Below are 115343 nucleotides of genomic sequence, written 5' to 3' on the forward strand. Positions count from 1 at the left end.
ATCTAATACCTCGTCAGTATTAGATGCTGGACTCGATATTTGAAACAACTCAACACTTCGTGCTTCGTTCGTTTCCGTCTATCTCGTCGGTATGCTGCGTATTCTATACAGTTTTAATTCAAGCGCAAGCGTATTTTATAATTAATTATAAAATACACCTTCAAGCGATCAATATTTAATCTAATCGAATATTTATAGCACTATTTTTTTATTTCACAGACTTTTTTTACACATTGCTACATAGTAAAAAGCTCGGTAAATTTTCATTTACCGAGCTTTTTACTATTAAAGACAACTTAATTTGCTTGTTCTGCGACCCAGCTCATAAATTTTTGACGCTCCGTTTTATCTGCTTTTTTCCATAACTCAATTAATTGCTTATCAACTGCACTTACTTGAGTGCTTAATTGAGCCGTTTGGGCTGTTACTTGTGGCGCTGCATAGACTGCTGGTGGTTGATTTACAGGTGCCTTAACATTTTTTTGAGTTAAGTCGACTGCACCACCAAACATGCTACGGCTCAACCAAGGTTTCTGCTCTGTATTTGCACCAGTCTGTTTTACAAGTATTTGCTGTTTCTGATCATAAAGCGCAACTGTTGGCTGTTCAGCATATTTCTTTGCATCTTCAAAAGTTTTTGGAGCATTAACCAATGCTAGTTGGTAAGTTTGATTATCTTGTAAATTTGGTGTTTTCAATGTCACTACACCTGATTTAACAATGTCATGTTCGCCAGACATATGTTCAAAATATTGAATGTAACGAAGGCTTATGCTTGAACTACCTGCATCCAATTTATAGGCATTGTTTTCAGAGCGAAATAAACCAGTATTTACCTCTTGATCATTCACAGCAAGAATTTTGATTTCTTCTGGCGCTGTAACTGTTACTGCTGAAAATACCGAACCACTTACCATCAATGCCGCTGCAGCAAAGGTTAAACGTAAAGCCATTTTGCTTTCTCTTCATTCATTGTTAAATTTTAGTTGCACTATGCAAGTTATAAATGACAATTTTATGACAAAGTCATTTTTGAAAGACAACCCTTTTTTCGGATTTTATTTTTATAAGCTTTTTATACCAGTTGGAATAGTCATTTGGTCGATACAAAAGAAAATGCGATGATTTTTTATAGAACTTGTCCACAGCCATCTTCTAATAAATGACTGTGGACATATTTTTAATTAAATGTTTTGAAACGTACACTATCATCCATATAAGTCTTTTCACCCGCAGGTGCTTCAATCGAGCCTATAACTAATTGTGCACGCAATTTCCAATGATCTGGAATTGAATATGTAGCTGCAACCTCAGCATCAATGACAGGATTATAATGTTGTAATGATGCCCCAATATTCTGCTCAGCCAATGCTGTCCATACTGCATATTGAGCAATAGCTGATGAATGTTCAGACCAAACTGGGAAATTGTCCGCATAGAGAACAAATTGTTCTTGCAATGATTTCACGACTTCTTGATCTTCATAGAAAAGTACTGTCGCATAACCTGCTGCAAAACCATCTAATTTTTTGCTGGTATTTTCGAATGCTTCTGCTGGAACCATTTTACGTAATGTTTCGCGAACGATTTCCCAGAAGTTATGATGAGCCTGGCCAAACAATGAAACCACTCTTGAAGTCTGTGAATTGAAAGCTGATGGACTTTCTCGCACAGCATTTTTAATTATCTGTTCGACTTGGGCTTGCTCAAGATTTATATTTTTACCAATTGCATAAATTGTACGACGTTTTTTCATATGATCTAAGAATGCCATTTTCATTTCCTCAACATTTTGTTTGTTTATATAGAGAGTTATATCTCAATTTTCATGGTTCTATCTTAAGCACTTTGTAAACTATATAAAGCCCTATCATTGTGACAGTCTGTTTTATATTTAGAACGTTCTCTTATTAATCATACATGCTTTAAACTTAAGTTAGATTTCATTTTAAAACCATGAATTCGGCTTGATTCTTATTTGAATCACTCTTTACATCATCTTGCTCAATTGAACCAAATACAAGCTGAGTTTGCAGTTTCCATTCCGAGCTTACTTTCAAATACTGTGCAGTCTTGTAATCAATCACGGGATTGTAATAGTTTAAGTTCGCACCCAAACCGACTTCTGTTAAAGCCATCCAAACTGCATATTGAGCCATCCCCGAAGCTTGTTCAGACCAAAAAGGAATTTCCACGGAGTCTAAAGGTACATCCTTTTGTATTTTTCTAATCTGCTCTTGATCTTCAAAAAATAAAACCGTTCCATACGATGCCAATGATTGCTTGATTTTTATTGCGGTAGCTGGAAAAAGATGTTCTGGTGTTTGTTTTTCCAGAATCTCATAAACTAAATTCCAAAAGTAGGTATGTGCCTTAGAAAATAAGACAACAATACGGGTTGTCTGTAAATTCAAAGCAGATGGGCAACTCAATACAGCGGTATGGATTAACTCAGCTAAATACGATTGATCATAGTGAATGCGTTTTCCTAATTTTTGCATAGAATGACGTTGTTTTAATTGTTCTAAATACAATATCTCAGTTGATGCATTTTCATTTTTTCTATTAAAAATTAGGTCTGGTGTAATTTCAGTGGTTAGCACTTGGCTAAGCTTATCGAATAGTGCCATCAATTTCCCCGAGAATGCGTAATACACATATTTTTTTTAAGTGTTTTATTTTATTCTTTTATTAGACAGAAATAACGAGATATTTAAAGTCTACTGTTGTATTTTAAATCAAACAATTAAGCCAAAAAAGATAAACTCCGCATTTTGCGGAGTTTATGTGAAATATATTACTTTTTACTTTTCAGTTTCAAACAATGCTGCGACAAATGATTTAGCAGAGAAAGGACGTAAATCATCAATTTTCTCACCCACCCCAATGAATCGAATTGGCACATGGGTGCGACTTGCAATATTAAATAGAACGCCACCTTTAGCCGTTCCATCTAATTTCGTAATCGTGATACCCGTAAGACCAACTGCCTCATCAAATAGTTCAACTTGGTTAATCGCATTTTGCCCTGTGCCCGCATCTACCACCAACATAATTTCATGTGGTGCTGTAGCATCAATTTTTTGCATGACACGCTTAACTTTCGTGAGCTCTTGCATCAAGTTACTTTTGTTATGTAATCGTCCAGCAGTATCCGCAATCAGGACATCCACACCTTTTGCACGTGCACTTTCAAAAGCATCAAAAATGACAGAAGCACTATCTGCACCATGACCTTGTGAAACAACAGCAATATTGTTGCGCTCGCCCCAAATTTGCAATTGTTCTGTTGCTGCGGCACGGAAAGTATCGCCAGCGGCAAGCATCACTTTTTTGCCTTCACCTTGTAAACGTTTCGCAAGTTTACCAATGGTTGTGGTTTTACCAACACCGTTAACACCCACCACCAAAATTACAAATGGATTCTTATTTGGGTCAATATGTAATGGCTTTACACGTGGAGCCAATAAATTCACCAACTCTTCTTGTAATGCTTTATACAAAGAATGTGAGTAAATCAGATCACCACGTGCAGTACGCTCAGTTAAATTTGCGATAATCGCTTTAGTCGCATCAACACCAATATCTGCGACTAAAAGTTGTTCTTCAACTTCTTCAAGTAATTCATCATCAATTTCTTTGCCACCGATCAGGATATTTACCATTCCATCAGCAAAGTTTTTACGGGTTTTGGTTAAACCCTCTTTCATACGGCTAAAGAAGCCGCCTTTAGATTTTTCTTCAGTTTGCTCATCGGAGGTTTCTGAAACTGAAGCAACGATTTCTTCAGCCTTTGGAGTCTCGATAATAGGAACATTTACCGCAGGTAAGCTTGGTAAAGTTACGTCATCATCCCCAATATCAGCATCAATCAAAAATTTATTTTGCCCAGTAGATTGTTGTTGCATGCCGAATCCTTTGAAAAGCAGCGTGTTAAAAGACAATGATTTTAGCATAAAAGATAAGGATTTTCTTTATCTTGCCTGATTGTGTGTAGCAGCTACAAAAATCAACAGCTCAACCTTGCATTTATGGGTGAATTTCTTAAAAATAAATTTAAAGACCAAGCTTTGTGAGCCACTCAAGTGTTTGGACAAAATAAGAATAAATACCAAGAATTATTCCATATACATCTCAGTATATTGAGCTTCACATGTCTTATGTTTTGCACTCCAGTCTATGCTAAACCTCAACAACATCTCTCGAACCCAACAACAGAAACAACTCTCGACAATGGACTAAAAGTCATCATTCGTGAAGATCATCGTTCCCCGATGGTAATGACTCAAATCTGGTATGCCGTAGGTAGTAGCGATGAACCTGATAATCTTTCAGGTATTTCTCACGCTTTAGAACATATGATGTTTAAGGGAACTACCAAAGTCCCGAATGATGAATTTACCCGCCTCAGTCGCTTATATGGCGGCAGCGTCAATGCAGCTACTTTTACTAACTACACCAACTATTATCAACTTTACCAAAAGGATTATTTAGCACTCGCGTTAGAGCTTGAATCAGATCGTATGAGCAACTTAGTCTTAAGGCAACAAGATTTTGAAACAGAAATGAAAGTCGTCATGGAGGAACGTCGGCAAAGAATAGATGATAATCCTCGTACACTTGCATTTGAGCGCTTTAAATGGATTGCCTACCCCACCAGCCATTATCGACAACCAGTCATTGGCTATATGAAAAATTTAAAAATGCTGGCTCTAGAACATTTGAAAAAATGGTATCAAGACTGGTATACCCCCAATAATGCAATTTTAGTAATTGTGGGTGATGTAGAAGCCACTGCCACACTTGAACTCGTTAAACGGTATTTTGCTTCGATTCCAGCTCAAAAAACACCATCAAGAAATGATGTACTTGAAGTAACCAATTTGGGCTATCGACAACTCGAGGTCGAGTTACCTGTTCAAGTGCCTAATCTCTATTTGGCTTGGAATGTTCACTCTCTCGCTACAGCAACAAATCCACAAGATGCTTACACACTGGTCATCATTAAGAATATTTTAGATAGTGGTATCACTTCTCGACTACAAAACAATTTGGTTCGTGAGCAGAAGCTTGCCACATCTGTCAGTGTTTCCTACGATCCCTACAATCGAGGAGACAGTTTATTTAGTATTTCAGCCTTACCTGCGAATGATGTGCCATTGCAAGATATTGAAAATGCGATACTCAATGAACTAGAGCAATTAAAAAGCACCCCTGTCTCTACTGATGAAATCAATCGCGTGATTACTCGTTATGTTGCAGATTTAATTTATAGTCAGGACGATATTGCTGGGCAAGCCAGAATTATTGGAACATTGGAAATCAATGGATTGAGCCATCGTATTCTTGATCAACTCCCACAACATTATGCGGCGGTCACACCCGAAGATATTCAACGCGTCGCAAATACCTACTTTAATCATAACAATAACAGCAGCATGTACATACTGCCAGAACAAGAAAAATAATGGATAAGGTTATGCAAAACATACCACTATGCCTCATCACAGCACTTTTATTTATTCCAACGAGTTATGCCGAACTTATCGATAAAACTAAAACCGCTTCAATTGAACAGTTTAGCTCGCTTAACCAACTAGATAGCCTTCAAAATATTCAAGAAAACTCTAAACTGACAGTACCTCATGTGTATGAACTGAAAAATAGATTTCATGTGCGATCACTCTTTGTAGAATCTCCCTCACTCCCAATGGTAGATATTCAACTTACTTTTAATGCGGGTTCTGCGCGTGATCAAAGCATCGGTACTCATCTTTATGGTCTATCCAATATGGCTGCTCAACTTTTAGATGAAGGCACTAATCACTACTCAGCTCAGGAAATTATTACTACTTTTGAAAGTGTAGGTGCGAAGTTCAGTGTCTCAGCACACAGGGATATGTTTATTGTCAAACTCAGAACTTTATCCGATCCATCAAAACTAGAACCAGCATTAGATATGCTCCTTGAAGTGCTTAATCATTCTACCTTCAAAAATTCGAGTATCGATCTTGTTTTGAGTAATACCGCTGTCGGACAGAAACAATTAAAAGAAAACCCCAGCCGAATGAAAAATATTGTGTTTTATCGTACTTTATATGGTAAGCATCCTTATGCAGAACCGATTACTGGCACGCAAGCCAGCATTAAACGAATTAACCCAGAGAACTTAGTACAATTTCGACAAAAGTATCTTGTTCATCAAAATTTAAATATTGCGATTACAGGGCAACTAAAAGAGAAAGAAGCACTTAAATTAGCTGAAAAAATAGCAAAACATCTACCCGATGGTGAAAAAGCAACACCATTACCTGCTCCAGCATTACGCTCAGATTTCAATATTCGGCACATCCCTTATAAATCGAGCCAAGCACATATCATTATGGGAGAAATAGTAACAACCCGTGATGATCCTGACTATTTAGCATTACAAGTTGCTAATCGTATTTTTGGCACAGGCGGATTCAATTCTATTTTAAGCCAAGAACTGCGTGTAAAACGGGGATTAACTTATGGGGCTTATAGTAGTTTTAGTTTTATGCAAGCAGCTGGTCCATTTAGCTTAGGCTATTCCACAGAGCAAGATAATCTGCTCGAAAGCATTCAAATTGCACATCGTGCTTTGGTCAATTTTATCCGCGAACCAATTGATGAAAAGCTACTAGAACAAACCAAGCTAGGCATGTTAAGGGCTTTTCCAAATAACTACAGTAGCAATGCGGCAATCAATGCTCAACTGGGTTCTATAGGGTTTTATGGTTTGCCCACAGATTATTTGAATCGTTATAGCGATGAACTGAACCAGTTGACCACAGCACAAGTGCAAAATGCTATTCATAAGCATTTACATCCAGATCGACTCACTATCATTATTTTTAGTGAAAAATTAGATAAAGCAGCGTTAAATCAAATTTTACAAGACAATCTCAACATATATAAAAATACAGAAAGATCTAAAACATCAACACCTTCAAATGCTAACGAACCGTATCATCTGCCAAAGGAGGAAGCTCCTTTGCCTGATTCTTTTCAACATGATACGCTCGCATTAATTTCAGATAATGACCTCTAGTCATCTTTTTTTTCTGAATTAATTGTGACGCCATATCTTGTGTGGAAGGATAATAGGCTTGCTGTGCGAGTTGACGAACTTGTAAGTATTGATCAGGCGTCACTGGACGAAAAAGTGCGAAAGTTGCTAAAAAAAGAATTGCAACAATAATAAGTAAGACCAAGAAATAATAAAAATTCTCTAATTTGAAATAACGATAAAATTGAATAATTTTTTGCTTTGCGCTATGCATACACTACCTCGAATGAACTGGTAGTGTAGGTTGGCTCTATTAGAATCTCAAGGTTATTTACCCATTCTCAACCACAGATGGTTAAAAATGGGCAATCCGTGTTATCCACTGGTGATATTACGAACAACTGCAAAATATAGAATAAATGCGATTAAAGCCAATGCCAAAACAATCGCGAACACCCCCACCCCGTGTTCAGCATCTGCTGGATGCAAATCTTCATCATCAGCAATACGGCGTAATTCCCCATCATACATTTTGTAAAACTCAATGCGCTGTTGTGGCTCAAGTGTACGTGTAAAGTCATAAACACGTTTACGCTGTGCCAAACAATAGTCCCCTAAATGAATTTCATTGTGAAAAACAGCTTCATCAAGTTGTTGTCTATGATAGTGTGCCAATTCAATGATTTTCTCGGCATTGAGCGGTAATTCAAAAGCGAAGCCATCTATTGTATTTGTCATATTATTCTCCTTTTAATTACAGTATCCTGTATTTCCATCTTAATAAAAAAACTTTTTGACTATTGTTTAATCATGTAACTTGAAATTATATATATGCACCCCATATCTTATTTGACTTTTCACCTAATCTGTAATATTAGTTTAATAATACTTAGTTAAATTAGTATGAAGACTAAAAAAGTCGAGCTGTGCAATCATAATTACAATAAGGAGTTATCTATGATTCAACAAATTTCTCATCATGAGTTAGAACATGTGTACGCAAATGCAGTAAACACAATTCAATCGCAAAAAAACTTTGTAGATGCTGTTCAACAATTGGAAGAAGTGGCACGTGCAGGCCATGGCAAAGCGGCAATGTTCTTAGCTGAACTTTATTTTCAAGGTTTCCGTGTAGAACGTGATTCGTTAAAAGCACAATACTGGCAGAAAATGGCCACAATGCAAGCATAATGAAACGTCACTTAGGTGGCGTTTTTTTTGGCTTAAATATTACGAACATATTTATTTACGATTTATCGCAAAGCTTACACTGAAATTTAATCTATTTTTTTTACAATAACTCATGACTTCACAATGTCTGTCCAATATGAAACAAATTAGTCAATTACAACCGATAGCAAAAGACTTGTTTTTTAAAATTACTATTCTGAAATCCATGATGTACTGCGGTGTGTTATGGGGACTCTACGATCAAGGTTGGGCGATCATGTCCGACCAAGATGATTTTATTTTTCCGTTCTGGATGAACAGTGTACAAGCGCATAAATATGCAAAACTACATTGGCCAAGTTATACCCCACGTAAAATCACACCCGCTGATTTTCAGAAGTCTCTTTTGCCAACCCTGACTCGCTTAAAAGTCATTCCAGCACTCTGCAATTCATCTAGTCAGAAATTCAAATTGACCACTCAGCAAATGCGTCACTTTTTCTTTGCTGATGTGCAATTGCAGCCTGCTTAAAGCAAATTAAATTAGGTGTTTACTCTAAACACCTAATTTTTTCAATTTTATGCAATTTATGACTGCCTAGGTATTTGCATTTTGCATATTTCAAGTTAAGTTAAAAGTCAAACAATAAACAACAATAGAGATGTACAATATGACCAAAGTAGCACAAGTCCTTCAAGATAAATCAGAACAGACCATTTTCACAATTCGTCCAGATTCAACCGTATTTGAAGCAATTACGCTTATGGCAGATAAGGGCATTGGTGCTTTAGTGGTCACAGAAGATGAACGCGTAGTCGGCATTGTCTCTGAACGTGATTACACGCGTAAAGTCGCCTTAATGGAACGTACTTCATTTACCACCAATGTCAGTGAAATTATGACAGCGACTGTTCTCACTGTTACAACAGGCACCAGTGTAGAAGATTGTCTAGAGTTAATGACGGTTCGCCACCTCCGCCACTTGCCTGTGGTTGAAAATGAGCGACTGATTGGCTTAATTTCAATTGGCGACTTAGTTAAAGCAGCCATGGCAGATCAAAAAAACTTAATCGATCAGTTACAGCAGTATATTTCGGGTTAAACCCGAAATTGATGCATAAAAAGGTCAGCTGATTACTGACCTTTTTACATTCATAACTTAATTCAAACCGAGCTTATCTGCGACATAGTCTGAGTCTTTGTCACCACGACCCGACAAGTTCACCACGATTTTCACATCTTTGGCTAGTTTTGGCGCTTCACGTAAAGCCCATGCCACAGCGTGTGAACTTTCTAAGGCAGGTACAATCCCCTCCACACGAGATAAGGTCATGAACGCATCCAAACACTCTTGATCGGTTGCTGTTGTATATTCAACGCGACCTAAATCTTTCAGGAAACTGTGTTGAGGACCAACACCTGGGTAATCCAGTCCTGATGCGATGGAATGAACCGGCAATGGCTCTCCTTGCTCATCTTCCAACACATAACACGCCATACCGTGAATTTGGCTTGGCTTACCTAAAGTTAAGGTTGCCGAATGCATTTTGGTATCTAAACCATGTCCAGCAGGCTCCACACCCACTAATTTCACATCTGCATCATTCAAGAATGCTGTAAAGGCACCAATCGCATTAGACCCCCCACCGACACATGCAACCACATAATCAGGGTTTTGACCAAAGCGGTCATGAGTTTGTACTTTTATTTCCTTGCCGATAATGCTTTGGAAGTCCCGTACCATTTTCGGGAATGGATGTGGACCAACCACTGAACCAATCGCATAGATATAATTCTTCGGATCTTTCAGATATTCTTCAAAAGCACTATCCACCGCATCTTTTAAAGTTGCTGTGCCACGAGTCACAGAAATTAATTTGGCACCGAGAATCTTCATTTTGACGACATTGGGATGCTCTTTCTCGATATCCACTTGCCCCATATGAATTTCACATGGAATTCCCACCAATGCACACGCTGTTGCCAATGCTACGCCATGTTGCCCTGCGCCTGTTTCAGCAATAACTTTGCTTTTACCCATATACTTCGCAAGCAAAGCTTCGCCTAAACAGTGATTGATCTTATGTGCGCCAGTATGATTCAGGTCTTCACGCTTTAAATAAATCTGTGCGCCACCCAATTGCTCAGATAAACGCTTGGCATGGAATAACGGGCTTGGACGTCCGACATAGTTTGCAAATAAATCGGCAAGCTCATTTTGAAATTCGGGCGTATGACGAATTTCTTCATATGCCACATTAATTTCATCCATGGCTTCTTTCAAGTGTGGGGGAATATATTGACCACCATAGGGTCCAAAAAAGCCTTCTGTGTTTGGTAAATCAATCCCGTTAATTTGGTGATTCATCTCTTACTCCCCCCTTTCTCTACATTTATTATGACTTACTCTTAACAGCACAAATTCACTGAGTTGGCCCCATGAACTTAGCGTGCCAAATATTTTGTTAAATCTTCTACGCCTTTCAAAGTCATTGGATACATATGCTGATCAAAAATCTGCTTAATGGAACCAATGGTTTGCGTGTAATGCCAGTAACTTTCTTGTTCTGGATTCAGCCAAGCGGTTTTATCAAAATGCTGACGTAGGCGATGTAACCAAACCTGACCAGACTCATCATTCATATATTCCACTGAGCCACCCACAGAATTCAGTTCATAAGGTGCCATACTGGCATCCCCTACGACAATGACACGATAGTCGCGGCCATAGGTATGAAATAGATCCCACGTATTCATACGTGTGTTTGAGCGACGGACATTGTCCTTCCAGACATAATCATATAAACAATTATGAAAATAGAAATATTCCAGCGTTTTGAATTCTGTTTTTGCAGCACTGAATAATTTTTCACATTGCGCAATATGAGAGTCCATTGAACCTCCCACATCAAACAACATTAATACTTTGACGCGGTTTCGGCGCTCTGGCACCAATTGCACATCCAAAATGCCTTGTTTTGCAGTTTCTTTAATGGTGCCATCAATATCTAGCTCTTCAGCAGCACCTTGTCGCGCAAACTTACGTAAACGGCGTAATGCCATTTGCATTTGACGCGTGCCCAGAATCTGCTCATCATCCAGATTACGGTATTTACGCTGTTCCCAGACTTTGACTGCGGAACGTTTTCGTCCAGGACCGCCAATGCGCACACCTTCAGGATGATCACCAAAAGCACCGAAGGGCGAAGTTCCGCCTGTGCCAATCATACGATTGCCACCCTGATGCTTTTTATGTTGTTCGCGCAACCGCTCTTCCAACATTTTCATCAGCTCTTCAAGAGAACCTGCTTTTTTCAGTTCTTCTCGTTGTTCTGGGGTGAGATGCTTCTCTAAAAGTTCCAGATCAAACCACTCTTTCGGCAATTGCTGGACTTGGTTTAACAACTCGTCCAAATTGAAGGTCGAAATGCCATCAAAATAGTATTTCATGCCACGGTCAAATTTATCAAAGAAACGCTCGTCTTTGACCATAATGATTTTGGCAAGCTGATAGAACTCTTCCTGATCGGCAAAAACCAAGCCTGACGCGACCGCCTCATTCAGATCTATAAGCTCACGCGTAGAGACAGGCACACCGTATTTGCGTAAGGTATAAAACAAGCGCACGAACATGCGTGTTTCTCCTTTAGCGACGTGACATAAAGGCTAAACGTTCAAGCAACTGTACATCTTGCTCATTTTTGATTAAAGCGCCATAAAGTGGTGGAATGGCTTTAGATTTATCATGATTGCGTAAAACATCATCAGGCATATCATCTGCCATCAATAAACTCAGCCAATCAATCAATTCTGAAGTTGAAGGTGGTTTTTTAAGACCCGGTACCAGACGCAATTTAAAGAATACTTGTAGTGCTTCGTTCACCAGCGCAGTTGAAACTTGCGGAAAATGTACATCAATAATTTCGCGCATGGTCGCTTCATCTGGAAACTCAATATAATGGAAGAAACAGCGACGCAAAAAGGCATCTGGCAGCTCTTTTTCATTATTTGAGGTAATGATTACGATTGGGCGCTGTGTAGCCGTAATCGTTTCACCTGTTTCATACACAAAGAATGACATTTTATCGAGTTCGTGTAATAAATCGTTAGGAAACTCAATATCTGCCTTGTCAATTTCATCAATCAACAACACACAACGCTCTTCACTGGTAAATGCTTCCCACAACTTACCCGGTTTAATATAGTTCTTAATGTCGTAGACACGGTCATCACCCAACTGGCTATCACGTAAGCGTGAAACGGCATCATATTCATACAACCCTTGCTGAGCTTTGGTTGTCGATTTGATGTGCCATGTGATCAGTTTTAAACCCAAACTTTGCGCAACCTGCTCTGCCAATAAGGTTTTACCTGTTCCAGGCTCACCTTTGACCAGAAGTGGTTTTTGTAAAGCACGTGCAGCTTTTACTGCCAGTTTTAAACTATCAGTCGCGATGTACTGGCTTGTACCAGTAAATTGTTGAGTATCAACAGACATGAGATGACCTTATTTTTTATTTAAAGTGGTGAACTTTTCTCGTTAATTACAGAAATTTCGCGTTTATCGCTATATTTAGACCAGCAATATCCCACGATCAAACCCAAACCAAGAACACATAGAATTGCAGATAAATTAAACCAGATCAGTGAATGCTCTTTGGTGAGAACACCAAACATTAACCCAAAGAAAGCTGGTGCAATTGAAGCATTTGTCCCTTCAGAAACCGTTGGGGTAAGCATGACGGCAAAAACAAACACCCAACTGATGCCACCGAACGGTTTAGGTAAACGCTTTGCGATTGCATACCAGCACCATAAAATGATGATGCTGCCAAGCAAATACACACTGATTGCAATCGTATCTTCAGGAATTGTGTCTAAAATTGAAAGAAGATTATCCATAGTACAACTCCTGAAAATGATTAAGCGCCACGCAAGCCTTCTGGGGCTACTGCATTCGGATTAATTAACCCTTCTGGTGGCATTTGAATAAAGAAACCTTTGGTTTCAATCGAATCCATTACATGCATTACATTGGCACGTGCTAACTTACGCGTTTCAGTTAACTCAATGTGCATCACAAAAGTTGCATGACCAAAAGCATTACGTAATACTTCTGGAACAACTTCTAATGGATTTGATGCTTCTGCATCATTTTCAGCAGGACGAGCAACATAGAGATACATCTCATCTTTTTTGCTCGATTTATAGATAGAACAATGCATGCTTAGAACATTACTTCACTTAGAAAATACAGCGTCAAGCATACAACAAAAAATAATCTGATTCAGTAGTGATTATTAACGCATCAGTCGTCAATTTGTCTAAGTGTCAATTCTTTAGACAAATAGCTCCGACTATTGCGCAACTTGCATTTGTGTTGACAAATATTGCTGATCTTCGTGCAGGACTTGAATGAGCGGTTTGGTCAAAAGCTCATAGCGCCAGCCCAGTAAATAATTCGGCAAATCCTGCTCATCAGTGCCTGACACAATATGTTGATATAGCGCATTGAGCCATTTTTTCCGCAGCAAGACTTCTTTTGGTACTGCCGTTTCATTGACTACGCTTTGAATCACAGCATCAACTTTATGACCTATTTCTTTAGATGAATGACGAATTGGACGTGCTAAGCGTAATGGCCACTCTTCCTGAGCAGGTATAAATTTCAATAAATCCAAAATGGTTTTGCCATGCTCACGCAGTACATTCTGACGAATATCCTTGATACTGCTCAACTGAAAATGGTTTTTAGGATTTTTCTCAACCAAATCAATAATGGACGAGTTTCTAAGAATAAAGCTGCGCGGCTGATTCAGTGCTTTCACCATTTGTTCACGCCAAACGGCCAATTGCTGAATTTGCATTAGCTGGCGGCGTGAATGACGGTAATTGCCAATATCTTGATATAGCATCGTCAAAGGCGTTTCTTGACCAATTTCATAAGTCAGATTACGGCAGTCTTCCTGTGCAAAATCCAATAACTGCTTTTGATTCAGCTCTGATCTGACTTTTTCTGCCAAAGCCATAATGTACAGCACATCATTGGCTGCATAATTCAATTGTTCAGAAGACAGTGGGCGCGCCAACCAGTCTGAACGTGTCTGATCTTTATCAATATCCACATTCAACATGTTTTTTAGCGCATTTTGATAACTGACCTGCAAACCATGTCCTAAAAATGACATCCCGATTTGCGTATCAAATACATTATTCAGTGACTTATCTTGAGCATAATGATAAATCAGATCGATATCTTCCCCGCAAGCATGAAAGACATTCAATTGCGCAGCAAAAATCTTTTTCCAGAACAGCGTTAAATCTAGGGTAGTGCCATCCAGCAAATAAACTTGATCCGCAACATTTATTTGAAATACCCCTAGTTTAGGCCATAAGGTATCCACTTTAATAAACTCTGTATCAAGTCCATAAATGGAGTTTTGGTCCATGATGGACAAAAAGTTTTCTAAATCTGTCTGATGCTGAATAAACTGAAACATACTGCCGAGTCTAGGATTAGATTCTCTAAAAAGCTATCTTACCTGATATATAACAATTAGCTATAAAAATTTTCAATTTAGACTAAAGAATTACTTAGTTTTTAGTATATAAGCTCTATTTATCTGTTTATTTATACATTTTTTATATTATGGATTTTTTAAAAATATACCAATCGTTAAAATAAAACTTAAAAAATGACCCATTCTATCGTGATTAAATCTACATGAAACAAGCCGAAACTTATTTCATGCGCATACGGTTATGTACAGCCTGACTCAGCGTATGGCTATCAACATATTCCAACTCACCGCCTTGTGGTACACCTTGAGCAATTCTGGTCATATGTACAGGCAAGTGTTTACATGCTTCGACCAGATAATGCGCGGTAGCTTGACCTTCTACAGTTGCATTGGTCGCCAGAATGACTTCGTTAATCTTCCCATCCGTTAAGCGTTGTACCAAATGTGGAATTCCGATTTCATCAGGTCCAATCCCATCAAGTGGTGACAGATGCCCACCAAGTACATGATATTTACCACGGAAACTGCCACTCTGCTCAATTGCCATTACATCGGCTGGTGACTCAACTACACATAAAAGCTGGTCATCACGCTCTGTAGAAAGACAAATATCGCAAACTTCATCTTCAGTTAACGAATGGCAGACACAACATTCGTGAATATGATTGGTTGCTTCATTCAAGGCGTGTGCCAAACCCACCGCACCTTCCCGATTTTTCATAATCAGATGCAGTGCCATACGCTGTGCAGATTTCGGACCCACACTCGGTAAAATTCTTAAAGCTTGAACCAACTGTTCAAATCGATCACTAAACACTTAATTTTCTCAATAAAAATACCTCCCTAATAAGGGAGGTAAGACACCACTAGGGATTAGAACATGCCAGCAAGGCCTGGTGGCAAGCCCATACCTGAACTTGCACCTTTCAAGCGCTCTTCAGAAATGACTTCAGCTTGACGTGCAGCATCATTCATTGCAGCAGCGATTAAGTCTTCAATCATGTCTGGATCATCTTGTAATAATTCAGGATTAATCTCGATACGCTTTACCACATTACGGCAAGTCATGGTAACTTTAACTAAGCCACCACCCGCTTCTGCGTGAACTTCAGTTTGAGCAAGCTCTTCTTTGGCTTTTTTAAGATTAGCTTCCATATCTTTTTGCATGCGTTGTGCTTGCTGCATCAGCATATTAATGTTCATAAAAATCTCCGAACATAAAATTAAAAATTAAATTAAATCTAAACCGCGTGCGATATCACGAATAATATCATCAATATCTTCTAAACCAACAGAAACGCGAATTAAACCTTCGCTAATCCCCGCTGCTTGTTTTGCTTCAGCTGACATTCTGCCATGTGATGTCGTCGCAGGATGGGTAATCGTTGACTTCACATCGCCCAAGTTACTGGTAATCGATAAGAAGCGCGTGTTGTCGATGACCGTCCAAGCCCCTGCACGCTCGCCTTGCACCACAAATGAAACCACGCCACCAAAACCTGATTGTTGTTTCTTCGCCAACGCATGTCCTTCGTGGTTTGGCAGACCCGCGTAATACACTTTTTCGACTTTAGGATGCGCATCGAGCCATTCTGCTAATTTTTGCGCACTGGCACAATGTGCTTTCATACGTAAACTTAACGTCTCTAAACCCTTTAAGAAGATCCACGCATTAAATGGGCTCATTGAATTACCGAGTGTACGAATAACACCGTTAATTTCTTCAACCAATTTATCTTTACCTACAACCGCACCACCTAAAGCACGACCTTGACCATCAATATATTTCGTTGAAGAATAGATAATCAGGTCAGCACCAAACTTAATTGGTTGCTGTAAGATTGGGGTACAGAAAGTATTATCAACAGCGAATAAAGCGTCATGTGCATGCGCAATATCAGCAATCGCTTGCATATCTCCCACTTGAGCCAATGGGTTCGACGGGGTTTCAATAAATAAAAGACGTGTATTTGGACGAATTGCCGCTTTCCAAGCGTCTAAATCTTCCAAGTCTACAAACGTAACATCGACACCAAACTTGATAACATATTTCTCAAACAGCGAAATGATCGAACCAAATACAGCGCGTGAACACACCACATGATCGCCCGCTTTTAAGTAAGCCAAAGTCACAGCATGCACTGCTGCCATACCTGAACTGGTCGCAACTGCACGTTCAGCACCATCTAATACGGCTAAACGTTTTTCAAATGCTTGTACAGTTGGATTGGTATAACGTGAGTAAGTATTACCTTCAATTTGTCCTGAAAATTTAGCTGCTGCATCTGCTGCATTTTCGCAAACGAAAGAAGATGTTAAGAAAATAGGCTCACTATGCTCACCTTCAAAAGTACGTGTGTGTCCGGTACGAATCGCTAAAGTGTCTAATTGATATTCGATGTCGTCGTATTGGCTCATTTCTACGATTCAGTTCTCAGAACTGCCTTTGTGAATAATTGCCAACATTTTGAGCGCCTACGGCATTTCAGGTCAAGGTAAAATATAAAATTATCGTTTAGACTTCGAGCAAATCTTTTGGTAGGTCAATAAAATGCCCATAACAACAAAACTAAAACACAAGATCAGTCGTCATAAAGTTCAGCTTAACAACTTATCCACCCGATTCTTTAAGCAACATTCGCTTATTCTTTCCGAAAGTACGCCTTATGAAATTGTGGCATATAACGATTATGCCAAAGTCCGTTATTATCCAGCACCTGTGAGACACTTCGTTGAACCTCTCGTTCTAGTCGCCCCATTTGCAATTAATATGGCAATCTATGACTTATTTCCTTACCGATCTTTAGTGAAACATTTTCAGAATCAGGGTTTCGATGTGTATTTGGTGGAATGGAAACATTTTCGCTCTCGCGACCACCATATTCATTTTTTAACCATCATTGACTATGCCTTGCCAGACTGCATACAGAAAATACGTCAACATGCGGGTTCCGAGCAAATCTCACTGCATGGTTGGAGCATGGCGGGTATATTTGTCTTACTTTATAGTGCCTTGAAACAACCTAACTTTGTAAAAAATTTAATTGTTTTAGGCAGCCCCATCGACAGCTATGCCTCAGGAATCATTGGTAAGCTAAATCAAGGCATGTACCAATTCATTCAACGTCATCAAACGTTGAATCAACTCTTATTCTCCAAGCAAATACCTAAAAGATATACCCATACACCAGGTCGCTTAAATTCGATTGGCTTCAAAATACTGGACCCTAAAGGATGGTATGCGAGCTATAAAACATTATTCAGTAATTTGGGTGACCTCGAAACTGTTCAAGAAAATGCGACCATTGGACACTTTCTGAATAATATGATTGATTACCCTGGTGGTATCAACCAAGACATGATTTTTAAGGTCTGGCTTAAAAATGAACTAAAACATGGTGTTATTCAACTCGAAGATAAGCAAATCAATTTAAATTCAATCACCTCATCGCTGTTGATTGGCGCAGGTCAAAGCGATCAGCTGGTTACAGCAGATGCAATAAAACCATTAACTGAATTGACAAATAGCCAAGATGTCACGTTTACTCTTATCCCTGGAGGACATTTGGGTTTAATGTCAAGCAAAGCCAGTGCTGAACAATTTTGGCCCGAATTAACCTCATGGCTAGAACAAAGATCGACAAAGAAATAAAGGAAAGACCATGATTCATTCAGTTGCATTTATTGGCTTAGGCGCGATGGGCTATCGTATGGCGGCTCATCTCCCTAAGCATTTTGAAACCGTTTTTGTGTGGAATCGAAATTTCGCTAAGGCAGAACAACATGCAACTGAATACGGCACCCTCGCAGTACCTTTACAGGATGCAGTTCAGGCAGACATCATTTTTTCTTGCTTACCCACTAGCCAAGACGTTGAAGCATTAATTTCAGGTCTAGAACTAAAAGCTGGTAGTATTTGGATTGATTGCACGAGTGGTGTACCAGAGTCTGCTAAAAATCTGGCAGAAGCTTTAAACATAAAACAGGTTTCTTTCTTAGATGCACCTGTAAGTGGTCAAACGATTGGTGCAGAAAATGCAACTTTAACCGTAATGGTTGGTGGTCAAGCTGAAGCATTTGAAAAAGCGTTACCAGCCTTACAGGCGGTTGGCAAGCTGATTAAACATGTAGGAGATTCTGGCGCGGGATTTGCCGTTAAAGCGGTAAACAATATGCTGCTTGCTGTGAACCTATGCTCAGTTGCGGAAGGATTTACTACATTAAAAGCACATGGTGTCAATCTTGGCGAAGCATTGGATTGTATCAATGCATCGAGTGGTAAAAGTGGCGTCACTGAAACAGTTTTACCTCAGCGCGTATTAAATCGTAGCTTTCCACTGACCTTTGCGTTACCTTTATTAGCGAAAGACACTGGTATCGCATTAGATTTAGTTCGAGATGCCAAACTTTCCGCGCCAGTCATTGCTCTTACCCAAAGCCTCATTCAAGCCGCAAGTGATCTTTCGCCAGCCGAAAGTGATTTTTCTTCTGCCGTTAAATTATATGAGTCTTGGAGTAAAATTACCCTAGAGTAATAAATTGCCATTGAAGATGACAAATTAAACCCAATATTGTAATAAGGTGTTTAAAACATACTGTTACAAACCATGAGGAAACTCTTATGAGTAAGTTGCTTATTGCTTGTCTTGCAGGTCTATCAACTTTTATTGGTGCCAATACGTTCGCTGCAACACCAGAACAAGAGTGCCAAAAACTGAAAAATGATCATGATGTCATTTATGCATCTAAAGGTTTCTGTTTCAAAGACCCTGAAGCAAAAGCAAAGTTTGGTAATGACAACTGCTATACAACCAAACCAAAGTTTTCTGACAAAGAACAACAACGCCTTGATGAAATCAAAGCGCGTCAGAAAGAGCTGAATTGTAAATAATCACTCAGTCTCCTTATTTTAAGGAGACCATTTAAAGGAATAATAATGGCTTACGACGATCAAAATATTTTTGCAAGAATTTTGCGCGGTGAACTTCCAGCAATTAAGGTCTATGAAGATGATCAAGTTCTTGCATTTATGGATATCATGCCACAAGCAGATGGTCACACCTTAGTCATTCCAAAAACACCCTCGATCAGCCTATTAGATCTTCCTGCTGAGGCAGCCGCTTATACTATTCAAGTGACACAAAAAGTGGCACGTGCAATGGAAAAAGCCTTAGGTGTAGATGGCATTATTTTAATGCAACTTAGTGGCGCTCCAGCGGGACAAACCGTCCCACATGTCCACTTCCATCTTATTCCTACCAATGTGCATCAGCTTGGAAAACATGCTGCACAAATGGGTGATCAAGAAAAGATTAAGGCGCAAGCCGAAAAGATTAGAGCAGCATTAGAAGCATAATGTATTGATTCGAACATTAAAATGGAGCCATAAGGCTCCATTTTTTTAACCGCCTAAAAAGTAAAACACAATAAATCCGATAGTTATCCAAACACGCATCGTCATCAAACTGTCATTTAGCTTTCACCTTGCTGTCACATAGTTTGCAGATACTGCATAGCAAGTTGGTGAGCTATGTAACGAATTGTACAGAAGCGAACTAAAAATAAGAGTTTGTAGGCACTTGCCATAAAAATCGTGTTTTGGAGAAATCTCAATGAAAAAATTGCTACTTGCTGCAGCAGTGACAACTTTAAGCTTAAACGCAGCACAGGCAGCGCCAACATTGTACGGTAAACTTAATGTTTCGATCGACAATGTTGATAACAAAAGTTTTGATGGCAACAGTGATGTTACTGAAATCAACTCTAACTCTTCACGCTTCGGTATTAAAGGCGAAGAAAAGTTAACAGAGAAATTATCTGCTATTTATTTAGCTGAATGGGCAATTGCTACTGATGGTTCTGGTTCAGATACAGACTTAAGTGCGCGTAACCGCTTCATTGGTTTAAAAAGCGATGGCATCGGCTCACTAAAAGTTGGTAAGTTTGACTCATATTTCAAAACTGCTGCAGGCAATAATCAAGATATCTTCAACGACCACACTATACTTGATATCACCAATATGATGTATGGTGAAGAGCGTTCAAACAACGTACTTGGCTTTGAATCAGACCCTAAACTTCTTGCAGGCTTATCATTCAATGTAATGTTCCAGCAAGGTGAAAGCACAACGGATCCGGCCAAAGGTGCAACAGGTAACGACGATACTCGTAATAACTTTGGTGATGCTGTTTCAGCTTCTGTTAACTATGACAATAAAGATTTAGGTCTTGCGCTTGCCGTAGCTGGTAACTCAGGTATCCAAGGTAAATACAACGCGTATAGCTTAAAAGATATTTATTCTGACGCTTACCGTGTAACTGGGTCTTATGATTTCGGTACAATCGGCCTTAAAGGTTTAGTACTTGGTGGCTTATGGCAGCACGCTGAACCTACTGATGACTTAACAGCTTATAACACTGGTAAAACAGATGCTACGACTGGTAATGCTATCACCGCAAACTACAAAGGCTTAGAAGAAGACTCTTGGATTGCAGCAGTTACTTACAAAATCGGCAATACGCCTTTTGCTGTAAAAGGACAATACCAATCAGCAAAAACTGCACGTGATGGTTATGATGATCGTACGATTGACCAATACGGTATTGGTTTAGACTACAAAATTAATAAACAAGCACGTTTCTACGGCATCGTAGCTCAACAAAAACGTGATTGGTTAAATGATGATGACAAGCGCACTGTAATTGGTACTGGTATGGAATACAACTTCTAATCCAACCTTGTTCAAAAAACACGCTTCGGCGTGTTTTTTTATTTAGGCTTAAACCAATTTACCCAAGAGCTTGTACCACGTGATTCTATTGGCACGGTATCAATCAGACGATCTTTTAAAATACCAGTTTGACGTGTCTGTTCCGCTAAACGCGCTTTGACTGAATGAATACATTCGCGATCACCAAATTCACACCGATCCAACGTGGTACCACCACAAGGACCATTTGCTAAACCTTTTGGACACGTTTCTGGGCAAATATACAATGTATCTGCAAGGCGACACTGACCACAGCTCTCACAGCCGACTACCCCATGTTTAGAGAAATATTCAGACTTAATCAGCAATTGATTTGCAAAATGGCCCGACCAAAGCTTGGCATTAAAAAATTTACGTCCAACATTTCGTGCGATCTTGGAATCAAACATTGAATCATGCATTAACTGCATGGTTTTAAACTTCAATAGTTGTTCGGAGGACACTGATTTTTTAAATCCTTCGACCTTAGGCTTCAGCTCATCCCCAGTTATTAAGCAATTTAATATCTTCCATTCATGTAAACACTGTTCCAGACTAAAATTTTTAAATCGTTCTAAAGCACCTTCTAGCTTTCTTTGTTCCTCAATCTTATGACAAGCAGACAAATGTACACCTGCATAACCCCAATGACGGCAAATCAAAATCTGTAAGGCACAGCGTGCATAAACATTTTGTTCTGCAAGAGTAAGATTTGACTCTTGTTCTTGCTTAAGCAATTCAAGCAGGTGTTGTGTTAAAACAATGCCCGCAACTTTATGCTTATGCATAAATTCTGCACGTGCCAAGGTTAAGGGCATCACACAAGCATACAGATCAACACCAATATGATGATCAGCTAAATACTGTTTAGCCTGCTTTAAAGCATCCAAATCAAATCCAAGCTGGGTAATGACATAATCAGCCCCTGCATGGACTTTCTTATCTAATTTATAGTATTGGGCAGCATGCTCAGCATGGGCATATTTAAAAGGATTAAGCGCCACACCCACTTTTATTTCTGGTGCCAGCTTTTTCGACTGCATTACAGCATTGACTGATTCTAAATAGCGTGTACGTGTTGTATTAGCTTGACCATTCTGATGCTGCTTTAACTTATCCCCTGTCAACAACAAAACATTTGAATACCCCTGATTTTGAGCTGCTTGAATAAAGCAGTCGAAATCTTTGATATCCCGCCCTTTGCCCGAAAAATGCAAAATTTTAGGAATTTCGGCAGCATAATTCTGTGCTATCGCTAATGGTTCAGGATCATCATCAGTTCGTACGCGATCAGCGATGGTCATCATGACAGGATAACCTGCTATATGTGATGGCACAGGCTGTACATGTTTGGTCGGCAAGAATTCTAGAAAAATAGAAAAAGGCTGATACGAGAAAGAATCAGGATGTAGAGGCATAATATCAGGAAGATCAGTGACAAAAGTCAAAAATAATCGCTTTATTATAAAAGATGAAAATGCTCATATGCAAAATAAATAAGTGCCTTATAAAAATTGAATTCTACAAAGCACTCAAAAGAAACTATTTGGCTATCAAATAATTACCAGCGGAATTTGTTCCAGTTTTCAGGATTCGCCCAATATTTGGAATTAAACCAATCTGGTACATGCTTATAGTTCAAAATATTAAATTGCCAGATCGCCAAACCACCACACTGCTCTGTTTTTTCAATCAGCTGAGTGAACCCCAGTGCACGCATCAGCTTTACATCCTGTTCACCTGTCACCACGACCAGTTTTTTGGCCATTAGATCACGCAACTTGACCAAGAACTGTGATTTCACTACATCGGATAGGCTATGCATTTCAGGGTTATCCAATAATACAAAGCCCAAATCATATCGCTGCGTAAAAGGCAGACTTAAAAACTCAGTTACGTTAAAATAAGTCCAACGAATTGATTGATTCTGGTCATATTGTTCTAAATTTTGACCAATACACAATGCAGTTTGAATAGGCTGTTCCTGAGATAAATCGTCTAGCATAGAAGTGATGACATTCTGTTCAGCCATAACTGCATCCTTATTATTTGAGTGAGCTTTTCATGGAACTACAAGGCATTTGTCATAAAATGCATGCAGGTCTCAAGGACCTTAGTGTAACTGATCAACAGACTCGCAAGGCAAATGTTGAATACAAATTTATCCTAGATCGCGCAGAAATTGAGCTTCCATTCAGTCTAGGTCAAGAAATCGAGTTAGAATGGACGGGTAACATCTACTGTGTATCTTGCGGCAGTAAAACCCCCAAGTCTTATTCACAAGGGCATTGTTTTAAATGTTTTAAAACCAAAGCTTCTTGCGACATGTGCATTATGAAACCTGAAACTTGTCATTATCATCTCGGAACTTGCCGTGAAGATAGTTTCGCACATGAGGTTTGCTTCCAGCCTCACATTGTTTACTTAGCCAATTCCAGTGCTTTAAAAGTCGGTATTACTCGCCTAGGTCAAATGCCGACTCGATGGTTAGATCAAGGTGCAACTCAAGCCCTGCCTATTATGAAAGTGGGTTCTCGACGTCTTTCAGGGCAACTAGAAATCATGTTTGGCACTCAAGTAGCAGATAAAACCGACTGGCGCAAACTTCTAAAAGGTGAAGCTGAACCCTTAGATTTACTAGAAGTACGCGAACAGCTGATTGAAGAATTTGCGCCAAAAATTCAAACCATTCGCGATGAGTTTAGTCAAAACCTAGAATTCAATGAAACGGTTGAGCTACTGGAAGATGAACTACCACGTGAGTTTATTTATCCTGTAGAGCATTATCCGGAAAAAATTAAGTCACACAACTTAGATAAGACCCCCACTATTCGCGGTAAATTACAAGGCATTAAAGGTCAATACTTACTGCTTGATACAGGTGTAATTAACATTCGCAAATACACTGGTTATGAAATTATTCTACGCGCTGAATAATTTCATCATGTTATAAGCATAAAAAAACCAGCCTAGGCTGGTTTTTTATAACGATTATTTATTTGATTTTTGCCTGACTTTTCAAGTATTGCGTATAGTCATCAAGCTCTTGCTGACCACGAAGTTGCTGATAAAGTTTAGTCAACTCTGTCAATTGTTCAGGCGTCAATGCATTTGCAGCAGTTTTATTTACATTCGAAATTGCAACCACAACAAATTCATTTGGTAAAGACGCAGTCGAAACAGACCACATGCCTGCTTTAGGTGCAGGAACACTGAAAGCTGCTCGCTCAATCTGACGTTTTAAACCTTGTGAACGTGTAAATACACCCGCATCTTCAAAACTTAATTGATTTTTAGCAACAACTGTTGCCGCTGGTTGAGTCTTAAACTCATCCAATGCTTTTTGAATTTTCGCTTTAGCCGCAGCCGCAGCTTTAACTTCAATAATTTTTGCTTTCACACGTGCATTGGCTTCTGCTAAAGATTGCTCACCCGCAGCATGGTAATCACGTACTTTCACCCAAACTACATCACCATTTGCCAGTTGAATGTTGCTTGAAGCATTACGATCACCATTCTTCACATCCTCATTAAACAGTTTAGCCTTAACATTTGCTTCACTTAAAACAGGATGCTGCATGCCCAACGTTAAACCTTTAACAGATTGAACCTGAACACCTTTCACTTCCTGTGCAACTGTATCCAATGCATCACTACCAACAACCATTTCATTCAAGTTGTTAACAGTATCTGAAAATGCATTCGCAGATTTAGCTTTTTGCACTTCAGCAATAAGACGTGGCTTTTCCATCTCAAAAGCTGGCAATTTAACTGCTGGCGCTTCTGCTGAAATGATGTGATAACCATATTGCGTTTTTACTGGTACAGAAATCTGACCCGATTTTAACGCCGCTACAGCTGAGTCGAATGCATTACCAAAAAAGCCTTTTTCATAGGCTGCAATAACACCACCATTACCTTTAGAGGCAGTATCATCTGAATATTTCTGCGCCGCTTCAGCAAAACTCATACCTGCTTTGATTTTTGCCGACACTTCATCAGCCAATTTCTTAGCTTCAGCATCTGAACGCGAATCCGTAGCAATCAAAATATGTTTAACCTGAGGTTGAACTTTTGCTTTTTCAGCTTCTACAAACTTAGCATAAGCCTGTTGTAATTCAGCATCTGAAATCTGTACATTTGCAGCAGGAAGATTGGATGGGCTAAGGACCACAAAATCAACATCCACGCTGGCAACTTGTCTAAATTGATTTTTGTGCTTGTTATAGTAATCAGTAATTTCTTGCTGGCTGACCTGAATACCTTTCTTATAATCATCCAACTTAATACTTGCCAAATGAATTGTACGCTGTTCCGTTTGTAGATTGGCAATTTGCTGAATATCGACTTTGCTGACCAATGCATAATCCATGAACGTGGATGTCATCATTTTTAATGCATGATCTTGGCGTAAGTTTTCAATTAAAGCCTGGCTGGTTAAACCCACCGATTTTAAATAATTCGCATAAAGCGCTTCAGAAAATTTACCATTTTCTTGCAAGCTCGGTTGTTGTGCAATCATTTGCTCAATTTGAGCATCGCTCAATGAAATACCCAACTTTTCTGCTTGTTGTAATAATAAGTTACGAGCAATGAGCGACTCTAAAGCCTTTTCCTTAATGAACGATTGATTCAATAATGTTTCATCACCATTCACATAAGATAAATATTGCTGGCTATAAGATTTAGTCGCATTATCCAGTTCTTTATTGCTGATTTCTTGCCCGTTTACTGTCTTGGCAGCATCTTTTGATTTACCACTACTAAAATATCCTTCAATACCTACAAGTGCTAAAGGGGTCAAAAACAAAATGAGCAAAACTTTGCCCAACCAGCCCTTAATAACTTTACGAAAAGATTCCATAAGTATTCCAATATTTTATTTGTGCCGCATTTTACCCGAAAAGCTGATATGAATGAATGCGTATAGACATCAAATCAGCATTATTAATAAAAAACGCGCCGAAAAGGCGCGTTTGGTAAATCATTAAAAGATTAAGCTACAGAATCTTTTAAACCTTTACCTGCTTTAAAGCTAGGAACTTTGCTTGCTTTAATTTCAAGAGTCGCACCAGTTTGTGGGTTACGACCAGTACGAGCAGCACGTTCTTTCACATTGAAAGTACCGAAGCCAACAAGTGTAACTGTATCACCTGATTTAAGCGCTTCAGTGATTGAAGCAATTGTCGCGTCTAAGGCTTTACCTGCGTCAGTCTTAGACAATCCCCCTTTTTCTGCAATTGCATCAATTAATTCTGATTTATTCATGAAGATGAAGTCCTCTAATATCGTTTATTTAAGGTTCAAGGATATAGTTTAAATTACCATAACGCCTTTATAGCAATGCTTTAGGGGAGAACGCAATACTCCTCTTGAGCTTTTCTACAAATTTAATCGCAAATTAACGCGGAAAAAATAGCAAAGTTCCGAAAACTGTCATTTTTTATCAATTTTTGCTTTCAGTTGATCATTTTCTATGATCAAAGCATCCACCTTACTATGTAGTTGTAAAATCAAGCTTTCCAAATGTTGAATATCTTTTGCTGTCACCAGACCAATGCGATTTAAAGAGTGATGCACACTGTGATCAATCAGCTTCTCCACCTTGTCTTTAGTATCGACGACCGACTCTTTGGCTTTTTCTGAAACTTTTTCGACCGTTTGGTCTGCAATTTCTGTAGTTTTTGATTCAAGTTCTTCACCTACTTTAACCAAAGAGTCAAATAATTTATTACCTTCTTCTTCCGCACGCGAAAAAGCACCCAAACCTGCAAGCCAAATTTGCTTGGTGTATTTTCTAAAATCTAACCCTGATTTTGATCGATGACGGATACGAACCTTTTGCTCATCATCCAACACAGACAATTCATCATCATTATGCTCTGTTTTTGTCGTTTTATTCATTTGAGCTACTCCAGCTTATTTTCTGTCCCATTCATGCAACAACCGTATAAATAAACTCATAATAGCAAACTTAACACTTGATCGATTTGCAAAACTGTTCTACAAAGCAGGTTTAATACGCAATTTATTTCAGTCCTCAAACACATACAATGAGATAGGACAGTTTGTTTACCGCAAGGATTAGGTTTTATGAGCGATTCGCAACAAAGACAAAATCAAACACATTTGTTGCTGACAACATCCATGATTGTTTTAGAAACGATTTTTACTTTTATTGTTAAACGCGATCCCGTTGTTGCACTACAAGCCAAAAAATTTATTGAACAAAAAATTGCAATTAAAATTAATAGCTATGTTCCCTATTTCGACTTTTATGTGCAGTTTAATGAACATGGCGTATTATTTGACACCAAAGCCCCCGAAAAACCTGTAGATCTGGATGTCAGAACTACACTTATGGATTTGGTCAAAATTTTCGTATTTGCGAATCGACGCAGCATTAAAACCATGCGTATCGATGGCGATATTGTTCTAAAAGATGAATTGCGTGATTTAGTGTTGCTATTTAGCGCTCCGAAAATCCTTGCCGATTGGAAACAGTGGTTCTTACAACCTGCCGATGATGAGCAGAACATCACCTCTTCTAATAAACGTGTCGCGCCGCTTTTAGAGAAGATTGACCAACAACGCTCTAAAATTAATTCGCTTCAAGTTGAGGTAAAACAATATAAAAATCGCATTCGCCGCCTAGAACAAAAGCAAAAGCGCATTAATGCTGCCTTTTTTGTAACCACAGTACTTCTTATTGCTTTATTTGTGTATAATGTTTGGCTTTCATAAATCACTATTTTTATTATTAATTAAAACAAAATAAATGGTCTTAAAAAAACTTGACTATTTTAGTCAGGATTCATAGAATCTACACATCTAGTCTAAACATGTGTATCGAATCATGCGCTTAACAACTCGCGGTCGCTACGCGGTGACTGCTCTACTTGATCTAGCTTTGCAGCCTACTGAACAAACGATCACACTAGCCGAAATTGCAGCTCGCCAAACTATTTCCGTTGCGTATCTTGAGCAACTTTTTGCCAAGCTCAAACGTCATGGTCTAGTTTCTAGTGTTCGCGGTGCGAATGGTGGTTATCACCTTGCGCGCAATGCTGAAGACATCACTGTGTTAGAAATTATTGAAGCTGTAAATGAAACTGTAGATGCAACTCGTTGTGACCATAAAGGCAACTGTCAAAATGGTGCAATGTGTCTCACTCATGATTTATGGCAAGAACTCTCTCACCACATTGCCGATTATCTCGCTAAAATCACTCTTGCTGATCTTGTAGCTCGCGACAACGTACAAACCGTTGCCATTCGTCAAAACACAGCATCATTTGATTCAGCCCTTTTATCGGTTACAGGTAGTATTTGAAATGAAACGTCCGATTTATCTTGATTATGCAGCAACCACCCCTGTAGACCCTCAAGTTGCAGAACGCATGATGGAATGTTTAACTTTCGAAGGTACTTTTGGTAACCCAGCTTCTCGCTCGCATGCATATGGTTGGCAAGCTGAAGAGAAAGTTGAATACGCACGCGAACAAGTTGCGAATTTAATTAAAGCAGACCCGCGCGAAATCGTGTGGACTTCTGGTGCAACTGAGTCTGACAACCTAGCATTAAAAGGTGTAGCTCAATTTTATGCTTCTAAAGGTAAGCATATCATCACCAGTAAAATCGAACATAAAGCAATTTTAGATACTTGCCGCGAATTAGAGTCGGAAGGTTTTGAAATTACTTACCTTGAGCCTTTACCGCAAACAGGTTTAATCACACCTGAAATGGTTCAAGCTGCCATTCGTCCTGACACTATTCTTGTTTCCCTCATGATGGTAAACAATGAAATTGGTACAGTGACTGATGTTGCTGCAATTGGCGAAATCACGCGTGCAAACAAAATTTTCTTCCATGTAGATGCTGCGCAAGCTGCGGGTAAAGTTGAAATTGATCTTTCGACTTTAAAAGTAGACTTAATGAGTTTCTCTGCTCACAAAATCTATGGTCCTAAAGGCATTGGCGCGTTGTTTGTACGTCGTAGCCCACGTGTGCGCTTAAAAGCACAAATGCACGGTGGTGGTCATGAGCGTGGCATGCGTTCTGGCACTTTACCAACGCATCAAATCGTAGGTATGGGTGAAGCATTTGAACTTGCAGGCAAAAACCTGGTTGCTGAACAAACTCGCTTACGCGGACTACGTGACAAACTTTGGAACGGTTTACAAGATCTTGAGCAGGTATTCCTTAACGGTCACCCAACTCAAAACGTTGCCAACTACCTGAATGTCAGCTTCAACTTTGTTGAAGGTGAATCATTAATGATGTCGCTTAAAGATGCAGCTGTATCTTCAGGTTCTGCATGTACATCTGCAACGTTAGAACCATCTTATGTACTTCGTGCATTAGGTCTTTCTGACGAATTGGCACACAGTTCAATCCGTTTCAGCTTTGGTAAATACACCACTGAAGAAGATATTGATCATGTGTTAAGCGTGACCCGAGCTGCCGTTGATAAGTTACGTGAACTTTCTCCGCTTTGGGATATGTATAAAGAAGGTATCGACCTTTCTACAGTCGAATGGGCTGAACACTAATTCTTTTCTTTCAATGAGATCATGACCAGTGATCTCATTGATAAAACCGAATTTAACCCCATATTAATATTAACGCTGACCCCGAGGTTTGGAGAAGCATCATGGCATATAGTGAAAAAGTAATTGATCATTACGAAAACCCTCGTAATGTAGGTGTTTTAGATAAAAACGCTGAAAATGTTGGTACTGGTATGGTTGGCGCGCCAGCTTGTGGCGATGTAATGCGCCTCCAGATCCAAGTTAACGACGAAGGTGTAATTGAAGAAGCTCGCTTCAAAACTTATGGTTGCGGTTCTGCAATTGCATCAAGCTCTTTAGTAACTGAGTGGTTAAAAGGTAAAACTTTAGACCAAGCTCAAGCGATTAAAAACATTGATATTGCAACTGAACTTGCACTTCCACCTGTAAAAGTTCACTGCTCTGTACTTGCAGAAGATGCAATTAAAGCTGCTGTTGAAGACTATCGCAACAAGCAAACTAAAGCTTAATTGTTTCAAGATTAGTGAAGGAATAACGGAGTTTTCATGATCAATTTAACTGAAAATGCTGCAACTCATATCAGCAATTACTTAAAGAATCGCGGTAAGGGTGAAGGTATTCGCGTTGGTGTGAAAACTTCTGGCTGTTCAGGCTTGGCATATGTACTCGAATTCGTTGATGAAGTTGATACCCATGACCAAATGTTTGAACAGTTCGGTGTTAAAGTCTTTGTTGACCCGAAAAGCTTAGTCTATCTCGATGGTATGGAAATGGACTATGTTAAAAATGGCTTGAATGAAGGCTTCGAGTTTAACAACCCAAACAAAAAAGGCGAATGTGGTTGCGGTGAATCTTTCACTGTTTAATCCTCCCATTGCCTGCATCTATTAAAACAGTGTCTTTACACTGTTTTAATTCTATATATTTACATGAAATAATTGCGGATCCCATCTTCCATGAATCATTTTGAGTTGTTTAACCTTCCAGTAGCGCTCGATATTGATTTAGCAAGTTTAAAAAATGAATTTTTAAAACTGCAGCAACAATATCACCCTGATAAAGCCGAAGATAAAGACCAAGCACTGATTAAGTCCAGTGAAATTAATCAAGCATTCAAAGTTTTATCGCATGTGGATAGCCGTGCTGGGTACTTGTTAGCACTCAAAAAGCAAGATCACCATTTAGACCAGTCGATTAGTGATTTTGAGTTTCTACAATCTGCACTCGAAATACGCGAACAACTCGATGATGCAGCTTCAACAGATGATCTTGTTTCACTCAAAAAAGAAGTGTCGCAATGGATTGATGGCTTAGTTCGTGAATTCAAGATTGATTATGCTGACGAAGATTGGTCTGAAGCACGTGACACCGTAAGAAAATTACGTTTCTTCCAAAAAGTCATGCTCGATATTGATAAGGCCGAAGATCGTTTCCTAGATGACGACAGCTTCGATCTTGATGATGATTTCTAATTTTTTAAATTTTGCTGCTCAAAGGATGTAACGCATGGCACTTTTGCAAATTGCAGAACCGGGGCAATCAAGTGCACCTCATGAACACCGTATCGCGATTGGAATTGACTTAGGCACAACCCACTCTTTAGTCGCAACTGTGCTTTCAGGGAAAGCCAAAGTTCTTAACGATGAACAAGGTCGAGTGTTACTTCCTTCTATCGTTCATTACACCAGCAATCAGACCCACTATGGTGATGATGCAAAACCATTTATTACAGCCGATCCTAAAAATACGATTGTTTCTGTAAAACGATTCATGGGACGCTCCAAGGCTGACATCAAATTCCAACACCCCTACACACTTGTGGGTGAAGATCATCAAATGCCTGCATTTGAAACAGCTCAAGGTCGTAAAACGCCTGTTGAAATCTCTGCAGAAATTTTAAAACATCTAAAAGATCGTGCTGAAGAAAGTCTAAAAAATCCAGTCAATGGCGCAGTCATTACTGTACCTGCATATTTTGATGAAGCTCAACGCCAAGCAACGCGTGATGCCGCTCAACTTGCGGGGTTAAATGTGCTTCGCTTATTGAATGAGCCAACAGCAGCAGCCGTGGCTTATGGCTTAGACCAAGAAACCAATTTAGAGACTGATCGCAACTATGTCATTTACGATTTAGGTGGCGGTACTTTTGACGTTTCTATTCTTCGTTTCTCGCAAGGCGTATTCGAAGTTCTTGCAACAGGTGGTCATACCGCACTCGGTGGTGATGATCTTGATCGACTCATTGTAAAATGGGCAAAAAAACAACTCAACATTGAACATCTTAATGATGCAGAATATGCACATTTTGTTGTTACAGCACGTAAAGCAAAAGAAGCATTAACAGATCAAACTGAAGTCGAACTCAAACTACTTGATCAATCCATTCAACTTGATCGCCCGACTTTTGAATCTATTATCCAAGTAGCACTCGATAAAACGATTAGTGTTTGTAAACGTGTCATGCGCGATGCAAAACTCGAACTTGATGACATTCAAAATGTGGTGTTGGTTGGCGGTTCTACCCGTTCGTATGCGGTACAAAAGGCAGTACAAACGGTATTCAATCAAGAGCCATTGTGTACCATCAACCCAGACGAAGTTGTTGCAATTGGTGCATCGATTACTGCGAACCAACTGATTGGCAACTCCAAAGATGGTTCTTTGCTTCTTGATGTGACACCACTTTCACTTGGTCTTGAAACCATGGGGGGCTTGGTTGAACGTCTGATTTCTCGTAATACCGCAATCCCTGTAGCACGCCGCCAAGAATTTACCACCTATCAAGATGGTCAGACAGCGATGCTGATTCATGTGGTTCAAGGTGAACGTGATTTGGTTGAACATTGTCGCAGCTTAGGTCGTTTTGTCCTACATGGCATTCCGCCAATGACGGCTGGTCAGGCACGTATTGAAGTCACGTTCCAAGTCGATGCAGATGGCTTGCTGACTGTTGCTGCCAAAGAAACTACTTCTGGTGTGCATGCGCAAATTGACATTAAACCATCTTATGGTTTATCTGAATCAGATACCGAACGCCTGCTTCTTGATGGTTTTAAATATGCTGAAGAAGACAAAAACCTTCGTCACCTACAAGAAACAAAAGTAGAAGCGCAGCGCGAACTCGAAGCTTTGGTTCAAGCTTTGAAGATTGATACTCACCTTCTCAGCACTGAGCAACAGGATCAGCTGAATACAGCCAAAGCTCATCTTGAGACTCAACTGCAAGGTGAAGATCTGAAAGCTATTGAACAAGCCGTAGAACAGCTTAAAATACACAGTGATAATTTTGCTGCATTACGTATGAATCAACATATTGATGCTGCATTAAAAGGCACTAAACTCGAAGACTGGTCAAACTCAAACTAATTAAGGTAAAGATTATGCCACGTATTAAAGTACTTCCACATGCGCAATTCTGCCCAGAAGGTGCTGAGTTTGAAGTTGAGAAAAATGCAAACTTATGTGAAAGCTTATTGAAAAACAAAATCAAAATTGAACATGCTTGTGATATGTCATGTGCATGTACAACTTGTCACGTGATCGTACGCAAAGGTTTTGACAGCCTTGAAGAAATGAACGATGTTGAAGCTGATTTGTTAGATCGTGCTTGGGGTCTAGAACCTGACTCACGCCTTTCATGCCAAGTTGCAATTGTAGATGAAGATCTTGAAATCGAGATTCCGAAATACACCATCAACCATGCTTCAGAAAGCCACTAAGCAGAGACTATAAAAAACCACGCAATGGCGTGGTTTTTTTACAACTAAAATTAGCTCAGCGATTAACCATCAGTTTTTGTATTATCCAATTTAATGCGTATGGGTATTTTCAACAGACTGAATAACTTCATCTTCCAGTTTAAGCTTTACAATACCCTGTGAGTTAGTTAATTTCTGCTGGGTTTGAATCCGCTTAATCATCTTGTCTAGTACAGTAATGAGTTCTGGATATTCAAAGTTTTGCACTTCATCCAGATTTAACAATAGATGAAAACCTTTGTATTCGTAATCAAACCAACGCTGATAATCTGTTTTCTGAGACGTATATTTCTCCATCACCTGCCAAGTTCTTACAGGACCTTGAATCCCTTTAAGATAAATTGGAGATTTTGGTGCACACAAATAATCGCTTTTAATTAAATTATAGGTGTCGTCAGAAATTAAAATTTCGTCTACCGCTGCCGCACTTTGTAAGCGTGCTGCTAAATTCGCATCGCGCCCTACGATGGTATATGCCATTCGGTGTGCTGCGCCATAGTTTCCAACGTGGCAATACCCTGTACTGATTCCCATACGAATATGTAAAGGCGGATAACCCATTTTAATCCAGCGTTCACGTAACAATTTCATTTGCTGGCGCATGACCATCGCCATTTCTACACAGGTTTTTGCATCTTGCTCTACACCCTGAGTATTTGGATCACCAAAGAAAATCAGGATAGCATCCCCCATGAACTTATCAACTGTACCTTCATATTGTTTGGCAATTTCGGTCATATGACTTAAATAGTCATTCAGTAAATAAGCAAGATCATCAGGAATCAGTGTTTCAGACAGTTCAGTAAAACCCTGAATATCAGAGAAAAAAACGGTCATTTTTTTACGTTTATATTCAATCTTGGCTTCAGACTCACCCTTCATGATTGACTGCCAAAGCTGCAAAGGCGCATAACGACTAAGCTGATTAGCAAACTCCATATAGCGATTCATCTGATTATAATAATATTCGCGCTTGGAATGGATATAACGGATTCGGCGACTTTGATAAATAATGCCCACACCAAAATAGGTAATTAAGCACAAAAAAGAAAGTACCGTCAGCTCTGCTGAGGTATGTTCAAAATACTCACCAAAACCAAAAATGAAAATATTGCTGAAATAGAAAACAGCAACCCCAAACACACAGGTGAGCATGGCTGAGAAAAATGAAACTTTGGTGTTGATTGAGGAAAAAAGTATTGCAAATATTGCTGTAAAGGTCAGCACAAGACTCAAATGCACTGCCGATAACATTACTGCAATGACGATGACATCTATTGCAAATAATGTATTCCGCTTTGCGTGATAACCAAACTTAAATTCCAACCAACCAGAGAGCTTTGGCAAAATTAATGCCACACTCGCCAATAATATTGGAACATAAATCTGATACTTGGTTTCTGGCGATGTGTAGTGATAAACAACTAAAAGTAAAGATAGCATTGCATATCCCATCATTCGATGAAGATATTCAAAATGCTTAGGGTCTCTATCTATCCAATTGCTTAATGAAAGCACTACCTACTCCAGAACCCGAATCTAATCACAATTCATCCATAAACAAATGATTTACTGGGATTAATCCATGCGCCAGTCAAATGGCATATCACCTTGACCACGTAAAGCAAGCATTAATGTCTGACGCATATGCGCTAGAACTTCATTGGTATATGGAACTGCTGGTGTGCCCCAAACTGGTTTAGGCCATGCCACATCGTTTTGATAACGAACTACATGATGAAAATGTAACTGAGGTACCATATTACCTAGAGCAGCAACATTCATTTTGTCCGCACGGAATACACGCGCCAACTGGCTAGACAACCAACTTGATTCACGTAAAAACTGTTCCTGATCTGCCTGACTTAATTCATATAATTCAGTCACACCTGGAACACGTGGAATAAGAATGAGCCAAGGAAACTGCATATCATTCATTAAACGACATGTAGAAAGCGGAAAATCGCCTACAAAAAACGTATCTTGAGCAAGTTGTGGATGCAAACTAAACATATCTTTATAAATGATGCAAAATTAGAATGATGGTTAATACTATCACATCAAACTAGAGCTGAGTATTCTCTAAAAGGTGTTTCATTACAAATAAAATACTATTTGACTTGAACTCGATCACATTTATCACTTTAATAATTTTTCTAAATAAATCAACTGCTTCTTTGGCTATCATTCCAATCTAACTTTTGGAAAGTCAAGCCAAAGAAGTGACTTTACTGGCCTAATTCAACTCTTTGATCAAATTTTCCAGTAAATCATTGATAAATTGTATTCTTTTTTGAAAATCTTCTAACATGACCATGACTTTCAAACGCTGCCCACCTTCCATACGGAAGAAGGTCGGATGCTTTTGCATCATGTTAATGATGCTCATGGCTTGCACAGGCGTATCTTGTGAAAATTCGATATAGCCGCCATTGGTATTAATATCAATTTTGATAATTCCCAACATCTCTGCCTTCAGGCGTAACTGATGCACTGCAAATAATTGCTTCACTGGTTGCGGTGGAATACCAAAACGATCAATCAATTCCATGCGAATATTGTCTAGCTTCTCTTGAGTATCGGTATTACTGATACGTTTATAGAATAACAAACGTTGATGCACATCCCCCAAATATTCATCTGGAATTAACGCTGGCATGTGCAAGTTAATTTCGGCCGTTAAGGACAGTGGTGCATCGAAGTTTGGCGTTTTGCCTTTTTGAATGGCTTTGGTGGCTTTTTCAAGCATCTCCATATACAAACTATAACCAATCGCTTGCATGGAACCGCTTTGCTGTTCACCCAACAATTCACCTGCTCCGCGAATCTCTAAATCTTCGGTTGCCAACATAAAGCCTGCACCTAAAGTCGCAGCACGCTGAATCGCATCGAGTCGTTTTTCTGCATCACCTTTCAACCCTTTTAGTGAAGGCACCAATAAATAAGCATAGGCTTGATGATGCGAACGTCCTACACGTCCACGTAATTGATGCAGTTGTGCTAAACCCAGTTTATCCGCACGTTCAATTAAAATGGTATTGGCGTTTGGTACGTCAATACCAGTTTCAATAATGGTTGAACATACCAAGACGTTGTATTCCTTATGGTAGAACTGCTGCATGACCTGTTCCAGTTCACGTTCACGCATTTGCCCATGTGCAACCGCGACACGTGCTTCTGGCACCAGTTCACGAAGACTTTCAGCAGCTCTTTCAATGGTTTCGACTTCATTGTGCAGGAAGTAAACCTGTCCGCCACGTAGTAACTCACGTAGAATCGCCTCTTTAACCGACTCTGCTGTATGTTCTTGGACAAAGGTTTTCACTGCTAAACGACGTGCAGGCGGTGTCGCGATAATCGAAAGATCACGCATACCACTAAATGCCATGTTTAGAGTGCGTGGAATTGGCGTCGCAGTGAGTGTCAGCATATCTACATCAGCACGCATTGCCTTAATACGCTCTTTGTCGCGCACACCAAAACGATGTTCTTCATCTACAATCATTAAACCCAGATTTTTGAATTGCACGTTTTCTTGCAAAATCTTATGCGTACCCACCACGATGTCGACCTTTCCATCAGCCAAATCTTCGATGGTTTTAAGATGGGCTTTACTTGAACCAAAGCGTGATAAAACTTCGATTCGAACAGGCCAATCGGCAAAACGGTCTTTGAATGATTCATAATGCTGTTGCGCCAATAACGTGGTTGGCACCAAGACAGCTACTTGCTTGTTATTTTGTACGGTAACAAAAGCGGCACGCATCGCCACTTCAGTTTTACCAAAGCCTACGTCACCACAGACTAGACGATCCATAGGTTTTGCCAATTGCATATCATGCAAAGTCGCTTCAATCGCATTGGCTTGATCCAGCGTTTCCTCATAAGCAAAGCCACTGGCAAACTCCATATATAAGCTATGATCCAATTCAAAACTGATGCCGGGTTTAGATTGGCGTCGTGCCTGTATATGCAACAACTCCGCCGCGACATCATGAATTTGTTCCAAAGCTTTACGTTTAGCTTTATTCCAAGCATCGGTACCCAGTTTGTGTAATGGCGCAAGATCTGGATCACCACCGCTGTAGCGACTGATCAAATGCAGATTTGTTACCGGGACATACACTTTGGCTGCATCTGCATAGTCCAATTGCAAAAACTCATGCTCTTGATCATCAATACTGAGCGTGATTAATCCTGCATAGCGCCCAACACCGTGATCAATATGTACCACAGGTGCACCGATACTCAGTTCAGTCAAACTCTTAATAAGAAATTCTTCTGAAACTTCCTGCTGGCGTTTGCGACGTCGCTGCACCACACGATGTTCATACAACTGATTTTCTGAAATTACACTCAATTGACCACGGATAACCAAGCCACGGTCAAGTGGTGCATTGGTAATGGCAATAGCCTGCAAAGACTGCTGGAAATCAGCAAAGCTTTCTACGCTTGGAATATCACCTAAAAATGGGCGTAAAGCATCTTTTAAGGTTTCGCGTCGACCTGCACTTTCAGCAACCAGCAATACTGGATGATTGACCTCATCCAAATACTTTTTAACAGCTGCAAAAGGCTTTTCTTGCTTAGGATCGACCGCCAAACGCGGAGGAATTTCGGTATCTAGATTTATGGCACCCGCACGCTCTTCGGCTGCTTCGGATGAAGCAATCACACGGGCAAACTTATTAAGCTGTTCCAATACTAAATTTGGCGCGAGGAACAACTCATCGGGCGGCAAAATTGGATGATCTACATTATGGCGACGGTCTTCATAACGACGCATTACTTCTTTCCAGAAGTTTGCTAACCCTTCATCCAGTCCATTATCTGTAATGACAATGCCATTCCCTGGTAAATACGCCATCAAGGTACTTTGGCTTTGCATCAGTGCTTTTTCAAAAAACAAAGGCAAATAGAACTCAATCCCTGGCGAAGCAATCCCTTCTAATACATCTTGATAAATTGGATTCTTTTTCGGATTGGCGGTTAGAAAACTTTCTGCGTAGCGATCTCTAAATACAGAGCGCCCCTCTTTTAATGGGAACTCTTTTGCAGGAAGTACACTAAATTTTTCTAGGTTTTGTGTCGTACGCTGCGTTTCTGGATCAAAGAATTTCAGGCTTTCAATTTCATCATCGAAAAGGTCAATTCGTATTGGTGCATTTTGTCCTGAAGCAAAAATATCCATGATGCTGCCGCGAACAGCAAACTCACCATGATCATAAACTGTATCGACTAAATGATAGCCTGCCTGAATCAGTCGCAGTTTTTGCTTCTCAATATCAAATTTTTGTCCGACGTGAATATCAAAATGCTCGCCAAGTACCCACGAAGTTGGTGCAACACGTTGTGCCAAAGTAGAAGCTGAAACCAGCAATACACCTTGCCGCGGCATATTGGATAAAATTGCTAAACGCTCTGAGACAATATCTTGATGAGGTGATAAGCGATCATAAGGTAAGATTTCCCAATCCGGGAAAATAGTCGGTTTTACGCCATAAAATTCCAGCTCACTTTCTAATTGAGCCAAATGCTGACTATTGCGAGCAACCAATATAAATAGTTGTTGATGTTGTTTTGAGATTTCTTTAAATAATAGTGCAGCAGCTGAACCTTGTAATTGTCCGATCCAGCGTTTGTCACCTGCTTTCAATTTAGACAGATTAAGTTGAGCAATTTCTTGTTGGAACATGTAGATCGCTTTTAGAGATAAGTCACTTGCTTACAATCTTATCATGAGGCTAAAAGCCAAGAAAATTTTTATACCGTTGCTCAACCAAGAATAAGTGAAAGTCTTTTTAATCGATTACTAAAATTATTGCAGATGAGCACACTATAAATAGCTATATATAGTTAACCCTATTTTTCTCGAATAAAGTTACGGTAATAGTCATTCAGCTTTTGGACAATTCGCTTAAACTGCACAAGGTTCTCTTCGGTATTGCCTAAACGTGCAACAAATTTCTGCTGAGCAATTTCCAAATCTATTTTTTCATTGATCAGCATGGCGGCATAGTAAAGTGCTTGTAGATCATCAAACTTCTTTAAGCGTCGATTAGAATAAAACTCCAAACGTTCGGAAAGCTCCTGATTCAGAATTACACCATCGACAATATAGCCCTGCTCTGGATCAAACTGGATCGCATGCTCCAGCAAATAAGCTTCTTCCTCTTTCGCTTTAGAGCTTTTAAATACATTTTTAAGCTTATTCAGCATCAGCAGGCTTTCCTAAAGAATTAAAGCAGCATTATATAATGTAATCAGCACAAACCTGTCTACTTATGTGTCAATTGAAAATTAGCTGTTCTGGCAGATTTATTGAGTGAGTATTCAGTACGCCATTTCTTTATTCTTTGATTCTAGGCGTAGTCATTTACATAAAATGTATATAGCACTGACTTATATTGCGCGCATAATTAAGAAAGTAAATTCATCACTCCAAGATATTCTTGATCTATCAATACAATAAAAAAAGGAGAATTGAGACTTTGGCAGCCAAATTTAGAGTAATAATCCAGCAATTAAAACAAACACCTTAATATCCAGTAAATAGGTGACTTTTGAACTGATTTTTTAATAACTTCTTTTTTCCGGAGACCTCCCACCCACATCAAATTGAAATATATAGATTTATTTTAATTTACCTGAGCTTTAAATTGTTAGCTTATGTAAACAATAATTTAAAGTTTTGGAATCAACTATTAATTTGAGTATTTTTTATTCATTTTGATAGAAAGTTCACATTATAAATGGAAATATATAGGCAAACTTCGTACATTACTTAAACTGACTTATCTCTTTTGTCATTTTTAGTTTTGTAAACAAAATTACATTTCGCTACACAAGATCACTACAAACACCCTAGAAATGTAACAGTAAGTAATTTTGCTTTTATGTTTGAATCAGCTCCTCGCTATTGCAGCTCAAAAAATCATCTCAGATAGATGGATAGATGGTTTTAGGACAAAGGATGGGCATATGAGTCAAGTGAACCCTACATTAATCACCTTTATTTTTTACATTATCGCAATGGTCGGTATTGGCCTATATGCCTATAAGGCAACTTCAGATTTCTCTGACTACATTTTGGGTGGACGTAGTCTTGGAAGCGTTGTAACTGCTCTTTCAGCAGGTGCATCTGATATGAGTGGCTGGTTGCTTATGGGTTTACCAGGAGCAATTTATCTCTCTGGTCTCTCTGAAGCATGGATTGCCATTGGTCTAATTATCGGCGCATGGTTAAACTGGCTTTTAGTTGCAGGACGTTTACGTGTTCATACTGAATTCCAAAATAACGCGCTCACATTACCAGATTATTTCACTGGTCGTTTTGGCGATAAAAAACGTATTTTACGAATCATCTCCGCATTCGTAATTCTTATCTTCTTTGCTATTTACTGTGCATCAGGCATGGTGGCTGGCGCTCGTTTATTCGAAAGCTTATTTGGATGGGACTACTCTACTGCACTTTGGATTGGCGCTCTTGCAACAATTTCTTATGTATGTATCGGTGGCTTCCTTGCAGTAAGTTGGACTGACACTTTCCAAGCAGGCTTAATGATTTTTGCCTTATTGTTAATGCCAGTGATCACTTACCTTGCAATTGATGACCATAGCCAACAGTTTGGTGTATTGCTCGAAGCGGCTCGCCCACAAGCAATGAACATGCTTGAAGGTTTAAGTACTGTTGCTATTTTATCTTCAATGGCATGGGGCTTAGGCTATTTCGGTCAACCACATATTTTAGTGCGCTTCATGGCGGCTGATTCTGTAAGAACTATCCCTGCTGCACGCCGTATTGGTATGGCTTGGATGATTTTATGTTTAGGTGGTGCAGTTGGTGCAGGTTTTGTCGGTATCGCTTACTTCCAACAACATCCAGAATTTGCGGCTGTTGTGACTAAAAACCCTGAAACTATTTTCATGGAATTAAATAAAATCTTATTTAACCCATGGGTCGCAGGTATCATTCTTGCAGCAATTCTTTCAGCGGTAATGAGTACGTTAAGCTGCCAGCTTTTGGTATGTTCAAGTACGCTTACTGAAGATTTGTATAAATCATTCATCCGTAAAAATGCATCTCAAAAAGAGTTGGTTTGGATCGGTCGTTTGATGGTTTTGTCTATTGCTATTCTTGCAATTACGATTGCACAAAACCCAGACAGTAAAGTATTAGGCTTAGTTGCATATGCTTGGGCTGGTTTTGGTGCTGCATTTGGTCCATTAATTATCTTGTCTTTGTTCTGGAAGCGTATGACGCTCAACGGTGCAATTGTAGGTATTCTGGTTGGTGCAGTAACTGTAATCGCATGGAAAAACATCATGGGCTACACTGGCGTATACGAAATTATCCCTGGCTTCATCTTGTCATTCATCAGCATTATCGTGGTGAGCTTACTTGGCAAAGAACCAGAGAAAGATGTCGTAGAGCGTTTTGAAAAAGCTGATGCTTTCTATAAGAGTGAAATGGCTGAGTTAAAGAACAAATAATTGGGCTTTGCTTGAATCAATAAAGGGGCTTTGTGCCCCTTTATTGTTATCTACCCTTTTTAATTTTCAAATTTAGCTTAGCGCTTTCTTTAATGACTTCCATCACCGGATAGCTTCGGGTTTCTTTAATACCCGGTAACTGCCACAGTACCTGCCCCGAAATTTTACGAAACTCTTCCATATTCGCGCAGCGAATCTTCACCACGAAATCAAAACCACCGCTGGTCATATGACATTCAACAATTTCTGGATACTGCATGACTGCCTCGCAGAACTCATCTAATACATTTGGCGTCGTTTTATCGAGTAAAATCTCTACAAAGACCACAAAATTTGAATTCAGCATCGCTGCATTCAATTTGGCCTCGTAACCAAGAATAAATCCATCTTTGCTTAACTTCTGTACCCTTGCAAGCACAGCCGTAGGAGATAGATTCACCTCTTCAGCCAATTTAATATTCGATATTCGTCCATCGTTCTGCAGAATATCTAAAATTTTAATATCCGTTCGATCAAGCGATAAAATTTGGCTAGACATCTGAATTAATCTCTAAAAATAAGGGAAAGTATAGTGAGTTATTCGGGTTTATTTCTGTGATGATTAATTATATACGGCAATTTGCTTAACTCAATCTTTTCAGTCACAGGAAGTTGGCATGAATACGATCATCTCCTCTATTGATGAAAATAAACCTCATCAAGACTATATTACACTTTTCAAAGAAAAGACCGCTTACGAAACAGAGATCAACACCGCTTGGCGCCGTGCCGAATCTGAATGTGTTGAAAATCTACTTGAGCATAGCAAAATTTCAGATGAATTGAATACGCGTATTCAAGATCTAGCGTTTAACCTTGCACATACTTTACGTGAGCGTAAAAGTTCTGCAGGTAAAGCAGGTATCGTACAAGGCTTATTACAAGAGTTCTCTTTATCTTCTCAAGAAGGTATTGCGCTGATGTGCCTTGCTGAAGCGTTATTACGTATTCCTGATACTGCCACACGTGATTTATTAATCCGTGACAAAATTAACCAAGGTAACTGGAAAGACCACGTTGGTCAAAGCAACCTGATGTTCGTTAATGCCGCTGCGTGGGGCTTAATGTTAACAGGCATGCTCATGGATACACCAAAGCAAGCAAGCCTTTCTAGCATGTTAACTGGTTTAATCGCACGTAGTGGTCGTGGCGTAATCCGTAAAGCCGTTGACGTTGCAATGCGTATGATGGGTGAACAGTTCGTTACTGGTGAAACCATTAAAGAAGCATTAAGCAATGCTGAACGTCTTGAAGCAAAAGGTTTCCGCTATTCATACGATATGTTGGGTGAAGCAGCGTTAACTGATCATGATGCTGAGCGTTATTATGATGATTACACCAATGCCATTCATGCGATTGGTCAAGCATCTAAAGATAAAGACGTTTATAGCGGTCCTGGTATCTCTATCAAACTTTCTGCGTTACACCCGCGTTACCAACGTTCTCAAACTGAACGTGTACACAACGAACTTTATGGCAAAGTTCTTGAACTCGCGCGTTTGGCAAAAGGCTATAACATTGGTTTAAACATTGATGCGGAAGAATCCGAGCGTTTAGAGCTTTCTCTAGAGCTTTTAGAGCGTCTTTGCTTTGAACCTGAATTGGCTGACTGGAAAGGTATCGGCTTTGTTATTCAAGCGTACCAAAAACGTTGTTTCTACGTTGTAGATTATATTGTTGATTTAGCGAAACGCAGTAACAAGCGCCTAATGATCCGTTTGGTGAAAGGTGCATACTGGGATAGCGAAATCAAGAAAGCACAAATTGAAGGTATGACGGACTATCCTGTATTTACTCGTAAAGTACATACAGACTTGTCTTATATCGCATGTGCACGAAAATTATTGGCTGCTCCAGAGCAAATTTATCCTCAGTTTGCGACACATAATGCTCAAACTGTAGCAACAATTTACGAATTGGCAGATCCTGCGAAATATTACGTTGGTCAATACGAATTCCAATGCTTACACGGCATGGGTGAACCTTTATACGAACAAGTGGTTGGTCCAAAATCTGAAAACAAACTGGACATCCCTTGCCGTATTTATGCACCAGTAGGTACGCATGAAACTTTATTGGCATACTTAGTACGTCGTTTACTTGAAAATGGTGCAAACACATCATTTGTAAACCGTATTGCTGATAAGAGTTTGAAGATTCAAGACCTGATCGAAAATCCACGTGAATCGATCCTAACTTCTGCGAAACAAGAAAAAGCGGTTGGTTTAAAACACCCTGCTATTCCATTACCACAGAATTTATATGGCGCATTACGTCAAAACTCATCTGGCGTAGATTTAGCAAATGACAGCGAACTGTTAAGCTTGGACAAAAAAGTTCAAAGCCTGATGTCGCAACAATGGGCTGCTGAATCAATGGGTCCTGGTTTAGCTGAAATAACTGCTGCAGCTGAAGTTGCTGTTATCAACCCTGCTGTACATAGCGACAAAGTTGGTTCTGTTAAAGAAGCTTCTGCTGAACACGTAAATCTAGCATTAACAAATGCTGCAAATGCACAAGCTGCTTGGGTAAATACACCTAAAAATGAACGTGCTGCATGTTTAAACCGTGCTGCCGACATTATGGAAAGCCGTATCCAAGAGTTGATGGTGTTGTTATGCCGTGAAAGTGGTAAGACTTATGCCAATGCCATTGCAGAAGTACGTGAAGCAGTAGATTTCCTTCGTTACTACGCTGCACAATGCACAAACTTAGCGACTAATGCTCAAATTGAGTCATTAGGTACAGTATTGTGTATTAGCCCATGGAACTTCCCATTGGCAATCTTCAGCGGTCAGATTTCTGCTGCACTTGTTGCAGGTAACACCGTTATTGCAAAACCTGCTGAACAAACGCCGCTTATTGCATATTTAGCGATCCAAATGCTTTGGGAAGCAGGTGTACCAGAAGCAGTTGTACAGTTAATTCCTGGTCGTGGTGAAACTGTTGGTGCGCAATTAAGTGCTGACCCACGTATCCAAGGTATTATGTTCACAGGTTCTACTGAAGTTGCGAAAATTCTTCAGAAAACTGTTGCGAAACGCTTAGGCACAAATGGTCAACCTATTCCGTTAATTGCGGAAACAGGTGGTCAAAATGCCATGATCGTGGACTCATCTGCATTAACTGAACAAGTTATTCTAGATGTTGTGAACTCGGCTTATGACAGTGCTGGTCAACGTTGTTCTGCACTTCGTATCCTTTGCGTACAAGAAGACAATGCTGAAAGCGTGATCCGCATGTTGAAAGGTGCGATGCAACAGTTAAATGTAGGTAACCCTGCATTGTTAAAAACTGACATCGGTCCTGTAATTGATGCTGAAGCACAAACCAATATCCAAAACCACATTCAAAAAATGCGTGGTAAAGGCTATGCAGTGCACCAGTTCATGCGTAACAATGCTGCTGATACAAGCTTGACTCAAGGTACATTCATTCCACCAACATTGATTGAATTACCAAACTTAAACGACCTTGAGCGTGAAGTCTTTGGTCCTGTATTACACATCATCCGTTACCCACAAGGTAATGTGAAATCTGTAGTGGATCAAATCAATGCGAAAGGCTACGGCTTAACCATGGGTCTACATACACGTATTGATGAAACCATCAACACTGTAATGAACACTTCTGAAGTTGGTAACTTATACATCAACCGCAACATTGTGGGTGCTGTGGTTGGCGTACAACCTTTCGGTGGTGAAGGCTTGTCTGGTACTGGTCCGAAAGCAGGCGGTCCGTTATACCTTTACCGCTTAATGCAAGAATGCAGCGCAAAACAGTTAAGTACTCCTTTTGCGACAGGTAAAGTATTACAAGCTGCTCCGAAAAATGAAGTGTACGAACAGTTCAGTGCTTGGGTGAAAAAGCAGTTCCCACAAGTGAAATTGCCTCAAGTTCCTGCGCTTGCTTCTGGTCAAGTGTATGAATTAAATGGTCCTACTGGTGAAAGCAACCAATATACAATTGTGGCACGTCACTGCGTATTGTCTCTTGCAGAGCAAGAACAAGACCAATTGGTTCAATTGAACGCAATTTTTGCTGTTGGTAGCAAAGCTGCTGTACTTGCTGACAACGTATTTGCATTGAAACACATATCTTCTATGCCAAAAGCAGTTGCGCAACAGTTCAAAGTGATCGAAAGCGTTGCGACTGGTGACTTTGATGCAGTGATTCACCACGGTACAACGGCTCAAGTACTTGAATTGCAAACTACAATTGCACAACGTGCCGGTGCTATTGTTGGTATTACGCATTTACAACCTGCTGAACAGGCAATTCCTGTTGAGCGCCTTGTCATTGAACGTGCAATCAGTATCAACACTGCTGCTGCAGGTGGTAACGCGAGCTTGATGACTTTGAACTAAGGTTTAAAGTGTCCTGTTAGGAACATAAGTTTCCCTAACCAAGCCATTACCCGTCTAATGGCTTGGTTTCTTTTTATAGGGAAGATAAATACTTCCCTATTTCTTTATATAGAGTATTACCTGTCTATATTTTCATGCAGAGTTGCTGAATTCACTTAGTCTTATTAGGCAAACTTTGCTACCATCCCTGTTTTCTTCGTTTTATTATTTTTGACTGCATATGACTTCATCTTATCAGCAACAACTTGATGCCAAAGTTGAACGTATTTCTGCGCAATTTGCCGAATTCAATCCCCCATCTCTTGCGGTGTTCGCATCTCCAGAACAACATTTTCGTATGCGTGCAGAATTCCGTATTTGGCATACTGATGACGATATGTTCTATGCCATGTTTGAACGTGACGAACAACAACAAAAACAAGTGATTCGTATTGATGAGTTCCCAATTGCTGATGCCAGCATTAATCAACTCATGCCTGTACTCTTGGCAGAACTGAAAAGTGATGAAGCTTTATCGAAACGCTTATTTGAAGTTCACTTTTTGGCGACCTTAAAAGGTGAAATGCTTGTTTCACTCATTTATCGCTGTCCTCTTGATGACCAATGGCAAGCCTTAGCCAAACAGTTGGCTGACAAACTCAAGATAAAAATTATTGGTCGTAGTCGCGGTCAAAAAGTTGTACTCTCTGATGAGTTTGTCGTTGAAGAACTGCAAGTTTTTGAGCGCAAATATCAGTACAAACAAATTGAAAGCAGCTTTACCCAACCCAACGCACAAGTCTGCCAAAAGATGTTGGAATGGGCGTGCGATGTGGCTGAGCAATCTTCAAAAGACTTATTAGAATTGTATTGCGGTAATGGTAACTTTACCCTGCCATTGTCTACCCGCTTCAATCGTGTATTGGCGACAGAATTAGCCAAATCATCTGTCTATGCCGCACAGTGGAATATTGAGCAAAATAACATTGATAACATTCAAGTGGCTCGACTTTCAGCGGAAGAATTTACTCAAGCCTATAACGGTGAACGTGAATTCAGACGCTTACAAGAAGCACAGATTAAGATCAGCAGTTATGATTTTGACACAGTCTTCGTCGATCCACCGCGAGCGGGTATTGATGATGAAACGCTGAAGCTATTACAACGCTTTGAACGCATCATCTATATTTCATGTAATCCAGATACCTTACATGACAATTTGAAACTGCTCACGCAAACCCACAAAGTCACACGTTTTGCTTTATTCGATCAGTTCCCATATACCCACCATGTTGAATCTGGTGTGTTACTGGAAAAATTGTAAGAATTATTTATTCGTCTAATTTTCATCCTCAAGCTATTTAAAACAATAACTTGGGGATTTTTATTTGAAATAAAACAGTTAATTTCACCATTAATTTTATGCTGTCATAAAACCGTTAAAACTTGCCATTATGATTGAAATTTTGCGTGTTCAACTGCTGTTTTTATCACTGGTAGTACCTTGCATTATTTATAAAATTGGCTATATTTCGTTCTATATTATTCGTAAATGAAGGCTCTATGAGTTTTTGGCAAAAATTGTTTACTGCTCCTCAGCAGTTGAATGAACACAAGAATCAAATCGCATGCGTCGAAAATGATTGCTCGTGTAAAACAGATGAACAACTGTTAAAGGCTCTTGCTCAAGCCACAGATGACGATGTCATCATAGGTATTAAACGTGTTTTAGCCTCTAGAGGTTATAGTCGTAAAGAGCTGAATGAAATCACTCGCTCACCATTACAGTGATGGCGATTTCAACTTTAAAAAGCATTGGGACAACCAGTGCTTTTTTATTGCCGTGTATTTTTGTTTTTAATCACAGTTCTGATCTTCAATATACGCCAGCATCGGCCCAAAAGGACTGCTTTGGGTATTGATCGTCTTTTCTGCTAGAAAAATCGCTGAAATAGAACCATCCAAATATAAAGCCTGCTCTACACCTAAATCAGCTTGCATAAAATTCGCCAAATCATAAAAATTTACAACTTGCTCAGTGATAACAAAATACAGCACTTGATCTTTTATCCCTACGGCGTTCCGTATTTTCAAAGATGTGCTTTCCGCCATGAAAATGGGATTGATTTGCCGATTACGCACTAACATTGGGCCCGACTGCGTTGCATAATCTGCCTTGAATTTACGTTTCGCATATTCAGCAGTACTGACTATGGCTGCCTGTTTAGCATTCCAAGCCAACACCCCATTCGGTTCTAAATAGAAATTCCCCCAACCACGCAAACGATTCAGTGGAAATAGCTTTTTTGTCCTTTCAATATATAAACCGACAGGATGATAAGTGTAGTGAAACATGCCTGCATTCATTGCGAATGTCATCCGCTCGCATGTTTTTAATTGCATCGGAATTTGACTGAAGTAATTCAGCGGCGTTAAACTCCCCCGCTCATTTAACAATAAACGGAGCTTGGTTAAATCATGCACTTCAACTACGGCATAGTTAACCCCATTGTATTGCCGAGTATAGCTTGTGACTTGTGCCCATAAATGTATAGACACAAGACTCATCAGCATAACAATCAATTGCAGCATGCACCTTAATCTTATGTCCATGTGCACCATCACACTTTAACCACTTAGCTTCTATTTTATGGCTTTTTGTAGCATTCGCATGCAACTAATCGCCTATCTCCATAATTCCAAGTACACTACATGCTAATATACAGCTGTAGTTTATTCGTTTAGCATAGCGATGCATCAACAGAAAAAACGCTTCCCGATTGGGGCTCATCTGGTTGTCAAACACTTCGCCTACTCCCATCATGGGATTTATATCGGGCGTGGTCGTGTTATCCATTATTCAGGCTTTGCGCACTTCTTCAAAAAAAGACCGATCGAAATCACCACACTGGCAGAATTCTGTCATGGCAAAAAAATTAAGGTCATTGAATATCAGCATCCCAAATATTATGGGCGTAAAGTCGTACGTCGCATGCGTTCACGCATGAAAGAAAACCACTATCATCTGATTATTAATAATTGTGAACATCTATGTACTTGGGCAATAACGGGCGTAGAGAGTAGCCCTCAAGTGGTTCGTATGATGAATCGTTTGACGACTATTGGTTATGTCAGCTCGATTATGAGCTATATGAACAGTATGCTGCTCACCATTACCACCACCTGCTTTGCGCTTGCGCTATACATTAAAAAGAAACTTCGTGATAAAGCCAAAATGCAGAGACAAACCTATTTGTTCTTCAAAGATCAGGAACATAAAAATCGTTAAGCTGATTCTGAGTAAACTCTGTTTTGTCGCTTTATTCCCCCTCAAATATATTTGATTCTTGAATAATCTCAATGTCTAGAAGCATAAATATGGATAGACATTAAAAAAGCCCCTTAACTTGACGTTAAGAGGCTTTTGCATTTCAAATCAGGTTTTATTTACCTGGTTTAAAACTGTCTTTTAAATCCAAAATACGGTTAAACACAGGTTTTTCTGCAGTATGGTCATAACGATCTGCTACAAAATAACCTTCACGTTCAAATTGGAAACGTTGTTCTGGCTCTGCTTGTGCCAATGCAGGCTCAATCACCGCTTGTACCACTGTTAACGATTCTGGATTTAACGTTGCCAAGAAATCATCGGTTGCATCTGGTGCAGATTCAGTGAATAAACGGTCATAGATACGTACTTCAGCAGGAATACCTTTGCTTGCAGATACCCAGTGAATCACGCCTTTCACTTTACGACCTTCAGGGTTCTTACCTAAAGTTTCTGGATCGATCGAACATTTCAGCTCAACCACTTCACCGTTTTCATCCTTAATGATTTCATCACACTTGATCACATAAGCATGACGTAAACGTACTTCACCTTCAGGCACCAAACGCTTGAAGCCTTTCGGTGGAATTTCTTCAAAATCTTTACGGTCAATATAGATTTCAGACGTTAAAGGAATAACACGCTCGCCCATATCTACGTTTGGATGACGCGCATGCACCAGGTCCAAAGCTTCAGGTAAGTTGGTTAACGTGACTTTTAGTGGATTCAAAACTGCCATACCACGACCAGCCGCATTTTCTAGCGATTGACGGATACAGAACTCAAGCATTGCGACATCCACAATACCATCTGTCTTAGACACGCCCACACGCTTACAGAAATCACGTAAACCTTCAGGTGTAAAACCACGACGGCGCATACCGACAACTGTTGGCATACGCGGATCATCCCACCCCTGAACATGACCACCTTCAACCAATTTACGTAATTTACGTTTTGAGGTAATGGTGTAGTCAATGTTTAAACGGCTAGATTCGTACTGACGTGGTACTGCTGCTGAATGAACTTTCTCAATGACCCAGTCATAGAATGGACGGTGGTCTTGGAATTCCAGAGTACATAGAGAGTGCGTAATGCCTTCAATTGCATCAGACAATGGATGAGCATAGTCATACATTGGATACATTTTCCATTTGTCACCTGTTTGATGGTGCTCAGAATGTAAAACGCGGTAAAGAATTGGATCACGCATATGTACATTTGGAGATGCCATGTCAATTTTGGCACGTAAAACCGCTTCGCCTTCTTTGGTTTCACCATTACGCATTTTTTCAAAGCGCTCTAGGTTTTCCGAAACGCTTGCATCACGGTAAGGCGAGTTTTTACCAGGCTCAACAAAGTTACCACGGTTTAATTTAATTTCTTCTGGTGACTGCAAATCCACATAAGCATCACCCTGTTCAATCAACTGTACTGCCCATGCATACAATTGGTCGAAATAGCCTGATGCATAACGGGGTTCATCTTTCCAGTTAAAGCCTAACCATTTCACATCGTTAGCAATACCGTCTACATATTCTTGTTCTTCGGCATCTGGATTGGTGTCGTCAAAACGCAGGTTGCAATAACCATCAAATTCTTCTGCAACACCGAAATTCAAGCAAATTGCTTTGACATGGCCAATATGTAAATAACCATTCGGCTCTGGCGGGAAACGCGTTACTACCGTTTGCGTACGTCCTGATGCTAAATCATCCGTAATGACTTGACGTACAAAATCCAAGCCAGGCTGTTGTTCTTGCTGCGCAGCATCGACAGAGGCATGATTACTTGGTGTCGGGTTATTTGGCAGAGATGCAACAACATCATTTGGCTTCATAGTAGATAGATCACTTCTAAAAATAAAAAACAGGATATTTTAAACGCAATTTCAGTATTTTTAACAAAGAAATGTACGTTTTTACTTGCCTTGTAGTTTACAGTTTGCTTATGCTTCTCTCAACCAAAAACCCATGGCTTTTATGTCCATGTTAAGGAGATTACACAATGAGTTTTCCTCAAGTCGAATTAAACACCAATAAAGGTCGTATTGTTCTTGAGCTTAACGCTGAAAAAGCCCCTAAAACAGTGGCTAACTTTTTAGAATATGTTCGTGACGGTTTCTATGACGGCGTAATTTTCCACCGCGTGATTGATGGTTTCATGATCCAAGGTGGCGGCATGGATGAAAACTTCAAAGAAAAAGCAACACGTGACTCAATCGAAAACGAAGCTGATAACGGTTTGAGCAACGATGTTGGTACGATTGCAATGGCGCGTACTCAAGCTCCTCACTCTGCATCTGCACAGTTCTTTATTAACGTGAAAAACAACTCTTTCCTTAACCACACTGGTAAAACAGCTCAAGGTTGGGGCTATGCAGTATTTGGTAAAGTAACTGAAGGTCTTGACGTTGTAGATGCAATCAAAGGCGTTCGTACTGGTAACCGTGGTTACCACGCTGATGTTCCTTTAGAGAACGTTGTCATCGAATCTGCAAAAATCATTTCTGAGTAATAATCCCTCCTAACCTCCCTTTATAAAGGGAGGAAAGTCCCTCTTTTTAAAGAGGGATTTAGGGAGATTAAAAAAGGATAAAAGCGTGACCTATCTGTTTATATCAGATTTACATTTGTCACCTGATCACCCTCGACTTGTTCGAGGGTTTTTCGCATTGCTGAAAGAATATCAACACCAGCAGACCCAGCTCTATATCTTAGGTGACTGGTTTAATGCTTGGATTGGCGATGACTATACTACACCGTGGCTAGACGAAATTGTTTCTGCATTGCAGCAGTTCCACAATGCTGGAAATCAGGTCTATTTTCAGGTCGGCAATCGTGATTTTGCCTTAGGTCAAAAATTTCTGGATCAGTTTCATGGCATTTTATTGCCTGATGACTATGTCCTAAACATCAATCAACACACGTTTCGCCTTGAACATGGTGATGCGCTTTGTACCGATGATGTCGGTTATCAACGCTTTAAAAAAATTATCCGCAATCCGCTCATCCTTGGATTCCTGCGTAAAACCCCTTTAAGTTTCCGCACCAAGCTCGCCAACGGTTTTCGTAAAAAAAGTCACGCTGCACAGCAGTTTAAAAGCTATGAAGTGATGGATGTGAACCAGCACGCTGTCGAGCAAGTACTGGCAGATGTCGATATCCTGATTCATGGGCACACCCATCGTGCCGCCATTCATGAGCTACAAGGCAAAAAGCGTATTGTCTTGGGTGACTGGAAAGAAGACTCAGCTCAAATCTTGGTTATTGATCCGACACAACCCAATTTGGATCTAAAGTTAAGTACCTTTGACTATTAAAGCTCAAAGTTCTCACCTTTAGAGTTTTCCATCATTAACGTTTTTTAAAATCTGTTCCGAATTAATAACCGCCCTGCGCCTGTACAACTTCATTTGACTGTTTGTACTTTGACAATAAGCTTCTTAAACCATTCATTAACACGCTGGTATCCACGCCCACAGCAACAAACTCGGTTCCTAACTCAACATACTTTTGCGTAACTTCATCTGTAGTCGACAGAATCCCTGCTGCTTTTCCTGCTGCACGTATTTTCTTTATGGCTGCAATTACTGTTTTTTGAACTTCTGGATGATTCGGATCGCCTTGATAGCCCATGGTTGCAGATAAATCGACCGCACCAATAAAGACCCCATCAATACCTTCAATTTGTAGTATTTCATCCAAATTTGATAAACCTTGGACTGACTCAATTTGAATCAATAAGCATATCTGCTCATGCGCTTGCGCATAATAGTCAGGAATGCTATTCCAACGTGTTGCACGCGCCAATGCAGCACCTACGCCGCGGATTCCCTCTGGTGGATAACGCACCGCTTTCACCATGAGTTTCGCCTGCTCTACCGTTTCCACCATTGGAATCAGTAAAGTTTGTGCACCAATATCTAACAATTGTTTGATTAATTGCACACTACCTATAGGCGGACGCACGACTGCCTGTGAAGGATAAGCCGCCATACTTTGTAGTTGAAGCAATGTGGTTCTTAAATCACTCGGTGCATGTTCGCCATCAATCAACAACCAGTCATAACCTGCATTTGCCACAATTTCAGTAGCATAGGCATCTGCCAAACCCACCCAGAGACCTATTTGCTGCTGGGTTTTCAATTTTTGCTTAAAATGATTGATTGTATTGCTCATTGCTAAAGGTATTTCTACTGCATTGCTTACATGCAGTAAACCCTCATTACCCGCGAAAGACCAATATTGATTTTCGATCTTATGATCGTATTCAACACTTAATCCTGCATCAGCTCCTTCTTATCTGATGATCGAACAAGCTTTGATAGAACAGCTATCAACGATGCTTGAATCTGCCCCATGAAACGATTAATGTGAATATTCCGCTAAAAACAGCATTTCTTGAACTCGGAGTTATTTTCATGGATCTTTTGAATATTTCAAAAACTCGTTATACCACTAAGGCTTACGATCCTTCCAAGAAAATCCCACAAGAACAGTTTGAACGCTTACTGGAAATTTTACGTTTAACCCCGTCTTCTATTAACATCCAGCCATGGCACTTTTTTATTGCCGATAATGATGCTGCCAAAGAACGCATAGCGAAAGCCTTGGTTGGAAAATACGCCTACAATGCACCAAAGGTGTTAGATTCATCACATACCATCTTGTTTTGCACCAAAGCCGATATTACTGAACAGCATTTAGATAATTTATTAAATCAAGATGACTTAAGTGGACGTTTTAAAGATGCCACTGCGAAACAAGGACAAAAAGACAGTCGCACAGGTTATGTCGATTATTACCGCAATGAAAAAGGTGATATTCAACGTTGGGCAGAAAATCAGACCTTTATCGCGTTGGGACAAATCCTACTTGCTGCAGGAATCGAAAACATTGATGCCACGCCGATTGGCGGCTTTAATGAAGACTTATTAACCGAAGAATTACAACTCACTGAAAAAGGGCTTGTGCCATCAGTACTACTCACATTGGGTTATCGTAGTGAAACTGACTTTAATGCCAAACTGCCAAAGTCGCGCCTGAACAAAGAACAAATTTTCACCAAGCTGTAACGCTTTGCATTGAAAATATAAGGGACAATTTAATTGTCCCTTTTTTATTCAGGTCCAAATCTTGCTTATTTAAATCTATACTCAGTCTAAGCAGAGGTCGGTTATGTCTATATTGCTCCAGCTACCTATCAAATTTGAATGTAAGCACTGCCAACAAATTTACTTCCATAACTATGCACAATCTGCATTACATCAGCCACACTGCCCAGATTGCCAACACACAGGGCTGTTAATGGGTGTAGCTGAAAAAACGGACTTACTCCGCTATCCCATCTTATGGATAAGCAAAGTTATGAAACAGTCATGGCATAAGCTAAACAAAGCACACTCATAATCCCTAAACCCAAGCCGAGGCTGGTACTGGTCTTAAGCTTCTCTTTAAAGAAAAGCAGACCGCTGAATACACCTAACACCACCACCAGAATATTCATCCCTGCAAATACGATTGCAGGGGTATCTTTCAGCAGCATGTGTGCTTTCACATACAATGCGATATTGGCAAAATTCAATAATCCCAAAACTAAACCAAACAATATTGTGGTCGCAGATCCAATTTGCTTTGTAGTGAGCACGATATATAAAAATGAAAAGATGAAGGCACAAATAAACATTAAATTCAGAGCTACAGCAAATTGCACACCTAAACCTGTAGTGTATTTCAGCAGAATATCAACCAAGGCATAGCCCACCCATACACTTGCCAGATACATCATGCCTGAAGAACTGTAACTGGTTTGGGCATGGCTGCTACGATGTGAGTAGATGATGCATAGGACTGCTGCAATACCTAACCCAATTCCAATGAGTTTGAGCGTGCCAAAATGCTCATTAAAAATGAAATAGGCAGCACCTAGCGACAATACCACTGAAAGACGCTGTGCAACTTCCGTTTTAACAATGCCAGCACTTTGCAATGATTTAGACAAACACAGGAATACACTCGGTAACAGTGCCCCTAAACTGAGTATGAGCCACCATGGTGTATTGCTGGGAGAAATATGACTTAAATCAGGCTTGAACCAAAAGAAACATAACAGACTGGCAATGGCGTAATTCCAGCAAATCATCTGCATCGGATTTAAACCTTTGGCTTTACAGATTTTCAGTAAAATCGACACCAACACGCTGCAAACGGCTGCCGCAAGGATCAGTTCCATTCAACACCTTCCCCATTTTATGATTAGTCACATAAAAAAGCCCACATAAACTATGTGGGCTTCAATTTATAAATAATTTGTGGAGCGATTATTTATAACGATCGACCATTTTCTCTAAAGAAATTGGACGAATCTTGTCAGCATTGCCCGCAGTACCAAATGCTTCGTAACGATCAACACAGATTTGTTTCATTGCATCAACAGTTTTTGCAAAGAATTTACGTGGATCGAATTCACTTGGCTGTTCTGCCATCATACGACGCATTGCACCAGTAGAGGCTAAACGCAAGTCAGTATCGATGTTGATTTTACGCACACCATGTTTGATCGCTTCAACCAATTGCTCAACAGGAACACCATAAGTCTCTTTGATGTCACCGCCGTATTGATTAATCACGGCTAACCATTCTTGTGGTACAGAGCTTGAACCGTGCATTACAAGATGCGTATTTGGAAGTGCCGCATGAATTTCTTTAATGCGGTCAATGGCCAAAATGTCACCTGTAGGTGGACGTGTAAACTTGTACGCACCGTGCGAAGTACCTACTGCAATTGCCAAAGCATCTACATTGGTATCTGCAACGAAGCTACGCGCTTCTTCAACAGACGTCAGGAGTTGAGAGTGGTCAAGAACGCCTTCAGCGCCTACACCATCTTCTTCACCCGCCATACCAGTTTCAAGGCTACCTAAGCAACCAATTTCACCTTCAACAGATACGCCACACGCATGCGCCATCGCAACAGTGCGACGAGTCACATCTACGTTGTATTCGTAAGACGTTGGTGTTTTACCATCTTCACCCAAAGAACCATCCATCATCACTGACGAGAAGCCTAACTGGATTGAACGTTGGCATACGTCTGGGCTTGTACCATGGTCTTGGTGCATAACCACTGGAATGTGCGGCCATTCTTCAATTGCAGCCAAAATAAGATGGCGTAAGAAAGGAGCGCCTGCATATTTGCGTGCACCTGCAGAAGCCTGAACGATTACAGGTGAGTTAGTTGCATCAGCAGCTAACATGATTGCGCGCATTTGTTCTAAGTTGTTTACGTTAAATGCTGGTACGCCGTAGCCATGCTCTGCAGCGTGGTCCAACAGCTGGCGCATAGAAATAAGTGCCATAGTGTCCTCCCAGGTAATGCGCCATATTCTACATGGTCATTACTTTCAATTCAGCAACTAAACACACTATTTAAAAAAAAATCCCTGCTTTTGCAGGGACTTTTAAACAAATTACCACAAATTATTGTGCAGCTGCCTGTGAAGCTTCAGCTTCTGTCGCTGGAGTCGCAGAATCAGCGTCTGCATTGGCAACTTCGGCAGGTACGTCAGTGTTCTTTTCATCCATGACTGGCTTGTCTAATGAATCAATTGCAGCTTGCTGTTCTGGCGTTACTTTTTCTTCAACTGCCGCGTCTGTTTTAGGTGCTTCATCTTTTTTTGCACATGCAGTTAAAGCCAATGGTGCGATTAATAAAGCAGCAAGTGTTAATTTTAGGTTCATCACATTATTCCTACAACAGGTGATTTAATGCCCATGATTTTATTGCAGATATATGACAGTTTGATGACCTAAAGATGAATGCAATAAAAAAGGCTGACCATAGTCAACCTTTTCTTTTATTTCATCTGATCAGATGAATGAGACTGTTAAGCACGCTCTAAAAGAACAGCTACAGCTGGAAGTGTTTTACCTTCAACAAACTCAAGGAACGCACCACCACCCGTTGAAATATAACCAATTTTGTCAGCAACTTCGTATTTGTCGATTGCAGCTAAAGTATCACCACCACCTGCAATAGAGAAACCTTCAGATTCAGCAATCGCTAAAGAAAGCGTTTTAGTTCCTTCACCGAATTGATCAACTTCGAATACGCCTACAGGACCGTTCCAAAGAATGGTTTTTGAAGTTTTCAAGATTTCTGCAAACACTTGAGCTGTTTCTGGACCTACATCCAAAATCATATCGTTGTCAGCAACATCTTCAACTTTTTTCACTACTGCTTTCGCAGCCGCTAATGAACCCAAGAAGTCGTCAAAGTTGATTTCGCTAGCATCAGCAACTACAACGTCAGTTGGTAGTGGAACAGATACTTTTGCAGCAATGGCTTTCGCAGTGTCGATTAAATCATTTTCGCATAATGATTTACCCACGTTATAACCCGCAGCAGCCAAGAATGTATTGGCAATACCACCACCGACAATCAATTGATCACAAATATCAGAAAGTGAAGTGAGTACATCAAGTTTAGTTGAAACTTTAGAACCCGCAACAATTGCGACCATTGGCTTTTCAGGAGTTTGTAAGGCACGACCTAAAGCATCAAGTTCTGCTGCAAGAAGTGGACCTGCTGCTGCTACTGGTGCTAAACGTGCAACACCTTCAGTTGAAGCTTCTGCACGGTGTGCTGTACCAAATGCATCCATCACGAATACGTCGCAAAGTGCAGCATATTTTTGTGCAAGTTCAGGATTGTTTTTCTTTTCACCGTGGTTAAAACGGCAGTTTTCCAAAAGAACCACTTGACCCGCTTGAACTTCAACGCCATCAAGATAATCAGTCACTAACTGAACGTCTTGACCCAATGCTTCTGTTAAATAAGCAGCTACAGGAGCTAAAGATTGTTCAGCTTTTGGCTCACCTTCAACAGGACGACCAAGGTGTGAATACACCATGACTGCTGCGCCTTTTTCTAAAGCAGCTTTGATTGTCGGTAATGCCGCACGTAAACGTGCATCACTGGTAATCACACCGTTTTTAACAGGTACATTTAAGTCTTCACGAATAAGTACTCGCTTACCTGTTAAATCAAGGTCAGTCATACGCTGAAAATTCATGTATAGCTCTCTGAATATTTAAAATCGGCACGATTTTAAATGATTATGCAGAAAAAGGTTAGCTTCTTTTGTATAAAAGCTGCCGAAAGCGTCAGTTTTGATTATGATATTGAAAAGCCACAAATTGATTCACTGTTATGTCATTTCATCCAGATCCTCAAATTAACCGCTTAAACGTATTTGGCGAACCCTTAGCCAGTTGTTGTTTCGACCCAATTACCGGCTATTTTCGCAATGGGTTTTGCCATACTGCTACAACTGATTTAGGGCAGCACACCGTATGTGCGCAAATGACTTCAGAGTTTCTTAATTTTTCACAGAAAGTGGGCAATGACTTAATCACACCTTTACCTGAAGTGGGTTTCCCGGGTCTACAACCTGGAGATTTCTGGTGTATTTGTGTGACTCGTTGGGTTGAAGCATATCAGGCGGGTCAAGCACCTCCGATTAAAATTCACGCCTGCCATCAAGCCGTTCTTTCTTATGTTCCCCTGAATGTATTAATGGATTACGCCATCTGATGAATACCCAAATCATTCTGGCTTCAAGTAGTCAGACTCGCAAAGACTTAATGGATCGTCTTAAGATCCAGTATGAATGTGTTGTGCCTGATATTGATGAATCACCGCGTGGTGAATTACATGCCGATGATTTGGCTCGACGTTTGGCTTTTGAGAAAGCCAATACCATTGCTCAAAAACACCCTGACGCGATTGTGATTGGTTCTGATCAGGTGGCATGGCGTGAAGGTGCGCCTGATATTTTTATTGGCAAACCCCTCTCCTCCGAAAAAGCCATTCGCCAGTTGCAAGCCAACTCTGACAAGATTGTTTATTTCAGTACCGCGTTGAGTGTCCAACAATACGCTACAGGCTTTGAACAAACACTGGTCGAACACTACAAAGTCAAGTTCCGTAAACTGAGTATGGCCGAAATTGAGCGTTATGTTGCCGTTGAGCAACCACTGCATTGCGCAGGCAGCTTCAAATGTGAAAGTTTGGGCATTAGTTTATTCGAACAAATGATTGGTCAAGATCAAACCACTTTAATGGGCATGCCGATGATTCAGCTTTGCCAAATTCTCCGTCAATTAAATATTTTAGTTCCTTAATTTAGGCTGTATTTTATGTCTCAACCTCTAGATGTATTAGGCGGCATTACCGCTGAACAATTTCTTGCTGAATACTGGCAAAAGAAACCGTTACTTGTCCGTAACGCACTACCTGAGATTGCAAATATCTTAGAACCTAATGATGTCATGGAACTGGCTTTAGAAGAGCATGTTACGGCGCGCTTGATTAAGCAGAAAGATAAAGATCCAAATCAATGGTCTGTGAAATCCTCACCTTTAATTAAAGGCGATTTCCAAAAAATGCCAAAACTTTGGACGCTATTGGTTCAAGCAGTCGATCACTACTCTTTTGATTTGGCTGAATTATGGAAAAAGTTCCCCTTTATTCCACAATGGCGCCGCGATGACATTATGGTGTCTTATGCTCCAAAAGGCGGATCAGTCGGTAAACATTTTGACTTCTACGATGTGTTCCTTGTACAAGGCTATGGACATCGTCGCTGGCAGCTTGGGCAAATGTGTGATGCCAATACCGAATTTGTTTCTGGTCAACCTTTAAAACTTCTGCCTGAAATGCAGGTTGATTTTGACGAGGTCCTTGCCCCAGGTGATTTACTTTACGTTCCACCAGGTCTTTCACACTATGGTGTTGCAGAAGATGACTGTCTGACTTTCTCTTTTGGTTTCCGCATGCCAAACATGGCGGACATGATGGATCGTGTCAGTGACAAATTTGCAAGTAATGGCTTCTTAAAGAACCCAATGCTTGATATTCAACGCCAACACAGCAGTGATATTGGACAAATCTCAAAGGCAGAGCTGGACTATTTAAAAGCGGAACTCTTACAACGCCTACAAAATTCAGCTGAACTGGATGATGCCATCATGAGTTTAATGTCTGAACCCAAATATCCAGACAACATCCCTGAGCCTGATGAAATTGAAGCGGATGACTTACGTGAAATTTTAAATACAGGATATGAAATTTTACTTGAACCGGCTTCTCGCCTAATCTACTCAGAACAAGATGCTGAATTATTGTTCTGGGCAAATGGTGAGCAAGTTTGTATTTCAGAAGAATTTACCGCGCAGTTAAAGCAGATTGCCGATGGTCAAGCGCTTCCTTTTGATCAAAGTTTTGATCATGAAGAAATTCTAGAAGATTTGGCTCAACTGATGAATGATTCCATTCTGATGATTCTGCCACCAGCAGAAGAAGAATAATCTTCAAGCTAAGGGTATTAAAGTTGGATTTAATACCCTTTGTTTTTATCCTTTATTTTATTTCCAACAAGGCTTGCACCACGGTCTTTCCTCTTTCAGAGGTCACTTGTAATTCTGCACCGACACGCTCCAAACGCATCTTCATGCTACGAATACCAATACTCATGCCATTCTGAAAATTACTTTTCACATCAAAACCCACACCATCATCCTCTATGGTTAAAATCAGTTGCCGTTCATAGGGAAATACCATGGAAACGTACACGTGTTTTGCCTGACTGTGTTTAACCACATTGGTTAAACTTTCTTCAAGCACACGAATAAGCGTTAAACATTGTAAGGCTGTCGGTACATAACCCCAATTTTGCGGGAAGGACCATTTCGATTCGATATCCAACTCTTCCATCAATTGGCTAAAGCGATGTCGAACGGGCGCTACCCATAAAATAGGATTTTCAGGTACACGGGATTCCAAACTCGAACCACTGTCGATAATCTGTCTTAGATCATCCCTCAATAACTTCAAAATAGACAAAAATTGTTGATTCGACATATTCTGCTCTGCTTGATCAACAATAATCATGGAGCGGACCAAGGACGAACCTAAACCATCATGTAAATCATGTGAGAGATGAATCCGTTCCTGAAGTCTGACATTTTCCAGTTCAAGCTTATGTTTTTCGTTCATGCTGGAATACAAATCATCGCTGACCTGTTGTACTTTTTCTTCTAAACGCTGATTAAATTTTTCTATACGACGTGTGTTACGTGCCAGTTTCACACCCAAAATGAGCACCACAAATATCGTGATAATAGGTGAGGTATAAGGTGAGAGTGGCTTAATATCTTTATGTAATTCAGAACCTAACAGTACCGTATCAAAAAGGGCACAGAATAAAATCCCAGTCAGGCACATGAGTAAAAATATATATTCTCTTTTTCTGGTTCTATAGGTCACATAACCCAAGTAAATGTAGGTTAACAGAAAGAGTGCCACATACATCATGAAAATATTAATAAATACAGCAGTTAACCATTGGACTGGGGTAAAGAAGATGACAAGTAAGACAATTGCTGTGATTGCCCAAACAACACGTTCAACTTTGATCAGTTCAACTCGAATAAATCGGAGTAAATAGGTACAAAAGCACACCATATACAGCGCGAAAAAACTGATATTGGCTTGAGCAGCAAGAATATTATTGGCAAATGGCTTGGTTTCTGTGACGAGAATATTTGAGATAAATAAAACCCAAAGGAGACAACTTAGAGCGAACCAAGCAAAAGTCGTTTCAGAACGTCTGAAGATCCAGATTGAAAAACACAATAAACCCAGAACCAAGGAAATAATGATGTTAATTTCAAATAACGTCCGTCGATTCCATATCTGTTGTTGCTGCTGATCATACGCCGCTTGTACATTGTGAAAAGAGACTGCGCCCAGACCTGCATTCTGAAAGGCATAACCCGTCACATAAATGAGAAATTCATTTTCATCCGCTTTTAAACTCGAGGGTGTGAGTACCCAGTAACGCGGAATATTCCAGCTTTTGGACAAGGGTTCAACTAAATTCTTGTCTCTCCAGAGCACATTACGGTTGAAATACACTGCTCCCGCAGAATTAATATAGTCGATAGAGAAAGCAAAGGACTGGTTTAAAGTTCCAGATGAACAATCTGGTTTCCACAAAATTCTATACCAAACCCCGCCATTATACTGCGGCTCATGTTGTGACCAGTTATCAGGTAAATCGACCGTCTTCCAGCCAGTTTTAGGCACATGTTGAATCGAATCTGTTTTGACAAACTGAATTGGTTGAACCTGAATGGCACATTGCGGATTAATTGAAAAATATGATGCTGCGAAGACCTGCATATGAATGCAAGCCAAAGCAAGCATACAGAAACATCGCAGAATCAATTTGGTCATATAATGCCTAAGGTTCTGGCAGCACTCACTGCCTTGGTCCGTTTAGAAACAGACAATTTTCTATAAATATGTTTAATATGACTTTCTACGGTATAGCGTGAAACAAATAGTTGTTCCGAAATTTCCCGATTACTCAAGCCTTGCGCCACCAAGTCTAGAATTTCCTTCTCACGATTGGTCAAAGCTTCCATATCAGATGGCAAATTGTCATGTTCACTTTTATCATGAGTATCTTCCTGCACCGCAATTTGTGCCAAAATTTCTCTAGCAATAAAAGGATCAATCGGCGCACCACCCCGCAAAATGCTGCGTATGGCCAATAGGACTTCCGAATCATCGCGTTCTTTTAACACATAACCTGTTGCACCCGCCTTGATGGCGGAAAACAGGCTCGCTTGCGTACTCCAGGCGGAAATCACCAAAATTAAAGCACTTGCATCGCGCTCTCTTAATTTTTCTATGAACTCAACCCCATTTCCATCTGGCAATCCCAAATCAACCAAAGCCAGTGAAATTGGGATTTCCTCCATTTTTTCGAATGCTTGTTTTAAGTTGGAGACAAAATGTAATGTCTCATTTTCATATCCCAGTTCAGTTAAAACTCGTTGAAGACGTTTTTGTATAATTGGTTCATCTTCAAGAATAATTACAGGTACTGGTAAAACCGTTTCAATATCATTCATGTCACACCCCATCTCTTGCTTTGAAATATACGCAGGTTTTCAAGATGACTCATATCCCTATATTTGGGTAATTTGAAGCGCTCTCCCTGATTTATGCTTCTTATATGCTTAAGATACACTTATAGCTGAATATTTACATAATAAAACTGCACTGTCGCACAAATTAAATGAAAGTAAACATTAACCCTATGCAAGCCTATCGACTTATCTCATGATTTATTAATGGACTTCTCACACAAATTATGACTTGTACTATGGTCTCAAACTTGGCATTGTGAAAACAAATATCCATCAGGTACAAGGATGAATTACAACAATGCCGAATCCTGCTCAAATTGTTCGCCATAAATTATTAAATACGTTTTTTTCACGACATTCTGTCTGGTTCGCCTGCATCTTTATTGCCCTGAGCATTACTTGGTTCAGGTTAAACTATGCCCCACATTATATTTATTATTTCCTTTCCGATACGGTACTGAATTCGCTCTGGTTAATTACGTCCCTACTCAGCTTACTCGGACTCTATGATCTACTACAAAACCAACATTCCATCTTAAAAAATTATCCCATCATGGGACACTTCCGCTTTCTGTTTGAAGAATTTCGACCTGAAATTCGCCAGTATTTTATTGAATCAGATGATGATGCTCTGCCTTTTTCACGCATGCAACGCAGCTTGGTCTATCAACGCTCAAAGAACGAAAACTCGGACAAACCTTTTGGCTCGATCATTGATGTGTACGAACAAGACTATCGTTTTATGACACATTCGATTCAACCCTGTCCACCTGCTGACCCATCCACATTTCGGATTCAGATTGGCAGTTCACAATGCTCTCAACCTTATAATGCCTCCATCATGAATATCTCTGCCATGAGTTTTGGCAGCTTGAGTGCCAATGCGATCCGTGCATTGAACAAGGGGGCACAATTAGGTAACTTTTATCATGACACGGGTGAAGGCAGCCTCAGCCCTTACCATTTGGAATATGGCGGTGATATTGTTTGGGAACTGGGTAGCGGATATTTTGGTTGCCGTACCGAAGATGGCACATTTGACCCAGTCAAATTTGTGCAGCAAGCGGTATTGCCTCAAATTAAAATGATTGAGATTAAACTCTCACAAGGCGCTAAACCAGGACATGGCGGAATTTTACCCAAACATAAGATTTCAGCAGAGATTGCGCAAATCCGTGGTATTCCGCGTGATCGGGATTGTATTTCTCCTTCCAAGCATTCCGCGTTCAATACCCCGATTGAGATGCTGCAATTCATACAAACCTTACGTGAACTTTCAGGGGGTAAACCTGTCGGATTCAAACTCTGTATCGGTCAGCCTTGGCAATTTATGGGGATTGTCAAAGCAATGCTACATACACAAATTGTTCCTGACTTTATTGTGGTTGATGGTTCTGAAGGTGGTACTGGTGCAGCACCAATTGAATTAATTAACAATATGGGCACACCGCTGCGCGAAGGTGTACTCTTCGTACACAACACATTAGTGGGTGCTGGGCTTCGAAAGCAAATCAAGATTGGTGCCAGCGGTAAAATTATCAGTGCTTTTGACATTGCCAGTACTATGGCTATTGGAGCAGATTGGGTCAATTCGGCACGGGGCTTTATGTTTGCGATTGGCTGTATTCAGGCACAAAGCTGTCATACCAATCAGTGCCCTGTTGGTGTCGCTACTCAGGATCCAGACCGCCAAAAAGCCCTACATGTATCCTCTAAAGCAGAACGGGTGTTTCACTTCCACAAGAATACTATGCATGCCTTATCTGAAATGATAGCTGCTGCAGGATTACGCCATCCTTCAGACATTAAAGCCCACCATTTGGCGCAACGTTTGAATGACCGTGAAATTAAAAACTATGCTCAACTGCATTTTTGGTTAAAAGACGGCGAACTACTGAATTGCGAAAATAAAGACGAAGAAAACTTTTATTTCCGTATGTGGAATATGGCGAAAATGGAATATTTCTGAACGAAACTGTTGGACTACCTGTTTTTTCCGTTTTAAACGAAACTGTTGGACTACCTGTTTTTTCCGTTTTAGGAGTAGTTGGTGTTGTATTTACTTTAGATGGAGGGTACGCGGGCGGAGTCACAGGTACAGCATTCGCAGAATATAATTATGAAAGACTTAAATAATTGGGGATTTTATGTTGCTAAAAGATCTATTGGTAATTTATTTATTATTATCTATTGTGTTATGGGCTATTCTCCACCAATTAGCAGCAAGATATGTGAATAGTAATGAAGCTTTGAAGAGTATATTTTATGGCAATTTGTATAAGAATAAATCAATGGATGTTACTAACATTGAAGCAATAATTTTAGGCGTTACTTTTGTTAATACCATTTTCTTCATTTCAGGGAAAAGTTTGAAGAATTTCTTTGAAAAGAGAAAACTATTCTATGGGTTAGATTTTAGATTGGCAATGGCTGTGATAGAGCAACATAAAAAATTGTGGTTTTATATTAAGTTATCAATTTTTTTTGGCTTTGCAATAATTGTAAGTTCAATTATGTTTTTTTGGTTGTAAACTCAAAAAACTGGGCTGTAATCTCAGCCCAGTTTTCACTAAATCAATTTTAATAAAATCAACTTAGTAATATTCACCAGAACTATGAGCATGCAGGAACGCAGGTATCAAACCCGTCAATGCAGCGCGAATATCTGCCCGCTCATTAATGAGCTGATGAGAACCCTCTTCCAACATCAACAAGGTCTGTAATCGGAACTTTTGACGAATAAACTCAATGTTGTAACGCCAATCTACAGTCTGATCCAATGCCCCTTGCGCCAACCATACTGGAATTCGGCAAGATGGTCGCTCTTCCATTTGCTGCATCCATTTTGACATCGCCAAAATCCAGTCCATGCCCATCATGCGTGGCTGTAAAGGATCTTTTAAACGCACAAAGCGTAGAAACTCGGGATTATGATTATTGCGACGGAAATGGCGAGGTACTTGGCGCTTAATCCGACGGATAATGCCTAAGCCTACAGAATTATGCCACCAAGCCGACTTTGCAGGACGGATCAAAGGAGACAGCAACAATACCCTCTCCACATAAGGATTTTCACGACGTTCAGCAAATTCAAGTAAATGATGCATCCAGATTGCACCACCTGTACTTTGCCCAATACCTAACCATGGTTTTGGGAGTTGAGAGGCATTTTTTACATACTGATACACCGCATGTAGTACCCGCTGATAGTGATCAAAATCCTGAATGCTGGCAGGCGAACCATCACTCAACCCATGACCTGGTAAATCATAGGTGAGCACACTAAAACCTTGCTCTAACAATTCACGAATAATCGGTTGGTAGATCCCGCTGTGTTCTAAATAGCCATGTAAGAGACATACAGTCCCTTTAATTTCTACTTGTCCTTCTGCATTGGCTTTAGGCTGGAACACTTGCACATGCAGCTTAAACAGTGGCATTTGCACAAACCCTTGCCAGTGCTCGCAGTTGAGTAAGTGTAAACCATACAATTTTCGGTAAGCTTGTAATTCAACTGAAGGAGAAAATGCATGATTCAGATTTAACGGGTTCAGAACCTGTGGTGTGGTGTCCCGATTCGGTACAGGTAAATCCAGTTGTTTTAAGATATTGGGATTTAAAAATGGAATTTCAGGCATTAGGGTACCTCGCGGCAATCGCTTGAGCCAAATAACATATCGCGAATAGTCGCCAACATTTCATAGTTCGCACGGCGACTATGATCATAGTTTTGCTGGCTTGGCTGCCAAGCTGTTAATTGAGTTGGCATTGGTGCCTTTATAGGTACTGTCTCTATGCCATTTAAAGCAAATAAACGACGTGTTCTTGGCATATGGTATTGATCGGTAATTAAAATCACCGTCGGTGCTCCCCCTTTCTTTTGTAATAATAGCGAGCTGAAACGGGAGTTTTCACAAGTATTCATACTTCTATTTTCTAATAATTTGGCATCTACACCACGTTCTTTCAACCACGTCTGCATATATGGTGCTTCAACACCACTGAGCACGATCGGTAAGTTATACTGCTTTTCGACCTCTAAGGTTTTCTCCAGTCGTAATTTTGTATAGTCATTGACCACAATATCTTTTCTATTTTTGTCTAAAGTTAATCCACCCCCTAAAACTACAATGGCATAAGGTTGCGATAAAGCCGCTTTAGGCGCTTCATTTTGCTCTTTGATTTGCGCAATATCTTTTTCAATTTGTTGCGGATCTGCAGTTTCAACAACAGGCTCGACCTCATGCGTTTGCAAAAAGTCGAGATACTTTTCCATTAAAGCCTTATTTTCTTTACTGTCCAACTCCAAAAGTTCTTTTACATTCTGAGTAGGATCTTCAGGTTCTGAAGAGGCTTGCTCTGGATCTGCCAAAAGAGGAACTTGTGGACGTTCCTCTCCCTCGGCTTGTTCTTGCTGCTCTTTATTAATTAATGCTTGCAAAGCAGTATAGCGTGCCTGAATTTGCGGCAAATTTTCAGAATTGTTTTGCTGAATTTCCTGTTCCATCAACTTCAGATAGGCTTGGCGTGCAATCCACAAGTTGGAACCAGGTTCTAAGTTCTCCGCTTCACTCAGGGCTGCCATTTTTTGACTTTGTGCAGCTACTTCATTGACTTCGACAGGGACAAAACTGTTGAGCGCTTTCACCACCAATTTGGAATAAAAAGGTGAATAAATAAAAACCAGCAGACAGCCCAAAAGTACAAATAACAACGCTGCTATTTGTACTATACGAACCATCCAATGTGTTTTAGCCATTCATTATCCCGTATGTGATTGAATTAAACCGACAGAATTAAATAATACTGGTTCTGGTTCCAATGCAATATCAAACTTAGTCAACACATCTTGCTGCACCGCACGATAGGTTGCCTGCACATCAGATAAAGTCGCTTGTTCGTAGTTCACCAGTACTAAAGCTTGTTTAGCGAACATTCCAACCATGCCTAAGCGCTTACCTTTCCAGCCTGCTTGATCAATTAACCAGCCTGCAGCAATTTTAATCTGACCACCCGCTTGAGGATAATGGGGCAATTGAGGGAATTTCGTATTTATTTGGTCAAAGCACTGTGCAGAGATCACAGGATTTTTAAAAAAACTGCCTACGTTCGGATATTCTTTAGGGTCAGGCAACTTACTCTGACGAATTTGAATGACTTGTTTTTGAAGATTTTCAGCCGTTAAGTCTTCACCCACGGCTTGCTTCAAATCACCATAGCTCAACTTCAAATCCGCTTGTTTCATAAGCTTAAAAATCACTTGAGTAATAACATATCGTTCAGGATCATCTTTAAAAATACTGTGTCGATAAGCAAACTGACAATCTGCACTTAGAATTTCAGTAAACTGCTTTAACTGACGGTCATACACACGCACCGAACGGATAAACTCACCAACTTCTACCCCATAAGCCCCAATATTTTGGACTGGAGATGCACCCACCAAGCCTGGAATCAAAGCTAAATTCTGCAAACCATATAACTGCTGTTCAGTGGTCCAGAGTACAAAGTCATGCCAGACTTGCCCTGCGCCTACAGACAAGGTCTTGGTTTGATCGTCTTCCGCGAAGGTTTCAATGCCTTGAATATACATGTGAATGACCAAAGCATGAATATGTTCAGGTAAAAGCATGTTGCTCCCACCCGAGAGAATTAAAACATTGAGCTGCTGTTGTTCAGCATAAGACAACGCCTCCAGCAACATGCTTTCATTTTCGACTTTCACATAATGAGATGCAACTGAACCCAAATTTAAGGTGTTAAAAGGCTGAAGTTGAACGTTATTCTGAATATGCATGCTTAAACCCGAACTAGCCTTTCAGCTGTTGTTGAAGAACCTGAACCCAAGCCAAACTACTTGATTCACATTGATCAAGTACACGCTCAAATCCATCATCGCCACCATAATAAGGGTCTGGCACAGCTTGTTGAAGAAATTTTTGATCATGCTGACTCATCAGGGCAATCTTTGCTCGAAGCATATGCTGTCCTAGTACCGATTGAGACTGCTGCATTAATGCCTGAATATCTTCTAAATTTTCATAATCCATCGCCAAGATCAGATCAAATTCGGCAAAGTCTTGCAGATGAAGCTGGCGTGCGCGTAAAGCAGACAAATCATAGCCACGCTTTTTGGCATGTCTCTGGCTTCTTAAATCAGGTGCTTTATTCGGATGATAATTGCTGGTTCCTGCAGAATCGACCTCAATATTCAGTTGATGCGCATCACAATAATGTCTAAAGACTACTTCTGCTGTTGGAGAACGGCAGATATTTCCAAGACAGACACATAACACCTTGTAGGGCGTTTGCGATGACATAAGCACCTCAATAGATCGTTTATTTTGCAAAAGCTTATGTTAAGTTATTTGGAGGATGAATCCCACTAAAACTGTATAACAAAAACGTGTAAATGATGATAAAGCGAGAAGGAATTGCCCATGTATGACTTTCAGTTTCAAACAGTTTCCCGAATTATTTCAGGCTTAGGTTCAATTCAAAAACTTCGCACAATTTTAACTGAACAGCGTTGTCAAAAAGTATTGCTGGTTACTGACAATGGCATGCTGCAACAGCAATTACATCTTCCACTTCTAGAAATTTTAGAACATATTCATTTGCCCTATGTGATATATGCCGATGTGATTGCCGATCCACCTGAACAGATTGTCCATGCAGCGGTGGAATTTGCTATACAGGAGCAGGTTGATACTGTGATTGGTTTTGGTGGCGGCAGCTCCCTCGATGTCGCGAAGCTGATTGCTGTGTTGGCTCATCCTGATCAACAACAAAAATTATCAGATTTGTATGGGATCAATCAGGCCAAACCACCTCGATTACCCTTAATTTTAGTTCCGACCACTGCAGGCACAGGTTCTGAAGTCACGCCTATTTCGATTGTGACTACTGGTGAAACCACAAAAATGGGAATTGTTGCCCCTGTACTCTATGCCGACGCAGCCATTTTGGATGCCACCTTCACTCAAAACCTTCCCACACATATCACTGCGGCAACAGGGATTGACGCGATGGTGCATGCCATCGAAGCCTACACCTCTAAAATCAAGAAAAACCTGTATGCCGATATGCTGGCTAAACAAGCCCTGCGACTGTTAAATCAAAACCTGAAACTGGTACTGGAAGATGGTTCGAACCTGCAAACCCGCCAGAATATGCTGAATGGTTCCATGTTTGCGGGTCAAGCTTTTGCCAACGCGCCTGTTGGTGCTGTACATGCACTGGCTTATCCTTTGGGGGGGCATTTTCATATTTCGCATGGGCATAGCAATGCTTTGGTATTGACGGAAGTCTTGAAATTCAACGCACCGCATGCCAAGCATTTATATGCGGAACTCATGACTTGGATGGATCCTTATAGTACGGGCTGTACTGATGGATTATGTGATTTATTTATTGATCATATGCAAAATCATCTAGACAGCAGTGGTTTAACCTTGAAGCTCAATGCACTGAATGTACCTGAAAATGCGATTGCCCAACTGGCACAGGATGCGATGCTGCAAACGCGACTGTTACAGAACAATCCACGTGATCTTACCCAGCGTGATGCAGAACAAATTTACCAAGCCATTTACGCTTAACTTCAATCTTTGCAATGGACATGCCCACCAATGAAACCTCAAGCCAAACTCAGAGCAAACTACCCTTTTATTTTTCCCATACAAACACGTTGGTCCGACAATGATATTTACGGGCATGTGAATAATGTTAATTACTACAGTTATTTTGATAGCGCAGCCAATGCCCTGCTAATTCAAAAAGCCCATTTTGACATTCACCATTCACCCATTATTGGCTTGGTGGTGAGTTCATCTTGCCAGTTTTTACAAGAATTAAGTTATCCCGAAATTATAGAAGTCGGCGTTGCAATTAAACGCATGGGGAACAGTTCATTGGAATACGATTTGGCAATTTTTAAAGTCAATCAGGAGGCAGCAGCAGCGCAAGGGCAATTTATTCATGTGTTTGTAGATCGGGAACAACGTAAAAGTACTCCGATCCCGACTCACATGCGTCAGGCTCTACAAGCCTATATGCAAGTCGAGCCTGAAACAAAATTTGTCTAAGCCTTATTTCAATTGAATATTTTGTAATTCAGCATCAAAACCTTGGATTAAGTCACGCACCACAGGTTCGGTCTGTAATAGCTCTAAAGCTCGACCATGGGCTTGCTCTTTACGTTGATGCTGCAAAATATACGGTGTGGTTTCAGTGACTGCACCATATTCAATTTTAAACAAGGTATTCGGCCACTGTTTTTTCAGAGCTTGTTCCAAAGAATGCTGTGATTGTCCTAAAAGCTGCTGATATTGCTCAGGTATATGAAAAACAGATTCTGCATCGATATGACCCGTCATGACCCCATGTTGTGCCAACTCTTGCACAGCTGGTGATAACTCACTCTGTCTAAACCAATACTCCCACTTACCTAAGGTCCACTCGCCTTCCAAAACCTGTTCTTGCACACGCAAAATATCTTGCGGCATCAAGTTTGATATTGGAGCATCTGACGACACTTGTTCAGGTTGGGACTCAATTTCAATTTGTGGCTGCTCAATTGGAGTTTGAACAGTTTGCTGAGGTTCAACCTCTTCAGCAGATAAACTAAAGAGAGAATCTTGCTCAACTTCTAAATTGGTCAGACTTGGTTCAAGGGAAAGAACATCCGCCGCAATGGTATCTTCAACCGATACTTCTGCTTTTGCATGATCTTCAATCGGAGCAATTTCTTCAAACAAGAAATCATCACTGCTAGATTCTGATGAATCTACTGGGGTCGAATCTTCTTCCTCATCCAAATCAAACAGTACATCATCACTGGCAGGATCAAACACGATTTGATCTGGATTACTACTCAGATTGGCAGTTTCTTCAGCCTGTGCAGGTGCTTCTGGTAATAGCGATTCATCCTGTAGATTTTCCTGAATAACAAGGTTTGCTACAGGTGCTGCAACCTCCACTATTGATTGGATTTGATCTTGCTGAGCTTCAACTACGACATTGCTATGCGCTACAGCTTGTTCAGTCACCAACACAGGCGCAGATTGAATTTGTGTAGCAGGTGCAGAGACCAAGACTTCATTCGGTTGTAATGGTCTAAATGCCAACAAACGCAGCACACACATTTCAAACCCTTGTTCTTGAGTCACCGCAAGTTGTAAGTCTGCGCGACCTTTACAGGCAATTTGGTAATACAGCTGTAAATCTTGATCGGCAATCAACTGCGATAGCTGGGAAATTTTTTGATTAATTTCCGCACTATATTTAAGGCTTAAATCAGGTAAATATTGCAACAATGCCAATTCATGCAGTGTCGAAATTAACTGATCTAAAACTAAAGAAACATCTAAAGCTTGCTGTCTAAATTGCAGTAAGAGTTGGCTGACGCGTGCTTTCTGATTTTGGTGAATTGCCAACAACAAATCATAAATGATGGTGCGGTCAATCAAGCCTAACATCTCTTTGACATCTTGATGTTGAATGGCACCTTGACCATAAGCAATTGCTTGATCAGTTAAAGACAAGGCATCACGCAATGAGCCTTGCGCAGATTCAGCAATCTGCCAGATTGCATCTTGCTGTGCAGGAATCTGTTCTTTTTCTAAAATACAGGTCAAATGCTCCGTAATTTCATCCACCGCCAAAGGACGCAATGTAAATTGCAAACAACGGGAAATTACTGTAATTGGTAGTTTTTGCGGATCTGTAGTCGCGAATAAGAACTTCACATGCTCTGGTGGTTCTTCTAAGGTTTTGAGCAAGGCATTAAAAGAGTGTGTCGAGAGCATGTGTACTTCATCAATCAGGTACACTTTATAACGACCCTGAGTCGGCGCATAAGGCACGTTATCTAGCAGTTCACGTGTATCTTCGACTTTGGTGCGCGAAGCCGCATCAATTTCGATTAAATCGATAAAGCGACCTTCATTCACCGCCTTACACGTTGCACACACTTCACACGGCGTTGCGGTTACGCCAGTTTCACAGTTTAAGCATTTGGCTAAAATACGTGCAATCGTCGTTTTCCCTACGCCACGTGTGCCCGTAAACAAATAAGCATGGTGTAAACGACCACGTTCTAAGGCACTGCTCAGTGCACGTGACACATGGTTTTGACCCACCAATTCATTAAAATTACGAGGACGGTATTTACGCGCAAGTACTTGATACATGTATGCTCCTTTTCACAGGTCTAAGCATACTGTTTTTTTGCTCAAGAGTGAATGAACAATCTTAAAGGGAGTGGATGATTGGGGAAATTAAACACGTTGTAGCGACTTAAGCCTTTGGATTAGTCAAATCCAAAGTAAAATCTGGATATGCCTGATAATGTTCTGCGGTTCGATCTTCTAAAATTTCCAACACCAAATGATTTACATCCAGTTGAATTAAATTACGTTGTTTTACATTCATCAATTCAATTTTAGTTTGTGCATAATCGATAAAACGCAGTTGCCCTGTGAAAGTTTCAATTTCACTCTCTGTACTTAGACTCTCACGTTTCAATTCATAAGTCATATTGGGATACAGAACCAAATCGACTGCCATACCTGGACATTCTCCACATCGAGACATACATCCCATGCAGGGCGTTGTACCTTGGTAATGACCAACCCATTGCATCGCTTGAGCTTGTGTTGCAGTTTCAGCGAATTCAGCCTTATTCAATTGATTTTTAGACTGCTCTTCCTTCTGACAACCCACCAAAAGACTGGTTGCGATTAAAGGAATCAAAATAGGTTTATTCATCGACCCGATCTATAGACTTTTAAAACGCGCACACCTTAGCACAGTTTAGGCCAAGGAATGAAAACCAAGTCACCTAAAACCAGCCCTTACGTCCCTTCAGAATCGCATCAGCACAACGTAAGGTTTCCTGTGTTAAGCCCCACAAACGATAATCCCCTGTGATAGATGCCGTAGAGAAATTATGCGTATAGGCAAAACTTAATTGACGTTCTGGATCACACCAAGCACCAGACCCATTAAAACCAATATGACCAAAACCTTTAGACACCTGTTTCCCCAAAGTCAAAACACGGTGATAACCTAAGCGCCAATGCATGGGAAGCGGCATGATGCGGTCACGATGACGATACTGAATCTGTGACATACGCTGGAAAATTTCAGGTTTTATCAATTGATGCTGTTGCCATTGCCCCCCTTGTGCCAACATGGCATAAATTTTGGCTAGGCTTTCGGCCGAAAAAACCCCATTGGCGGCAGGAATCACGGCTTGCAAACCTTGCTCACTAAAGAAACTAAAATTTTTCATGCCTTTGGGAATCATGGCATCCTGAAAATCTTGTGGATTTTGACCCGACCATTGCGACACTCGATCCATCAAGGACATCTGCTTCGCTTGCTTATTCACTTTTGATGATTGGGGTTTTGAGTCAACTGGAATTGACCTTGCAAAAGGTTTAGCAACATTTCCAAGGCTTTGATACGGTACACCAAAATATGCATTTTCAATGTCGAGTGGTTGTAGCAAATATTGCTGCATCAGACCTGAAAGGCTCCGCCCCGTGGCTTTTTCTAAGGTTGCACCCACCAACCAACCAAATGTAAGTGGCTGATATGCGGCATCTTCACCAACCGCAAAACGCGGCTGAGCTTTCGCAACATGCTCTAACATTGCATCCCAATCTGCCATTTGCGATGCATCTTGAATGATATTGCGAATGTCATACAAACCACTTTGATGACTTAGCACATCGGCTAAGCTAATGTTCGCTTTGCCATTTTGGGCAAATTCAGGCCAATACGCTGCAATCGGTTGGTCATAATCCAGCAATCCCTGACTCACCAGAATATGTGCCAAGGTTGCCAACACACCTTTACCAGTTGAATAACAGACCGATAATGTGTCTTGTTCCCAATCTTCAGTTGCCGACTTTTTCCCCATACAAATATCAACCACTTTTTGCCCTTGGAAATAGACACAAAGTGCCGCACCGCCCTGATGCATACGTGGATACTGAAAACGACTAAACATTTCTGCTAAATCTGTAAAACTTGAAGTTACATCACCTTGATATCGATCTGGTCGAGCGGATAAATATGCTTTAAGTTCCTTCATGTCATCTCCTTATTATTTCTTGTTATTTATACCTTTCTAAATAAAAAGCCCAAATTTTAACAACTTGGGCTTTATTTAGTGAGTGTTTAGCGTGCAGTAATATGACCAGTTACATGCGGTTTTTTATTCTTACTGTTTTGAATAAGAAAATCGATATTTTTCCCTTCCTGTGCAGTTAAAAATTCAACTTTAGAAGGTAAATACATTGGCAGTTTAAACCACACATCTGCCTCATAACTGTCTGGCAAACTTAAATTGGCCAAGGCTTTGGCTTTACTCCACATCCCATGCGCAATCGCTTGTTTAAACCCAAAGGCTTTCGCAGTCAGTGCGTGAATATGGATAAGATTAAAGTCACCTGAAGTTAAGGCATAACGGCGACCTGTATTTTCAGACACAGACCATTCGGCTTGTACTGCATAATTTGGGCGAGTTTCTTCTTTTGCATTCGTTGCAGCTTTTGCATCTGTCTTTTGACGCGCAAGATACGTTGTGACGCCCTGCATGACCACTTCATTACCCACTTTTGCAGTGGTAATGAAATCAAACTGTACACCTTTATCGTGCGGCTTCAATTCACCAAACTGACATGACAGGCTTAAACTTTCATTGACACCGATCTTACGACTTTGCGAAACCTGATTACGGATATGTACCAGACCTAAAATTGCAAAAGGAAATGCCTCTTGCGTCATCATATGCATTTGTAGGCTTTGCGATAATACCGCCAAATAAATAGCAGGAATGTAGCCATTATTTTTAAAACCACATACTTCGTTATAGGCTTTTAGATGTTTTGGATCAACTTTAAAAGAATCCACCACATATTCAACTTGCGGCAGGACTTTTTCGCCTTTCGGCTTTTTAAAAATGAGTCCCTGCACAATTTTTGGATAAGCCAAATAAGGTTTCGGAAGTTGAGAAAAATGGCGCGTATTCATGTTGAACCTTTTAATTATAAATCTAACTTTTAAGTTATTACTGTACTTGAGTAACGTATCCAGTAGGGTGAAGCGCTCACCCTACAGGTTATTTCACTTCATATCTTATACAAGAGAGTATTTAAGCACCTAATAAACTTTGTCCACATACGCGAACAACGTTACCGTTTAAACCTGTTGAAGCGGCAGAAGCAAACAAAGCAATCGTTTCAGCGACATCGACAGGTAAACCACCTTGGCTCATTGAGTTCATACGGCGACCTGCTTCACGAATAGCAAAAGGAATCGCTGCGGTCATTTGCGTTTCAATGAAACCTGGAGCAACGGCATTAATGGTTATACCATTATTTAAGATTGGTGCTGTAAATTTCACCACACCAATCACGCCTGCTTTTGACGCTGCATAGTTGGTTTGGCCTAAATTACCCGCAATACCTGAAATTGAAGAGACACAAATAATGCGACCATTGGCATTCAAACCATCATGTTCTAGCAAATAATCATTGACACGTTCAATCGCGGACAAGTTAATGTTAATGACCAAGTCCCAAAGCTCTGGCTTCATGTTCGCCAAAGTTTTGTCACGGGTAATGCCTGCATTATGCACAATAATATCGACACCACCTCGTGCTGCTGCAGCGGCTTTAATTTTTTCACCTGCGTCTGCAGCCGTAATATCAATCGCTAAAGTTGAACCGCCAATTTCCCCCGCAACACGGTCCAAATCGGCTTGTTGCTGTGGCACGTCTAAACAAATGACATGCGCACCATCACGTGAGAGTACATGTGCAATGGCTTCACCAATTCCACGGCTCGCACCTGTCACGACTGCAGTTTTGCCTGCAAGCGGTTTAACCCAATCCACATCAACCACATCTGCCTGAGAAACTCGAATGACTTGACCTGAAACATAAGCAGAACGAGGAGATAATGCGAAACGTAAAGTCGATTCTAGGTTTGCCTCTGCACCCTCATCGACATACACCAATTGTGCTGCAATCCCCTTTTTGAATTCTTTACCGACAGATTTTACAAAGCCTTCTAAAGCACGTTGTGCAATCGCTTGTTTCACGGTTTTAGCAGATTCAGGTGTGGTGCCAATGACAATCACACGACCTGAAGCAAGAATTTGACGTGAAATTGGGTTAAAGAAGTTATACAGCTCTTTCAATTGTTCAGAGTTTTGGATACCCGAAGCATCAAACACCACCGCCTTAAATTTCGATTCACGATCACCCTCATTAAAGGCACTCAGTTTTAAACCTTTAGTCGCAGCAACTTGTTGTAATTCTGCATTGTTGCCTGCATAGCTGTTGGCATGAATATTGGCAAGTACTTGAGAAATAGCCCCAGACAAGGTGCTGTTTGGTGCTGCACCCACTAAAACAGCACCCTTAATGACTGGTGTTGCAGACTCAAAACGATCTAAAAACGTCGGGGCTGGTAAACCTAAATTTTTAATGACAAATTTACCAATTGGAGATTTTGCGAATGCTTGGTATTGGTCAGTCATGTTTATTATCTCTCAAAACTAATTAAATTTATTTGATGGCTTTTAAACTACTGTTTAACTTCAATATCATGCCAAAGACATAGATTTCAATAGACCCATCAGTTTCCGTTGAATCATACTTGAGTTAATCCAGCGATGACTTGACCCGAATGTATTCTGCAATGTCATTGTAGTCAATTCGAGCTATGCTGTATTGTGTTAATGTACACCTCAAGAATACTCTAACATGCTTGGAAAAGCCTTATGAGCAAAACAACTCAAGAAAATCCAGCAGTCGAACATTCTGTGGCTGAAACTGTGTCAAATACATCAAAAGCGCGTACTCGTACACGCAAAACAACGGACACAGCTTCTACGTCTGCAACTCCAACGACTACAACAACTCGTACACGTGCAACTTCTTCGCCTCGCAAAAAAGCAGCACCTCGTACGACTAAAACTGAATCTACAACTCAAACTTCTGTCCAACAGGAAAAAATTATGAGTCAAAACACTCCTCGCCGCGTTGCAATTATTGGTGGTAATCGTATTCCATTCGCTCGTTCAAATGGTGCTTACTTCACTGCATCTAACATGGATATGTTTACCGCAGCATTAAATGGTCTTGTAGAACGTTATAATTTACAAGGTCAACGTCTGGGCGAAGTTGTTGCTGGTGCAGTGTTAAAACATAGCCGTGACTTCAATATGACTCGTGAATGTGTGTTAGATACCGCATTAGCACCTGAAACTCCTGCCTACGATTTACAACAAGCATGCGGAACAGGCTTACAAGCAGCTTTCCAAGTGGCGAATAAAATTGCTTTGGGACAAATTGAAGTCGGTATTGCGGGTGGTGTAGACACCACTTCAGATGCACCAATTGCTTTCGGTGATGGTTTACGTAAAGCCCTCCTTGAGCTCAATATAGCTAAAACAGGTAAAGACCGCTTAAAAGCCTTAACCAAAATTAACCTCAAAGATTTGATGGATGCACCTAAAAATGGTGAACCACGTACTGGTCTTTCAATGGGTGATCATCAGGCGATTACCGCATTGGAATGGGGTATTTCACGTGAAGCACAGGATGAACTTGCTGCCTCTTCACATCAAAAAATGGCACAAGCTTATGAAGAAGGTTTCTTCGATGACTTGATCACGCCATTCTTAGGTTTAGACCGTGACAATAACTTACGTGCAGATTCTACTGCCGAAAAACTGGCAAAACTTAAACCTGTATTTGGTAAAGGTGATGCACGCACCATGACTGCGGGTAACTCAACACCGTTAACTGATGGTGCATCTTGTGTGTTACTTGCCTCTGAAGAATGGGCAAAAGCCAATGGTCATGAAGTATTGGCATATTTAAGCTTCACTGAAACTGCTGCTGTAGACTTCATTGGCAAAAATGGGCCGAAAGAAGGTTTGTTGATGGCACCTGCTTATGCAGTTCCTCGTATGCTTGAACGTGCAGGCATTACCCTGCAAGATTTTGACTATTATGAAATCCATGAAGCCTTTGCATCACAAGTGCTTTCAACCTTAAAAGCTTGGGAAGATCCACAATTCTGTAAAGAACGTTTAGGTTTAGCTGCTCCACTAGGTTCTATTGATCGTAGCAAACTGAATGTTAAAGGTTCTTCTTTGGCTGCGGGTCATCCATTTGCTGCAACTGGTGGTCGTATTCTTGCAACTGCTGCAAAACTACTGAACCAAAAAGGTTCAGGTCGTGTACTGATCTCGATTTGTGCTGCAGGTGGACAAGGCGTAACGGCAATTGTTGAAAAATAATTGACTTGAACCTGATATAAAAGCACTTTTCCGGAGGTGCTTTTTTACTTTAATACTCATGAACGACTCCTTGAAAATTAAAGTCTTTAAGAAGATAGAGCCTTATTTTTTTATTTTGGATTTAGAAATGATCGGTAATAAAAACCGCCCAGATAAAATACAAATCACCACAGCACCGACAATTAGTTCGGAGGATTCATTATCATGGATGAACCCTTGCCAGAATTGATGCAACCAATGTGAGACTTGTAAACCCACACTTACCACAACGAATGCCCAAATAAAACATGCCAATAGATTGATGAGCATATAACGCAATGTCGGATATTGCTTAATGCCAATAATCATGGGAATCACTGTTCGTAGTCCCCAAGCAAAACGCATCAACAAAATACTTAAGGTTGGATAGTTTTCAATTAATACACTGGCTTTTTGAAATCTAAGTTTTAATTTTGGGTGCTGATCAATAAAGTCATATCCATATCGTTTCCCGATTTGGTAATACAACTGATCGCCAATAAAACCTCCAATCATGGCAGAAACTATTAACAACCAGAAATTAAGCACATGTTGATGCACGGCATAAGCACCGAGCATCAGGATAGTTTCCCCTTCAAAGAATGATCCGATGATGACGGCAACGTAACCATAATGCTGTAATAAGTAAGTCCAATCCATCAGCGTACTCGGCTTGTTGTTATAAGGACATCTTCATTCATAGACTTAAAGCTAAGATAAATCCCGAGCTTCCATCTCTCTTTTAACTATTATATTGCAGATCATCTTAAAGTCTAAAAATAAACTGAAATGATACAACTTTGCAGTTTCCTTCAACTTACAACTATATGACACTGCTTCCAATCACTTTATTTATCTTCAGACAATTAAAATCGCATCGTATTTTTTTATTTTGTGATGAATTTGCTTTAAAACGATTCACACCTGCACATAAAAAAAGCCACGTTATGTGGCTTTTTTATTTAGGACTGATGCGCTGGAGAATATCCTAGGCGCATTTCAATATGGTCATAACACCATTGGAAGATAAAGGTATAAACCAAAATACACATGGTCAAACTGAAATCTAATAAAACAGCCTGCCAAATAGTCATCTGCATGGCATAGGCAACCATAGGAATGGTGGCCAACATCAAACCACCTTCAAAGCCAATGGCATGCATAATACGCACTGGAACAGTACGTTTGAGTTTACGACGGCGTTCGAACTTTTCAAAAAAGTGATTAAACACCATATTCCAAATCACGGAGGTAACAGCCATGGCAATACCAAGGCTACCCGTGACTTCCATTGGCATATTAAAAATAAAACTTAATGCGATCGCAATGATGACCAACAGGATGATCTCATAGCTCAACGCATGAACAATCCTTCTCTTGGAAATCAACATTTGAAACTACTCTTTGTCTTGGATAGCTGCTATTTTATTTTTATAATACTGATTAATCGAGTTAGATTCTTTCAGTTTTATTGAAAGGTTGTACTTAGAACTTTTTTATTAACTAAAGCAAAAACCAGACCAATGAATATTAACCAAGATCAGCTGATTATTTTTCAAACTGTAATGGAAACAGGATCATTTTCTGCTGCTGCGCGAAAATTAGGTAAAGTCCCCTCTGCAATTAGTATGTCTATTGCCAACCTTGAAATTGATTTGGACTTAACCCTATTTACCCGCCAAGGTCGTGAACCCATTCCTACCGCCCAAGCCCTGACCTTATACGAAAAAACCCAACAACTACTAATTGAAATGAACCAATGGAAACAACATGCCTACGCCCTAGCACAAGGTCTGGAATCCAGTTTAAATATTGTGGTGGTTTCTGAGTTACTGCATACCGATTGGACGGATTATATTCTACTACTCGAACAACGCTTTCCTGAGTTACAAATCAACATTTTTTCTGCGCCGCAGGAAGATGCACAGCAAATGCTACTGGACCAGTCGGCACAGTTAGCGCTGATGTTCGAACGCGAACATTTACAAAGTGGTGAGCAATTTGTCGAGTTAAAACGCGAAGTACTGATTGCCGTTGCAGCAAAAAACTATGCGCTCGCCCAGTTTGATAAAGTCAGCTATGAACAGGTCTTACAGAGTCGCCAAATAGTGGTTGCGAGTCGTGATCGCAGCATAAAACCTGAATTACTCTTTTCCAAAAGTTATTGGCGTACCGATAATCACCACTCGGCATGTGCCATGATTCTGCAAAACTTAGGTTGGGGCGTGCTGCCTTATGAAATGCTGAATGAAAACCCATCACTACAGCAACAATTAAAAATCCTCAACTTTCAAGATTTCTCACCGAAATTTGAATATTACGTCGATTTGGTCTGGAGTCGTGAAAGCCAGCTCGGTGCCGCTGCTCATTTTTTGATTGATCATATTCGAAACAGTAAAAAAAATGCGAATTAAATTGCCCCGAACCCTTGATTGCACTTGGGCTGGATAAAGATTGTGGTATAACTAAATCACGGGTACAACTTTTAAGAAATAGATTTCAATGACACAAAATGCGTTAAACCAATTAAAAAAGATGACAACCATCGTTGCGGATAGCAGTGATTTAGCTGCAATTGAAAAATTTCGTCCGCTGGATGCAACGACCAATCCTTCTTTAATCACGGCTGCTGCCAATCAACCTGAAAATAAAGAATTGATTGAAGCGGCATATGAACAAGCAAAACAGGAAGGCTATACTGCTGACGCATTGATTGAACGTACGATTGATATTCTGACTGTCAAATTCGGGGTCGAAATCTTAAAACTGATTGAAGGTCGTGTCTCGACTGAAGTTGATGCATCTTTGTCTTATGACACCGCAGCCACGATTGCAAAAGCCAAAGAACTCCTAGCACTTTATAAGGCTTATGGCATTGATCAAAACCGCATTCTGATTAAGATTGCATCAACTTGGGAAGGAATCCAAGCCGCTCAAGTATTAGAAGCAGAAGGGATCCATTGTAACCTCACCCTATTGTTTGGTTTACATCAAGCGCAAGCTTGTGCCGATGCCCAAGTCACCTTAATTTCACCATTTGTGGGTCGTATTCTGGACTGGTACAAAAAAGCTGAAAATGTAGAAAGCTATCCTATTGATAAAGATCCGGGTGTGGTCTCTGTGAAACAAATTTATCAATACTACAAGCAGCACCAGATTAAGACTGAAATTATGGGAGCAAGCTTCCGTAGTATTGATCAAGTGCTTGGCTTAGCCGGTTGTGATTTATTAACAGTATCTCCAAGTTTATTGGCTGAATTAGAGCTTGATACACGAGAAGTACAGCTTCAGCTTGATCCGAGCCAAGTCACTATCAGTTCAGAACCTGCAACAGCGATTGATAAAACGACATTTAAAGACCGTCTAGAACATGACTTGATGGCATTCCAATTGTTACAAGGCGGTATTGATGGCTTTATTAAAGCGCGTGAACAACTCAATACATTATTACGCCAATCTTTCGGCTTAGATGCTGAAATTCAAGCCTAAATTTACGCACCATTACTGCGCAAATCTCAAGCCCGTTTTGTTACAATAACAAAATGGGCTTTTTTATAACGAGTATATTGTGTTTGGTATTACGGATCTCAGTACCTATATTATTGGAACGATTTTAATCGTCATTCTCCCTGGTCCAAACTCATTATATGTTATGTCCATTGCCTCTCGCTTTGGCACACGAGTGGGCTATCTCGCGGCTTTAGGCGTATTTACTGGCGATCTAATTCTGATTCTTTGTACCATTTTTGGTGCAGCATCGCTATTACACAGCTTTCCGTGGTTGTTCACCATTTTAAAAGTAGTTGGCGCAGTCTATTTATCCTATTTGGGTAGCCGACTGATTCTTGCCAGTGTTCGGACTTGGCGTGGGACTACAGCGCAAGAACTGGAAAGTTCGGGTGATACATTAACTTATAAAGATGCACAGCCTTATCGTACCGCTTTAACCATTAGTATTTTGAATCCTAAAGCGATTTTATTTTATCTCTCCTTCTTTGTGCAGTTTGTAGACCCAGCTTATCCTTATCCAGCCATCAGTTTTACCTTAATGTCTGTCATTCTACAGATCATTAGCATGCTGTACTTAAGCGTTCTGATTTTCTCTGGGGTACGTTTTGCTGCCTATTTTAACCAACGCTACCGTCTGACTGCTGTTGCTGTCGCGGTTGTGGGCTTTGCATTTTTGGCTTTTGGTATGAAATTGGCTTTTTCTACGCTGTAGTTGAATAAATTTCAATGAAAACTGTAAAAACGTGAAATATCATTTATTTTTTAGATATTCACTTCTCCCTAATAAGGGTTAAGCGTATGATGCTAAACCTAAGCTTAACCCTTTGGTCAAATAGAATAAGTACGGATACATGCAAAAACTCATTCAAGATTTTTCTATTCCCGCAGTCTTCGCAGGTTTCATCACCTTCCTTATTGGTATCAGTGTTTCCGCAGTCCTTGTGATACAAGCTGCCCAGATTCTAGGTGCAAATACAGCGCAAATTACCTCTTGGTTTTGGGCATTAGGACTGGGCATTGGTCTGGCGGGCATGTTCTTATCATGGAAATTGAAATACCCAGTATCCACCGCTTGGTCAACCGCAGGTTTAGCACTCATTATTGCCACAGGCAGTGGCTATAGCCTCAACGAAGCGATTGGCGCATTCTTGGTCTGTGGTTTAATTACGGCGGTATTGGGTTATCTTGGAATTTTCGAAAGAGTCCTGACTCTGATCCCACAAAGTTTAACCAGTGCCATGCTCGCAGGCGTACTGTTAAAATTTGGGATTGAGCTATTCGCCAGTCTTAAAACAGATTGGGGATTTATTCTGTCTCTATTGGCAGTCTATATTGTTGCCAAAAAGCTAACGCCACGTTATAGCATTGTATTAACCGTAATCGCGGCTGTCGTACTTTGCCCTGTATTTTTAGACTTCCATACGCCTACCGTGACTTGGAGCATGGCTCAACCGGTGTGGATGACCCCAGATTTTACTTGGTCTGCCATTCTGGGCTTAGCCCTGCCTTTATTTGTCATCAACATGGCTTCACAGTATTTACCTGGTATCGCCATGATTAAAAGTTATGGCTACCAACCAGATGTGAATAAATTGATAGGCGGTACGGGACTCATTCAAACGCTTCTCGCGCCATTTGGCTGTTATAGCGTGAATATTGCTGCGATTAGTGCCGCGGTCAGCCTAGATAATCAAGTTCATCCTGATCCAAGCAAACGTTATATTGCTGGGATTAGTTGTGGGTTCTTCTATGTGTTGATGGGCTTATTTGCCGCAACGTTGACCAGTCTTTTAATGTCATTCCCACACATTTTCATTGTGGCTTTGGCAGGCATTGCCTTATTCGGCACCATCAGCCACAACATCGCACTGGCTTTTCATGAGGTTTCTGATCGTGAAGCAGCATTAATGACTTTCCTATTCAGTGCTTCTGGTGTGCAGTTTTTTGGCATCGGTTCTGCCTTCTGGGGACTACTCTTTGGTTTTGCCGTTTCATTCATTATGAAATTGCGCATTAAAAAATAAAGATGATTCCATAAAACAAGCATGCGACCTGCATGCTTGTTTTATTTGAGGTCTTTTGGCTTAATGCCCAATGGAATTAGAAAATACATTCATCACAATGACCCCACCCACAATCATGGCAATACCGATTAAAGCAGGTAAATCCAAGACTTGCTTAAAAACAAAGAAGCCGACCAATGCGGTTAAAATAATTCCAACACCACCCCAAATCGCATAAGCGATTCCTAACGGAATGGTTTTAATCACTTGTGACAATAAATAGAACGAAATCACATAAAAAAGTACAACCAATAAGCTTGGTCCTAATTTCGTAAAACCTTCCGATTTCACTAAAAATGCTGAACCTGTCACTTCAGAAATAATCGCCAAAGCCAGCATTGCATAAGCCAAGAGTAGTGGATTCATGTTTGATTTCATCCTGCAAAAATTCTATGCGAAGCTTAACAGCACCCATCCAGTAAATATATGAATTTTCATTTATTCATCTGTCAATGCGCTGTAATGCCGAATAAACTCAATGGTTTGGTCAAATGTTTGCTGACTGGCTTTCAATTTCATCAAGAACTGATATTCATGAATTAACGGCTCATTACTATCGGGATAGAAAACCTCAGTCACAGCAATCTGATGTTGCTTCAGCGCAGCGACGAATGGCACAGATTGAGTATCCGTCAAAAAATCCTTATTCCCACCACTAATAAAAACTGCTGGATATTGAGGTGTCAGATGCTGTATCGGTGAAATTTCATTTAGAAATGCCACATCACTTTTACGCTCTCCTGTATAGGCTTGTACCAGACTATAAATTCCCCATTCAATGATCTTTTTCTCATCTGGTGCTGTCGCCACAAAGGATGCCATATCGTAAATACCACAATGCAGAATCAACCCTTTCAACTGTTGCGGTTGTATAGAAGGTACAAAGTCTGACTCGCGTACAAATTGAGGATTTGTAAGCAAAGCAGCATAATGACTGGCTAAATTAGCTCCTGCTGAATCTCCTGCCATATAGAGTTGATTTGCATCTATCTGATAATCCTCAGCATGCTTATTGATAAACTTGAGTGCCTGATTAATTTGCAATAATTGATTCGGGTAAATCACCTCTGGCGCAAATTGATATTCGACCGAGACCACATTCAACCCTTGCGCCGCCAATAATTTGAAATAGCCTCGCGCATGTTCCTTGGAACCTGAAACCCATCCACCCCCATGAATCCAGATAATAGTTGGGCGTAAACCCTGTTCTGCAATATGTTCAGGTTGATACAAATCCAAACTCAGTTTGGGATGATTCATATAGCGGATATTGGAATGAATCAGAATATTGGCAGGTGCATGACGATCTAATAATTTTTGCTGAGCTTGCGTTGCTGTATTAAAGCTTTTCGCAATCACTTTTGTGCTCTTGTACGTATTTTGGCATGCGGCTAAAAACAGCATGACACAACACAAAGCCATACATACAATTGTCTTCATCATCACAATTTCCATCAATTCTTTGTTTTATAGGAAAGAATAAAACGCATAAATCATGTCTAGTTTAAGATACTTACGCCAATAAGAGTGAGATCATTTATAAAAAATACTTTTGATCATCTGAGAAAAAATACATTATGAAATTCCAAGGATTTCTCTCGGTTTTTTCATTCGATGATCAATTGAACAAAACTATAAAATAGCAATTAATTTTATGAATTTACGTTGTTTTTTGCATTATATAAATTGATCCAAACCAGACAATGTGCTATCAATTAATAAGAAGCAATAATGATAAACAACAGGAGTAAATCCGATGTCTTACCAACATATTTTAGTTCCAGTAGACGGCTCTGCAATTTCATTTTCAGCAGTGAAACAAGCCTCAATTATTGCGAAAGCTTTTGGTAGCGAATTAACACTCATTAGCCTTGTTGCAGAAGATCCGTTTACAGAGGTCGACTTCTATTACTCTTCTGCAATTATGAAAGAATATTTTGTACAAGCTTATGCTAATGCTGAAAAAGCATTAAAAGAAGCGCTTGTGATTGCCCAAGCTGAAGGTGTAGAACCAACTACTCAAATTATTAAAGGTCAAGTTTCTGCCGAAGGCGTGGTGAAAACTGCAGAAGAGAAAAAATCGGACCTGATTGTGATGGGTTCACATGGTCGTAAAGGTTTCCAAAAATTCCTACTGGGCAGTTTTGCACAAGATGTACTCCGTGCTACGCAGTTACCTGTATTGATTGTAAAAGAGTAAAAAGTAATCTAAGCACCTGCTATGTTGTAGGTGCTTCTTCAGGTCTATGACCTAATAATTTATTTATTCGTTTCGAACCAAGTTTTATATTTATAATCGAAGGTGTTTATTCATGACTTATCAACATATTTTAGTACCTGTCGATGAATCCCCAATTTCATATACTGCTGTTGAACAAGCGCTTTCTTTAGCAAAATTACTAAATTGCCGCGTAACTGTGATGTGCGTGGTCGCTGTTGACCCTTTTGTTGGTGTGGATTTTTATAAAGTGGCTCCTGCGATTACTGATTATTTCATGCAGGCAGAAGAAAATGCACAAAAGCGTTTAGCCGACATTAAACAATCTTTTATTCGTGACGAAGTTGAGGTCGATACTAAAGTCATTCGCGGTGTTTCAGCAGCAGATGGCATTATTCAAATTGCCGATGAAGTCAGTGCAGACCTGATTATCATGGGTTCACACGGTCGTACAGGTTTTAAAAAGATGATGCTCGGGAGTGTTGCACAAGCTGTGCTGACCCAATCCCCTATCCCTGTCTTAATTGTAAAAGTCTAAATTATAAAATCCCTCACGTATGAGGGATTTTTATTGCCTTACAAATTCAACTATCCAAACAAGAAAACCCAAGTTCTACTCTTCTCCATTCATTATTTTTGTACATACAAATAAAAAGGCTATTCCTCATTACTGAGAAATAGCCTGACTTAGATTAAAAATTAAAAAATTAAATACTCAGCATACTATTTAAAGTTTCTACCACATTTTTAGATTTCACTTGTGGTTTCAATGCTTCTAAAGATGCCAAAACATTGGAGCGCTGTGGTTCTGCCAAGGTATACCAGCGTGACAATACCTGTAATAAACGTGAACCCAAAATCGGATTTTTCTCGTCTAAATACTTCGCCAACTCGACAAAATGCTGTACCCCAAAACTCCACGTATTCACAGGGTTGCTATTTAAGCCACCACTCACGGCACGAATACGGTTTGGCGTCCCCAAATCATAGTCAGGATGATTAAGTAAAGTTTGAATACTGGCTGCCGTCGCATTTGGATGTGATGCTTGCACCATAAACCACTGATCCAGAGAAAGCGCTTCTTCTTTAAAGCGATCATAAAAATCGTCTAAAGCATCTTGTGCCTGTGGTGCATCATTCCATACCAATACACGTAAAGCACCTAAACGCTCTGACATATTACCCGTTGTCATATATTGCGCATGTGCCAAACTATACGCATCCGCATCTTTTTGACGTGCCAACATCATCAGCATGATATTTTTTAGAGCACGCACACCCATCGCTTGAGAAAACTCTTTCTGCAAATCAGGATCTAATGCCAAGTAAGTCTCTTTACAGAACGAACCCAAAGCTTGCGCCAAAGTATTCAGTAAGGCATTGCGCTTTTCTTGAATCACTACCGGATTATAGTTTTCATCAATGCGGCTACCCAAATACCCTTCGCTTGGTACATCAAATAGACGTGATGCCAGTAATGGATCTTTTTCCACTAAAGCTGGCAAGGTATTTTTGATGGCTTGGACATAAATGGCAGCATCATGATCATTCAGCAACACACGCTCTAATAAGGTTTGTGTCGCCTGCCATTGGTTGAAACCATTGGTTTCATACTGAATTAAGAAAGCCAATTCTTCATCAGAATAATTAAAGTCCAAGTTTACTGGTGCCGAGAAATTACGCAGCAATGACACCACAGGTTTAGCCGTCACACCCGTAAATACGATACTGGCTTGATCTTGGTCAAACAGATACACGCCATCTTTCACACCATTTTCAAACAGTGCTTCCGATTGCAAAGTATATTGCTCGCCTGTCTCTGCATTAAACAAAGCCAAAGCCACCGGAATTGGTACAGCCTTTAAGTTTGGATATTTTGCATGCGCTTTCAGGCTTTGCTTGAAACTCAAACGATAAGTCTGTGCGGCAGCATCATACTCACCCGTTGCTTCAAGTTTTGGCGTACCTGGTTGGTTATACCACTTCAGGAAGTTAGACAAATCTACGCCTGAGCCTGCAGTCAATGCCGCAACCCAATCTTCTACAGTGACTGCTTGCCCATCATGACGACGGAAGTATTCATCAGTCCCTTTACGGAATTTTTCTTTACCCAATAGCGTCGACATCATGCGGTTAATTTCCGCACCTTTCTCATACACCGTAGCTGTGTAAAAGTTATTGATCTCGACAAAATGATCAGGACGTGGCGGATGGGACAACGGGCCTGAATCTTCTGGAAATTGATGTGCTTTTAATACTGCAACATCATCAATACGCTGTACTGCGGCAGACTGTAAATCTTCAGAGAAGGATTGATCGCGGAATACCGTTAAACCTTCCTTCAAGCACAATTGGAACCAGTCACGGCAAGTAATACGGTTGCCCGTCCAGTTATGGAAATACTCATGTGCAATCACCGACTGTACACGCATAATCGCGGCATCCGTGGTGTATTCTTCATCTGCAAGTACACAAGACGTATTAAAGATATTTAAGCCTTTATTTTCCATCGCACCCATGTTGAACTGGCTGACTGCCACAATCATGTAGTTATCCAGATCGTATGGACGACCATAATGCTCTTCATCCCAACGCATCGAATGCTTTAAAGCTTCCATCGCGATATGGCATTTCGGAATATCTTTTTCGATTGCATAAATTTCTAAGGCAACGTCACGACCTTCTGAAGTGGTGTAACGGTCTTTCAGTACAGCCAAATCACCAATCACACAAGCAAATAAATAACTTGGCTTTTTGGTTGGGTCTTGCCAAATCGCAAAGTGACGATCAGCACCGACTTCACCAGTTTCTAACAAGTTCCCATTGGCTAACAGCACAGGGTATTTTTTATCAGCTTCGACACGTGTGGTAAACACAGCCAAAACATCAGGACGGTCTGGATAGAAGGTAATTTTACGGAAACCTTCAGGTTCATTTTGGGTCACGAACAAATCCCCAGCTTGATACAAACCTTCCAGCATGGTGTTAGATTCTGGATGAATCACCACTGAAGTCTCAAGAATGACTTCATTTGGTGCATTATGGATCACTAATTGCTCTGCATCTAATGTATAGTCAGTTTCAGCAAGCAATTGACCATTCATACGAACAGATTTGAGTTCAAGATCACGACCCAATAATACTAACTCACCTTCAGTCTGACGTTGCATGACCAAATTGGCAACCACATTGGTGTGATCTGCATACACCTGAATATCCAAATTAATTGAATCTACAAGAAAGACGGGCTTTTGATAGTCTTTTAAATACACTGTCTGGTCTGCTTCAACCACTGGATTTGCCGCAATGTTCATATCATTTCCTATTTGTCATTTCAGCATGAATACTTCAACTGCCAGAACGTGCTTACATCGGCAGCAATCAGCTTCTTTGCTTTTATTTATATTTCAATATGGGTGTTTATTTTCTGCATTTCAATCATATTTGCGCATAATTTTTAGGGGATGTATTTTATTTATACGCTTTTATTCCTCCTCTATAAGTATGTTGGCTAAAGATGAAAATACAACACCTGATTTGCGCTATCGTACTCTCAAGTTTCGCATCGGTTGCAATTGCCGCGCCAACTCTTCAGTCTTGGGAGTGTCTAAAGTCTGAGACTCAGCATAATTTTGTTTTAGTCGCCCCTACGCGAGATTCTCGAATCATCCAATTGATGTACTATCCCTATTTAAAACCCGTCCGTTTACATCATGTTAAAACTGAATATGTAGAAATGGCAGAAGGTCGTCCCTTTGAGCAACATCTATTTTTTAATGAACGCAATGGCAAACAACTAACAGGACAATACGAAGTCATCTTGCAAGGTGCACGTATTTACGGTGTGACTTATACCGCCAAAACATCAGGTCGAATCACTGCCTATCAAGATTATCTTTCCAATGCAGAAAAACAAAAGCTCAATCAGATCCTGATACCAAAGAACATCGAATGTATTTGACGCATGCCACTTAAATAGACTTATATTTCATTTTTTCATCTTTAACTTAATCTCAATTTACGACCAAATTAACAAATTGATTAGAATTTGTGCATGCTTTTTGCTTATAGATATATGTGCAATCAGCAAAATAACAATGAGGTGTAAGATAAACATCAAAGAACAACTGGTCCGCGCTGCGAATATTAAAATCATGCAAACCTTAGATCAGGCAGGTATTGATCACAAGGTCATTGCTGCATTCATGTGCTGTGAAGGTATAAAAGTGCAAGCACATGAAGTAAGTACCATTTTAAATCAATATGATGCTTTAGGAAGCAAAAAACTCCCATCCAAAAAAGTCAAAGCCTTGTTGACGGCCAAACAACTTGGTGAAGAAGATGAAAGCCTGCCTTGCCCAGCAGCATACTAAGCGATACTTGAACCTTTCCACATCGAGCTACTGTTAAGTAGCTCTTTTTATTTCATCCATTTTAAAAACCTACAAAGCTTTGCAGAATTGCACAACAGTTGGGCACGGTGCAGAATCTAAAGGGTGTATAATCACAACGATAACTCTGTTTTCGGATTGACGACCACCACTATGCTGCTTCAAATTCTGCAAAAACAACTAGATGAAAGCACAACCTGTCCACTATGTCAGGCAGCAATGTATTGGGTTGAAGCAGAACAATATGACCAAGATGTCCAATTTCATGAATGCAGTCATTGTGCGCACCGTGTCTTTCAAGATGATAAACACACCTGTCATTGCGAGCGTTGTGCTGCCAAACGTAAAAAGCTTTTACAAGAAACACGCCTGCAAGAGCAACGCAAGTTTAAAACTAAAAATAAGGAAGTGGTTGAACTTGAATTGAGTCAACTCAGCTTTTTACACAAACTGTTTTTACTCAGCATGCTGGACAATCAAGTTCAGGAATATTCGGTACACGATGAATTTATCCATTGGGAAGCCATTAAGTTTCATCCGATTACACCCAATTATTTTTTTCAAAGCACCTTGCTCAAGCAATTGCTAAAAGACCAAATACTCATTGCCAAAGACTTTGCCGAAGAAGCACATGAATACTATGTCAATGTGCGTTTAGAGGGTTATTCAGAGCCGAGCTTGTTTAGTATTACCCAACAATTGAGACATTGGTTTTTTGAAAATCTACGCTTAGGCGTTCCATTTAAAGACGCAGAAGAAGTGAAAAATACTTTGTATTTGGTGCTCTATCAAGAAATCGTGCAATTCATGCAGTTCTATTGCAAATCTTGGGGCATTCAAATTGCTGGCAATCAAAGCTTTCAGACCTTTTGCTATCGCCTGATGGACACATTGGCCGTGGGTCAAATTTATTACCTCATCCAAACGGCTTTAGAATATCTGTATGAACAAAAAGCGCTAAAACCGCGCAATGAAAACTTTATTAACACCAATCTACTCAAGAAAACACTGCAACAGTACCGTGAACGCGCACTGGCAGAAAAATGGGAAACCTCTACCCTTCCTCGTTTACCTGGCATGCCACTGAGTAAAATGAGTGAGATCTTGTTTTTCAAGTTTCTGGGCTATGATGAGCGTATCTTCTTCCAACCTGTTTGGCGTTCATGGAAAAAAATTGAACCGCGTTTAAATTTCTATTCCGTCAAACGCTGTATGTATTGTGGTTCTAACGACTTGGCCGTCGATTATGATGCTGAAGAATACGTTTCTCTATTCTGTCGCAAATGTAAGCATCAAGACCACTATTTCACACGGTGAATGGTGAACATTATGTCTACACAATCCAACTCTTCCACATTTGACCTTCAGGATGACTCAGTGGATCAAACCGACCCTTTACTTCAGAAAATCATTGAAGCCCATACGCAACTGCGTGCGACGCAGCCACTGGTGCAATGTATCACTAATAGCGTGGCAGCCAATTATGTTGCGAATGTCTTGCTAGCATCTGGTGCTTCACCTGCCATGATCGACAACCCATTTGAAGCAGAAAGCTTTACTCGCATTAGCAGTGCACTTAGCATTAACTTGGGTACACCAACCACTGAGCAGATGCAAGCCATGCAAATTTCTGCCTTGACCGCACAGCAAGCTTCAGTACCTTGGGTACTTGATCCAGTCGGTTATGGGGCGATTTTATCTTGGCGTAGTGAAATGACCGATGAACTCCTTCAGTACCGTCCAACGGTCATTCGCGGTAATGCTTCAGAAATGAGTGCTTTAGCAGGCAACCAAGTGGAAAGCAAAGGGGTCGATAGTACGCTAGATAGTACTGAAGTCTATATTCAAGCATGGTCCCTGCTCGAACATGCCGAATGTATTGCGATTTCGGGCGAGTCAGATTTTATTCTGTCTAAAGAACTTGATTGTGTGATTCAGGTGAATGGTGGTTCGCATTTACAACCACGCGTCACGGCAACTGGCTGTGCCTTAGGGGCATTAATTGCTGCATATTGCGCAGTTACGTCCACCACGCTTGCGACATTGGCGGCACATGTGCATTTTGCCATTGCAGGTCAATTGGCATATCAAACTGCAAAAACAGTAGGTGCTTTTAATGTTGCATTTTTAGATGTACTGGATAGCCTTACGGCTGAACAAATCAGTGAGTATGCAAGTTTCAGCATGATTCGCAGGTAAAAAACAGATGTGAGCATAACTAGAATATGCTCACATCTATTAACTCGCTGCGCGTTCTATCGCATTTAAAATTGCGGCTTCGGTTAACATTTTAGTATTCAATTTACTGACACACATCATCCCCATCCCATCAAAAAAATCTGGTGTGTGCTGCATAAAGAAATCAATATGCTGATTCGCCTGATCATGCATATGAATTGACTCATCTAGAGTAGTTTCAGGGATCACTCTTGGATGTACATAAATATCTTCACGACGTTTTTGTACATCTGGTTTACGTACGGCAACCAATTTAAGTACGTCCAGATAATCCTGTGGTGTCTCGACATCGGTTCTTGGATAAAAATTATGTGCACACGATGCAAGCAAGGCATAAGCTTTTGGCTGCATCATAGTCATCACAAACCATAATGGAATCAGCGGATGTTTAATACTGTGCTGTACAGCGACTTTAATCACTGAGTTCACAGTTTTATTGCCTCGTTGATAATTCGGTAAGAATGACCCGCGAGAGTTCACCACAAAAATATTCTTTTCCCGAATATTTAATTTTAAAATTAAAATACTGTTATACCCTATTAATTTTACACCATCGAAATATTCTACAACTTGTACTGATATCGCATCAGGATCATGCATAAAATCAAAGAGTTCTTGCTTACATGTTTCAGGAAAAATGATGCGATCAAAATCTAAAAGTTGTTCTAAATATTGATTCTGATGTTCAGGGGCTAACTTCTTATAATCTACAATAGCTTCTGAAATATTCATAACTCCGTCCGAGTTGAATAGACCACATGATTGTAATACTACTTTTTGATTGCTGACATCCCCTAAATTAGGTAAATCAGCACACAATATCTTTAAATAAGATGATTATTCATCTTTTAAATCAATATATTACAGATTTACGTATTGAGTAAAATCAATAAGATATAAGTGAAATGCAACTTTAATTTAATGAATAGCAATCCCTAATATTTACACAAAATAACCCTTAAAAAATTTAAGTCTTTTTATCAATCATTTATCGGTTTTAGATCAATTTCTCTGATTATTATGCAAGCTCATGCAAAACCAAACCATAAAACGAACCAATAGCATCTTTAAGTCACCCTTCCCAAAAGATGCTATTGGCTCAATCATCACCTTTAACCCATTCGGTGATAACTTATATATTTAGTGTAATCATTAGCTTGAACAATTGTTTCCTGTATTTGAGCTTTATTTTCATAAAATCAGCATAGGAATGAAGTATATTTACATTTTAAAGAAGATTCTTCCATGGAATGAATTTTGAACAGCACAGAATATATACTCGATAAAATTGATCGAAAGATTTTATCTGCTCTACGTCAAAATGGCAGATTGACCGTTGCGCAATTGGCAGAAGAAGTCGGACTTTCATCCTCACCCTGTTGGACACGACTGAAACGCTTGGAAACTTTAAAAATCATTGATGGCTATACCGCCAACATCAATCCTAAAGCGATTGGTATTAATGAATTGTTCTTCATTGAAATTACTCTAGAACGGCATGATGATGAAATTCTAGAGCAGTTTAGTCAAACCTTGGCAGACATCCCTGAAGTGATTGAGGCGCATTTGGTGACTGGAGACTACGATTATTTGGTTAAAGTGGCAGTGAAAAACTCTGAGCACTATGAACGCTTTCTAAGAAAAAAGTTATATTCTATTAAAGGGATTCGACATACACGATCTACTTTTGCCTTACGCCCACTCAAGTCTGCAACCACATCAGATTTAATGTTAATTGAATAATCAAAAACTCTTTTACTGCAATTTATACAAATCTATGTTTTAATACGCGCAGTATGAGATGAGCCTTATATGAGTATAGCGATGTCTATACGACTAGCCCTGCGTAAGCGGGGCTTTTTATTGTCTGATTGAAATCATAAATTCATAATCTCTGTATATAACCACTCATAAGAATGAATATGCCGATCAGTGTTATATTGTTATTTAAGTCGACCATTTACTAAATTAGATTAAAATCTTTGTTTTATTGAGAATATGTTAAGCACACTAGACTTCGACATAATCACTGTTCATTATTAAATCACATAATAACTATATTTTTGGAGTACGCTTCAATGGGGTTCAAACTCATACCAACTATAATTTCAGTATCGCTTACCCTTATTATTTGGTTCTTTATCCCAGTCCCACAAGATGTTTCTGCAAATGCTTGGCTTCTGTTTGCCATGTTTATCGGGGTGATATCTGCCATTATTGGTAAAGCAATGACGATTGGCGCAATTTCGATTATTGCCATTGCACTTGTCGCAATTACTCGTGTTACTGCCGATAACCCAAGTGATGCAATTAAAGATGCGTTAAGTGGTTTTGCTAATCCCCTGATCTGGTTGATAGGTATATCTATCATGATTTCCAAAGGCTTACAGAAGACTGGATTAGGTGCACGCTTAGGCTATTTATTTATCGCAGTTTGGGGCAAAAGAACCATTGGTATCGGCTACAGTCTCGCATTATCTGAACTGATTCTTGCACCCGTTACCCCAAGTAACACAGCACGTGGTGGTGGAATTATCCATCCGATTGTGCGCTCTATTGCAACGAGTTTTGACTCCGATCCTGAAAAAGGCACAGAAGGAAAAATTGGTAAATATTTGGCTTTGGTGAATTACCACTCTAACCCCATTACCTCTGCCATGTTTATTACCGCTACCGCACCAAATCCTTTAGTAGTTGAACTGGTCGCAAAAGCCACCAATAGTCAGATTCATCTGAGTTGGACCACATGGGCTTTGGCGATGGTATTACCCGGTATTGTGGCTTTGGCGTTAATGCCAATTGCACTTTACTTTATGTACCCACCTGAAATTAAGAAAACACCGAATGCTGCTCAGTTTGCCAAAGAGCGTTTAAAGGAAATGGGACCCATTACCTTACAAGAAATGATTATGCTGGCTGTGTTTGGAATTTTACTGTTACTTTGGGCGGGTATTCCTGCAATGCTGTTGGGGGATATGTGGACATTAGATCCAACTACAACTGCATTTATTGGTTTATCTCTTTTATTACTGACTGGCGTTTTAACGTGGGATGATGTCTTAACTCAAAAAAGTGCATGGGACACTGTAACTTGGTTTGCTGCATTGGTGATGATGGCAACCTTTTTAAATAAGCTCGGCTTAATCGCTTGGTTTTCAGGTGTTTTACAAACGAGCATTGGACAACTTGGCTTAACGTGGGTTCCTGCTTCCATGCTTTTACTATTTGCTTATATGTACGCCCATTACATTTTTGCCAGTACTACTGCACATATTACCGCTATGTTTTCAGCATTCTACATTGCAGGTATCGCATTAGGTGCTCCTCCAATGTTCTTTGCACTGATAATGGCAGCAGCATCAAGCATTATGATGACACTGACTCATTATGCGACGGGCACATCCCCTATTATTTATGGTTCAGGTTATACAACGCTTGGTGAATGGTGGAAAGCAGGTTTTGCCATGAGCATTATTAATATGGTTATTTTTATAGTCTTAGGTGGAATTTGGTGGAAGATGTTGGGTTATTGGTAAGATAATTCAGTATTAAAAAGCCCCATCAAGGGGCTTTTTTAACGTCCATGTCTTCAAGATACTAAGCTACATCTATATGTATTTAACATATACCAACAAGGTTCATTAATCGGGCTTAATGTCATAGACCCAATCTCGAGCTTGTTTGTCTGTCGTTGTTTCACAAACATAGTAGTCATGATCCCATGAGTCTTGATGGAAAATTTCCATTTTTCGATAAGTGACTTGTTTGCCATTTTCGACACATACAAAACTGTCACCTTGGTCTTTAACAGCAGAACCATTAAGAAAACCACCTATGCAGAGGAATCGGGATTGTTTGGGCATATGGATTAACTTATCACCTTGTTCACTTAAATTTATTTAATAAAATACCGTTCTAATTGAATAACCAAATTATCAACGAATGGTTGATTATGATTAGAAATATTTTCATAAAGATTATATTTAACTGTTTTTTGTGCAATATTTTTCTTTATATCATTCAAATCATTTACACTTATTGTCTTGCCCATAGATTGCAATGTAGTTGTTAATGCGTCACTCCATTTGCATTTCTTTTTTGAGAATTGTGTAGTCATTAAATCTATTCCAAATTTATTAGAAATTATATCTCTATAAAAATCTAGCTTTAATAAATTTTCTAATTCTGATTCAATCATTCCTAGACTTACAACATGACAATAGGATTTTTGATCTAACTCTTTACTAGCCAATAATTTAGTAATACTTTCTTTTGCTGCTAAATCATTATCAACCACCACAAAACAGGAACATAGTTGATCTATAAACCATTTAAGGTTGTATGCTAGCTTACCCGCACCATCAATTGAAACAATTGCTAAATCTCCATCTTTAACTAGTCTTGCAAGTTTAGAGCTTTTCTCTTGAATCAACTTAGTCAAAAATATTTTATCACTTTCACCTTCAACCAATATTATTTTACTTGAATGAAGCAAATTATCAGAAGTTCTCACCCCTAAACACTCTCTTATTTCCTGAATCTTTTTTACAGACTTTACTTTATTATTAGAAACAAGAATGTTATTAGTTAATTTTTCTCTATGAACAAATATTGGGTTATGAGTTGAAATAATCAATTGATTTTCAGTTGAGAGCTCCTCTAAAGCACATTTTAAACTATGCATTGCTGATGGATGTAAATGTGATTCAGGTTCTTCAATCGCAATAATTGAAGCGCCGTTATGAATCTTCTGTCTATCCTTTAAAAGACCAACCGCTGCTAAACTCTTAACTCCATCACCTTTAAATTGAATATTCGTTTTATTTCCATCATCAATCTCAATAAAATAATCTTTTCTTAAACGATATTTACGCTCATAATCCGAAATTCCGAGGCTCACAGCTTTAATATTAGGTAAAAATTTTTGTAACGAAGTTTCAATAGTTCTCGAAACTCTATCCAATACAGGTTGTTGCAAGCCTTCAATTACATTAAGTGCCTCTTTATATGGTATTTCATTTTCAAGCCTAGCTAATTCTTCTTCAATCATTTCATTAATTGCTGAAATCGCTTCGCGCTCTGTACGGACAGCAGGTATGTATGTAAACTGAATTCGCTCAGCTATATATTTAGAAATAATTGTAGATTTTTTAGTTAAAGAACTGCTGCCCCTCTTTGGTACTAAAAACTCAGGATTACTTTTCTCATCAAATGTAATTTCAATACACAAATCGCCATTAGTTACACTTTTAATTACTTTTTTAAATTCAAGCTGTTCAATTTCATCTAGCTCAAAATACAATCTAAAAACTGTTTCTTTTTTGACTCTTGGTTTATTTTGCAATGAAATTGGAAAATCTCTATCCCATTCATATCTAACACTACGACTTGAACGATTTCTTATACTACGCCCATGATTTATCAAAGCATCCATAGCCATTTTTAGAGCAAGTAATACTGTCGTTTTACCTTCATTATTTCTACCAACCAACACCGAATATTCTGTTAAATCAATTTCACTACCTTCAGTAATACTTCTAAAATTTTTAATAGTAAATTTTGTTAATTTCATATATAGATAAGGGCTGATTAATCAGCCCTTATTTTTAACTCATTAAAACTTAATTATCAATTAATTAAGTTAACTGAGCAGCAGCAATTTTCTTAGTATCTACTTGATCAGCAGCATCAGTATATTCACCAATACGGTCGAAGTTTAAATACTTGTAGATATCTGAAGACATACTGTCAATTTGCGCAGCATATTGTTGGTATTCTTCAGGAGTTGGTAACTTACCAAGAACCGCAGCTACAGACGCAAGCTCAGCAGAAGCCAAGTAAACGTTAGAACCTTGACCTAAACGGTTAGGGAAGTTACGAGTAGAAGTAGACACTACAGTCGTGTTTGGTGCTACACGTGCTTGGTTACCCATACACAATGAACAACCAGGCATTTCAGTACGAGCACCAGCTTTACCATAAATGTTATAGAAGCCTTCTTCCATTAATTGGTGCTCGTCCATACGCGTTGGTGGAGCCAACCATAAACGAGTAGACAATGAACCGCTTGGTACTTTATCAAGTAATTGACCAGCTGCACGGAAGTGACCGATGTTAGTCATACAAGAACCGATGAACACTTCATCAATTTTGTCACCTTGAACGTCAGAAAGAAGTTTTGCATCATCTGGATCGTTCGGGCAGCAAAGGATAGGTTCTTTGATGTCAGCAAGGTCAATTTCATACACTTTCGTATATTCAGCATCAGCATCAGCTTTAAGAAGTGATGGGTTAGCCAACCAGTTTTCCATGTTTTCAACACGGCGAGCCATAGTACGAGCATCACCATAGCCTTGTGAAATCATCCACTTAAGCATTGTGATGTTAGAACGTAGGTACTCAGCAACTTTCTCTTCAGAAAGCGTGATTGCACAACCAGCAGCAGAACGTTCAGCAGAAGCATCAGAAAGTTCGAAAGCTTGTTCAACTGTCAAATCAGTTTCCATTTCTGACAAGTCGATTTCTAAGATACGACCAGAGAAGATGTTTTTCTTACCTTTTTTCTCAACAGTAAGATCACCTTCCTTGATTGCATAGTAAGGAATTGCATGTACAAGGTCACGTAAAGTGATACCAGGCTGCATTTTACCTTTGAACTTCACAAGAACTGACTCTGGCATGTCAAGTGGCATAACACCAGTTGCTGCAGCGAACGCTACAAGACCAGAACCCGCTGGGAATGAAATACCAATTGGGAAACGAGTATGCGAGTCACCACCAGTACCTACTGTATCTGGAAGAAGCATACGGTTTAACCAAGAGTGGATAATACCGTCGCCTGGACGTAAAGAAACACCACCACGGTTCATGATGAAGTCAGGAAGCGTGTGTTGCATTTGTACGTCAACTGGCTTTGGATAAGCAGCAGTGTGACAGAAAGACTGCATAACTAGGTCAGCAGAGAAGCCCAAGCAAGCTAAGTCTTTTAACTCGTCACGAGTCATAGGACCAGTTGTATCTTGAGAACCCACTGTAGTCATCTTAGGTTCACAGTAAGTACCAGGAATTACACCTTGACCTTCTGGAAGACCACATGCACGACCAACCATCTTCTGAGCTAAAGTGAAACCTTTACCAGTTGCAGCAGGTTGTACTGGAGTACGGAATAACGTAGATGGAGCAAGACCTAAAGCTTCACGCGCTTTAGCAGTCAAACCACGACCCACGATCAAGTTAATACGGCCGCCAGCACGTACTTCGTCTAGAAGAACTGGAGTTTTAAGTTCAGATTCAGCAATTTGTTCGCCGTTTTTGAACGCAGTTACTTTAGCCGCAGCGTGATCAATCTTAAGAACGATTTCGTCGCCCATGTTCATGTTCGCAACGTCAATCTCTACAGGTAACGCACCAGCGTCTTCCATAGTGTTGAAGAAAATCGGAGCGATTTTAGAACCTAAGCAGTAACCACCGTCTTTTTTGTTCGGAATGTGCGCGATTTCGTCACCGAAGAACCAAAGTACAGAGTTAGTTGCAGACTTACGAGAAGAACCTGTACCAACAACGTCACCTACGTAAGCAACTTGGTTGCCTTTCGCGATAAGTTCTTTAATTTGGTTAAGTGGACCAACTTCACCAGCAACTTCTGGGTTGATACCATCACGTACGTTTTTCAACATCGCATTCGCGTGTAATGGGATATCTGGACGGCTCCAAGCGTCTTGAGCTGGAGACAAGTCATCAGTATTGGTTTCGCCAGTTACTTTGAATACTGTAAGTTTGATTTCTTCAGGAACATCTTTACGGCTAGTGAACCATTCAGCATCAGCCCAAGATTGAAGAACTGCTTGTGCATTTGCATTGCCCGCTTTCGCTTTGTCAGCAACGTCATGGAATGCATCAAATACAAGAAGAGTTTTCTTTAATGCTTCAGCAGCTAAACCAGCCAATTCAGCATTGTCTAAAAGCTCAACAAGAGGTGCTACGTTATAACCACCAAGCATAGTGCCTAGTAAGTAAACCGCACGTTCTTTAGAAACTAATGGAGAAGTCGCTTCACCTTTTGCAAGAGCAGCCAAGAAAGCAGCTTTTACATATGCAGCTTGGTCAACACCCGCTGGAACACGGTTTTCTAGCAAGTCTACTAAAAAAGCCTCTTCACCAGCTGGTGGGTTTTTTAATAATTCAACTAATGCAGCTGTTTGAGCATCATCAAGTGGCTTCGGTGGGACTCCGAGTGCGGCACGTTCTTCAACGTGTTGGCGGTAAGCTTCTAGCACGGTGTTATTCCTCTTTTTTAAAAAATTACCTATGAATTCCAGCTTATTCAAAGCTTCACAGATAATATGGACAGCAAAATTTTACTAAAAATCCAGTCAAAAGTTAATGCAAGTAAAGTGTTTCTTTGTGATGCTCATTATTTTATGGCGAAATGATGAAGCTCAAATGACATAAAAAATAAACAAAATGGTTATCCAGTACCCCAAAAACGTTTTAATTGAATCAGGCATAAAAAAGGCAAGCTTGATGTTGCCCGATCTACTCATAAATGAACATACCACCTTAGTGGACACTCGTGTCCTTTAAATGTTCCGCACGTTCAGATTTATCATCTTCAAATGAGTTCTAAATTTGCTATATGTGCAACTTCATGAATTACGAACTGGCTTAAGCGGTTTTCAGAGCATAAATTTTTTGATGCCTGATCGGTTAGCTATTGAATACGAACTGTATCCCCCAAGCTTTATTCCTAAAGGCACTCTCCAATTACCATAGAACCTGTTTTCCATCTTAAAGTTGTAAATCAACATGATTTAAGAAAGCTGTGAGATCCATAACCCACCCTGTTTATTGTTATTCTTGGATTCAACTTTTATTCAAAAAAGTTAGATTTTTTGTTCTGGAATTAGCACAAGTTGAAGTGAAATATGCTTAGGCTATTATTTAATTGATTACAAAAGGCTCTTTTAATTATTCACGACCTTTTGAAGTCTAATTCTCCATATTATAAAAAAAGCCTTGTGCAACTTTCACACAAGGCTTTTGCTTTACTCTGATCCTAAATTCAAAGCTTGAATTTTCAGAAAATTAGAAACATTAGAATTGCTTATACTCTGGCAATTTATCATGCGGAGTGGCTAAACACTTTTCAGTGATTTGTGCTTTAATTTGGTCACGTGCAGCATCTTTATCTTTTTTGATTTGCTCTTCAGGCAGTGCATAAACTTGATCAATAATGTCTAAAATGAATGTTTTGGTAAATTCATCATCAATTTTATTGGCATGTTCAACGGCTTGTTCTTTTTGAATAGCGCTTTGACGATCTAGCATAATTGAACGTGCGGCATTACCCATACTGGTACAGTATCCATGCCATTGCTCTTCAGGAGTCAATGGTTTCTTCTCAGAACATCCTACCAGTGCGGCTATGACAGCCAACAAATAAACTTTTTTCATGCTTACTCTCCAATTTGCGCTCTATGATAGTCAAACTTTTCAAAATGAAGAACCATTACTGACTTAAATGTGAAAAAAATCATCATTTCCCCACTTACTACGAAAGCATGAAACTTCTTACCCTCCGTTTAAACTATATTGCAGTGCTTTTATGTGTAAGCATTTTGCTACATGAAAATATCGTCATCTAAAAATGTGCGTTACAAAAGAACAAACGAAGATCACAAGCTTGTTTAAATAAAAAAGCCCATCCAATGATGAGCTTCTATATTTACAGTTTATTCAATATGCCAATTTTAATTGACTGAGTGAATATCTAATTCTTCATTTTTTGCCAATATCACAGAAGAGATAATTGGAATCCCCAAAATAAATGGTACAGCGAAGATCCAGAAGATCACGGTGTAGTGTGGATTAAAGAAGAATTGAATTACTATTGCCGCCAAGATTAATACAGAAAATAAAATCGCTGCAAAACGCATTACAAATTTAATTGGCATAGTGATTATCGCTCAAAATTAGCTAGTCCATTTACTATACACCTACTTTTAATAGGGCTTAATTGATTTTTGGTATCTAGTGCCTGTTATTTATAGATTTTCTTGATCTACACATCAATTAAATATGCGACATCAAAATACTTGAATGAAATCTGCAAAAATATAGCCTCTAGATAGAGGCTATATTTTATTCAAATTAATATACTAGAAACGCCAATTATAGAAGAAGTCTATCGCACGATCGACAGATTGGCTCGCCTCCATGTACAACTTCTGGTTCATTTGATAACGCAAGGTTAATTTGTTGACGGGTGTAAACACGCCCACACCGTAACGGATATATAGATCAGGGGTAATGTACCCCGTAACACTGACTTGCGTGTCATCTCCTGTACCTTGCGCATCTAAAGCCAAGCCACTTAAACCAAAAGATTGACCGAGTTGATTGGTGAAAGCACGTGTACCACCCAAGCCCATACTAATCCCAGCGGCAGCAATGGTATTGTTTACGTCAGAGCGGAATGTTTCTGACTGGTTAATATTATTTGCACCCTCATTAATGCGACCTGTAATTAACGCATTCATGGCTTCTTGTTCGGTCAGGCCACCATCATTATACACTTGAATATCCGGGTTGCTTGCCGTACCAGTCACTCGAACCCCAACAATGGTACCTTGAATAATTTTGTTGGTATCGACATCTAAAGTTGGATTTGCCAAAGGACCATTAAAACGGGCAATAGCACGGTTTAAGTCTAGACTCTGACCATACGCTTCGATTTTAACTTTTTGACTTACCCCGATTGCACCATTGGCACGCATGGCGGTTTCAACACCACGTTGGGTTAAATACAAACGCCCTAGCAATGGAATTCGACTATTAAAACCTTGGAAGACCACCTGCTTGCCCAGATTAATCATGACATCCGCTTTAATATCCCAAGGGCGTGCTGATTTCAAGATGGCCAACTGATCTTGACCTTGTTGGACAATTCGGACATCCGAAGAGACATCGACCACAGGTGCAGAAGCTTCAGGCATGGAAATTAATGCACGTGGCACATCCACATCACCTTTTAATACCAGTTTTTTCTGGAAAGGCATCACATCAAGGCTAAAATCAGGTGTAACCAGTGCCGTAATTAACGGTGCTTGACGAATAAGCAAATTATCACCTTTGAGGTGTAACTGAATTCTTGGATCATTTTTCCAATCCACACTACCTGTTAACTTTCCTACCCCTTGCCCACTGTTGAATGCCCCATTAATGGTGGCATGATCACCACGAATAGACGAATAAACTTGTATATTGTTGAGGTTAATTGGCAAGGAAATCATACTGATTGCGCCATCTTTCAAGCGCATTTCACCCGAGAGTCGAGGTGCAAGCAACTCACCACTAATCTTACCTGCATAAGATAAAGTGCCACTTAAAGTACGAATATCCTGAATAAACGGTTTGAATACTTTCAATTGCACTTCGTTAAATGCAATTTCACCTTGAATAGGCTTGTTTTGCTTGAATGGATCAATAATGACATTGGCGTAACCCGTACCTATTTCAGGTGTTTTCATATCAAAACGAAGTTGCAAGCCTTGAGCCACACTTTTCGCATTGACTGAAATTTCATCGTAACGCAGTGTAGAACCCATATCTTGCTGATCTTCAGCTGCAATGCCAATTACGCCCTGACGCGACACCATTCGTGCATCAATTTTCGGTTTGCTGCCTTGCACCCAAGATGCTTTGGCATACCCATTGGCTTTACCCGTAATCGCCAGTCCTTGCGGCATAAATGCAGCAAAGTCATTCAAATCTAGGTTTTTGGTGACAAAGGAAATATTCCCTTTGGCTTTGCTAATACGAACAGGTTGATCAAAACACAATTCACTTTGTTGGCTTGCCCAGCAATGCGCGCCCACAAACAATTCCGCAGTATTTTGGTTGTATACCACTGAAGCATTTTGACGTTGTACCAAACGTACCCGTACTGAGTCGAAGTCGCCTTTTTGAATCTGACCTAACCACGAGTTTTGACCATTAAAGCCACCCGCCAGCTGTACATAGAATTTACTAAATCGGTTATTGCCTTGTACTTTTAAGACATGCGCTTTACGTGTACCTGCGAGCGTAACAACCCCATTTTGAATTTCACTGTTACCGCTGCGTAAATTATTCATTTCCGCTTTCAGCAAGCTTGGGATGGTTTCAGAAGCTGGTAATTGCCCTTGAATACGCAATTTACGCATACTGAGCAAGTTACCAAAACGGAAATCATCTACAGCTAAATTGGCGGTTGCTTGTAAGCGTGGCTGAGACTGAATATTGAGATAACCATACGCACGCCCTCTTAAACCACTGTATAACTCATACAAGGCTGGCGCATTGATTTGCAGACGTAATTTCTGCGCATTACCAGTCGCCTGAATTTGGTTCTTAGCATAAGACATGTATAAATTATTGGCTTCAAATTGTTGTGGCAGGAAGCCCTTTTGATTGTTATTCAGCACCAGTGCCAGATTACCTGTACCCCGTACAGGTTTGTTATTGATATAGCCTGCAACATTCAATTTCTGAATATTGATTCGCTTTAATGCATCTGACCAGAACCCTTCAGTTTGAACATTTCCAGACAATTCGCCACGCAGCATAGAAACAAAATATTGCGGCTTAAATCGAATCAGGGACGCATTAATATTCCAACCAATGCCTTTGCTTAAATCTAGCTTACCTTGTGCAAGAATTTTACCTGCCGCACCGTCATGCTGTAATTGATCAATTTTAAGTAAAATTGGGGTGCCCGAAATTTTGACTTTTAACAGACCATTACTTTCTTTGACTTTGCTAGACTTCAAAGCGCCATCGTAATTCACAGCAAAACTTTTAAAGCCGCCACCCGCTTTAACATCATGGAATAAAACTGCAATGGTACTTTTACCTGTTAATTGCACCGTTTCCTGTTGCGCCTGCTGCGGCATATGTCCAGTCAGGTTAATCCCTTTCAGCTCAATGATGTGCTGATTTGGTTTGGCATAACCATTCGCCTGTATTTGACCATTAACCAAATCGACTGGTGCAGTGGCAATGACAGTTTGAGGATTAAAATCCTGAGCTTTAACACTCGCATCCCATTTCAATTGAGCCTTATCGGTCGGCAACACCACATTGGCTTGTCCACTCAAACTACCTTTACTGGCAACATAATTAAAACTTGGAACTTTCAATACATTGTTCTTCAGTTCTAATTGAGCTTTATACTGACCTGCAGGCAATAAAGCAGTTTCATGCTGCCCCACATTTGAAGCCACTGTGATATTTTGCTGACCTTCAATCAGTCGAATCTGCACATCACCTGATTCACTCTTTAACCAGCCAATATAAGGCATCGCACGGTCAATATCCTTCCACGCCACATCAAGCAACATCGGATTGGCTTGTTTAGCTTGGGCTGGATTCTGATTAAGCTTTAAATTCCAAGTTTCATATTGGTCAAAGTCCAACATGCCTGTAAGATGCAAGCCTTTTTCCAAACGACCTGTGGAAGCAATTTTTGCATCTAGACTCGGTGGAAGGAAATCTCTAATCACTTGCGGAATTATCTTTTCTTTAGGATTAATCTGGTTTAAGCGACCTTTAACATCCCAATGTACATGTTTTTCCCAACTGACCAACCCTTTTGCATCTACAGTACCATTCATCACCTGACCTTTAAATTGGTCAATGTTCAATTGATGCACCAAGTCGGTATGCATGACGGCGGTATATTTTCCTTTTGGCAGATTTTGCCCAGAAACATCCGTCGACAAACCTAAATTCAGGCGTTGAATATCGCCTTGATAACGCAATACCCCAGCTTGGGTAAAGAGTTTTTGTGCAGTCAGCAATGGCCAGTGATAGTTTTTAAACTCTAACTGACCAAACATCGGAACATGATTACGCACGGGATGTACCACCCCCCATCCTGAAACCAAATCGGGGGTGTTGGTTGCAAAACCTGCAGCGATAGTATCCAAACTTCCTTTGGCAACCACCTGAATATCATGAACATTCAGACTGTTGTTTAAGGCAGGGATATTAACTGTCGCTTTCGCGTTAAGAGGATATTTACCATGAAAATCCATATCGCCTGTGGCATTACGAATAGAAAGGTAACCCATATTTACCCGAGAGTCTTGAAACTCAAGTTTGGTGTTTGACCATAATGCTTCATTCAATTCAATATCATTAAAATTGACGGATGCTGCATGCGTTTTTATTAATAAATGGTCAACATCTGCATGATCCAAACGCAACGTAAATGGCAGCTTAATGTCTTTGAACTTAAAGGGTTCACTACTCGGCGGTAATTTGGTAATGACTTGTAGGTTGCGTACATCGGCATTATATAAATGGATTTCTTTATGTACTAAAGCGCGCCAACCCAAAGAGACTTCTGCACGATCAATTTTGACATCCACCGCAGACAAGGTCACCAGCACATTTTTTAAAATAATTCCTTTTAACAGATTACCACCTTCATATTCATAATGAATAATTTGCTGGCGTTCTAGCACACGGTTAAGTAAAAATTTGCTACCTTTATCTGTCGAAAACATGATGGCAAAAGCTGAAACAAGCAAGATTACTAAAATAAGCAGCGTTAATAATACGCTCCTAAAAACACGACGCTTTTTAGGCACTGGTGATTCGGGTAATTCTTGATTTTGCTGTTCTTCTTCAGCCATAACCTTCTCAAGTTTGAAATTAAGTTAAAATTTTAAAGTGGTGAACCAATAAAGAAATGCACACGAATTGGATGATTTTCATCGGAAATACCCGATGCAACATCAATACGTAATGGTCCAATTGGAGATTCCCAACGTACCCCTAAACCAACGCTATATTCTGTATCGTTACTAAAATCTTTATCATACGCATTACCAAAATCACTAAACAGGGCTGCACGCCATCCCTGTTTAAATTGATAATTGTATTCAAGTGAACCAACAGCGAGTGCTTGCCCCCCAATTTTATAGCCATCGACCTCTGGCGATAAGTCCTTATAATCAAAACCGCGAATCGACTGATCCCCACCCGCAAAATAGCGCAAATTATATGGAATTTTATTAAAGTCTTCCGTCAGGATATAGCCTAAATCGCCACGACCGACAAATTGATGGTTATTGTTTTCACCCAATGAATAAATAAAACGCCAACCTGCATTTAAAATTGCCATATCTGCATCTGAGATTAAAGCCTCGCTGCCGACTTCAACTTTATAGATTTGTCTAAAGCCTTTGCTTGGATTGACACGCTTATCAGAATCGACACGTGAAGCCTCATAACCAACCAATAACGATTGTTGTTCAGTATCAGAGCTAGCTAAGAATGCATCTGGAATCTCGCTTTCATCAACCACACCATTTTGGGTTAAACGGTCTAAACGGTAACGTACGCCAAAGGTATGCTGCCAATTCCCCATAGAACGTTTAATAATTCGGTCTGCACCAACAACTGCTGATTCAATGGTCAAGTTATTGCCTTGAGCAACACCATCACGCTCCTCACGTTCATAACCACCCACCAAGCTAATGTAATCATTTAATGGATGGTTATAAGGAATATTATAGCGGGTATCAATCGCCTGACGAATTTGCGACACCTCTAAGTTGGCATCAAAAGAGTGACCACGTCTGTTTACAATCGCGCGTCTATATGTGGTTCTTAATCGTGGACCTGTATCAGACCCCCAGCCCAAACCAACTTCCGCACTGTTGAGTCGGTCAGCATTCATCGTGACAATGACAGGGACTTTTTTCTCATCACGCGCTTGGACTTTTAGACGCTCTTCCTCTTGCTCACGCAGCTCTTGTTGTGAAAGTTGTGCTTGTACCTTTTCATTACTGTCTTGATCTTCCGTTCCTGCAAACTGATCTTCATTAGCCACAGACTGAGTGACTTCTTTCGCAGAATTAATATCTTGCTGATCTTGAACTTGAAGATCACTGCTGGCAATTTTTTCCTGATCGACCAAAGCTTGTAAATCAGGTGGTAGTTCTAACGGCACAGCCAGCGGATCGGGACGTACCGCATCAACCAAAGTAAAATTGAAGTAACGCGAGTTGGTTAGATTATTGGCTAAGGTATTCACACGCCACAAAGCATAATCAGCGCCATCTTCCCATGGCACCATCATTTTTAAGATGTCCATGTCTAATGGGAAAGGCTTGGATGGATCGCTCATGCGAAATTCTGCACCCGCCAACTTATAACGTTCACCCGTTTCAAAGCGTAAATTAATATCGGCCGTGTTTTCCGGCTGAGCAACTTTGACATCATGTAAGCGCCAATAGGCATCAAAAAAACCGTTATTGGTCGCAGCTTCTACAATCCGCTTTTTGGTATCTTCATATAAACCATGATTCAACACGTCACCAATATCCAGTTCAGGCAAAACACTAATGACCTGAAATTGTGGACGTTCTGCACCCGCACCACTAAACTCAATCTGCTGATCAGCGACCAATACGGGAGCATTCGGTTTAATGGTCACTTTGACACGACTGTCACTGATTTTCTCAAAACGAAATTCTGCCTGATAGAAACCAACCGCCTGTGCAGCGAGATTGGATAAACTTTTTAATTGCGGCAATGCAGCGTTAAAGTCTCCATATGCTTCTTGCGTAAAGCTGGAAAGTTTGCCACTGACGTTGTTTTTTAAGTTTAAGATGGCTTGCTGATATTCTTTATCGGGTAAATCTGGATTGGTATTTTGTGCATCTACAATCACAATATCCGCTTTAATACGCGGAACTTTTGAGTTCACCAACTCATTTTTTGGTGGTCTAATTTTATGATACCAGCGCTTAAAGAATCCCTTTTCTTCCACTTCAGGCTGTGCTTCAAAACTTTGTTCAGCTAAAGTTTTTCCAGACTCATTGGCTTCAACAACAATCTTGCTGTCTGCCTGAATCCTATTCATCAACTGATCAACATTGACAGGAGCCTGATTAATTTCGGTTAGCTCTTGCGGGGTTGGATTGCGTACCACAACCTCTTGAGTCTGACCTGCACGATATCTTTCCGCTTCAGCTTTAGCTGCATTGGCTTCATTATAAATTTCATTTGCCATACTCTGATCGACTGGAGTATCTGGTAACTCATCCAAGTCTTCAAAGGTAATTGGCTTAAAAGCTTCAATTTGGTCGGTATGCTGGATTTGATGCTGTAACATCGTATAACTATCTGGCGTACCCGCTTGATTTTGATAGTTTTGAATTTTTTCTGCTTGTTCCGAGCGACTCAAGTTTTGCGCATCCGCCTCTGCCTGAATCTGGGCATTTAACTCATCTTTTGCCGCTTGTTCAATGCTAGATACAACCGCATTTTCAGGTTGGACTGTCCCCACTTCTTGCGCGAAGCCATGTTGGGCAAAAAACATTAAAAAAGCACTCAAACACAGACTTTTATTGGTATGATTCAACTCCAAGATAGAGTTCATACTTAGTGTCAGAGTCGACTTTTTAAAATTCGTTTTTACAAGCATAGAATACTCTAAACTCATGACGGGTCTAATCAACAGCCCTTCGTATTTGTAATGAAAAGTTTAAAATTTATACTGGCTAAAGAACTCAATTTTATTGATTTTTTCACCACAGCATAGGATTAAAATATCATACATGATTTTCTTTGCTATTTTACCAGATGCTCACATTTCTTAATAAAACTTTATGAAGTTCACATTGTCATGGAAAAAAAAGAACATCTTTTAAGCACTCGTCGTTTTTTACCGATGTTTGTGACGCAGTTTTTAGGCGCATTGAACGACAATGTCTATAAACAAGCCTTATTACTGGTGATTACTTACGGCTGGATTAATCAACAAAGTGCCAGTGTGAGTACGCTAAATAATCTGGCAGCATTGCTGTTCATTCTGCCTTATTTCATCTTTTCAGCGACTGCTGGTCAAATTGCTGACAAATATGAGCGCGCAAGTTTGGTTCGTGGTATCAAAATCCTTGAAATTATTATCATGCTGATTGGTAGTGCTGGCTTTTTACTGGGTCATCTATGGCTATTACTGCTAGCACTCTTTCTGATGGGGACACACTCGACCTTTTTTGGTCCCATTAAATATGCCATTTTGCCTGAAATTTTAAAACCGAATGAATTGATGTCAGGCAATGCCCTATTTCAATCGGGTACGTCCATGGCAATTCTGATTGGTATGATTTTGGGTGGTGCTGTTATTTCTGCTTCAGATGGAAATTTACTCTGGATCAGTCTCACCATTGTTACAATTGCAGTTTTAGGATATTTCTCCAGTCGTTTCATTCTCAAACAGAATGTTACTACACCAGATTTAGAGATCGACTGGAACTTTTTCCGCACCAGTTTTAAAACCATCAAATATGCCAAGAGCATTCCACTCATCTATTTAGTGTTATTAGGCAACTCATGGTACTGGTTTTATGGTGCGACCTATTTAACCCAGATCCCGCAACTGACACAGCAAAACCTGCATGCCTCTGAAAATGTCGTGAGTCTACTGCTCACCTTTTTCTCAGTAGGGATTGGTATTGGTTCGTTGCTATGTCGCAGAATTGGTGGCACAGAAGTCAACCTGAGAATGGTGCCGATTGGTGCCATTGGCTTAACGGTATTCGCACTTTATTTAGCGGCGAGTTTGGCCTTTGTTCCCGAACGCACGGGTGAACTGTTACATTTGGCAGATGTGTTCCAGCAAGGTTGGAGTTATTACCACGTAATGCTGGCTGTGACCATGCTGGGTATTAGTGGAGGTTTTTATATTGTTCCACTGTACGCCATGATGCAGGCATACTCTCCACGTTCCCATCGGGCACGAGTAGTGGCTGCGAATAACATTCTGAATGCAGTATTTATGGTCAGTTCTGCTATTTTTTCCATAATTATCTTAAGTGTCTTAAAAATTGATATTAAAATACTGTTCTGCATTACTGCTGTGCTCAGTGCAATTTTCAGTATTTGGCTGTTGATTCGATTAAAGCCACAATTGAATACAGCTCAAGTTTCTTTAGAGGATTAATCCTATGCGTCACTATACGGGCATTGATAAGCTCATTCACTCTTTTGACCAAGCCTTGCGTAGCTTAGTACCGGGAGCAACTGCAGCACAACGTGAGAATCCTGCTGCGCCTGAAGAAACCCATTTGGCAGTCAGTGAAGCACGTCATGTTGCAGGATTAATGCGTGTCAATCACAGTGGTGAAGTGTGTGCTCAAGCACTGTACCACGGTCAGGCACTGACCGCTAAACTTCCCAATGTCCGTCGTGAAATGGAACAAGCTGCTATTGAAGAACAAGACCATTTGGCTTGGTGTGAAGATCGTCTGAAAGAACTCGATAGCCATACCAGTTTACTGAATCCAATTTGGTATGGACTGTCTTTTGGTATGGGGGCAATTGCTGGTATTGCGGGTGATAAATACAGTTTAGGCTTTGTTGCTGAAACCGAGCGTCAAGTCAGCTTACATTTGCAACATCACATTAGCCAACTCCCAGCACAAGACGCGCGCTCGCGTAAAATTCTAGAGCAAATGAATGAAGATGAACTGCATCATCGCGATACGGCACTTAATGCAGGCGGTGTAGACCTACCTGCCCCTGTTCGTATTACCATGACTGCAATTTCCAAGTTAATGACCAAGACCAGCTATTTTATTTAAGCAGATCAACCGTCTTGATCCATAAAAAAAGCAGTGCCCTATCGCACTGCTTTTTTTATCAATTCGATTATTTCAGTAGCAGCATATTTCCAGCTTCCTGTAAGTTGCCCGTGTACTTGGCTTCCATAGAAGGATTGCTCGGATAACTTTGACCATTAAACTTCAAAACAACTTGTCCCATACCTCTTGAATACACAGACAAATCTGACCAGCCTTGTGTTTTGCTATTTAAAGCATAGATTGGCACATCGGTAACCGTCATTTTACTCAGCGGTTGGAACTGATCGTGACTTATGCCTTTAAAGACCAGCACAGTACAACCACCTGAACCACACCAATTGGTTCCTCTCAACATCACAACAGCATCCTGAACACCATCTTGATTCAAATCATAAAATGCATATTGATATAAAGGTTGTTCATGAATCGTCATATAGACCGCTTGTTTGAGTGCAAGCAACATGGTTTCATCACCAGCCAAATCAGTCGATGACGTTGGAGGTGGCATAGTTTCAGTATTTTCGACGGGTGCATTTGAACTACACCCCACCACTAAACTACTGAATAATGCATAGACAAAAAAACGTATTTTCATGATAGCAAGTCTCTAATTGGCTGCTTTAGCCCTCATTTTAAAACAGCAAGACCATGTGCCACGTTTATATATGTTAACAACTTCTAAACATTTCACCGTTGGAAATTGATGTTGCGACTCGGTAAATAAAGGATGAGACCAAACATCTGCCATCGGAATTTGAACATCCAAGGCGAGTGGCAGTTTTTTCGGATTAAATTGCATGTGCGCCAAAGACTCACCCCATGCAATCAGGTCAACATCTAATGAAATCTGATGCGATGGACGCACACGACCTGAATTGGCTTCCCATTGTTTTAATTGAATGATGATTTGCTCAGGCGTTAAGGTTGAATGCAATAAGCAGGCTGCATTCCAGTAGTCTGCCCCTACGC

At 40.1% G+C, this 115343-nt stretch carries 106 protein-coding genes (1 of these 106 running past the window's edge); 49 read left to right on the forward strand and 57 right to left on the reverse strand.

All coding sequences use genetic code 11. The features are described 5' to 3' along the window. Positions 1-296 precede the first annotated feature (296 nt). The 4 genes from GWK51_RS12105 to ftsY form a co-directional block, all read right to left on the reverse strand. Positions 297-953, reverse strand: a complete 657-nt coding sequence (locus GWK51_RS12105; protein WP_161933915.1) for a DUF2057 family protein — start codon at positions 951-953, stop codon at positions 297-299. A 227-nt stretch (positions 954-1180) separates the two neighbouring features. Next, positions 1181-1774: a nitroreductase family protein gene (locus tag GWK51_RS12110; protein ID WP_161933916.1), complete on the reverse strand. Its 594-nt coding sequence runs from the start codon at positions 1772-1774 to the stop codon at positions 1181-1183. A gap of 169 nt (positions 1775-1943) precedes the next feature. Next, positions 1944-2630 carry a nitroreductase family protein gene (locus GWK51_RS12115; protein WP_161933917.1) on the reverse strand — a complete coding sequence of 229 codons (687 nt, stop codon included), beginning with the start codon at positions 2628-2630 and terminating at the stop codon, positions 1944-1946. 174 nt (positions 2631-2804) lie between these two features. Continuing rightward, positions 2805-3908, reverse strand: a complete 1104-nt coding sequence (gene ftsY, locus GWK51_RS12120) for a signal recognition particle-docking protein FtsY (RefSeq protein ID WP_100241647.1) — start codon at positions 3906-3908, stop codon at positions 2805-2807. A 252-nt stretch (positions 3909-4160) separates the two neighbouring features. Between ftsY and GWK51_RS12125 the strand changes: the two genes are divergently transcribed. Then, entirely contained in the window at positions 4161-5468 is a 1308-nt protein-coding gene (locus GWK51_RS12125; protein WP_161933918.1) for a M16 family metallopeptidase, read from the forward strand. Between the two features lie 11 nt (positions 5469-5479). Then, positions 5480-7072, forward strand: coding sequence for a M16 family metallopeptidase (locus GWK51_RS12130; protein ID WP_235941142.1), 1593 nt, complete (start codon positions 5480-5482; stop codon positions 7070-7072). A gap of 333 nt (positions 7073-7405) precedes the next feature. Here GWK51_RS12130 and GWK51_RS12135 read toward each other — a convergent pair whose 3' ends face one another. Then, entirely contained in the window at positions 7406-7768 is a 363-nt protein-coding gene (locus tag GWK51_RS12135; protein ID WP_100241649.1) for a hypothetical protein, read from the reverse strand. Positions 7769-7987: 219 nt separating this feature from the next. Between GWK51_RS12135 and GWK51_RS12140 the strand changes: the two genes are divergently transcribed. The 3 genes from GWK51_RS12140 to GWK51_RS12150 all read left to right on the forward strand — a co-directional run bounded on the left by GWK51_RS12140 (position 7988) and on the right by GWK51_RS12150 (position 9303). Next, positions 7988-8221, forward strand: a complete 234-nt coding sequence (locus tag GWK51_RS12140) for an SEL1-like repeat protein (RefSeq protein WP_100241650.1) — start codon at positions 7988-7990, stop codon at positions 8219-8221. A 136-nt stretch (positions 8222-8357) separates the two neighbouring features. Continuing rightward, positions 8358-8732, forward strand: coding sequence for a DUF2750 domain-containing protein (locus tag GWK51_RS12145; RefSeq protein WP_100241808.1), 375 nt, complete (start codon positions 8358-8360; stop codon positions 8730-8732). Positions 8733-8871: 139 nt separating this feature from the next. Continuing rightward, positions 8872-9303, forward strand: a complete 432-nt coding sequence (locus GWK51_RS12150) for a CBS domain-containing protein (RefSeq protein WP_100241651.1) — start codon at positions 8872-8874, stop codon at positions 9301-9303. 57 nt (positions 9304-9360) lie between these two features. On the opposite strand, the gene trpB is transcribed toward GWK51_RS12150, so the two are convergent. From trpB to GWK51_RS12195, 9 genes are all read right to left on the reverse strand, one after another. Then, on the reverse strand, positions 9361-10569 hold the full coding sequence (trpB, locus tag GWK51_RS12155) for a tryptophan synthase subunit beta (RefSeq protein ID WP_161933920.1): 1209 nt from the start codon (positions 10567-10569) through the stop codon (positions 9361-9363). Positions 10570-10646: 77 nt separating this feature from the next. Further along, on the reverse strand, positions 10647-11834 hold the full coding sequence (locus GWK51_RS12160) for a vWA domain-containing protein (protein WP_161933921.1): 1188 nt from the start codon (positions 11832-11834) through the stop codon (positions 10647-10649). 13 nt (positions 11835-11847) lie between these two features. Next, entirely contained in the window at positions 11848-12699 is an 852-nt protein-coding gene (locus GWK51_RS12165) for an AAA family ATPase (RefSeq protein WP_161933922.1), read from the reverse strand. A 20-nt stretch (positions 12700-12719) separates the two neighbouring features. Further along, the gene (locus tag GWK51_RS12170; RefSeq protein WP_161933923.1) at positions 12720-13103 is read right to left on the reverse strand and encodes a hypothetical protein; all 384 of its coding nucleotides are present in this window, start codon (positions 13101-13103) and stop codon (positions 12720-12722) included. A 20-nt stretch (positions 13104-13123) separates the two neighbouring features. Then, entirely contained in the window at positions 13124-13426 is a 303-nt protein-coding gene (locus GWK51_RS12175; RefSeq protein ID WP_161933924.1) for a YcgL domain-containing protein, read from the reverse strand. Between the two features lie 132 nt (positions 13427-13558). Further along, positions 13559-14701 (reverse strand): ribonuclease D, encoded by a 1143-nt coding sequence (locus GWK51_RS12180; protein ID WP_161933925.1) that lies wholly within the window; start codon positions 14699-14701, stop codon positions 13559-13561. 241 nt (positions 14702-14942) lie between these two features. Then, entirely contained in the window at positions 14943-15539 is a 597-nt protein-coding gene (gene recR / locus GWK51_RS12185) for a recombination mediator RecR (protein WP_142768662.1), read from the reverse strand. 56 nt (positions 15540-15595) lie between these two features. Further along, complete coding sequence (locus GWK51_RS12190; RefSeq protein ID WP_100241659.1) at positions 15596-15925, reverse strand: YbaB/EbfC family nucleoid-associated protein; 330 nt, start codon at positions 15923-15925, stop codon at positions 15596-15598. A 27-nt stretch (positions 15926-15952) separates the two neighbouring features. After that, the gene (locus tag GWK51_RS12195) at positions 15953-17140 is read right to left on the reverse strand and encodes an O-succinylhomoserine sulfhydrylase (protein ID WP_142768661.1); all 1188 of its coding nucleotides are present in this window, start codon (positions 17138-17140) and stop codon (positions 15953-15955) included. Positions 17141-17273: 133 nt separating this feature from the next. On the opposite strand from GWK51_RS12195, the gene GWK51_RS12200 reads away from it, so the two are divergent. The 5 genes from GWK51_RS12200 (at position 17274) to GWK51_RS12220 (ending at position 21453) form a co-directional block, all read left to right on the forward strand. Further along, the gene (locus GWK51_RS12200) at positions 17274-18374 is read left to right on the forward strand and encodes an alpha/beta fold hydrolase (protein WP_161933926.1); all 1101 of its coding nucleotides are present in this window, start codon (positions 17274-17276) and stop codon (positions 18372-18374) included. 10 nt (positions 18375-18384) lie between these two features. Then, a complete protein-coding gene (locus GWK51_RS12205) occupies positions 18385-19257 on the forward strand; it encodes an NAD(P)-dependent oxidoreductase (protein WP_161933927.1) in 873 nt (290 codons plus the stop codon). Positions 19258-19343: 86 nt separating this feature from the next. Further along, on the forward strand, positions 19344-19613 hold the full coding sequence (locus tag GWK51_RS12210) for a YARHG domain-containing protein (protein WP_100241663.1): 270 nt from the start codon (positions 19344-19346) through the stop codon (positions 19611-19613). A gap of 45 nt (positions 19614-19658) precedes the next feature. Continuing rightward, positions 19659-20078, forward strand: a complete 420-nt coding sequence (locus GWK51_RS12215; protein WP_161933928.1) for an HIT family protein — start codon at positions 19659-19661, stop codon at positions 20076-20078. Positions 20079-20334: 256 nt separating this feature from the next. Continuing rightward, on the forward strand, positions 20335-21453 hold the full coding sequence (locus GWK51_RS12220) for a porin (RefSeq protein ID WP_161933929.1): 1119 nt from the start codon (positions 20335-20337) through the stop codon (positions 21451-21453). A gap of 38 nt (positions 21454-21491) precedes the next feature. On the opposite strand, the gene GWK51_RS12225 is transcribed toward GWK51_RS12220, so the two are convergent. Beyond that, positions 21492-22889, reverse strand: coding sequence for a methylenetetrahydrofolate reductase C-terminal domain-containing protein (locus GWK51_RS12225; protein WP_161934032.1), 1398 nt, complete (start codon positions 22887-22889; stop codon positions 21492-21494). 143 nt (positions 22890-23032) lie between these two features. Continuing rightward, positions 23033-23503 carry a DUF6231 family protein gene (locus GWK51_RS12230; RefSeq protein WP_161933930.1) on the reverse strand — a complete coding sequence of 157 codons (471 nt, stop codon included), beginning with the start codon at positions 23501-23503 and terminating at the stop codon, positions 23033-23035. A 32-nt stretch (positions 23504-23535) separates the two neighbouring features. Between GWK51_RS12230 and GWK51_RS12235 the strand changes: the two genes are divergently transcribed. Beyond that, a complete protein-coding gene (locus GWK51_RS12235; protein WP_161933931.1) occupies positions 23536-24408 on the forward strand; it encodes a DUF2797 domain-containing protein in 873 nt (290 codons plus the stop codon). A gap of 58 nt (positions 24409-24466) precedes the next feature. Here GWK51_RS12235 and GWK51_RS12240 read toward each other — a convergent pair whose 3' ends face one another. From GWK51_RS12240 to GWK51_RS12250, 3 genes are all read right to left on the reverse strand, one after another. Continuing rightward, on the reverse strand, positions 24467-26335 hold the full coding sequence (locus GWK51_RS12240) for a SurA N-terminal domain-containing protein (protein WP_161933932.1): 1869 nt from the start codon (positions 26333-26335) through the stop codon (positions 24467-24469). A gap of 131 nt (positions 26336-26466) precedes the next feature. Continuing rightward, on the reverse strand, positions 26467-26739 hold the full coding sequence (locus GWK51_RS12245; RefSeq protein WP_004697018.1) for an HU family DNA-binding protein: 273 nt from the start codon (positions 26737-26739) through the stop codon (positions 26467-26469). 168 nt (positions 26740-26907) lie between these two features. Next, complete coding sequence (locus GWK51_RS12250; RefSeq protein ID WP_161933933.1) at positions 26908-27375, reverse strand: phasin family protein; 468 nt, start codon at positions 27373-27375, stop codon at positions 26908-26910. A gap of 189 nt (positions 27376-27564) precedes the next feature. Between GWK51_RS12250 and GWK51_RS12255 the strand changes: the two genes are divergently transcribed. The 8 genes from GWK51_RS12255 (at position 27565) to fdx (ending at position 33721) form a co-directional block, all read left to right on the forward strand. After that, complete coding sequence (locus GWK51_RS12255) at positions 27565-28215, forward strand: hypothetical protein (RefSeq protein ID WP_161933934.1); 651 nt, start codon at positions 27565-27567, stop codon at positions 28213-28215. 112 nt (positions 28216-28327) lie between these two features. Continuing rightward, entirely contained in the window at positions 28328-28804 is a 477-nt protein-coding gene (locus GWK51_RS12260; protein WP_100241671.1) for an Rrf2 family transcriptional regulator, read from the forward strand. Between the two features lies 1 nt (position 28805). Next, positions 28806-30023, forward strand: coding sequence for an IscS subfamily cysteine desulfurase (locus GWK51_RS12265; RefSeq protein ID WP_161933935.1), 1218 nt, complete (start codon positions 28806-28808; stop codon positions 30021-30023). A gap of 101 nt (positions 30024-30124) precedes the next feature. Then, entirely contained in the window at positions 30125-30511 is a 387-nt protein-coding gene (gene iscU / locus GWK51_RS12270; protein ID WP_016166297.1) for a Fe-S cluster assembly scaffold IscU, read from the forward strand. A 36-nt stretch (positions 30512-30547) separates the two neighbouring features. Then, entirely contained in the window at positions 30548-30868 is a 321-nt protein-coding gene (gene iscA, locus GWK51_RS12275) for an iron-sulfur cluster assembly protein IscA (protein WP_100241673.1), read from the forward strand. Between the two features lie 90 nt (positions 30869-30958). Beyond that, entirely contained in the window at positions 30959-31474 is a 516-nt protein-coding gene (hscB, locus tag GWK51_RS12280) for a Fe-S protein assembly co-chaperone HscB (protein ID WP_161933936.1), read from the forward strand. A 34-nt stretch (positions 31475-31508) separates the two neighbouring features. Further along, entirely contained in the window at positions 31509-33368 is a 1860-nt protein-coding gene (hscA, locus tag GWK51_RS12285) for a Fe-S protein assembly chaperone HscA (protein WP_161933937.1), read from the forward strand. A 14-nt stretch (positions 33369-33382) separates the two neighbouring features. Beyond that, positions 33383-33721, forward strand: coding sequence for an ISC system 2Fe-2S type ferredoxin (fdx, locus tag GWK51_RS12290; RefSeq protein WP_100241676.1), 339 nt, complete (start codon positions 33383-33385; stop codon positions 33719-33721). A gap of 90 nt (positions 33722-33811) precedes the next feature. Here the strand turns inward: fdx and GWK51_RS12295 are convergent, their stop codons facing one another. The 4 genes from GWK51_RS12295 to GWK51_RS12310 form a co-directional block, all read right to left on the reverse strand. Further along, positions 33812-35218 carry an adenylate/guanylate cyclase domain-containing protein gene (locus GWK51_RS12295; protein WP_161933938.1) on the reverse strand — a complete coding sequence of 469 codons (1407 nt, stop codon included), beginning with the start codon at positions 35216-35218 and terminating at the stop codon, positions 33812-33814. Between the two features lie 120 nt (positions 35219-35338). Further along, a complete protein-coding gene (locus GWK51_RS12300) occupies positions 35339-35773 on the reverse strand; it encodes an HIT domain-containing protein (RefSeq protein ID WP_142768650.1) in 435 nt (144 codons plus the stop codon). Positions 35774-35996: 223 nt separating this feature from the next. Beyond that, the gene (gene mfd / locus GWK51_RS12305) at positions 35997-39455 is read right to left on the reverse strand and encodes a transcription-repair coupling factor (RefSeq protein ID WP_161933939.1); all 3459 of its coding nucleotides are present in this window, start codon (positions 39453-39455) and stop codon (positions 35997-35999) included. A 167-nt stretch (positions 39456-39622) separates the two neighbouring features. Continuing rightward, positions 39623-39979: a hypothetical protein gene (locus tag GWK51_RS12310; protein WP_100241680.1), complete on the reverse strand. Its 357-nt coding sequence runs from the start codon at positions 39977-39979 to the stop codon at positions 39623-39625. Positions 39980-40741: 762 nt separating this feature from the next. Between GWK51_RS12310 and putP the strand changes: the two genes are divergently transcribed. After that, a complete protein-coding gene (gene putP, locus GWK51_RS12315; RefSeq protein WP_161933940.1) occupies positions 40742-42253 on the forward strand; it encodes a sodium/proline symporter PutP in 1512 nt (503 codons plus the stop codon). Positions 42254-42299: 46 nt separating this feature from the next. Here putP and GWK51_RS12320 read toward each other — a convergent pair whose 3' ends face one another. Then, positions 42300-42791, reverse strand: coding sequence for an Lrp/AsnC ligand binding domain-containing protein (locus tag GWK51_RS12320; protein ID WP_100241682.1), 492 nt, complete (start codon positions 42789-42791; stop codon positions 42300-42302). 118 nt (positions 42792-42909) lie between these two features. Here GWK51_RS12320 and putA point away from each other — a divergent pair, with 118 nt between their 5' ends. The 3 genes from putA to GWK51_RS12335 all read left to right on the forward strand — a co-directional run bounded on the left by putA (position 42910) and on the right by GWK51_RS12335 (position 48429). Beyond that, the gene (putA, locus tag GWK51_RS12325) at positions 42910-46659 is read left to right on the forward strand and encodes a trifunctional transcriptional regulator/proline dehydrogenase/L-glutamate gamma-semialdehyde dehydrogenase (protein WP_161933941.1); all 3750 of its coding nucleotides are present in this window, start codon (positions 42910-42912) and stop codon (positions 46657-46659) included. A gap of 220 nt (positions 46660-46879) precedes the next feature. Further along, a complete protein-coding gene (gene trmA, locus GWK51_RS12330; RefSeq protein ID WP_161933942.1) occupies positions 46880-47962 on the forward strand; it encodes a tRNA (uridine(54)-C5)-methyltransferase TrmA in 1083 nt (360 codons plus the stop codon). 239 nt (positions 47963-48201) lie between these two features. Beyond that, positions 48202-48429, forward strand: a complete 228-nt coding sequence (locus tag GWK51_RS12335; RefSeq protein WP_131321309.1) for a hypothetical protein — start codon at positions 48202-48204, stop codon at positions 48427-48429. Between the two features lie 66 nt (positions 48430-48495). Here GWK51_RS12335 and GWK51_RS12340 read toward each other — a convergent pair whose 3' ends face one another. Then, complete coding sequence (locus tag GWK51_RS12340) at positions 48496-49230, reverse strand: phosphodiester glycosidase family protein (RefSeq protein WP_161933943.1); 735 nt, start codon at positions 49228-49230, stop codon at positions 48496-48498. Positions 49231-49390: 160 nt separating this feature from the next. Between GWK51_RS12340 and GWK51_RS12345 the strand changes: the two genes are divergently transcribed. Beyond that, a complete protein-coding gene (locus GWK51_RS12345; protein WP_100241685.1) occupies positions 49391-49927 on the forward strand; it encodes a lecithin retinol acyltransferase family protein in 537 nt (178 codons plus the stop codon). A gap of 154 nt (positions 49928-50081) precedes the next feature. Here GWK51_RS12345 and GWK51_RS12350 read toward each other — a convergent pair whose 3' ends face one another. Beyond that, positions 50082-51806 carry a glutamine--tRNA ligase/YqeY domain fusion protein gene (locus GWK51_RS12350; RefSeq protein WP_161933944.1) on the reverse strand — a complete coding sequence of 575 codons (1725 nt, stop codon included), beginning with the start codon at positions 51804-51806 and terminating at the stop codon, positions 50082-50084. Positions 51807-51973: 167 nt separating this feature from the next. On the opposite strand from GWK51_RS12350, the gene GWK51_RS12355 reads away from it, so the two are divergent. Together GWK51_RS12355 and GWK51_RS12360 are read left to right on the forward strand one after the other, a co-directional pair. Then, entirely contained in the window at positions 51974-52483 is a 510-nt protein-coding gene (locus GWK51_RS12355; RefSeq protein ID WP_100241687.1) for a peptidylprolyl isomerase, read from the forward strand. A gap of 85 nt (positions 52484-52568) precedes the next feature. Then, entirely contained in the window at positions 52569-53288 is a 720-nt protein-coding gene (locus GWK51_RS12360; protein ID WP_161933945.1) for a UDP-2,3-diacylglucosamine diphosphatase, read from the forward strand. A gap of 61 nt (positions 53289-53349) precedes the next feature. Here GWK51_RS12360 and hpaI read toward each other — a convergent pair whose 3' ends face one another. After that, positions 53350-54147 carry a 4-hydroxy-2-oxoheptanedioate aldolase gene (gene hpaI, locus GWK51_RS12365; RefSeq protein ID WP_161933946.1) on the reverse strand — a complete coding sequence of 266 codons (798 nt, stop codon included), beginning with the start codon at positions 54145-54147 and terminating at the stop codon, positions 53350-53352. A 242-nt stretch (positions 54148-54389) separates the two neighbouring features. Between hpaI and nfsB the strand changes: the two genes are divergently transcribed. Beyond that, positions 54390-55043, forward strand: coding sequence for an oxygen-insensitive NAD(P)H nitroreductase (gene nfsB, locus GWK51_RS12370; RefSeq protein ID WP_100241690.1), 654 nt, complete (start codon positions 54390-54392; stop codon positions 55041-55043). Between the two features lie 290 nt (positions 55044-55333). Here nfsB and GWK51_RS12375 read toward each other — a convergent pair whose 3' ends face one another. The 4 genes from GWK51_RS12375 to GWK51_RS12390 all read right to left on the reverse strand — a co-directional run bounded on the left by GWK51_RS12375 (position 55334) and on the right by GWK51_RS12390 (position 59042). Continuing rightward, positions 55334-56200, reverse strand: a complete 867-nt coding sequence (locus tag GWK51_RS12375; protein ID WP_161933947.1) for a DMT family transporter — start codon at positions 56198-56200, stop codon at positions 55334-55336. A gap of 88 nt (positions 56201-56288) precedes the next feature. Beyond that, the gene (gene fba, locus GWK51_RS12380; protein ID WP_100241693.1) at positions 56289-57326 is read right to left on the reverse strand and encodes a class II fructose-bisphosphate aldolase; all 1038 of its coding nucleotides are present in this window, start codon (positions 57324-57326) and stop codon (positions 56289-56291) included. Between the two features lie 121 nt (positions 57327-57447). Continuing rightward, positions 57448-57708, reverse strand: a complete 261-nt coding sequence (locus GWK51_RS12385) for a hypothetical protein (protein ID WP_142768637.1) — start codon at positions 57706-57708, stop codon at positions 57448-57450. Between the two features lie 146 nt (positions 57709-57854). Next, on the reverse strand, positions 57855-59042 hold the full coding sequence (locus tag GWK51_RS12390; RefSeq protein ID WP_161933948.1) for a phosphoglycerate kinase: 1188 nt from the start codon (positions 59040-59042) through the stop codon (positions 57855-57857). Positions 59043-59179: 137 nt separating this feature from the next. Here GWK51_RS12390 and GWK51_RS12395 point away from each other — a divergent pair, with 137 nt between their 5' ends. Genes GWK51_RS12395 through GWK51_RS12405 form a run of 3 tightly spaced genes read left to right on the forward strand, consistent with a single transcriptional unit; the run spans position 59180 to position 61338 of the window. Beyond that, the gene (locus GWK51_RS12395; protein ID WP_100241696.1) at positions 59180-59563 is read left to right on the forward strand and encodes a DUF2237 family protein; all 384 of its coding nucleotides are present in this window, start codon (positions 59180-59182) and stop codon (positions 59561-59563) included. Beyond that, positions 59563-60153 (forward strand): Maf family protein, encoded by a 591-nt coding sequence (locus GWK51_RS12400; protein ID WP_161933949.1) that lies wholly within the window; start codon positions 59563-59565, stop codon positions 60151-60153. The genes GWK51_RS12395 and GWK51_RS12400 overlap by 1 nt, the downstream gene beginning before the upstream one ends. 15 nt (positions 60154-60168) lie before the next feature. Next, entirely contained in the window at positions 60169-61338 is a 1170-nt protein-coding gene (locus GWK51_RS12405; RefSeq protein ID WP_161933950.1) for a ribosomal protein uL16 3-hydroxylase, read from the forward strand. A 52-nt stretch (positions 61339-61390) separates the two neighbouring features. Here the strand turns inward: GWK51_RS12405 and GWK51_RS12410 are convergent, their stop codons facing one another. Continuing rightward, positions 61391-63268 carry a sensor histidine kinase gene (locus GWK51_RS12410; RefSeq protein WP_235941144.1) on the reverse strand — a complete coding sequence of 626 codons (1878 nt, stop codon included), beginning with the start codon at positions 63266-63268 and terminating at the stop codon, positions 61391-61393. Further along, the gene (locus GWK51_RS12415; RefSeq protein ID WP_161933951.1) at positions 63265-63951 is read right to left on the reverse strand and encodes a LuxR C-terminal-related transcriptional regulator; all 687 of its coding nucleotides are present in this window, start codon (positions 63949-63951) and stop codon (positions 63265-63267) included. The genes GWK51_RS12410 and GWK51_RS12415 overlap by 4 nt, the downstream gene beginning before the upstream one ends. 316 nt (positions 63952-64267) lie before the next feature. On the opposite strand from GWK51_RS12415, the gene GWK51_RS12420 reads away from it, so the two are divergent. Next, the gene (locus GWK51_RS12420) at positions 64268-65938 is read left to right on the forward strand and encodes an FMN-binding glutamate synthase family protein (protein WP_161933952.1); all 1671 of its coding nucleotides are present in this window, start codon (positions 64268-64270) and stop codon (positions 65936-65938) included. Between the two features lie 178 nt (positions 65939-66116). Beyond that, complete coding sequence (locus GWK51_RS12425) at positions 66117-66500, forward strand: hypothetical protein (protein ID WP_161933953.1); 384 nt, start codon at positions 66117-66119, stop codon at positions 66498-66500. 63 nt (positions 66501-66563) lie between these two features. Here GWK51_RS12425 and GWK51_RS12430 read toward each other — a convergent pair whose 3' ends face one another. From GWK51_RS12430 to GWK51_RS12445, 4 genes are read right to left on the reverse strand one after another with little or no spacing between them, the layout of a single operon-like run. Then, complete coding sequence (locus GWK51_RS12430) at positions 66564-67607, reverse strand: alpha/beta hydrolase (RefSeq protein ID WP_161933954.1); 1044 nt, start codon at positions 67605-67607, stop codon at positions 66564-66566. Next, positions 67607-68728 (reverse strand): YdcF family protein, encoded by a 1122-nt coding sequence (locus tag GWK51_RS12435; RefSeq protein WP_161933955.1) that lies wholly within the window; start codon positions 68726-68728, stop codon positions 67607-67609. Before GWK51_RS12435 ends, GWK51_RS12430 begins: the two co-directional genes overlap by 1 nt. Positions 68729-68731: 3 nt before the next feature. Next, entirely contained in the window at positions 68732-69766 is a 1035-nt protein-coding gene (gene murB / locus GWK51_RS12440) for a UDP-N-acetylmuramate dehydrogenase (RefSeq protein ID WP_161933956.1), read from the reverse strand. 13 nt (positions 69767-69779) lie between these two features. Further along, the gene (locus tag GWK51_RS12445) at positions 69780-70289 is read right to left on the reverse strand and encodes a low molecular weight protein-tyrosine-phosphatase (protein ID WP_161933957.1); all 510 of its coding nucleotides are present in this window, start codon (positions 70287-70289) and stop codon (positions 69780-69782) included. Positions 70290-70409: 120 nt separating this feature from the next. Between GWK51_RS12445 and GWK51_RS12450 the strand changes: the two genes are divergently transcribed. After that, the gene (locus tag GWK51_RS12450) at positions 70410-71570 is read left to right on the forward strand and encodes an iron-containing alcohol dehydrogenase (RefSeq protein ID WP_161933958.1); all 1161 of its coding nucleotides are present in this window, start codon (positions 70410-70412) and stop codon (positions 71568-71570) included. 30 nt (positions 71571-71600) lie between these two features. After that, entirely contained in the window at positions 71601-72056 is a 456-nt protein-coding gene (locus tag GWK51_RS12455) for an acyl-CoA thioesterase (RefSeq protein ID WP_161933959.1), read from the forward strand. Between the two features lie 3 nt (positions 72057-72059). On the opposite strand, the gene dnaX is transcribed toward GWK51_RS12455, so the two are convergent. From dnaX to GWK51_RS12480, 5 genes are all read right to left on the reverse strand, one after another. After that, positions 72060-74162, reverse strand: a complete 2103-nt coding sequence (gene dnaX / locus GWK51_RS12460) for a DNA polymerase III subunit gamma/tau (protein ID WP_161933960.1) — start codon at positions 74160-74162, stop codon at positions 72060-72062. Between the two features lie 106 nt (positions 74163-74268). Then, positions 74269-74739 carry a copper resistance protein NlpE N-terminal domain-containing protein gene (locus tag GWK51_RS12465; RefSeq protein ID WP_161933961.1) on the reverse strand — a complete coding sequence of 157 codons (471 nt, stop codon included), beginning with the start codon at positions 74737-74739 and terminating at the stop codon, positions 74269-74271. A 73-nt stretch (positions 74740-74812) separates the two neighbouring features. Next, on the reverse strand, positions 74813-76072 hold the full coding sequence (locus GWK51_RS12470; protein ID WP_161933962.1) for a serine hydrolase domain-containing protein: 1260 nt from the start codon (positions 76070-76072) through the stop codon (positions 74813-74815). 86 nt (positions 76073-76158) lie between these two features. Beyond that, positions 76159-77013, reverse strand: a complete 855-nt coding sequence (locus GWK51_RS12475) for a MaoC family dehydratase (protein WP_161933963.1) — start codon at positions 77011-77013, stop codon at positions 76159-76161. A 121-nt stretch (positions 77014-77134) separates the two neighbouring features. Next, entirely contained in the window at positions 77135-78526 is a 1392-nt protein-coding gene (locus tag GWK51_RS12480) for a 3-oxoacyl-ACP reductase (RefSeq protein ID WP_161933964.1), read from the reverse strand. 243 nt (positions 78527-78769) lie between these two features. Between GWK51_RS12480 and GWK51_RS12485 the strand changes: the two genes are divergently transcribed. Further along, entirely contained in the window at positions 78770-80296 is a 1527-nt protein-coding gene (locus tag GWK51_RS12485; RefSeq protein ID WP_161933965.1) for an acetyl-CoA C-acetyltransferase, read from the forward strand. Between the two features lie 102 nt (positions 80297-80398). Here the strand turns inward: GWK51_RS12485 and GWK51_RS12490 are convergent, their stop codons facing one another. Both GWK51_RS12490 and aceI read right to left on the reverse strand, forming a co-directional pair. Next, positions 80399-80974, reverse strand: a complete 576-nt coding sequence (locus GWK51_RS12490; protein ID WP_235941146.1) for a DedA family protein — start codon at positions 80972-80974, stop codon at positions 80399-80401. Between the two features lie 302 nt (positions 80975-81276). Then, entirely contained in the window at positions 81277-81705 is a 429-nt protein-coding gene (gene aceI / locus GWK51_RS12495) for a chlorhexidine efflux PACE transporter AceI (protein ID WP_100241714.1), read from the reverse strand. Between the two features lie 132 nt (positions 81706-81837). Between aceI and aceR the strand changes: the two genes are divergently transcribed. The 4 genes from aceR (at position 81838) to GWK51_RS12515 (ending at position 85848) form a co-directional block, all read left to right on the forward strand. Beyond that, positions 81838-82728, forward strand: coding sequence for an HTH-type transcriptional regulator AceR (gene aceR / locus GWK51_RS12500; RefSeq protein WP_161933966.1), 891 nt, complete (start codon positions 81838-81840; stop codon positions 82726-82728). A gap of 88 nt (positions 82729-82816) precedes the next feature. Beyond that, positions 82817-83803 carry a transaldolase gene (gene tal, locus GWK51_RS12505; protein ID WP_161933967.1) on the forward strand — a complete coding sequence of 329 codons (987 nt, stop codon included), beginning with the start codon at positions 82817-82819 and terminating at the stop codon, positions 83801-83803. 79 nt (positions 83804-83882) lie between these two features. Continuing rightward, positions 83883-84536, forward strand: a complete 654-nt coding sequence (gene leuE / locus GWK51_RS12510) for a leucine efflux protein LeuE (RefSeq protein ID WP_161933968.1) — start codon at positions 83883-83885, stop codon at positions 84534-84536. A 139-nt stretch (positions 84537-84675) separates the two neighbouring features. Next, entirely contained in the window at positions 84676-85848 is a 1173-nt protein-coding gene (locus GWK51_RS12515) for a benzoate/H(+) symporter BenE family transporter (protein ID WP_161933969.1), read from the forward strand. Positions 85849-85908: 60 nt separating this feature from the next. Here GWK51_RS12515 and GWK51_RS12520 read toward each other — a convergent pair whose 3' ends face one another. Then, positions 85909-86253, reverse strand: coding sequence for a DMT family transporter (locus tag GWK51_RS12520; RefSeq protein ID WP_142768614.1), 345 nt, complete (start codon positions 86251-86253; stop codon positions 85909-85911). A gap of 72 nt (positions 86254-86325) precedes the next feature. Continuing rightward, positions 86326-87327 (reverse strand): alpha/beta hydrolase, encoded by a 1002-nt coding sequence (locus tag GWK51_RS12525; protein WP_161934035.1) that lies wholly within the window; start codon positions 87325-87327, stop codon positions 86326-86328. Between the two features lie 316 nt (positions 87328-87643). On the opposite strand from GWK51_RS12525, the gene GWK51_RS12530 reads away from it, so the two are divergent. Together GWK51_RS12530 and GWK51_RS12535 are read left to right on the forward strand one after the other, a co-directional pair. Continuing rightward, positions 87644-88087, forward strand: coding sequence for a universal stress protein (locus tag GWK51_RS12530; protein ID WP_161933970.1), 444 nt, complete (start codon positions 87644-87646; stop codon positions 88085-88087). A gap of 112 nt (positions 88088-88199) precedes the next feature. Next, entirely contained in the window at positions 88200-88643 is a 444-nt protein-coding gene (locus GWK51_RS12535) for a universal stress protein (protein WP_100241720.1), read from the forward strand. Between the two features lie 169 nt (positions 88644-88812). Here the strand turns inward: GWK51_RS12535 and pepN are convergent, their stop codons facing one another. Beyond that, positions 88813-91419, reverse strand: a complete 2607-nt coding sequence (pepN, locus tag GWK51_RS12540; protein ID WP_161933971.1) for an aminopeptidase N — start codon at positions 91417-91419, stop codon at positions 88813-88815. Positions 91420-91622: 203 nt separating this feature from the next. Here pepN and GWK51_RS12545 point away from each other — a divergent pair, with 203 nt between their 5' ends. From GWK51_RS12545 to thiM, 4 genes are all read left to right on the forward strand, one after another. Beyond that, positions 91623-92066 (forward strand): hypothetical protein, encoded by a 444-nt coding sequence (locus GWK51_RS12545; protein ID WP_161933972.1) that lies wholly within the window; start codon positions 91623-91625, stop codon positions 92064-92066. Positions 92067-92202: 136 nt separating this feature from the next. Beyond that, on the forward strand, positions 92203-92478 hold the full coding sequence (locus tag GWK51_RS12550) for a hypothetical protein (protein ID WP_216071768.1): 276 nt from the start codon (positions 92203-92205) through the stop codon (positions 92476-92478). Positions 92479-92649: 171 nt separating this feature from the next. After that, positions 92650-93813 carry a hypothetical protein gene (locus tag GWK51_RS12555; protein WP_161933973.1) on the forward strand — a complete coding sequence of 388 codons (1164 nt, stop codon included), beginning with the start codon at positions 92650-92652 and terminating at the stop codon, positions 93811-93813. A 60-nt stretch (positions 93814-93873) separates the two neighbouring features. Next, positions 93874-94695, forward strand: coding sequence for a hydroxyethylthiazole kinase (gene thiM, locus GWK51_RS12560; protein ID WP_407925988.1), 822 nt, complete (start codon positions 93874-93876; stop codon positions 94693-94695). A 39-nt stretch (positions 94696-94734) separates the two neighbouring features. On the opposite strand, the gene GWK51_RS12565 is transcribed toward thiM, so the two are convergent. After that, on the reverse strand, positions 94735-95466 hold the full coding sequence (locus GWK51_RS12565; RefSeq protein WP_161933975.1) for a hypothetical protein: 732 nt from the start codon (positions 95464-95466) through the stop codon (positions 94735-94737). 525 nt (positions 95467-95991) lie between these two features. On the opposite strand from GWK51_RS12565, the gene GWK51_RS12570 reads away from it, so the two are divergent. Both GWK51_RS12570 and GWK51_RS12575 read left to right on the forward strand, forming a co-directional pair. Further along, positions 95992-96477: an Lrp/AsnC family transcriptional regulator gene (locus GWK51_RS12570; RefSeq protein WP_100241727.1), complete on the forward strand. Its 486-nt coding sequence runs from the start codon at positions 95992-95994 to the stop codon at positions 96475-96477. Positions 96478-96812: 335 nt separating this feature from the next. Beyond that, a complete protein-coding gene (locus GWK51_RS12575; protein ID WP_161933976.1) occupies positions 96813-98270 on the forward strand; it encodes a DASS family sodium-coupled anion symporter in 1458 nt (485 codons plus the stop codon). 105 nt (positions 98271-98375) lie between these two features. Here the strand turns inward: GWK51_RS12575 and GWK51_RS12580 are convergent, their stop codons facing one another. The 7 genes from GWK51_RS12580 to GWK51_RS12610 all read right to left on the reverse strand — a co-directional run bounded on the left by GWK51_RS12580 (position 98376) and on the right by GWK51_RS12610 (position 112213). Further along, positions 98376-98597, reverse strand: coding sequence for a hypothetical protein (locus GWK51_RS12580; protein WP_161933977.1), 222 nt, complete (start codon positions 98595-98597; stop codon positions 98376-98378). Between the two features lie 32 nt (positions 98598-98629). Then, positions 98630-100306: an ATP-dependent nuclease gene (locus GWK51_RS12585; RefSeq protein WP_161933978.1), complete on the reverse strand. Its 1677-nt coding sequence runs from the start codon at positions 100304-100306 to the stop codon at positions 98630-98632. Positions 100307-100370: 64 nt separating this feature from the next. After that, entirely contained in the window at positions 100371-103010 is a 2640-nt protein-coding gene (locus tag GWK51_RS12590) for a bifunctional aconitate hydratase 2/2-methylisocitrate dehydratase (RefSeq protein WP_142768602.1), read from the reverse strand. Positions 103011-103827: 817 nt separating this feature from the next. Beyond that, positions 103828-104187: a hypothetical protein gene (locus tag GWK51_RS12595; RefSeq protein ID WP_100241732.1), complete on the reverse strand. Its 360-nt coding sequence runs from the start codon at positions 104185-104187 to the stop codon at positions 103828-103830. 296 nt (positions 104188-104483) lie between these two features. Next, positions 104484-104687, reverse strand: coding sequence for a hypothetical protein (locus tag GWK51_RS12600; protein ID WP_142768601.1), 204 nt, complete (start codon positions 104685-104687; stop codon positions 104484-104486). A gap of 204 nt (positions 104688-104891) precedes the next feature. Beyond that, entirely contained in the window at positions 104892-109412 is a 4521-nt protein-coding gene (locus GWK51_RS12605; protein ID WP_161933979.1) for a translocation/assembly module TamB domain-containing protein, read from the reverse strand. Positions 109413-109444: 32 nt separating this feature from the next. Next, entirely contained in the window at positions 109445-112213 is a 2769-nt protein-coding gene (locus GWK51_RS12610; protein ID WP_161933980.1) for an outer membrane protein assembly factor, read from the reverse strand. A 201-nt stretch (positions 112214-112414) separates the two neighbouring features. Between GWK51_RS12610 and GWK51_RS12615 the strand changes: the two genes are divergently transcribed. Together GWK51_RS12615 and coq7 are read left to right on the forward strand one after the other, a co-directional pair. Further along, positions 112415-113734 carry an MFS transporter gene (locus GWK51_RS12615; RefSeq protein WP_161933981.1) on the forward strand — a complete coding sequence of 440 codons (1320 nt, stop codon included), beginning with the start codon at positions 112415-112417 and terminating at the stop codon, positions 113732-113734. Positions 113735-113738: 4 nt separating this feature from the next. Continuing rightward, complete coding sequence (gene coq7 / locus GWK51_RS12620; protein ID WP_142768597.1) at positions 113739-114374, forward strand: 2-polyprenyl-3-methyl-6-methoxy-1,4-benzoquinone monooxygenase; 636 nt, start codon at positions 113739-113741, stop codon at positions 114372-114374. Positions 114375-114441: 67 nt separating this feature from the next. Here coq7 and GWK51_RS12625 read toward each other — a convergent pair whose 3' ends face one another. Then, positions 114442-114969, reverse strand: a complete 528-nt coding sequence (locus GWK51_RS12625) for a hypothetical protein (protein WP_142768596.1) — start codon at positions 114967-114969, stop codon at positions 114442-114444. Positions 114970-114981: 12 nt separating this feature from the next. After that, a protein-coding gene (locus GWK51_RS12630) for a 2-amino-4-hydroxy-6-hydroxymethyldihydropteridine diphosphokinase (RefSeq protein WP_161933982.1) crosses the window boundary here: on the reverse strand, positions 114982-115343 show its 3' portion. The gene runs 142 nt beyond the window's last position; only the last 362 of its 504 coding nucleotides appear in the window; the start codon falls outside the window, past its right edge; the stop codon is at positions 114982-114984.

Source organism: Acinetobacter kanungonis (assembly GCF_009939195.1).
GTDB lineage: Bacteria > Pseudomonadota > Gammaproteobacteria > Pseudomonadales > Moraxellaceae > Acinetobacter > Acinetobacter kanungonis.

Excerpts from the sequence above, each read along its gene's own strand:
- GWK51_RS12105 (WP_161933915.1), bottom strand. The coding sequence starts at position 953 with ATGGCTTTACGTTTAACCTTTGCTGCAGCGGCATTGATGGTAAGTGGT.
- GWK51_RS12110 (WP_161933916.1), bottom strand. The coding sequence starts at position 1,774 with ATGGCATTCTTAGATCATATGAAAAAACGTCGTACAATTTATGCAATT.
- GWK51_RS12115 (WP_161933917.1), bottom strand. The coding sequence starts at position 2,630 with ATGGCACTATTCGATAAGCTTAGCCAAGTGCTAACCACTGAAATTACA.
- ftsY (WP_100241647.1), bottom strand. The coding sequence starts at position 3,908 with ATGCAACAACAATCTACTGGGCAAAATAAATTTTTGATTGATGCTGAT.
- GWK51_RS12125 (WP_161933918.1), top strand. The coding sequence starts at position 4,161 with ATGTTTTGCACTCCAGTCTATGCTAAACCTCAACAACATCTCTCGAAC.
- GWK51_RS12130 (WP_235941142.1), top strand. The coding sequence starts at position 5,480 with ATGCAAAACATACCACTATGCCTCATCACAGCACTTTTATTTATTCCA.
- GWK51_RS12135 (WP_100241649.1), bottom strand. The coding sequence starts at position 7,768 with ATGACAAATACAATAGATGGCTTCGCTTTTGAATTACCGCTCAATGCC.
- GWK51_RS12140 (WP_100241650.1), top strand. The coding sequence starts at position 7,988 with ATGATTCAACAAATTTCTCATCATGAGTTAGAACATGTGTACGCAAAT.
- GWK51_RS12145 (WP_100241808.1), top strand. The coding sequence starts at position 8,358 with ATGAAACAAATTAGTCAATTACAACCGATAGCAAAAGACTTGTTTTTT.
- GWK51_RS12150 (WP_100241651.1), top strand. The coding sequence starts at position 8,872 with ATGACCAAAGTAGCACAAGTCCTTCAAGATAAATCAGAACAGACCATT.
- trpB (WP_161933920.1), bottom strand. The coding sequence starts at position 10,569 with ATGAATCACCAAATTAACGGGATTGATTTACCAAACACAGAAGGCTTT.
- GWK51_RS12160 (WP_161933921.1), bottom strand. The coding sequence starts at position 11,834 with ATGTTCGTGCGCTTGTTTTATACCTTACGCAAATACGGTGTGCCTGTC.
- GWK51_RS12165 (WP_161933922.1), bottom strand. The coding sequence starts at position 12,699 with ATGTCTGTTGATACTCAACAATTTACTGGTACAAGCCAGTACATCGCG.
- GWK51_RS12170 (WP_161933923.1), bottom strand. The coding sequence starts at position 13,103 with ATGGATAATCTTCTTTCAATTTTAGACACAATTCCTGAAGATACGATT.
- GWK51_RS12175 (WP_161933924.1), bottom strand. The coding sequence starts at position 13,426 with ATGCATTGTTCTATCTATAAATCGAGCAAAAAAGATGAGATGTATCTC.
- GWK51_RS12180 (WP_161933925.1), bottom strand. The coding sequence starts at position 14,701 with ATGTTTCAGTTTATTCAGCATCAGACAGATTTAGAAAACTTTTTGTCC.
- GWK51_RS12190 (WP_100241659.1), bottom strand. The coding sequence starts at position 15,925 with ATGAACATTAATATGCTGATGCAGCAAGCACAACGCATGCAAAAAGAT.
- GWK51_RS12195 (WP_142768661.1), bottom strand. The coding sequence starts at position 17,140 with ATGAGCCAATACGACGACATCGAATATCAATTAGACACTTTAGCGATT.
- GWK51_RS12200 (WP_161933926.1), top strand. The coding sequence starts at position 17,274 with ATGCCCATAACAACAAAACTAAAACACAAGATCAGTCGTCATAAAGTT.
- GWK51_RS12205 (WP_161933927.1), top strand. The coding sequence starts at position 18,385 with ATGATTCATTCAGTTGCATTTATTGGCTTAGGCGCGATGGGCTATCGT.
- GWK51_RS12210 (WP_100241663.1), top strand. The coding sequence starts at position 19,344 with ATGAGTAAGTTGCTTATTGCTTGTCTTGCAGGTCTATCAACTTTTATT.
- GWK51_RS12215 (WP_161933928.1), top strand. The coding sequence starts at position 19,659 with ATGGCTTACGACGATCAAAATATTTTTGCAAGAATTTTGCGCGGTGAA.
- GWK51_RS12220 (WP_161933929.1), top strand. The coding sequence starts at position 20,335 with ATGAAAAAATTGCTACTTGCTGCAGCAGTGACAACTTTAAGCTTAAAC.
- GWK51_RS12225 (WP_161934032.1), bottom strand. The coding sequence starts at position 22,889 with ATGCCTCTACATCCTGATTCTTTCTCGTATCAGCCTTTTTCTATTTTT.
- GWK51_RS12230 (WP_161933930.1), bottom strand. The coding sequence starts at position 23,503 with ATGGCTGAACAGAATGTCATCACTTCTATGCTAGACGATTTATCTCAG.
- GWK51_RS12235 (WP_161933931.1), top strand. The coding sequence starts at position 23,536 with ATGGAACTACAAGGCATTTGTCATAAAATGCATGCAGGTCTCAAGGAC.
- GWK51_RS12240 (WP_161933932.1), bottom strand. The coding sequence starts at position 26,335 with ATGGAATCTTTTCGTAAAGTTATTAAGGGCTGGTTGGGCAAAGTTTTG.
- GWK51_RS12245 (WP_004697018.1), bottom strand. The coding sequence starts at position 26,739 with ATGAATAAATCAGAATTAATTGATGCAATTGCAGAAAAAGGGGGATTG.
- GWK51_RS12250 (WP_161933933.1), bottom strand. The coding sequence starts at position 27,375 with ATGAATAAAACGACAAAAACAGAGCATAATGATGATGAATTGTCTGTG.
- GWK51_RS12255 (WP_161933934.1), top strand. The coding sequence starts at position 27,565 with ATGAGCGATTCGCAACAAAGACAAAATCAAACACATTTGTTGCTGACA.
- GWK51_RS12260 (WP_100241671.1), top strand. The coding sequence starts at position 28,328 with ATGCGCTTAACAACTCGCGGTCGCTACGCGGTGACTGCTCTACTTGAT.
- GWK51_RS12265 (WP_161933935.1), top strand. The coding sequence starts at position 28,806 with ATGAAACGTCCGATTTATCTTGATTATGCAGCAACCACCCCTGTAGAC.
- iscU (WP_016166297.1), top strand. The coding sequence starts at position 30,125 with ATGGCATATAGTGAAAAAGTAATTGATCATTACGAAAACCCTCGTAAT.
- iscA (WP_100241673.1), top strand. The coding sequence starts at position 30,548 with ATGATCAATTTAACTGAAAATGCTGCAACTCATATCAGCAATTACTTA.
- hscB (WP_161933936.1), top strand. The coding sequence starts at position 30,959 with ATGAATCATTTTGAGTTGTTTAACCTTCCAGTAGCGCTCGATATTGAT.
- hscA (WP_161933937.1), top strand. The coding sequence starts at position 31,509 with ATGGCACTTTTGCAAATTGCAGAACCGGGGCAATCAAGTGCACCTCAT.
- fdx (WP_100241676.1), top strand. The coding sequence starts at position 33,383 with ATGCCACGTATTAAAGTACTTCCACATGCGCAATTCTGCCCAGAAGGT.
- GWK51_RS12295 (WP_161933938.1), bottom strand. The coding sequence starts at position 35,218 with ATGATGGGATATGCAATGCTATCTTTACTTTTAGTTGTTTATCACTAC.
- GWK51_RS12300 (WP_142768650.1), bottom strand. The coding sequence starts at position 35,773 with ATGTTTAGTTTGCATCCACAACTTGCTCAAGATACGTTTTTTGTAGGC.
- mfd (WP_161933939.1), bottom strand. The coding sequence starts at position 39,455 with ATGTTCCAACAAGAAATTGCTCAACTTAATCTGTCTAAATTGAAAGCA.
- GWK51_RS12310 (WP_100241680.1), bottom strand. The coding sequence starts at position 39,979 with ATGCTGAATAAGCTTAAAAATGTATTTAAAAGCTCTAAAGCGAAAGAG.
- putP (WP_161933940.1), top strand. The coding sequence starts at position 40,742 with ATGAGTCAAGTGAACCCTACATTAATCACCTTTATTTTTTACATTATC.
- GWK51_RS12320 (WP_100241682.1), bottom strand. The coding sequence starts at position 42,791 with ATGTCTAGCCAAATTTTATCGCTTGATCGAACGGATATTAAAATTTTA.
- putA (WP_161933941.1), top strand. The coding sequence starts at position 42,910 with ATGAATACGATCATCTCCTCTATTGATGAAAATAAACCTCATCAAGAC.
- trmA (WP_161933942.1), top strand. The coding sequence starts at position 46,880 with ATGACTTCATCTTATCAGCAACAACTTGATGCCAAAGTTGAACGTATT.
- GWK51_RS12335 (WP_131321309.1), top strand. The coding sequence starts at position 48,202 with ATGAGTTTTTGGCAAAAATTGTTTACTGCTCCTCAGCAGTTGAATGAA.
- GWK51_RS12340 (WP_161933943.1), bottom strand. The coding sequence starts at position 49,230 with ATGCTGCAATTGATTGTTATGCTGATGAGTCTTGTGTCTATACATTTA.
- GWK51_RS12345 (WP_100241685.1), top strand. The coding sequence starts at position 49,391 with ATGCATCAACAGAAAAAACGCTTCCCGATTGGGGCTCATCTGGTTGTC.
- GWK51_RS12350 (WP_161933944.1), bottom strand. The coding sequence starts at position 51,806 with ATGAAGCCAAATGATGTTGTTGCATCTCTGCCAAATAACCCGACACCA.
- GWK51_RS12355 (WP_100241687.1), top strand. The coding sequence starts at position 51,974 with ATGAGTTTTCCTCAAGTCGAATTAAACACCAATAAAGGTCGTATTGTT.
- hpaI (WP_161933946.1), bottom strand. The coding sequence starts at position 54,147 with ATGAGCAATACAATCAATCATTTTAAGCAAAAATTGAAAACCCAGCAG.
- nfsB (WP_100241690.1), top strand. The coding sequence starts at position 54,390 with ATGGATCTTTTGAATATTTCAAAAACTCGTTATACCACTAAGGCTTAC.
- GWK51_RS12375 (WP_161933947.1), bottom strand. The coding sequence starts at position 56,200 with ATGGAACTGATCCTTGCGGCAGCCGTTTGCAGCGTGTTGGTGTCGATT.
- fba (WP_100241693.1), bottom strand. The coding sequence starts at position 57,326 with ATGGCACTTATTTCTATGCGCCAGCTGTTGGACCACGCTGCAGAGCAT.
- GWK51_RS12385 (WP_142768637.1), bottom strand. The coding sequence starts at position 57,708 with ATGAACCTAAAATTAACACTTGCTGCTTTATTAATCGCACCATTGGCT.
- GWK51_RS12390 (WP_161933948.1), bottom strand. The coding sequence starts at position 59,042 with ATGAATTTTCAGCGTATGACTGACCTTGATTTAACAGGTAAGCGAGTA.
- GWK51_RS12395 (WP_100241696.1), top strand. The coding sequence starts at position 59,180 with ATGTCATTTCATCCAGATCCTCAAATTAACCGCTTAAACGTATTTGGC.
- GWK51_RS12400 (WP_161933949.1), top strand. The coding sequence starts at position 59,563 with ATGAATACCCAAATCATTCTGGCTTCAAGTAGTCAGACTCGCAAAGAC.
- GWK51_RS12405 (WP_161933950.1), top strand. The coding sequence starts at position 60,169 with ATGTCTCAACCTCTAGATGTATTAGGCGGCATTACCGCTGAACAATTT.
- GWK51_RS12410 (WP_235941144.1), bottom strand. The coding sequence starts at position 63,268 with ATGACCAAATTGATTCTGCGATGTTTCTGTATGCTTGCTTTGGCTTGC.
- GWK51_RS12415 (WP_161933951.1), bottom strand. The coding sequence starts at position 63,951 with ATGAATGATATTGAAACGGTTTTACCAGTACCTGTAATTATTCTTGAA.
- GWK51_RS12420 (WP_161933952.1), top strand. The coding sequence starts at position 64,268 with ATGCCGAATCCTGCTCAAATTGTTCGCCATAAATTATTAAATACGTTT.
- GWK51_RS12425 (WP_161933953.1), top strand. The coding sequence starts at position 66,117 with ATGTTGCTAAAAGATCTATTGGTAATTTATTTATTATTATCTATTGTG.
- GWK51_RS12430 (WP_161933954.1), bottom strand. The coding sequence starts at position 67,607 with ATGCCTGAAATTCCATTTTTAAATCCCAATATCTTAAAACAACTGGAT.
- GWK51_RS12435 (WP_161933955.1), bottom strand. The coding sequence starts at position 68,728 with ATGGCTAAAACACATTGGATGGTTCGTATAGTACAAATAGCAGCGTTG.
- murB (WP_161933956.1), bottom strand. The coding sequence starts at position 69,766 with ATGCATATTCAGAATAACGTTCAACTTCAGCCTTTTAACACCTTAAAT.
- GWK51_RS12445 (WP_161933957.1), bottom strand. The coding sequence starts at position 70,289 with ATGTCATCGCAAACGCCCTACAAGGTGTTATGTGTCTGTCTTGGAAAT.
- GWK51_RS12450 (WP_161933958.1), top strand. The coding sequence starts at position 70,410 with ATGTATGACTTTCAGTTTCAAACAGTTTCCCGAATTATTTCAGGCTTA.
- GWK51_RS12455 (WP_161933959.1), top strand. The coding sequence starts at position 71,601 with ATGAAACCTCAAGCCAAACTCAGAGCAAACTACCCTTTTATTTTTCCC.
- dnaX (WP_161933960.1), bottom strand. The coding sequence starts at position 74,162 with ATGTATCAAGTACTTGCGCGTAAATACCGTCCTCGTAATTTTAATGAA.
- GWK51_RS12465 (WP_161933961.1), bottom strand. The coding sequence starts at position 74,739 with ATGAATAAACCTATTTTGATTCCTTTAATCGCAACCAGTCTTTTGGTG.
- GWK51_RS12470 (WP_161933962.1), bottom strand. The coding sequence starts at position 76,072 with ATGAAGGAACTTAAAGCATATTTATCCGCTCGACCAGATCGATATCAA.
- GWK51_RS12475 (WP_161933963.1), bottom strand. The coding sequence starts at position 77,013 with ATGAATACGCGCCATTTTTCTCAACTTCCGAAACCTTATTTGGCTTAT.
- GWK51_RS12480 (WP_161933964.1), bottom strand. The coding sequence starts at position 78,526 with ATGACTGACCAATACCAAGCATTCGCAAAATCTCCAATTGGTAAATTT.
- GWK51_RS12485 (WP_161933965.1), top strand. The coding sequence starts at position 78,770 with ATGAGCAAAACAACTCAAGAAAATCCAGCAGTCGAACATTCTGTGGCT.
- GWK51_RS12490 (WP_235941146.1), bottom strand. The coding sequence starts at position 80,974 with ATGGATTGGACTTACTTATTACAGCATTATGGTTACGTTGCCGTCATC.
- aceI (WP_100241714.1), bottom strand. The coding sequence starts at position 81,705 with ATGTTGATTTCCAAGAGAAGGATTGTTCATGCGTTGAGCTATGAGATC.
- aceR (WP_161933966.1), top strand. The coding sequence starts at position 81,838 with ATGAATATTAACCAAGATCAGCTGATTATTTTTCAAACTGTAATGGAA.
- tal (WP_161933967.1), top strand. The coding sequence starts at position 82,817 with ATGACACAAAATGCGTTAAACCAATTAAAAAAGATGACAACCATCGTT.
- GWK51_RS12515 (WP_161933969.1), top strand. The coding sequence starts at position 84,676 with ATGCAAAAACTCATTCAAGATTTTTCTATTCCCGCAGTCTTCGCAGGT.
- GWK51_RS12520 (WP_142768614.1), bottom strand. The coding sequence starts at position 86,253 with ATGAATCCACTACTCTTGGCTTATGCAATGCTGGCTTTGGCGATTATT.
- GWK51_RS12525 (WP_161934035.1), bottom strand. The coding sequence starts at position 87,327 with ATGAAGACAATTGTATGTATGGCTTTGTGTTGTGTCATGCTGTTTTTA.
- GWK51_RS12530 (WP_161933970.1), top strand. The coding sequence starts at position 87,644 with ATGTCTTACCAACATATTTTAGTTCCAGTAGACGGCTCTGCAATTTCA.
- GWK51_RS12535 (WP_100241720.1), top strand. The coding sequence starts at position 88,200 with ATGACTTATCAACATATTTTAGTACCTGTCGATGAATCCCCAATTTCA.
- pepN (WP_161933971.1), bottom strand. The coding sequence starts at position 91,419 with ATGAACATTGCGGCAAATCCAGTGGTTGAAGCAGACCAGACAGTGTAT.
- GWK51_RS12545 (WP_161933972.1), top strand. The coding sequence starts at position 91,623 with ATGAAAATACAACACCTGATTTGCGCTATCGTACTCTCAAGTTTCGCA.
- GWK51_RS12550 (WP_216071768.1), top strand. The coding sequence starts at position 92,203 with ATGAGGTGTAAGATAAACATCAAAGAACAACTGGTCCGCGCTGCGAAT.
- GWK51_RS12555 (WP_161933973.1), top strand. The coding sequence starts at position 92,650 with ATGCTGCTTCAAATTCTGCAAAAACAACTAGATGAAAGCACAACCTGT.
- GWK51_RS12565 (WP_161933975.1), bottom strand. The coding sequence starts at position 95,466 with ATGAATATTTCAGAAGCTATTGTAGATTATAAGAAGTTAGCCCCTGAA.
- GWK51_RS12575 (WP_161933976.1), top strand. The coding sequence starts at position 96,813 with ATGGGGTTCAAACTCATACCAACTATAATTTCAGTATCGCTTACCCTT.
- GWK51_RS12580 (WP_161933977.1), bottom strand. The coding sequence starts at position 98,597 with ATGCCCAAACAATCCCGATTCCTCTGCATAGGTGGTTTTCTTAATGGT.
- GWK51_RS12585 (WP_161933978.1), bottom strand. The coding sequence starts at position 100,306 with ATGAAATTAACAAAATTTACTATTAAAAATTTTAGAAGTATTACTGAA.
- GWK51_RS12595 (WP_100241732.1), bottom strand. The coding sequence starts at position 104,187 with ATGAAAAAAGTTTATTTGTTGGCTGTCATAGCCGCACTGGTAGGATGT.
- GWK51_RS12600 (WP_142768601.1), bottom strand. The coding sequence starts at position 104,687 with ATGCCAATTAAATTTGTAATGCGTTTTGCAGCGATTTTATTTTCTGTA.
- GWK51_RS12605 (WP_161933979.1), bottom strand. The coding sequence starts at position 109,412 with ATGGCTGAAGAAGAACAGCAAAATCAAGAATTACCCGAATCACCAGTG.
- GWK51_RS12610 (WP_161933980.1), bottom strand. The coding sequence starts at position 112,213 with ATGCTTGTAAAAACGAATTTTAAAAAGTCGACTCTGACACTAAGTATG.
- GWK51_RS12615 (WP_161933981.1), top strand. The coding sequence starts at position 112,415 with ATGGAAAAAAAAGAACATCTTTTAAGCACTCGTCGTTTTTTACCGATG.
- coq7 (WP_142768597.1), top strand. The coding sequence starts at position 113,739 with ATGCGTCACTATACGGGCATTGATAAGCTCATTCACTCTTTTGACCAA.
- GWK51_RS12625 (WP_142768596.1), bottom strand. The coding sequence starts at position 114,969 with ATGAAAATACGTTTTTTTGTCTATGCATTATTCAGTAGTTTAGTGGTG.